Below are 115,343 nucleotides of genomic sequence, written 5' to 3' on the forward strand. Positions count from 1 at the left end.
GTTCCGCTCTCGGCGGCATTCTGCGGTTCGTCGCGGGCGCGACGCATCACGCCTTCGGCGATCACCGCAATCTTCCACAGGCCCAAGGTATGCCAGAACTTCAGCGCAGCAGGATCTCTCCCGGTAGCGTCGAGGTAGATCCCGGAAATCTCCTCTCGCGACGGGAATCCGGGGAGCGCCGACGCCGGGAAATCGCCGCCCGTGTTCTCCCCCGCCGCCGGCCAGTACGCCAACAAGCTTCCGACGTCTGCCAACGGATCGCCGAGCGTGCAGAGTTCCCAGTCGAGCGCCGCGACAACCTCCCCGCTGCTCGCCGAGGTGATCACGTTGCGTAGGTGAAAATCACCGTGCACCAACGTGGTTTCGGTGTGAGCCGGCTGAGCTGCAATCAGACGTTGCGTAAGATCGTCCAGATCAGGGCATTCTCGTGTCTTCGACTGCTCCCACTGTCCACCCCAACGCTTCAGTTGTCGTGCAGCGTAAGGCTTGTGGCTTGCAAGGTCGTCGAGCCCGGCCTGCTTCAGGTCGACGGCGTGTATCTTCGCCAGCGTCTGAGCGAGTGAGATGCCGATTGCCCGGCGACGATCTTCCGACAACGCCTCGGCAAGTGGCATCCGGTCGACCACTTCACCGTCCACGAACTCCATGAGGAGCAATGGAACTTCGGTGACGGCTGGGTCTTCGGTCAATCCGAACACGCGCGGCGACGGTACATCCGTGGATTCGAGAGCGCTCAGGATTCGAGCTTCGCGCGCCACGTCGTGAGCCGAGGCCAGCAGGTGACCGAGGGGTGGGCGTCGTAGCACCCAGCGGTTGCCGTCCTGATCACGAACCAGGTACGTGAGATTCGACTGCCCCAGGCCGATTCGATCGAAGGACAACGGCCCGGTGAAGTTGATCCCCAGGCCTGCGATCCACCCGGTGACCGCTTCGGTATCGAGTCCCACTACTTCGACGCTAGCCACCGAAGGACGCTCCTCGCCGGAACGGGAGCGCGTCACCCAACAACTGGCCACCGTCGATGGTCATGATCTCTCCGGTGATCCACTGGGCTGCATCCGAAACCAGGAAGGCGATGGCAGCAGCCACGTCCTCGGGTTCACCGATGCGTCCGAGAGCGGTCGACGCCGATACCGCTTCTTCATGTTCTTTCCACAGAGCTTCGGCGAGTTTGGTTCTCACCACTCCCGGAGCAACGGCGTTGACACGAATCTTCGGTGACAGTTCGAGCGCAAGCTGTTTGGTGATGTGGATCAGAGCAGCCTTCGACGCGTTGTACGTGCCGATTCCGGCCTCGAATGCCATGCCGCCGATCGAAGCGGTGTTGACCACGGATCCACCGTGCTCACTCATCCAGGCTCGGGCCGCCAGCCCGGTCCACAGGACTGGAGCCCACACGTTGACGTCGAAGGTCTTGGCAAAGCGCGAGTGATCCTGGTTGATGATCGGCCCGAACGACGGGTTGGTGCCCGCGTTGTTCACCAAGATGTCGAGACTGCCGAAACGCTCGATCGTCTGCTCGACGCACTTGCGGGCAGCATCCTCGTCCGTCGCGTGAGCGCCGACGCCGATCGCGTTGCCGGTCACCTGTGCGGCAGCGGCATCTGCGGATTCCTTTGAGCGCGAAGTCAGTACGACGTTTCCGCCCGCCGCCGCAATCGCCTGCGCGGTCGCGAGGCCGATGCCACGCGATGCGCCGGTGACGATTGCCGTCTTACCGGTGAGATCCAGTCCTGCCATGTCAGTTCGCCTTGACTTCGCGGTACTTGCGCAGTTCCTGCTTCGCGATGGCGCGCTTGTGCACCTCGTCCGGGCCGTCAGCCAGGCGAAGGGTGCGCATGTGGGCGTAAGCCATCGCGAGAGGGAAGTCGTCCGTGACGCCGCCGCCGCCGTGAACCTGGATGGCGCGGTCGATGATCTTGAGCGCGATGTTCGGCGCCGCAACCTTGATGGCTGCGATCTCGGTGCGCGCTTCCTTGTTGCCCACCGTGTCCATCATGTGAGCGGCCTTGAGCGTGAGGAGTCGAACCATCTCGATGTCGATACGAGCCTCGGCGATCCAGTCCTGGATATTCGCGTTGTCACTGACGGGCTTTCCGAAGGTGATGCGGGTGGATGCGCGCTTGCACATCAGTTCCAGTGCGCGCTCGGCCATTCCGATTGCACGCATGCAGTGGTGGATGCGGCCGGGGCCGAGGCGGGCCTGGCTGATCGCGAATCCTTCACCCTCGCCGGCGAGGATGTCCTTGGCCGGGACGCGTACGTCCTCGAAGGTGATCTCGCCGTGTCCCTCGCGGTCCTGGTAACCGAAGACGGGCAGGTTACGCACGATGGTGACGCCGGGAGCGTCGATCGGCACGACCATCATCGACTGCTGGCGGTGCGTCGCGGCATTGAAGTCCGTCTTGCCCATGACGATCAGAACCTTGCAGTTCTGGTGCAAAGCGTTGGAAGCGAACCACTTACGGCCGTTCAGTACGTACTCGTCGCCATCGCGATCCATGCGGAGCTGGATGTTGGTGGCGTCGGAACTGGCAACCTCGGGTTCGGTCATGGCAAAGGCAGACCGGATTTCGCCTTCGAGAAGCGGCTTGAGGTACTTCTCCTTGTGCTCGTCGGTGCCGAAGAGCGTGAGCACCTCCATGTTTCCCGTGTCCGGAGCGGCGCAGTTGGTGGCTTCGGAAGCCAGGTGACTGCGGCCCATGATCTCCGCGAGCGGTGCGTATTCCAGGTTGGTCAGGCCGGGGCCCCATTCGGGGTGCGGGTGAAAGAGGTTCCACAGCCCACGCGCCTTGGCTTCCTTCTTCAAGTCGTCGATGATCGGCGGCTGGAAGTGCGGGTTACCGGACTCACGCATCTGCGCTTCGTAGACCGCTTCGGCCGGATAGACGTGCTTGTCCATGAAGTCGAGCAGTTCGGCCTGGTACTTCTTCGTGCGATCCGAGAACTCAAAGACTGACATGTGAACTCCTGACAGAGAGGGAAGGAAAATTAGGTGGCCGACGCTCCAGATGACTCGCGACACCTTCGACGACGTCCGGTCCGCGAAATGCGTTGACCATGAGCGTTTCCGCGCGCTGCGTGGATTCGTCGAACGTGCCGGTCTCGTCGGCGCTCAGCTGGGATTTCATGACGGACAACGAGGTCGGCGAGCAGTTGGCCGCAATTTCTGCGGCGTAGGCAACCGCAGCTTCTACGACATCACCGTCGACCAGGTGGTCGATCAGTCCGATACGGTATGCTTCGTCGGCTCCGACCATTCGACTCGACAGCAGTAAATCGGTGGCCCGACTCCGGCCGACAAGTCTAGGCAACATCCATGAGATGCCGTACTCGGCGATCAGCCCGCGCTTGGCAAATGCGGTGGTGAATCGTGTTGCAGACGAACCGAATCGAACGTCGCAGTACAGCGCTTCCACGAAACCAAGTCCGGCCGCTACTCCGTTGATGGCGCCGATCAACGGCTTACGTAGCGACGTGGGAAACTCGCGAGGCCGAGGCCTCACCAGATCCTCGTCGGAAACGTCGCCGACGTTCTTCAGGTTGCTCAGATCTGCACCCGAGCAGAATCCGCGACCCGCACCCGTGATCACGATTGCCCGGACGTCGGGATCGTCGTCCGCGGCGGCCAGTAGATCGAAGTACACGTCCTCGAGTTCGTTTGTCCAGGCGTTCAGGACATCCGGACGATTGAAGGTCAGCAGTAGGACGGGCCCACGCTGCTGCGAAAGTACAAGTTCCGGAATCATCGCGTTCCGGCGAGCAACGACGCCTGGTAACGGCGCATTCCGCTGAGCCAGCGATCGTAGTCAGCGCCCTTCTGCCGGTACATGTCCAGTACCTTCGGGTGCGGGAGGATGAGGAAGTGCTCGGCGTCCATTGCAGCCAAGACGATTTCGGCACACTGGTCGGGTTCGATCACCTCGCCGGCAGCGAGGACAGCTCCCGTCGCAGCGACTCCGAGGGGATCACCGGTCTCTTTCCCTTCATAGAGGAGCTTGGTGTTGACACCCATCGGACACAGACAGCTGACTCGGACGCCCTTGTCTCCGTATGTCATCGACAGCCACTCGGCAAAACCCACTGCCGCATGCTTGGTAACCGAGTACACCGCCGAACCGACCTGCGTGAGCAGGCCGGCGGCCGAAGCGGTGCTGACGAAGTACCCTTCGCCGCGCTCGACCCATCCGGGAACCAACAAACGAGCAGCGCGAATGTGGGCCCGCACATTGATGTCGAAGGCTACGTCCCAGCCGTCCTCGTCGACGTCGAGACCGAGGCCTCCGGTGATACCGGCATTCGCGAAGTAGAGATCAACGGGACCGAAAGCCTCCTCGGCCTGCGCGATCAACCCCTCGATCACACCGGCGTCTGACACGTCGCCACCGGCGGAGACCGCCGATCCTGGGTGCCCTGCGTTGACCGCGTCGGCCACAGCGGCAGCTGCATCGGCATCGAGATCGGCCACAACTACGCGGGCACCCTCCGCCGCCAACTTCCTGGCGAGCGCTCCCCCGATACCGCCTCCACCTCCGGTGACAATTGCAACCTTCTGGGCGACCTTCATTGGCGATTCCTCTCGCTTGCATTCACCGAAAGCTTTTACCGTGATCCACGTCTCTTGTCATGTATAGTTGAATCCGGCGTCAACTTCAACCGTCGCCGCTGGAATCTATTTTCCAACCTCCTGAACTGCGAGTAAAGGACCACGATGACTGAAGAGCAATTGCCCGTCCGCCCGTCCACGTTTGCCGAGCTCGAGAAGTTGATCGGCCAGGAACTGGGACCCACCGACTGGTACGAGATCACGCAGGATCGCATCGACGCTTTTGCCGCGGTCACCAACGATCACCAGTGGATTCACGTCGACCCAGAGCGTGCGGCGGCGAGCGCATTCGGCACCACCATCGCGCACGGACTTTTCAGCCTCTCACTGGGCCCACAGTTCTCCTCCCAACTCCTGGCCTTCGACGGCTTTGCGCACAGCCTCAACTACGGATACGACAAAGTGCGCTTCCCCGCCCCGGTCCCGGTGGGCTCGCGACTGCGGATGCGCTCAACCGTGGTGTCCGCCGAGCAGTTGCCTGGCGGTATCCAGGTAAAGACGCGCCAGGTGCTCGAGCGCGAAGGTTCCGACAAGCCTGTGGCCGTCGCGGAAGCGGTAGCTCGCGTCGTCGAGAAGAGCTGAGACGATTTTCGAGGCGCGCCCTGAGCACTCTCGACCAGGGCGCGCTTCGTCAGCTCCGCCTCGGGAACTTCAGCGCATTGGCCCACAGATCCGTCACGGTGCCGACAATCTCGTCGAATTCGACCGGCCTGCCTTCCACTCGCCCGTCACCCAACGTGAATACACTGTGGGCAAATCGACTCACCATGCCGGACAATGCCATTGACGTAAGCAGAGGATTCAAGCCGGGATCAACGACACCACGTTCTTGCAGTTCGGCGATACCTCGCGCGTTGCGCAGAATAAATGCATCTGCCCGCTCGTTGCGAATCCTGCGGAACTCCGGGTCGATACTGGCAACTTGCTCCATCAATCCCATCAACTTTGCATTCCGTTGATATGCCGCAAGATACGCCCGATTACTTGCCTCAAGAATGGCATATGGATCGTCAGTGCCCGCAACCCTACCGATGCCCGGATGCATCATTTCCTCACGAGCTACCTCGAGGACGGCCGCAAAAACTTCTTCCTTGTTGGCAAAATAGGTATAGAAGGAACCGGTAGCACACCCAGCTTCCTTCGCTATATCTATCAATCGCGCATCCAAATAGCCGGCCCGCTCGAAAACCACACGTGCAGAGGCGATCAGCGCAGCCCTGGTGCGAGCACCCCGTTCGGTGCTCGGCGGATCACGATGCCCCGCCGGCGGAGCAAGAGGCAGTTCGGATATCCGCGAGTCGTCATCCACCACGCTACTCACCTTTCCGAAGTTCACTGCTACTGAGGGATATTCACGACAAACTCAATGTTGACACCGAGTTCAAGTGTACGCTCGGCAAGGACATCAGGACACACAATCGGTCGATTCTCCTGAAAGGCATATCCATGGTCAGCGTTCTCGATCCGGTAACCCGTTACGCCGCAGCCACACCGGACAACATCGCGATTCGCGGTTCCGGCCGGGACTGGACATACCGACAACTCCACGACGCCTCCCTCTCGTTTGGCGGCCGAATCCGCGCTGCCGGATTGAGCGAAGGAGATCGGGTGTTGCTCGCCGCTCCGTCGGTTGCGGAATTCATCGTGGCGTACATGGGAATTCAGGCTGCCGGTTGCATCGTCGTCCCGGTCAATACAATGTCGGCACAGCCCGAGATCGAGTACGTGCTCGACGACGCCGATATCTCACTCGCCATCGCCTGGCATCAACTCGGGCCGGCGACCCATGACGCCGGCGCTGCCCGCGGCGTTCCGGTCTGGACCCTTACCGAAGAATCGGCGAGAACCGACCAGGAACCGACAGCGATTGCCGACCGAGATGTACACGACACCACTGCGATTCTCTACACCTCCGGCACCACCGGACGCCCGAAGGGTGCTCAGCTGACCGTGGGAAACCTGTTGTCGGCCGGCGAAATCGGAGCCGAGAGTAGCCGCGGAAACTCTTCGGACCGAACGGGAACGGGTCTACCGCTGTTCCACATCTTCGGACAGGGCTCCGTGATGATGGCAACCTTCACCGGCGGCGGATCACTCTCCCTGCTTCCGCGTTTCGATCCGACCGCCATGCTCGATCTGGTCCGCAAGGACAAACTCACCATAATGGCCGGTGTTCCGACGATGTGGAATGCCATGCTCCACGCAGCAGCCGACGTGGACAGCTCCGACTTCGAGCAACTCAGAATCGCAATCTCCGGCGGAGCCTCCCTTCCAGGCGAGGTGGCCCGCGCCTTCGAAACTCGGTTCGCCTGCACGATCCTCGAAGGGTACGGCCTTACCGAGACAAGCGCGTTCGGAACGTTCAACAGCATCGACCGTCCGCCGAAAATCGGCTACACCGGCCGGGCCGTCCCGAGAACCGAAGTCGAGGTTCGCGATCACGACGGAAATCATTGCCCCGCAGGCACAGTCGGAGAGGTCTTCATCAAGGGCCCCACTGTCATGAAGGGCTATTGGAAACGCCCGGACGATACCTCGGCGGTACTCTCCCCAGACGGGTGGTTCCGCACCGGCGACCTCGGTGAAACCGATCCGGACGGAGACCTTCGTATAGTCGATCGGGTCAAGGATCTGATCATCCGCGGCGGGTACAACGTGTACCCCGGCGAAGTGGAGGAGGTGCTGTATCAGCATCCCGACATCATCGAAGCTGCAGTGATAGGTATCCCGGACGACTACTACGGTGAGGAAGTCGCGGCAGTCGTAGCGGTGCGATCGGGTAGCGCCGTCGATGCTGCCGACGTGACTACATGGGCACGGGAGCGCCTGTCGGCGTACAAAATTCCTCGGGTTGTGCAGTTCATCGACGCACTGCCCAAGGGTTCCACCGGCAAGATCCTCAAACGCTCGATCGACCGCACCGGACTGGTCACTCTGAAACAGAGCTGAGCACGCGGGAAAGCCCCGGCAGAATTGCCGGGGCTTTCCTGTCTAGCTACGACGCATACAGATGCGCACCGGGGATCGCCTCCGGATCGTCGCGGACTTCCTTCGGATTGGTCTCGGCAAGCGCCCACGCACTGAAGAAGGTCACCAATCCCATGAGTGCGACGAACACAGCAACCAGGGTCGTGGTTCCCGTCTTCGCGATCAGCGCCGTCATGATGAACGGTGTGCCACCGCTGACAGTGATCGCTGCCAGTTGATAGGCAAGAGACGCTGCGGAGTAGCGGACATTCGGGGCGAACAACTCGCCCATGTATGCCGCGATGGGCCCGTATGTCATCGACTGGAAAACGCTGCCGACGGTGACAGCAACAAAGAAGAGCGGTAGCGACTTGGTGTTGATCAGCCAGAAGTACGGAAAGGCCCAGACAACGATCGCGGCCGCACCGATCAAGATCATCGGACGACGCCCGATCCTGTCCGACATCTTTCCCGACCACAGCACCACTCCGACGGTCAGGAGCGCGCTGAGGAGAGAGATGATCAGAAGAGAATTCCTCTTTAGGCCGAGTTCCGTTGTGCCGTAGCTCAAAACACCGGCAATGCTGATGTAGAAGAGCGAGTTGGTAGCAGCCAGAAGACCACAGCCGAGAAGAATCTTGCGCCAATGAGTTTTGATCGCTTTTGTCAGCGGCGCCTGCACCACTGCATCCTTCTTGTTGCGAGCCGCCTCTTTCTGCAACTCCAGAAATTCCGGAGTGTCTTCAACCTTGGTCTGGATGTACAGGACGACTGGGAAGAGTAATGCGCTGGCGAAGAAGGGAATTCGCCATCCCCAGCTCAGGAATGCTTCGTTCGAGATCGTCGCGGTGGCGATCAGAAATACGACGTTGCCGAGAACCACGCCGAACGAAACACCCATCTGTCCAAAGGTTCCGGAGAATCCCCGCTTCTTCGGACTAGCCGACTCCGTGAGAAGCAAGACTATGCCGCCCCACTGCCCGCCGCAGGCGAGACCTTGAATGAATCGCAAGGTGACCAACAGAATTGGAGCAGCGACGCCGATTGCCGATGCACTCGGAATCGCGCCGATCAGGAACGTCGCCAATGCCATCAGGAGCAGGCAGGTAACCACGGCAGGCTTACGTCCGTACTTGTCCCCGAAATGGCCGGCAACGATCCCACCGATCGGCCGAGCTACGAATCCCGCCCAGAACGTACTGAACGAGAGCAATGTACCCATGAGGGCGGACGAGTTCGGAAAGAATACATGCGGAAAGACAAGCGCTGCAGCCGTTCCATAGAGAAAGAAGTCGTACCATTCGATCGAGCTGCCCAGAAGTCCGGCGCCGAGAAGCTTGCGATGTGCACGCTTCCTGGTGCGCTCTTGATCGGATACGCGCCCTGCGGGCCCTCCCGAATTCACTACCGATCTAGTCATGCCTACTCCTCGATGGGTCGTAGCGATTGCACCCGAACGAAGCGCCGCCCCGACAGTAGAAACTGACGCCAACTTCAAGTTCGGATGATGTGACCAGTGTGCGGCACCCACGGAGTGATGTCAATCACTGAATAGCATTGTTGCGCACAATATTTGATGCAATTCAGTCAAACACGACAACTGCCGGCCCATCACGATTCGATGAGCCGGCAGTCATTGGAGTGTGGAATTAGCGCGGAACCCTCAATTCACGGCGAAGAATCTTGCCGCTCACGGTCTTCGGAAGGTCACTCATGACCTCGATGATGCGCGGGTACTTGTACGCAGCCAGACGGACCTTGCAGAATTCCACCAGTTCATCCGGCGTCGCTTCCAGCCCCTCCTTGAGTGAAACGAAGGCTTTCACGGTCTCTCCGCGATAGGGGTCCATAACACCCACTACTGCAGCCTCACGAACGGAAGGATGTTCGTAGAGAACATCTTCCACTTCGCGCGGCCATACCTTGAATCCCGAGGCATTGATCTGATCTTTCATCCGATCGACCACGTAGAACCATCCGTCGGCGTCCATGAAACCTACATCGCCGGTGTGGAAACGGCCGTTGGGCATGGCGTGGGCGGTCTCTTCCGGCTTGTTCCAGTATCCGAGCGCTACCTGCGGGCCGCTGACAACTATCTCCCCGTACTCCCCAACCGGTACCGGATTGTCGTTTTCGTCCACCACCTCGGCATGCGTACTCGAGACAGGCACGCCGACCGCTACCGCACCCGACGCGGGGTCGACCGGCGCTTCTCGTGAATTCGGCACAACGATTGCAGGACTGTTGGTTTCGGTCAAACCGTAGCCGTTGTGGATGTAGTGACCGAACTTCGCCCGAAACGACTCGAGCGCTGCATGCGGAATGGGCGCGCCACCCGAGTAGACCGATTCGAGACTACTGAGCAACTCTTTCGATACCGCCGCATTATCCGTCCAGGCGATGAAAACGGTAATTGCACCGATGATCGCTGTGGCGCGATGCTCCGAAATAGACTCCGCCGCAACAACGGGGTGGAATCTACACGTGAGAATTGTAGCGGCCCCCGATAGCAGTGGCGCCGCGACGTGTCCGATCAAACCAGTGATGTGAAACAACGGGGCTACGGCAAACATCGCGCCACCCGGGCGCAAGCCCACCCAGTCCCGATAGATCTGCGCTGCGAACACCACATTGGCATGCGTGTTCATAGACCCCTTGGGCGGACCCGTCGTACCGGACGTGTACGGCAGATACGCAAGATCGCTCGGCTCGAGGTCAACGGGATCGGGTGCGGCGCCGCGGTTCTCCTCGATCAACTCCAGCAGGTCGTGGCAACCCTCGTACCTCACTCGGCTAGCAGACCCGAAAATCCTTTGATCACTTCGTGATTGAAAATCGAGTTCCGACGTAGTGATAACACATCCAACATCCGTACCCACAGACGCCGTCACCACCGTCTGGGCCGAGGACTCGAGGCAGATCACCGCAACGGCACCGCTGTCGAGCAGGACCGTCGCCAACTCACGGTCGCGGTACATCGGATTGACCGGAACCACAACGGCTCCCAACTTCCAGATAGCCAGAGTCGCGACAAAGAACTGCGGCACATTCTGCAGGACAAATGCCACCCGATCGCCGAATCCGATACCCTCACCGGCGAGAGCCACTGCCAAAGCGTCCGACATCGTGTCGAGCTCGCCGAACGTGAGAGTCGCGTCGAAGTATCTGATTGCGGGAGCATCAGCGTCGCGGGCCACCGACGCACGGAACATCTCCAGGGCATTGGTGTATTCGATGTCAACGGTTGGCGCAGTACCACTGTCGTAGCGCGCAAGCCAAGGACGTGGCACCGACAGCTCGCCCGCATACACGTCGTCCATGATCAGCTCTCGAAATATCGACGCGGATTGTCGACCAGCATCGTCGTGATCTGGTCTTCGGTGACGCCTCGCTCTAACAAGGTCGGGATGACGTGATCGCTGATGTGCGTGTAGTTCCAGTTCGGCACAGCGGCAGCCTTCGCCTCGCTGGAGAACCAGTCGATGAAGCACGACGCGTCGTGGGCGAGGACCATTTTCTCCGCGTAGCCGCGACGAGCCATCTCCACCACGGTGTTCACGCGCTCCTCGAACGGCAAGAGCACATCCAGACCGAAGCGGTCCATACCCAGTAGGGAGCCGGCATCTGCGAGCGCACACAGATAGTCGAGATCCGTCGAGTCACCCGAATGACCGATCACGACCTTGGTCAGATCTGCGCCCTCGTCGGCCAGGACTTTCTGTGCAACGAGCCCGGATTCGGTATGCGGGTCGGTGTGGACGGTTATGGGCACACCCGTTTCGACCTGCGCAGCTCCAACTGCGCGCATCACTCGCTCGACTCCGGGAGTCAGCCCGGGCTCTTCGATGGCGCACTTGAGGAATGCTGCGCGAATACCAGTGCCGGCAATGCCTTCTCGAATGTCTTTGACAAACAGATCGACCATCGGCTCTCGCACATCGAAGAGTAATCCCGGTCCTGTGTGATGGAATTGGAACGGAATGTCGTTGTAGGTGTAGATGCCCGTGGCGACGATGATGTTGAGATCGACCTGCTCGTTGATTCGCGCGATGCGCGGAATGTATCGGCCGAGCCCGATCACGGTGGGATCGACGATTGTGTTGATCCCGCGGGACTTCAGTTCGGTCAGCTTGGCAACTGCGTCCGCCACCCGCGCCTCTTCGTCCCACGGCTCCGGGTAGTCCGGATAGTTCTGGCGCATCTCCTCTCCGAGAACGAAGACGTGCTCGTGCATCAACACCTTCCCCAGATCGGCGCTGTCCACCGACCCGCGAACGGTCTGTACTGAACTCATCGACAAAACCCCTGACCGTGATCGGCATCACTTAGCTGAGACAATGAGCTAGTGTGTCTCACCTAGGAGGGTTCGTCAATAGATAGCCAGAGCCGTACACAGACCCGAAAATCGACGCACCGGGCCACCGGAGAGAATGCCTGTATGCCATCCGACCGCGACCGACGGCGCGCCATCGACACCGCCGCGAGCATGTATCTCGCCGAAGAGGCGCTCGACATGTCACTACTTGCCGAGCGCCTCGGAGTAGGCCGCGCGACGCTCTACCGATGGGTCGGAAACCGCGACGAACTACTGGGGACGGTGCTGGCGGAAGCCACCGAGCGCACGTACCGCAAAGCGATGTCACAAGCGTCGGGCGAGGGCCCGGAGTACGTCATCGACGTATTCGGCCGAGTGATGCGTTCAGTAGACTCTTCAACCGAACTTCGCGCGCTCACCAAGAGGGAACCGATGGTGTTCATCAAGCTCGCGCTGATGCCCGGTGCCATCGAGTCCATTTCCGCGTCCATTGCCGCCGAGATCCTGCAGTCGCAGGTCGATGCCGGCCAGTTGACCCTCAGCTTGTCGCCACAAGTGCTGGGCCAGGCACTTGTTCGTATCTGCGACATCCACCTTTACGCACCTCTACTAGGTCGAGAGAAGGCAGAGATCGAGACAGCTCTCGATTTGATCGCACTTCTGCTCGGGGTCCCGCGCGTGTGAGTGCCCATCGAACACACCCGCTAAGGGTTAGTCCTCAGACGTCTGATGACTTGTTACGCTAGGCGAATTCGATTCGAAAGGTAGCAATGACCGACGACCACGGTGGTTTCGTTCTGCGCAGCGGTCCCCTGGTGCCGCAGATCGAACAGATCTTCCGGTCGAAGATCCGCCAATCGGTATGGCTGCCGAAGCAGCGGATCCCGAGCGAAGCCGCACTCGCCGTAGAACTGGGAGTCGGGCGCTCATCCATCCGCGAAGCGATCCGGCTTCTAACTCATGCCGGGTTGCTGGAGGTACGGCACGGGGTCGGAACGTTTGTCGTCGCGGCGGAGGATCTGGAACACGCTGACGAATTCACCCGGCTACTACGACGCTCACAGATGCTCGAGGTTTTCGAGGTGCGCCGGGCGTTGGAGGTCGAGGCCGCCAGACTCGCGGCGGAGCGCGCACAACCGGAAGATCTCGAGCGCCTTCGACGCCGGCTTACGCTCCGCCACAGCCACTTCGAACGGGATGTCGAGAAGTTTGTCGACACCGACCTCGATTTCCATACAGAAGTCGTTCGACTCTCGGGAAATGCTGTCCTGCTGTCACTGTTCGAATCGGTGCGTCCGCTTCTCCGCAAGACTCTCATCGACATGGTGGACATCGAAGAGGGAGTTCCCGATACTTCACAGGCCCACGACAGACTGCTCGACGCGCTATGGGATTCGGATCCCGACGCCGCAGTAGCTGCAACACGCGAAAACATCGACACCGTCCTCCGTCAGCTACGCATTCTCGATTCATAGAGAGGCTTCATCCGTGAAACACTCCAGCGGCACAGTGCTGTCGACCGAACATGTCGACTTGGTCCGAGACGGCCGGTACTTGTTGCAGGACATCAACATTTCGATCGAGCCCGGCCAGCATTGGGTATTGCTGGGGGCTAACGGTGCGGGAAAGAGCACTCTGCTGAGCCTGTTCGGGGCAACTGCGCACCCCACCCGCGGCTCCGTATTCGTTCTGGGCCACAAGTTGGGCCGTGTCGACATGCGTGAGTTGCGGATGGACATCGGGCATGTCAATCCGCGTCATACGATCGGCATTCCGATCACGGTCCGGAACGTCGTGATCACCGGACTCACCAACACCACCGAGTTGATGCCTCGCTGGTCACCAACTCCGGAGCAGGAAGCACACGCCGACGCCTTGATCGACCTGCTTGGCATGAGCCCCCGATCGAATGCACTGTGGCCCAATTTGTCTCAGGGAGAGCGCGGACGCGCACTGATCGTCAGAGCGCTCATGGTCGAGCCACGATTGCTTCTTCTCGACGAGCCCGCCACCGGTCTCGACTTGGCAGCCCGCGAACAGCTGCTGAGCGCTCTGGATGACCTACGTAGTCAAAACCCGTCCCCGGCAAGCATTCTTGTCACCCATCACATCGAAGAAATCCCAAGCACGACAACACATGCACTACTGATCAAGGACGGCATTGTCACGGCAACCGGACTTGCCGACGATGTGATCACGTCGGAGAACATCAGCGACTGCTTCTCACATCCCATCGAGATCGAACGACGCAATGGACGTTGGAATGCCAGGTCCCACCCTCGCCAACGGAACCAACTGAGCCAACTGATCTGACAGTTCGTCAGATCCGGCGAGCGCCCTGCCCGCCCAGACCGAGTTCGTCTCCCGGATTGAGCAGGTTGCAGGTTTGCAGTGACAAGCACCCACACCCGATACACCCGGTCAACTCCTCCTGGAGGCGCGCGATCGCCTGTTTACGATCCTCTAGCCGCTGATTCCAGGCGGTCGAGATCTTTGCCCAGTCCTTCTTGTTGGGTGTGCGGCCCTCTGGCAGGGAGGCGAACACTTCCCCGACCTCCGACAACGGAATGCCGAAGCGGACGGCCAACTGGATCAACGTCACTCGCCGTATGGCATGCCGCGGAAACTTTCGCATATTGCCGGCAGTGCGAACGGCAGGAACCAGACCCAGGGTTTCGTAGTACCGCACGGCCGACACCGCAACGCCTGTGCGGGCCGACACCTCGCCGATAGAGAGGAGTTCGTCGCTCTTGCGGATCATCCTCGCCTCCCGTCTGGCACCCGAAGTTGACCTCAAGCGCACTTGAGACTCTACCTTCATCGACATGCATTCCCCTACTGATGTCTCCGCCGGCACGTGGCGTCAATTACTGAGCGGGCGGCATCTCGGGACCGCTACCGTCCTGGCGGGCGGAGTGGCGCTGTACGCCACGAACGTCTATCTCACGACCAGTTTGCTTCCGACGGCAATCGACGACATCGGCGGGCAACGGTATTACGCCTGGACTGCAACAGTTTTCCTCATTGCCTCAGTCATCTCCTCGATGCTGGTCACCCGGATCCTCGGCGCGAAAGGGCCTAGAGGCGCGTATCTGATTGCGCTTGCGATCTTCGCGATCGGCACGATCGTCTGTGCGCTCAGTCCTACGATGGAAATGCTTCTGGTCGGCCGTGCTGTTCAAGGAGCAGGCGGCGGACTGCTGGCGGGTCTCGGTTATGCCGTGATCAACGCCGCCCTACCCAAGCAGTTGTGGACGCGCGCATCGGCACTCGTATCAGCAATGTGGGGTGTCGGCACGTTCGCCGGGCCGGCCATCGGTGGAGTGTTCGCTCAATTCGGCGCTTGGCGCTGGGCATTCGGTGTCTTGGTGGTCGCGACAATCGCGGTTGCCGCGCTCGTCCCCAGCGCGCTGCCGGCACATACTGCAGGCAGCACCACCAGCAGTCCGGTTCCAATTCTCTCGCTGGCCCTGCTGACCGCAGCAGCGCTGTTGGTGAGCGTCGCGGGAATTCTGTCCAACCTTGCGGTGACCGCCACACTGGTTCTTGCGGCAGTGATACTACTGATTGCTTTTGTCGCAGCAGACCGTCGCGCGAGCCATGGAGTACTCCCGCCGTCGACCTTCACCGCGTCGTCCCTCAAATGGGTGTACCTGACCATCGTCGCCTTGGCCCTGAGCTCGACGGTCGAAACGTTCATTCCGCTGTTCGGTCAGCTCCTCGCCGGTATGACACCGTTGGCCGCCGGTTTCCTCGGCGCCGCCCTCGCCCTCGGCTGGACCCTCGGCGAAATTCCGAGTGCCTCGGCAACGTCACCTCGCGCTGTCCGCACAATCGTTGTCGGCGGACCTGTTCTGGTCGCATTCGGGCTTGCTCTGACGGCCGCGTTCCTCACCGATCAGGCCGGCGCCGGCGCAATCGCAGCGTGGATCGTCGGACTGGTCATTGCCGGGGCGGGTATCGGCATCGCCTGGCCACACCTGGCTGTCGGTGCGATGAACTCGGTTTCGGAACCAGGCGAAGGCGCAAAAGCCGCCGCGGCGATCAATACCGTGCAATTGATCGCCAACGCGTTCGGCGCCGCTCTCGCCGGAGTTCTGGTGAATCTCGGCGCACCCTCGACTTTGCGTTCCGCACAATTACTCCTGATCACATTTGCCGTCGTAGCCTGTATCGGTGTGGCGATCGCAGCGCGCGCCTTCCCGTCGTCTCGAGGAGATCAACCGTGACCGAATCTCAGTCTGCACAGCCCGGAGACGGTTTCCCGAAAACCAGCGCGCCTGCAACGCGGGCTCTTCTTGCCGCCGGTTACACCGAGTTGTCGCAGCTCGCATCGGTATCCGAATCGGAATTGGCAAAGCTTCACGGAATGGGCCCAAAAGCCCTTCGCATTCTGGGTGAGGCACTCGCCGAACGAGGGTTGTCGTTCGGCGATTGAAGAAGTCTTCACACGACGCTGGCACGCACCTGATTTCCACCCTCACGTTTGGCTTGATACATAGCCGAATCGGCCACCCTGAACAGTGCGGAAACAATCTCGTCCACGGTTTCGTCCACTTCTCGGGGCGCCGTACGAATCGCGATTCCGATACTCGAACTGATTGCCGGTACGTCATTGTCACCACTCATGAATGTGGTGATCCGCGTCGACAGTTTTGCCACCGAATTGAAGGGCGCCCGCTCGAGCACTACAAATTCGTCACCGCCGACTCGAGCGATCAGAGCCGACTGCGACGTCCAGAGCCTGATGCGCAAACCGGTCCTGATGATTGTGTTGTCACCGATATCGTGTCCGTGGAGATCATTGATCTCCTTGAATCGGTCGAGATCGATCACCACAACCAGAAGCGCATTGTGTTCGTCGATCTGCTCGCCCACGATGTCCGTCGCCCGACGTGAAAGCCCACGTCGATTGAGAAGCCCGGTCAGCGGATCGAATTCCGATGTTGTTGCATCCGAACTGAGCATCGCCAACATGATCTGTGAGACGACGGGAATCACATAGACGGTCGCGAGAGTGACACCTATTTTGGCAATTCCCAATCCTGGATCCGTGTTGTCACCAAACAGCAGCGGCCACCCCGCCATAATCGTGACCAGGGTGGCGAATACCAGGTGCCCGAGCTGCAACGTGGGGTTGTGGAAAAACGCGATGTAGCCACCGATCGAGGCAAAAACCACACAGCACAACAATCGTGCCAGCGGATCGACGTCCGAGAACGACGCCACCGCGATAGCAATATCGGAGCCGACAACAAAGGTGTAGGACCACAGCCGGGTTGGCGGAAACAGCCACCAAATGAGGGCAGCGATCAGGCAGGCTGCGACCACAATCAGGTTGACGGATCGCCAGAACGAACCTTGCGGTCCCACAGCACTCCACCTCATGAGGACGAGGATCAACCCCATCCCGAACGCAGTTCCGCCGACCAGGATTCGGCAAGCCGACACAAGACCACGGTCTTCGAGGTAACGCATGAAACTCTGATACTGATCGGGCAGACGCCACCACTGCGCGATCAGGTCGATCAACGCTTTCACGACGGAGCCTCGAACATACGAGGGCAAATCTCTCGCTTCCCCCAGGGTGGCCCACACTTGCCTGATTTCCCCGAAAATTCGGCCATAGCGTGCAGCATAGCCATAACGGACGGTCCGACCAACACGCTACGCTTGCAATATCGCCTGGTCAGGCAACTATCCAGCTACGGACCGTCCCGAATCAGACAATAGATCAGTCACCGCATCAAACCGTTAGGAGATTCTCAGGGCAATGACTAATTTGCATTCGGGTGACAATGAATCCGGAACTCGCATCCCGCACTCCTTCTGGTTGGATGAACACCGGAAGTCGACGCACCTAAGGGGTAGCAACAGTGGTTTCAGATCCCATCTCGGGCCTGCAGATGGAACTCGCCGATATGTGGCAGCGCGGGCGCGCTCGCGCCCGTAAGTACGCGCGGGCCATCCACCCCAAACTCGATCCGGCGCTCTACTCCGTCCTGGTTCTTCTGAACCGTTCGAATGCGGTTCCGATGTCGGATCTCATTGCTGCGCTCGATATCGAGAAGTCGACATTGACCAGACAAATCGATTCGGCCGAGCGCCTCGGACTGGTACAGCGGATCCCCGATCCCGATGACGCCCGGGCAAAGTTGGTTGCCCTGACACCCGAGGCCCGGGAACGTGTGACCACCGTCCAGAATCGTCAGGCCGACGAGTGGCGCGCACGATTGGCGACGTGGGATCCCGAGGACGTCATCGCGCTGACATCGCTTCTGCATCGACTGGGCAGCATGGAAAACTAATCGCAAAACCGTTGCGTTCTACAACCAACTTAGCCTAATGTTGCATGTGTCAACTAACTAAGTGGGGTCGCCGTGGTCACGCATGAAGAAGTCGGATCGATCCGCCTGCAGGAGGCCCCCGCCGCTCCGATGTCGCACCGGCAGAAGATCAAGGCGCTTGTCGGACTTCTCCTCGGAATGTTCGTGGCCTTCCTGTCCTCGACCATTGTCTCGAATGCCCTGCCGACCATCATCACCGAACTACACGGAACCCAGGATCAGTACACCTGGGTCGTGACGGCAACTCTTCTGGCTTCCACAGCCACAACGCCCATCTGGGGCAAGTTCTCGGATCTCGTGAGCAAAAAACTGCTGGTTCAACTCTCCATCCTGATCTTCACCATCGGATCCATCCTGGCCGGACTCGCACAATCCGTCGGCATATTGATCGCCTTCCGAGTAGTGCAGGGCCTGGGACTCGGTGGCTTGCAGGCACTGGTCATCATCGTGATCGCAGCCATGTTCAGTCCTCGCGAACGTGGCCGATACCAAGGTCCGATCGCAGCCGTCATGTCGATTGCCACCATCGCCGGTCCACTCATCGGCGGCGTCATCGTAGATACCAGTTGGCTAGGGTGGCGCTGGACCTTCTTCGTCTGCGTCCCGTTGGCAGTGATCGCACTGATAGTCGTACAGCGCACCCTCAATCTTCCTGTAGTACGCAGAAAGGTCAAGATCGACTACGCCGGTGCGACTCTCATCGCCGGCGGCGTAAGCACACTCCTCATCTGGGTGACTTTGGCGGGCAAGAACTTCGAGTGGTCCTCCGGTATGTCGTTCTTCCTGTGCGGTCTCGGAATCGTGCTTATCGCCGCGGCAGTCTGGGTCGAGAGCGTGGTGGAGGAACCCATCATTCCCCTGCGGCTTTTCCGTGACCGCACCACCTCGCTCGCGACCTTCGCCAGCATCACCGTCGGTGTTGCCATCTTCGGCGGCGCGGTATTCCTCGGACAGTACTTTCAGATCGCACGCGGTTACTCACCCACTGTCGCAGGGCTTCTGACACTTCCGATGGTGATCGGATCCACCCTGTCGTCCAGTATCTCCGGCTCACTCATCACCAAGTTCGGTCGATGGAAGATCTTCCTCGTTGCCGGCGCGAGCACGATGACACTCGGATTCTTCCTGCTCGCCACCATCGACCACGCCACCTCAGTCGTCTGGATCGGCGTGTTTTTGTTCATCGCAGGCACCGGCATGGGCATGGTGATGCAAAATCTTGTTCTCGCAGTGCAGAATACGGTCGATGCGAGCGATCTCGGAGCGGCCAGTTCAACCATCACATTCTTCCGCTCGCTCGGCGGGGCAGCCGGAGTCTCGATCCTCGGCGCCGTTCTGTCGACACACGTGGCACATCTGACTGCTCAGGGCTTGAGCGCAATCGGCGTCGACGCAACGGGAGGCGCCGGGCTGTCCAATCTCAATGAACTGCCCGACGCCCTTGCCGACGTCGTCCGCATCGCGTACGGCGACGCCACCGCACGCCTGTTTCTGATTGCCGGAATTCTGGGGCTGCTCAGCCTTGTTGCCGTCGCCTTCATCAAGGAACGTGCTCTGCGCACCCAGAGCGGTGACGAGCAACTGCTGGCCGAAGCAGAGTTGATCAAGTCGCAGCAATAACGCCGGCGACAAGCATTCTGCCTGCCACCGCAACCCTGAAGTCGATCATCGCCCGCTCGACATGGTTGGCGCTCGACACCACGACAACGCCGGTTGCTCCGCGGTCGGCCAAGATCTGCGAGGTGAACTGCGCGTTCTGCACTGTCGAACCCGATCGGCCTTCCTCGGTTATGCGGCCCGGGTGAACGCCATTGGCCACCAGCCAATCCCGCATAGCCCTGGCTTCGGTGACACCCGACTTGGGCGCACCGCCGCTGGTGATGATCGGTGCGGCTGGATACCTCTGCGCGAGGTACAAGGCAGCTTGCAGACGGTCGACCAACATATCTCGCATGGTGCCGTCGTCGAATAGCCCAGCGCCGAGCACAACGATGTTGGTTCCGACCGGATTCAGATCGAGGAGAAGCGGCGACCGCCTGGTCAACGTCTCTGCGCCCGTGCAGAACACGATCAATTCACGAATGGTGGTTTGACACCCACCAACTGTGGACAGAACGCCGTTGACCAGGGTAACGGGCGTGACATCAGCGCTGGCTGTTGCCGGCGAGAGTCCTACTCCTGCTACCGCAACCAACGAGGCTGCAACAATTCCTCTCAACACCGATTTACGCACAGTGACCATCAAATTGGACCCCCTGAAATGTCGGATGTCCGGTCACGGTAACGAGAATTTTGTCTTATTTACCCGTTTTGGCAGGATTGTTATTCAGGAAAGATCCTGGATCAACCGTCAGTTCCAGTCGATCTTGACCGCCGAGAGCATCGAACGGAGCAGGTCCGGCAGCTGCGCGATCATGCCCTGACCCGCAATCCGTTGAGATACCGGGGCGGCCAACGTCTCGCGCCACAGGACCGGTTGATCGTTCATGAGATCGCGGTAGACGGGAAGCAATTGGTTGGTGATGTATATCCAGCGCCCGTCTCGATCCGCCCAGTTGAAGTCCGGCAACGGAGTCGCGATTCTTGCTGCGCCAACCTGGAACTCGAGCGAATCGGACTCACGCGGTGGGATTACACCCGGCATCGACGGCGACGCGGCAAACGTGGTCAAATACGTCAGCGCCCGACCGACGCTTCCGCGATAGTTCTTTGCCTCGTCCCATTGATCGCCGACGGATTGGTACTGCTCACGCCGAAGCAGTCGCACATTACCGTCGAACACCGCTTCCGGATTACCGGATGCAATGTTGCGCCAGGCAATTCGCGCATTTTCGTCGAGCAGGCCGGCCCGGTCCAGTTCGCCTATCCCGTCCGCCCCGTTGTGTATCCACGCCATATGCATGGGGATGAGATCCGAGAAAATGTGTTTGCTCATGGCAATTACCTTGCCCTGAAACCACATCACATCCTCAGGTCGAATTTCGTGCCCCACCTGGAGCAACGCCTGGAGGTCTTCGGGCGCTGCCATCGATTGCGCGATGGGTGTGCCGACACGATCGAGTTCGCGCCACACCACGGCCATAGCGTCGCTGATCGCTCTGATGTTCAGCACGACCCGCCCGAAATCCACGTCGAGTAGTCCCGCTGCAAAAGCCGGACCAACCATCCCACCCATTCCAGCCCACTGTAATTCACTGTGATCGAGTTGGAGGCGCTCGTAGAACGCAAAGGTATTGGTCAGGTTGCCGAGATTTGCGTGAACACCGTCGAACGGAGTCCAGGAGGCAAGGTCGATTCCCGCGGATTCCGTTCCGACTGCAAGCCAATACTGCTTCAGCAATACCTGATACCGCCGCGGATCCACCCCTGCCGATCTGGCCTCGTCGAGCAGGACACGAAGTTTCGCGGAATCGGAGGGCAGAGTCGGATGAAGCCCACCTGCGGCTTCGGCATCGGCGTTGACCGCGGCGAGATCGAGGTACCGATCCACCTCGCGCGCCGAAGCAGTTGTTCCTACCGCCATCGCGCTGCCAAGTGCAACCGAGCCCACCATAACTGTGCGGGCAAAATCTCTGCGCGTCAAAGACTTTCGGATCATCTACTTACTCTCTGCTTCATCGAATTCCGCAGCCAGCCAGGCGACGTCCTGCATCCCGAGCTGATCGGTAACCGTCTTGTACAGGTTGGTGACATAGTCGAGAGGCCCACACTGCGAAGGAATCAGATCGACGTCACCACCGTCGGCGCGATACGTATCCGCCAATTCCTGTGCCTCACTGAAGGGCACGAGAAAATCGTCTTCACAGGACGAGATAAGCAACTTCGACTTCGGTGCCTGCTTGCCCAAGGTGTTGTCCTCGTAGGCGGCCGCCAGCGCCGGAATGGTTCGGGGCGCGGGGTTGGTCAACAGAACATCGAACGGAACGAACGGAAGCGCCAAATACAGTGCTTGACAAGATGTCCGAAAAGCCGCAGCAACGTCGCGGCCGACCGGAGTGAAGTGATCGTCTAGCTTGATCTCCGGATACCCGGCATCAAATCCGAGGACGGACGAGAAGACAAACCCGGAACCGATGCCGCCGGCTGCAGTTGCCTCGAACGTTGCCGGATCGATCATCATCGCCTGGATCGCACTGGCCGTCACGTTCAGCTCTGGCGCGTAGGTATGGGCCTGCTCCGCCGCAAAGCCCGCCGCGACACCGCCACCGGCAACTCCGTAGATGCCAACCGGTGTATCGGATGCCAATCCGGCCTCGGGAAGCGCCAGCGCCGCTCGTACACCGTCGAGGGTGGCCTTGCCCGAGAACTGACCGACGGAGAACGGGTGCGGCGAGGTATCCCCGTCGTTTCCGACATCGCTCATCATGACGGCCCAACCGCGTCCGAACATCTCCGCAACGGGTCCGAGTGCCGAGAACATGGCCGGGTCGCTCTGATTTCCACCGGTCCACTGGTGACTGGGAGCGCAGTTGGCCCCGAGGCTGTCGTTCGCCTCTGCATAACCGATGATCTTGCGATCAGCGGGAGCGGTGCCGTCCTCGGGAATCATCAGGATTCCGGTGCTGATCACCCGACGTCCGAAATGATCGGTTGTCGTGTACATGAGCTGGTAGGCGCTGACCGCGTCCGGTCGCACCTGATAGACCTGCACGCTCACTGGGCGGGCTTTGAGTAGGAGTCCCGGCGCTGTGTCGCCACTGAGTTCTGGTTCGTCGAACCACGGATCATCCGACGAGAGTCCCAGTGGAGTGAACTCCCCCGAGATCTCACCACCCTGGAGAGCTCGCACAACCAGCGGATTGAAGACCTCGGACAGGTCGACGGCTTCCTGCGCCCCGGCCGGTGACCCCGCCGCGATCAGGGCAGCTGCCAGGACAGATGCAGCGCCGACGCACACTGCTCGTCGTCGTGACGTCGAGTTCACCATCGCCCACGCTTCCTTACTTCCGAGTAATATTGTCCGTTACATAACCATTGACCGGCACGAACCGACAAGTCGCACTGCGTTCCCCTGCCCAATTGCACAATCACGCCTAGGCTGACGGCACCTATCCGGCACGTCTGGCTTGGGAGGTTTTACGAGTGAGTGTTCCGACCCGCGTACCGCACGCCGGTGCCGATTCAACACGGTCACGCCCACGCCCGTCGAACGTCACGTGCAAGATTCTGATGGCAGTGACGGGGCTGATCTTTGCGGCATTCGTGGTCGTCCACATGATCGGCAATCTGAAGGTGTACACCGGCGCCGAACACTTCGACGACTATGCACACTGGCTACGAACCGTCTTCGAACCGTTCCTTCCCTACGAAGGATTACTCTGGATTCTCCGCATCGTTCTACTTGTCTCGCTGATCGCCCATGTGTGGTGCGCGTGGCTTCTCACCCTCCGCGCGCGCAGAGCCCGAGGACCGTTCCGCCGCAAGGGGTTAGGACTTTCGTCGTTCACCGCCCGGACAATGCCGGTGACCGGAGCAGTTCTCCTGCTGTTCATCGTCTTTCACATCCTCGACCTCACAACCGGCACCCGCCCGATCGGCAGCACCGAATACGAAGCGGCCACCCGATCGCAGAGTTACGCCTACGACAATCTCGTTGCCAGCTTCGAACGCCCCGCTGTCGCTGCCTTCTACATACTCGCGATGGCCCTGCTCGCCATGCATCTGGCCCACGGATTATGGAGTGCCGTCAATGATCTCGGTGTGACTGGTCAGCGGTTCCGCCAAGTTGCGGTCGCACTCGCCGGCATCATCGCACTGGTTGTCATGGTGGGAAACATGTCGATCCCCATCGCCGTTCTCACCGGACTCGTCTCGAAAACAGGAGCGTGATCAGATGAGCAGCTTCGACGCCGACGACCTGCGAACCATCGGTACCCCGATTGACGGTAACGTACCGCCGGGAGATCCGTCGAGGGCCTGGCCGAACCGCAAACTCGACTACAAACTCGTCAGCCCACTCAATCGCCGCAAGTTCACGGTCATCGTTGTCGGTACCGGACTCGCCGGCGCGGCCTGTGCCGCATCGCTCGGCGAATTGGGTTACCACGTCGAGTCGTTCACGTTCCACGATGCACCGAGACGCGCACATAGCGTCGCCGCTCAAGGCGGCATCAACGCAGCCCGCGCCCGCAAGGTCGACAACGACAGCCTCGATCGATTTGTCAAGGACACCGTGAAGGGCGGCGACTTCCGTGGACGCGAGGCGGACTGCTTCCGGCTAGCCGAGGAATCCGTGCGGGTGATCGACCATATGAATGCCATCGGCGCTCCGTTTGCACGCGAATACGGCGGCACGTTGGCCACCCGATCGTTTGGTGGCGTCCAGGTTTCGCGCACGTACTACACGCGTGGGCAGACGGGCCAGCAGTTGCAGATAGCGTCGTCGCAGGCACTGCAACGACAAATCGCTGCCGGCACCGTGAACCTCCATACCCGCACCGAGATGCTCGATCTCATCGTCGCAGACGGACGCGCCCAGGGAATTGTGACGCGCGACCTCGTGACCGGCGAAATCAGGTCCACCACAGGACATGCGGTTGTCCTGGCGTCGGGCGGCTACGGCACGGTCTTCCACAAATCGACTCTTGCCAAGAACTCCAACGCCACTGCCGCGTGGCGAGCGCACCGGCGCGGCGCATTGATGGCGTCTCCGTCCTTCATTCAGTTCCATCCCACCGCACTTCCCGTCAATTCCGAGTGGCAGTCCAAGACCATCCTGATGAGCGAGTCGCTCCGCAACGACGGCCGCATCTGGGTACCAGCACAACCGGGAGACAATCGCGAACCCGGAGACATCCCCGATAGCGAGCGCGACTACTACCTCGAACGCAAGTACCCCGCCTTCGGCAATCTCTCACCCCGCGATGTTTCCTCGCGTGCCGCCCGCGAGCAGATCGATACCGGTCATGGCGTCGGCCCACTGAAAAACAGTGTGTACCTGGATTTTCGAGATGCGCTCGCGCGATTGGGTCGAAAGACCATCGAAGAGCGGTACGGAAACCTCTTCTCGATGTATCGCGATGCCACCAGTGAGGATCCCTATACAGTGCCGATGCGTATTGCACCGGGCGCGCATTTCACCATGGGTGGCCTCTGGAACGACTACGACCAGATGACGTCGATCCCAGGCCTGTTCGTCGGTGGCGAAGCCGGTTGGGGGTACCACGGAGCAAACAGGCTCGGCGCCAATTCCCTGCTCTCCGCCTGCGTCGACGGGTGGTTCACCCTTCCCTATGCAATTCCGAACTACCTTGCACCCCTGCTCGGTACTCCCGAACTCAGCCTCGACGACGAGGCGGTGGTGTCGACGCTCAATGACGTTCGAGGACGAGTCGAACTCCTGTTGTCTGTAGGTGGCAAGCACGGCCCCGACAGATTCCATCGCCGACTCGGCGAGATCCTGTATGCGGGTTGCGGAGTCACCCGTTCGGCAGAAGGGTTGACAAAGGCCATTACGGAGATCCGGGAACTGCGCGGCGAATTCTGGTCGGACCTGCGGGTTGTGGGAACCGGAAACCAGTTCAACCAGGAACTCGAACGGGCTGGGCGGGTTTCTGATTTTCTCGAACTCGCCGAACTGATGTGCGTCGACGCGCTCGACCGGGACGAATCATGCGGAGCACATTTTCGTGCCGAGCACCAGACGTCGGATGGTGAAGCACTACGCGACGACGATCGCTGGTGCTTTGTCTCGGCCTGGGAAACCGCCAAGGACGGTCGGCACATCCGTCACGACGAACCGTTGTCCTTCACCGCTGTTCCGCTGCAAACGAGGAACTACGCATGAAAATCACTGTTGACGTGTGGCGCCAGAATGGACCTGAATCTTCCGGCGCCTTCGATACTTATCAGGTTGACGACGCGAGCGTCGAGATGTCGCTGCTCGAACTTCTCGATCGACTCAATGATCAACTCGTCGAAGAGGGCAAGAGCCCCATCGCGTTCGATTCCGATTGCCGCGAAGGTATTTGCGGTTCGTGCGGTATCACCGTCAACAACACCCCGCACGGGCCGGTGGCCAACACGCCGACGTGCCGCCAGCATCTTCGTAGTTTCTCGGACGGTGATCGAATTGTTTTGGAGCCGTTCCGTTCTGCGGCGTTTCCGGTGGTACGGGATCTGGTGGTCGACCGGTCGGCTATGGATCGCGTTCTCGAGGCCGGTGGCTATGTTTCCGTCAACGCCGGCACGGCACCTGACGCCGACAGTCAACCGCTCTCCCATCAGAGTGCCGAAGCCGCGCTGGACTTTGCGGCCTGCATCGGATGCGGCGCCTGTGTTGCCGCGTGCCCCAACGGAGCGGCCCATCTGTTCACGGGTTCCAAACTCACCCATCTGTCGCTGGTAACGCAGGGTCGCAACGAAAGAGGCAAGCGCGCCCGCGCGATGTCCGATCAGATGGAAGCCGACTTCGGGCCGTGCTCGACCTACGGCGAATGCGCAAAGGTGTGTCCAGCCGAGATCCCGTTGACGGCAATCGCCGCCGTCAACAAGGAATCCATGCGGTTCAGCTTGCGCCGCAAGGACAACTGATCACCAGGCACCGATCACTTTCATCCACGCGCCACCGATGATCGTCCAGATGAGGATGAGCACAACGCTCATGACAAACCCGATTCGGAACCACTCGGAGGTCTTGATGTACCCGGAGCCGTAGACAACTCCGGCGGGTCCGGACGCGTAGTGCGAGATACCGCCGAACAGGCTGCCGATGAATCCGAACACCAAGGCCGAGAACAGTGGTGGAGCGCCCGTGGCAACCGCTGCGCCGAGGAACACGGCGTACATCGCGACGATCTGTGCCGTGTTGGAAGCAAACAGGTAGTGCGCGTAGAAGTAGACCAGTGTGAGAATCGCGAATGCCCAGATCCACGGCAGCCCGTCGACACTGGACGAGACCTGCCCGCCGATCCACGCGATCACGCCCAACTCTTCGAGATGACCTGCCATACCCACCAATACAGCGAAGAAGACCAGCGTCTGCCATGCGCCTTTATCCGTCACCAGGTTGTTCCAGCTGAGCACCTTCGTGACCAGGAGGATCGCGATGCCGACAAACGCCGTGGTGGTGGCGTTGACGTTGAGTTGTGTACCCAGGCACCAGAGCACAAGCAGCAGAATGAACGTTGCGGCCATGATCTTCTCGTCGCGGCTCACGGGACCGGCCTTGCGTAGCTCGTCCCTGGCCTGCTCCGGAGCTTGGGGGGTTTTCAGCATGGTCGGCGGGAAGATCTTGGACATCACCCACGGGATCGCGATCAAGCTGGCAATTCCCGGCACCGAAGCCGCCAATGCCCATTTACCCCAAGATATCTCGATACCTAGCTTGGCGGCCGCGTCGACGGCTACCGGATTACCGGCCATGGCGGTGATGAACATGGCCGAGGTGACCACGTTGACCTGAAGTGAGGTGAGCAGCAGATACGCGCCGAGCTTCTTTCGGGATTCCTCCGGTTCCGGATTGGAATCCTCGAGTTTGCTCAGCGAGACGATGATCGGATACACCACGCCGCCCGCTCTCGCGGTATTCGACGGTGTTGCCGGTGCAAGAATCAGATCGGTCAGCGCCATCCCGTAAGACAGTCCAAGACTTGACTTTCCGAGTTTCGTGACGAACATCAACGCGATCCGTTTGCCCAGACCGGTGACCAGAAAACCTTCGGCAATGAAGAACGACGCCACAATCAGCCAGATCGTGGTGTTACTGAAGCCGGCCAGCGCCTCCGAAGGCGTCTCCGTCTGTGTGATCATCGCAATCGACAAGCCGACGAGGGCAACTGATCCGGTGGGCAGCGGTTGCAGGATCAACGCGACGATCGTGCCGACGAAGATGCCGAGCATCTGCATACCTTTGGGATCGACACCATCCGGCACAGGCAGGAAGAAGATGATCAAACCGAGGATCACGGGCACCGCAGCGGGGTAGTACCGCTTCATCATCGACGGCTCGGGTTCAACTACAACATCGGTGTGCTCGGATTTGGCCTCGGACATTTGCATCTCCTCGACTTGTCGCCTGACGGTGATTGTCCCCCACTTGCCCGAATTTCGTGCGGTCAATCGCCACAACACCTCTCGACATGTCCCGGCGCGCAGGCAATTATCGAAGTTACCTATTGTCGACGACCGGGAGACCGCATGCGCTCACAACGAATCACGACCAACCTCAAAGTTCCCGATGTAGAGACGGCTAAGAGTTTCTACGCCGACTTCCTCGGCCTGAGCACCGAGGAGTTCAACATGGGTTGGGTGGCACGCTTCGCGTCTCCCGACTCCGATGCGCATGTACAACTCGTCACGCATGATGCGACCTCCCCCGAGGACTCGGTCATTTCCGTCCACACCGACGACGTCGACGGCGCGTACGACGAAGCCCGGACACTCGGATACGAGATCGTGCACCCACTGACAACCGAAGTGTGGGGTGTGCGCCGGTTCCTGGTCCGGGCCCCGGACGGCAACGTGGTCAACATCGTGGCTCATCGGGACTGACACCGGGACCGTTCGACGTTTTAGGTCATTTGACCTAGAGTTGGATGCATGACCGACACACTGCGCCACGACCCAGACGGCGCCATCCTCGTAGCTGGTGGATACGGAACCGTCGGCAGCGCGCTGACCGCCCTGCTTGCACCTGACTTTTTGCTACTCCTGACCGGACGTACCCCCGAGAAGGGCGCCGAGTTGGCCCGTCGGCACGGAGCTTCGGTCCGCCGCTGGGACCTCACCGATCCGACGCCTTTCGACGCCTCGGTACGTGCGGTCGTGTCGACCGTCAACGATCCACACGATCGTGTGTTGACTGCCGCGGTCCAAGCGGGAATACCGTACGTGGACATCACCCGCTGGACTACGAGGGTAGCCCGCGCAGCCACTTTGGCAAGCCAGATGTTGCCCACCGCACCGGTTTACCTGTCGTCCGGCTGGATGGGCGGTGTCACCAACATCGTTGCCGCCGCGCTCGCGGAAGAGCTCGGCGGCGCTGAGCTGATCGACGTCTCGATTCGCTACGACGTCAACGACATTGCCGGCCTCGACTCCGTCGAGTTCATGGACCGTCTCGGTCAGGACTTCGAGGTTATGCAGAACGGAAATCCGATCACCGTCAGCCCATTGACGGATACCCGCTGGGTGGATTTCCCGGGATCGCGCACCAAAGTCGGAAGGATCGACACTCCCGAGCAATTCACGTTTCCCATTACCCTGAACGTCGACACTGCAAGCACTCGAATCGGTTTCAGCTCGAATGCTTCCACGACAGCACTGCTTGCCGCCAAGAAGGTCGGTCTGTTTCGGTGGGGACGCGGAGAACGCTTCACCTCGCTACGACGCGGCTTGCTGTACTCACCCGGCACAGGCGGTAGCGCTCAGGTACGAGTCGACGTCACCGGCGCCAACGGCGCTACAAGCGCAACAATTGTCGATCCGCAAGGCCAGGCGCATCTCACAGCAGTAGGCGGCGCACTCGCAGTGCGGCACGTCCTGAGCGACGACGCACGTCCCGGAGTTGCTTTCCCCGAATCAGTTCCGAATCCGGGCCACGCTATCTCCGAGCTGGAGAATCTCGGCGTGGCAGTATTGCGGACATGACCCCGACCAAGGGCGCCATTCGCGCGGCAGCACTACTCGACGCTGCAGAACAGGTACTGACGACGCAGGGCAACGCAAACGCGGCCATGCGAGATTTTGCCGCCGCGGCCGGTGTGCGGGTGGGGCACCTGCAGCACTACTACCCCACTCGCGCCGACCTGATCCGCGCAGTCATGGCGCGCGCGTTGACCCGTTCGCTCGACCGGCTGGCCGCCGTGACGGACACACAGCAGACAGTGTCCCGCGAGGAATCCGAGCAGTTCGTCAGAATCCTGCTCGGCGAACAGGACGATCCTGCCACTGTTCGGCTGTACGTCGAGGTGTGGGCGCTATCCGCCGCCGACGAAGAAGTCTCCGTAGTGGTCCGAGATTTCTACGCGCAGTACATCGCGCACGTGGAGCAGGTTGTCGCGCGCACACAACCAGATCTTGATGCGGCGGGGCGCACCGCAACGGCGCAGACGATTGTCAGTCTGCTCGAAGGTTCTGCGGTTCTCCGCTCGGGAATCGCGGGCCGCAAGTCCGAGGATTCGGACCGGGCACTGGTGAGCACGCTGCAGTACCTGATTCACGGGTCCTGACGCGGACGTATCGTAAAGCCCATGAGCGTTGCAGACGAATGGGGTCGAATCACCACCTGGTGCCGCACACACGCACCGGTGACGGCTGCCGCGTTTCAACCAGGACTCAGCGACAGCATCATCGACGAGTTCGAGGCGTCGACCGGTGTTTCGTGGCCCCAGGATCTGCGTGACCTCTATCGAGTCCAGAACGGCAGCCTGACTCACGACGACAGGACCGGACTCTTTCTCGGAAGCGTTCTTCCCGACAAGTTCTTGTACCCCATCGACGTCGCGACGGAGGTTCGTCTCACGCTGCTCGAAACGTGGGACGAGACGATCTACGAGAATCCCGACCTCTATCCCGCAGACGAGATGGATCGACGCGATCGGGACGATGCGGGTACTGCTGCAAACATGTTCATTCCGACGTTCATTCCCTTTGCCGGACTGGACGAGTACCACTTTTTTGTGGACACCCGAGGCGGAGCCCTGCACCATTGTGTCACCGAATACGCGTCGGACGGGACCGACAACGGCGGACCGATCTGGGCGTCTGTCTCGGTCATGTTGGCGGCCCACGCCACCGCACTCGAGACGGGCGACACCATCGGAGTGTGGAAACCCGTTGTGAGCAAGGGTGTTCTGGAATGGGAAGTTGACACATGACGCCAGCGCCCGGTCCGACGCGTCGTACGCTGGCCGACGGTCGGCACATCTTCTACTTCGACGACGCGGGCACCACCCACACGCGGACCGCCCGCGATCTACGCGAACTACCTTCCGCCACAATCGAGTCGCAGATGCGCTACGACGTACTGACCGGCGAGTGGATCACGATGGCGTCGCATCGTATGACGCGAACGCACCTGCCCACCACAGCCGAATGCCCGCTCTGCCCCACCACTCTAGCCGGCGCGCCCACCGAGATACCCGAGGCGAACTACGACGTCGCAGTGTTCGAGAACCGGTTTCCCAGTTTTGCGCCCGCGCAAGACGAATTATTGTCCGCCAACCGCTTCGGGCCCGATGATCGGCGCGCGGTCGGCCATTGCGAGGTGATGTGCTTCTCGAGCGATCACACCGCGTCGGTGGGCGAACTACCTGCCGAACGCCTGCGCACTATCGTCGGCGCGTGGATCTCGCGGACCGAGGAGTTGTCGGCGGATCCGTCGGTGGAGCAGGTGTTCTGCTTCGAGAACCGCGGAGAAGAGATCGGTGTGACTCTCACTCATCCCCACGGCCAAATCTACGCCTACCCCTACGTCACACCGCGAACCCAGGCAATACTGGCTCAGGCGGACAAGCACTTTCAGAGCACCGGACGCTCACTCCTCGCGGACGTCCTGGCCTTCGAACGACAAGACGGCGCCCGGGTGGTGTACGCCGGGGAGCATTGGAGTGCCTACGTCCCGGCCGCCGCGCGCTGGCCCATCGAGATTCATCTGGCACCGCACCGCGATGTTCCCGACCTTCCGTCACTGAATACCGAAGAGCGCGAAGAGCTTGCGTATGTGTATCAGGACCTACTCCGGCGTATCGACAGCTTCTACCCGGGAATCGACCGCGTGCCGTACATAGCGGCGTGGCATCAGGCCCCGATCCGTATCGATCGGCACCTCGGGCGGTTGCACCTGCAGTTGTTCTCGATCCTGCGGGCACCCGGCAAGCTCAAGTATCTCGCCGGGTCCGAATCGGCGATGGGCGCCTGGATCAGCGACACGGTGCCGGAGGCAGTTGCGACCCGCCTACGTGAGCTCGCCTGATGAGTTACGTATCGAAAGATTCTGTACTCCACCAGTTCCGCGACGCGTACGGATATCAGGCAACCGGCGTGTGGTCGGCGCCGGGCCGCGTCAATCTGATCGGCGAGCACACCGATTACAACAGCGGGTTATGTCTGCCCGTCGCTCTCGAGCAGCGGACGCTGGTAGCAGTTGCCCTGCGCGACGACCAGACAGTTCGCATACACAGCAGGCAGTCCGACGAGACATATGTGGGAGCCGTCGGCGAGATCGGAGCAGGCTGGGCGGCTTATCCCACGGCAGTCCTGTGGTCACTCGCCCGCGAAGGCATGACTGTTGGTGGCCTCGATCTGGTCATCGACTCGTCGGTTCCGGTAGGGGCAGGTCTGTCCAGTTCAGCGGCTCTGACCTGTTCAGTTGCACTGGCGGTCAATGACCTTCGCGGTTCGAAGTTCACCAGGGATCAGCTGGTGCAGGTGTGTATCCGTGCCGAGAACGACGGCGTCGGCGCACCGACCGGCGGCATGGATCAAACCATCGCGATGTTCGCCAAGCCGTCGACCGCCCTGTTGCTCGACTGCCAGGACGGATCTATCGAACACATTCCCTTCGACCTCCGCGATGCCGGATTCGAACTCTTGGTCATCGACACGCGCGTGAAACACTCACTCGCGGACGGACAGTACGGGCTGCGCCGCACCCAATGCACAGATGCAGCAGCGGTTCTCGGCATCACCAGTCTACGAGAAGCCACCGCGGAGCAGGCTGAATCCCTGAGCGATCCGATACTCCGGGCACGGGCACGGCATGTGGTTACAGAAATCAACCGAACCTTGTCGGCCGCAGAACTTCTGCGCATCAGAAGATTCGGCGACATCGGTTCACTGCTGAACAGCTCCCACGCTTCGCTGCGCGATGACTTCGAAGTCTCGTGCAATGAACTCGACGTCGCGGTCACCGCCGCCCGACTCGGCGGCGCTGTGGCTGCCCGGATGACCGGCGGCGGATTCGGCGGATCAGCCATCGCACTGATGCCGGCGGGGAAGTCCGCCGCTGTCACCGTATCCATCTGCGAGGCCTTTACAGCGCGAACCTGGCAACCACCCCGTTTTCTTCACGTCGCCCCGGGCGGTTCGGCCACCCGCCTTTGAGCTCGAGATCCCCCTCACATAAATAGTCATCTCAGATGCGAATTATGTAGATTCAGGTCATGCAACTGACGCAGTTCACCGACCTGGGATTGCGCGTCGTCATGCGGCTTGCCGTACTCGACGCCGACGCCTCCCCCAGTACGCGGGTAATTGCCGAGCAGCTCAACGTGTCGTACGCCCACGCAACCAAAGTGGTCACACGACTCGGTGAACTGGGCATAGTCAACACCAAACGCGGGCGCGGCGGCGGGCTCTCCATCACCGAGCTGGGTCGGACCGCCACCATCGGCTGGCTCGCCAGACGCCTCGAAGGGCCTGGAGAGGTTGTCGACTGCGAAGGGGATAAACCGTGCCCTCTGCGCGGCGGATGCCTCCTGCGGAGTGCACTCCACGACGCGCAAGAGGCATTTTTTGCCTCACTCGACGGAGTCACGATCGAAGACGTGACGCGCCAACCGTCCAAAAATGTTCTGCTTCGCCTCACCACTCGGAGCGACGAAGCAGGCTGAACAACCGAATTTCGACCGAACGGAGCATCTCATGCTTTCCAATGCGTCAACCGAGGTCATTCGCGCCACCCTCCCCGTGGTCGGCGCCGCCATCGGAGAAATCACAACGCTGTTCTACCGCAAGATGTTCGAGGCCCAGCCCGAACTCGAACGTGATTTGTTCAACCGTGGTAATCAAAAGCAAGGCGAACAGCAGAAAGCCCTCGCCGGAGCGATCGCCGCCTTCGCGACACTCCAACTCGAACCCGACAGCGCCAAGGTCGATCTGATCCTTTCGCGTATCGCTCACAAGCACGCGTCGCTGGGAATCACCCCGGACCAGTACGCAATTGTGCACGAGCACCTGTTTGCCGCAATCGTCGAAATACTCGGTGATGCAGTCACTCCCGATGTCGCGAAGGCGTGGGACGAGGTCTACTGGCTGATGGCGGAAACGTTGATCACCATGGAACGTGGGCTCTATCAGCTCGCCGGAGTCGAACCCGGAGACGTCTGGCGGACGGTGCGAATCACCGAACGCGTATTGCAGTCTGCCGATACCGTGTCACTGACACTCACGTCACTCGACGGCAGCATTCTCCCCACATTCGCTCCCGGACAGTATCTTTCAGTCGGGGTAGCCCTCCCCGACGGCGCTCGGCAAATCCGGCAATACAGCCTCTGTTCCGTGCCGAGTAGTGCCGACTGGCGCATCAGCGTGAAGAGGATTTCGGGCACGCCCGACGGCGAAGTATCGAACTTCCTCTACAACAACGCTTTCGAAGGTTCCGAACTGTCGGTAACCACACCGTTTGGCGATCTGATGATGCCGGAGGACGATTCGCCGCTCCTGCTCGCGTCTGCCGGAATCGGATGCACGCCGATGATCGGCATGCTCAATCACCTCGTGGATACCGGCGCTCAGCGCTCGGTGTCGGTGATTCACGCGGATCGCTCCATCGCTGATCACGCTCACCGAGCTGAACTCAGCGAGCTGGTAGGCAAGATCCCGGCCGCAACACTGCACCGCTGGTACGAAGACCTCGGTTCGTTAGCACCCCTCGGCGCTGTTCACGAAGGACGTGCCGATCTGCGTGAGATCGAACTCGAGCCGAACACACAGGCATTCCTCTGCGGCCCGATGCCGTTCATGCTGTCCATGCGTGAATCGTTGATAGCACGCGATGTTCCGGCGCAGAATATCCACTACGAGGTCTTCGGGCCGGACAGCTGGGCGAATATCTGAAGTGACGGCCGGCTAGCCCACCACCGGGAGCTGCAGCGGACCTGAGGCGTCGACAAAGATCGTCACCGGCATCCCGGCCAGACCGCCCCGGAAGCTGATGTCTCCCCCTGTGATCGCCAGTCGCACAGCATGACCGGGTTCGAAACGATGGACAATCGCGGGCATGGTCACCGGCACCGGTTGCGACGGATCACTGATCCTGATCGGCGCGATCAAACCGTTGATCAACGTCGAGCTTCCGTCGGGCGCCACGTCGTACACCTTGGCGAACACCACCGGTTGTCCAGGCGCCGCGACCCGCAACGTGACAGTCGGCGAACCGACAACGTCCATTGTGTCGGTCATCGGAGCCGAGGTCCACAAGGCCTCGGTTCCGGGGATCTGCACATTCGGAATATTGCCTGCCGGAGAGATATTGAGCGGTTCGATGCCAGTCGGAAGACCCGCTGGAGCGGTGACTACGGTGTTCGCTCCGGGTACCGGCGGTACACCGCCTGGCAGCAGTGCGCCATCCGCGGAGAGATGGAAGTCCCGGCTGCTGCCGACATTCACGGTATTCGACGTCGCATAGGCCGGCGCAGCATTTCCCTCGTAGTCGATCCAATTACGGAAGTAAGCAAATTCCGGCCCGGTTTCGGCGTTCTCGTCCCGAAGATAGTGGTCGAACCAGTCGAGGAATCGGCCTGTTTCGTACTGAGTTTCGGCGTCCGGAGCACTGAAGCTGAATTCGCCTGGCGCAGCAGCCAAGTGACTATGCCCCCACGAATGCCAGATCATCTTCACATCCACACCACGGCTTTTCAGCGCTTCATAGGTGGCAGTCGCCTCGTTCAAATCGAACAGAGTGTCCTGCTGCCCCTGCGCGAGCAACACCGGGATCTTGATCTGATCGATGTAGGACGCGACCGACGACGCCCGCAGATCCGCGACTATCTTCGGACCCACTTCACCTGTAACCACCGCCTGCGCAATGGCATTGCACATGTACGACACGTAGTTCGGGCAACCCTCGAGCCGCGCGGGATCGGCGACATACCCGTCGACACCAGGATTCGTGACTCCCAATCCGAACAGCAACGACGCGAACAGCACCTTGGACGCACCGGGTTCCACCGTCGATACGCCGGTGACGATGCCAGTACTGTTGGGCGCCAACGAATACGACAGATCGTTCCACGTGATCATCGGGATGATCGTGTCGATGCGCGGATCGACACTGGCAGCGGCAAACTGAATACCGCCACCGTACGATCCGCCCGACATACCGACGCGAGGATCGTTGATCGACGGCGCTCCGTTGTGGTCCACCGAGTCTCGAACCACCACGTCTAGAGCCGGAAATGGTTGCGTCAGACCAGGATCAGTGAAAGCAATTCCTTCGCTGCCGCCAAGGAAGCTGACCAACTGTGACGCGGCGATGCCGTCGTATGCGGGAGCATCGAGGGTGATCTTGCAGGTGGTTCCGCCGAAGCCGAGGCCTGAATACGTAAGACCCACGTACCCGTTCTCGGCAAGAAATTGCACCATCGGTATCTGGTCTTTGTACGATCCGCCAAAACCATTGGTGGTCAGGATCGCCGGCGCCCGATTTCCGGCACTGACGCCGTCAGGGATGGTCAGCTCGCCGACAACCGTGCACTGCGTTGCCCGATCGGGGCCGACCTGAACCGAAAAGTACAGAAGCTGCGACGAATACGTACTGTTTGCGAGCGCGGGCGGCGCGAAGCCGAAGGCGCAAACCACTAACGTGACGATACTGATTACCAGTCTCCGGCGCACCCGCATACCGTACACCCGGAACTGTTTCCGGGCCGGTTATTTACGGCAAAACTCATCCCTCCCAACAGAGCGAAAGTACCTTTCGACGCATTGAAGGCGACCAAGATACCTTTCGCTCGGAAGGGGGCTGATCACTTCCTCTCAATCCTCCACGGTCAAGGTCCCGTGCATGTCCGAGAAGTAGGTGCAGTGGAACGCGTAGGACCCTGGTTCCTCGGGCGCTGTGAGACGTGCGACTTCGTTCTCGTTGACAATGACGTCGAACAACCCTGGTGTATCAGACGTAACGGAATGCTCGTCATCAGTGTTGTTGCGGACCGTGACAGTTTGACCCGGCATCACGGGGGCCGGTGTGGAGTATTCGAAGCCGTTGATCACAATTTCCGCTGCCTGTGCGTTTGCAGCGGTCACTCCCATCTCGGCAGAGTGATTGCCGTGGGAATCGGTGCTGGTGTCACCACACCCGATCAAGGCAAATGTCGACAGGAACAGCGCCGCGATTGCGGCGACGATCCTTCTCATGGGTACCGCCTCCTGGTCGAATCCCCCCGTCATCCCCCAATGCGATGATTACCCCTGGGCACAGGCACCAAACGGCGAGGAGATCATTGGTGACATTCGACGTACTCGCATTGGTTGCTTTCGCCGGGCTACTCGGGCCGCTGCTGGCGGCACGCGAAGGCTGGCATATCCCGGTAGTCGTAGGCGAGTTGGCGGCGGGTGTCATTCTCGGGGTCACCGGATTCGGATTGCTCGATGCGACTGACCACACTTTCACGTTTATGGCCGATATCGGTTTTGCGTTGACGATGTTGGTGGCAGGCTCGCACGTCCCCGTTCGCGATCCTGCGGTTCGGTCGGCGATGGGTAAGGGCGCGGTCCGCGCAGTGATGGTCGGGGTTCTGGCCGCTGTCGCCGGGTACGCAGTGGCATCGGTTTTCGATACCGGTCACGCCTTTCTGTACGCGGTGCTCATAGCGTCTTCGTCTGCAGCACTTATTCTTCCGATCGTAGATTCACTCGCACTTGGTGGAACATCCGTTCTGCAGATGACGGCACAGATCGCCATCGCCGACACGGCATGCATCGTGGCGGTGCCGCTCGTAATCGATCCCGGTAACGCGGTGCGTGCGGGGCTCGGTGCATTCGCCGTCATCGCCGCTGCGGTCGTGCTCTATTTCGGGCTCCGGTCATTCCACCGTTCCGGAGCATGGCGGCGGCTCCACAAGTTCTCGGAGAAGCGTAAGTTCGCCCTCGAACTGCGGATCAATCTGGTGATCCTGTTCTCTCTGGCGGCGCTGGCAACAACCACTCACGTCTCCGTCATGCTCGCGGGCTTTGCTTTCGGTTTGGTCCTTGCGGCGATCGGTGAGCCCCGGCGCCTGGCGAAACAGCTCTTCGCCGTCACGGATGGCTTTTTTGCGCCGCTGTTCTTCGTGTGGCTCGGCGCTTCCATCAATCTTCGGGACCTCGTCAGCAATCCGTCGTCCATCTGGCTCGGTGTGTCTTTAGGCATGGCAACGCTCGTAGTGCATGCCGTGGTTCGGGTAATGGGTTTACCTCTTCCGCTCGGCATATTGTCTGCTGCGCAGCTCGGTGTTCCCGTTGCCGCGGTAACGGTTGGCTCGCAGCTCGGCGTGCTCGGCGACGGTGAGCCTGCAGCAATTCTGCTTGGCGCGATGATCACCGTCGGTGCCGCGACATTGGCCGGTGCAAGTGCGGCACGGTCGGGTCGATTACTGGCAGGGAAACGGTAAAACCTTCATCGCTGCGACCTATTTTCGGTTCTCACGAAAACATGCACAAAGTCAGTTCCCCGAAGTATTCATGCACTTGATCCCCGCGACTCTCCGAACAAATCAACCTGGTGATTGTTAGTTTTTCTTCGCTGGAATTCAATGCCAAAATAGGTGTCATGCGCACCCCTGTCCATCTTCCAACAGGGGGTAACTCATGGAATTTGCTCAATGAGTGGTACCACGAGGAGCACGACTACGAATGGATGAAACGCCAGCGCTCCAGCCGCGCGATTCAGCCTCTCTGTCGCGCCTTGCTCGGCATCATGTCGATGATCTTCGGTCTTACCGCGCTCGTTAAACTCGTCGGGCCCGACGCGCCGCCGACAACACTCGGGAAATACCTGGGGGCGATCGTGGTCGTCAGTTGTTTTGTCATCGCGGGACTTTGGTTCACTCGCCCCTTCCCCGGACGGCGTGGACTTATCGCCTTTGCAATTTTTGCCGACATCGGTCTGGCTGGGGCGGTTCTCATGGTGACTGATCGCGATTCAGCGACTTTCGGGTGTATCGCCTTTGCCGTGAGCGGTACTTACGCGACATTGTTCGTCAGCGCTAAATGGCTTCTGGGACACGTAGCCTGGGCTACCGGCGTCAGCATCATCGTTTTTGTTCTTGCTTTCGGTGCGGGAACAGTCGACCACGGCACACTCCTTGCCCGCGCATTGGTCCTATTTGCCGCAGTAACCCTTCTCCCGATCTTCTCGCATCTGACGTGGCGCATGATGTATCGAGATGCCCGCGAATCGGACCACGACCCCCTGACCGGTCTATTCAACCGTCGTGGACTCGACGCTGCGGTTACGGTTCTGTTCGATCAGGCCCGCGATGATGCGTGGTGTCTTGCATTCATCGTGGTCGACATCGACAAGTTCAAGTTGGTCAACGATGTACACGGGCACCCCGCAGGCGATCGGGTAATCCAGAGAACAGCCAACCGACTCAGCGCTCACCTCGGTCAACGGGCCGTAGTCGGTCGAGTCGGCGGTGAAGAGTACCTCGCAGTCATAGCGGGGCCACCCGAGATGATCATTACGTTGACCGAAGGCATTGTTCCGGCACTCTCCGATTACCCGGACCCGATACACACAACGGTGAGCGTCGGAGTGGCGATCATGCCAACCGAGTCAAAAGCATGGACGGGTGGATCGTCAGCAATCTCGGTTGCGTCGAACGTCGCCGATTCGATGATGTACCAGGCGAAGGCTGCCGGAGGAAACGGCGTCCGAACCACCAGTATCTGAGCTGAAACTGCACTGAGGGACTGATTGCCATGCCTTCCCGAACTTGAATGCGAGAATGAACCACATGTCCAGTTCGGAAAGCGTGCGTTCGAGGAACACCTCGTGGCGCACGCTCAAGGAATGGTTCGACGAACCACACGATTACGAGTGGATAAGTAACCAACGATCAAGTCGCGCTATCGCGCCGATCTTCCGTGGCCTGCTTGGCGTAATGACTGCCATCCTCGGATCGGGCGCATTCTTCAAATTGATCGGACCCGATGCACCGACAGCCAGTGCCGGCAAATTCCTGTCGGTCTGCATGGTCATCGGATCGCTTATCGTCATGACCTGTTGGTTCACGCTGCCATTTCCCGGTAGACGCGGACTGCTCGCATTCGGCATATTCGCCGACCTCGGAATCGCGTCGGCAATTCTTCTTGTCCCCGACCGCGACTCGGCATTGTTCGGGTGCATCATCTTTGCGATAAGCGGTACCTTCGCAACGCTGTTCGTCAGTGCGAGATGGCTTATGACGCACGTAATCTTTGCAACGTCGATCACCACCCTCATCCTCGTGCTCGCCTATCAACAAGGAACCGTCGACCCCACGACCATCGCGGCCCGAGCCACCGTTCTACTTGGAGCCGTGACCATCGTGCCGATTTTCTCGCATTTGACGTGGCGAACCCTCTACCGCGATGCCCGCGATTCCGATCGTGATCCTTTGACCGGACTGTTCAACCGCCGCGGCCTCGACGCTGCGGTCATCGATTTGTTCGATTCGGCCCGGGTACAGGAAAAATGCCTGGCATTCATAGTCGTCGACATCGACAAATTCAAAATGGTCAACGATCTTCACGGGCATTCCGAGGGCGACCAAGTAATTATTCGCACTGCCAACCGCTTGAAGACGCATATAGGAGATCAGGGCGTCGTAGGGCGGGTGGGCGGCGAAGAGTACCTGGCTGTCATTTCAGGATGTCACGAAGAAATTGGCACGTTGATCGACGGCATCACTTCTGCAATTTCGGATCATTCCGATCTCGTCCCGACCACCGTGAGCGTCGGGGCAGTGATAATGCCGGCGGGGTCGAAGGCCTGGACCGGTGGATCGTCCGCAATATCTGTGGCATCGAATGTCGCGGACTCGATGATGTATCAAGCGAAAGCCGCCGGAGGAAACAGTTTGAGGGCTACGGAAATCTGAAGAATGGATGAATATGGCTGCCTGATTCAGTCTTCGTTGCGGCAAAATATTCTTCCAAATTCGCCGCATCCAGGGGCTTGCTGATGTAAAAGCCCTGAACAAGTTGGCACCGCGCGGCTTGAACACGTCGCAATTGCACTGCCGTTTCGACGCCTTCAGCCAACGACTTCATCCCTAGTGTTCCGGCAAGTTCGACCACCGATTGCACCACCGCCATCGGCTGGTCGGCACAGTCGACGATAAACACGCGGTCGATCTTGAGGACGTCGATGGGCAGCCTCTGCAAAGTCGCGAAAGACGAGTATCCGGTACCGAAATCATCCAGAGCTACGGTGACCCCCAGCTCGCGCAATCGGTGCAGATCTGCGACAGCCCGATCGTCGACGACCCCGGTTTCGGTAATTTCGACCTGCAACAAATGCGGTTCGAGTCCGGTGGTTCTCAATACATCGACAACGGTGGCAAGAAAGCCCGTGGACACCAGCTGAACGGATGAGACGTTGACGGTGACCGCGATGCCGTCTGGCCAATTCGCGGCAGCCGTACAGGCAAGCTCCAAGGCCCGCGCCCCGAGGGGAATGATCATCCCGGTTTCTTCAGCCACTCCGATGAACTGGCGTGGTCCGAGCTGACCTCGCACAGGATGGTTCCACCGAATCAATGCCTCGAACGCCACCACCTGACCGGTCACCGCGTCTACCTGGGGCTGATAGTGAAGTTCGAATTGGTCGGCCGCGATTCCACGGGCGAGCTCCTGTTGAGCGGTGGCGCGCTCCGATGCCCGCGCCCGCAGCGCCGGGGAGAATCGGCCCACCCGGTTACGTCCTGTCGACTTGGCCTCGTACAAGGCAAGATCAGCGAGCATGACCAATTCGTCGACGTCGGCGGAGTCATTCGGGTTGGTCGCGAAGCCGATGGTCGCGCGTACCTCGATCCGGTTGCCGTCGACGAAGAACGGATCGTGCAGGACGTCGAGGTATCGTTCGAATGCGCCTCGCTCGCTCTGGCCTGCGGGCATCCGGGCGATGAATCCGAACTCGTCACCACCCATGCGCGCGCACACATCCGAATCCGCTACGGCGCACAGTCGCTCGGTGACCGCGAGCAGCAACCCGTCTCCCACCGGATGTCCCAGCGTGTCGTTGACGGATTTGAAGTTGTCGAGGTCGAGGATCGCGACGTGCACCTGGCCTTCGTCACGGTCCGCGATTGCCTGCTCCAGCGCTTGTCCGAATGCTCGCCGGTTGGGCAGTCCCGTCAGGGCGTCGGTCTCCGCCTGCCGCAAAATATCCTGCTCGCGGACGTACCACTCGGTGATGTCGGAACCGACGCCGCGCCATCCGAGCATTTCACCGTCCTCGCGGATTCGTGGCTTTGCGGAGAGCGACCACCAACGGCAAACGCCGTCGACGCGGACTGACACCACCAGATCGCCGAAGGGCACCTGGCGCTCGAACTTGTCGACCAACAGATCAACTGCCTTCCGGCCCTCCGCGCTGGAGGTGATGGCAAGTTGGTCGAGCATCTGATCGAAAGTCCTGTCCTGTAGCTCGCCAACCGCTAACCCCGTTACCTCGGCGAACCGGGGCGACGTGTGGGTGAAGCGTCCCGCAGCGTCGACTTCCCACAGCCAGTCGCGTGATCCACCTTCGAATCCGTCGAGCAACAAGGCCACTGTCTGACGTTCCGATTCGGCTTGCATCTCGGCGAGCCACCTCCGCTTGAACGACGCGGACAGATACAGCGCACCGATTGTGAGTGCAAACGTGTAGATCACCAGTTGAAGCATCAAGACCGAGAGATACGGCTTCGTGTGGGACAGGAAGATGATGAACAACCCAACACCGTGGATATATATCCAGGTCAGACTGGCTGAACGAAGCGTATAGAAATTGATGGTTCCGGCGCCCATGAGACCGGCCATTGTCGCGATCAGGATCACGTCATCGGTTGCCGTCTCGGAAAACAGCAGCGCGAACAGAACGACGTCGAGGACTCCGAGAACTACAACCTCGAACATCAGACCGATGTAGTCCCGGCGAACAGATCGTTGCGCTCGTTTCTGGCGCAACGAGACCCACGTGTAAGTCGAGTTCAGGAAGACAAGAAGAATCGCCACCGCGCCGACCCAGCGAATCAGGTGCTGCTCCGGAGGAATGACAAACACGAGCACCGAACTGATGCCGGCCATGATGGCAAAGTTCGCCAACGGTGCGACGGTGACGGCCTCGTCTACCTGGCGGCGGAAGAAGTCGCTGCGCTCGGATTCCGGCAATGCGGCCCGGCGACTTGTTTGTCGGACAGAACTCAACATTCAGGTGGCCTGAGACCGTGGCGGATCGCAGCCGGACGCTGGTGTCCGGGCATCGGTTCCTCCTTTGTCGCCATACCGATCGGATTGCCGGTTGAATGGAGCTTTCCAGACTTTTTGGCTGTTTCTTCGCTCGACGTTAGCCGACTGCGAGTTTCCAGTTCCCGAAGATCGCCATTTCTCGACGTGAACGACGCAAAGCAGTTGTCAGTCGGAGGCAGGAATTCCGTTCGTTCGATCGTCGGACCCGACCGGTATCCGCGGAATCCGGCCGGTCGCGAACAGCGCCGCGACGGCAAGGAACGCTGCGACGGCAAAAGCAACACGCAGAGCTTCGAGTCTGGCCTCGGAATTGACGTCGACGATCGCCGCAGAAGTCTGCTCGTTCACGCCGGCCTGCGCCAAGGAGTCTTGAAGTTGGGTGGTCGAGAGGAATGGAACACCGGACACCATATTCGTCGTGGCTTGTTGCTGTACCGCTGCTGGAACAGCCGGATTGTCCTCGATCCCGGCAATTGCCGACGTTGTCAATGTTGCGATCAGCACCGAACCGATCAACGCCGTTCCCAGTGACGCACCGAGGTTGGTTGCAGTGTTCTGTAATCCACCTACTTCTGCGCTCTTGTCGTCCGGCAGCGCCGACACCGTGACGGCTCCGAGTTGTGACGACAGCGCCCCCAAACCGAACCCCAGGAACAACATCGGAACCATCACGATCGCGGCATTTGCGCCCGGATCCATCCCGGCAACCAACAACAGGATGCCGACAATCATCGACAACAACCCGATGCGGACGACGCGACGGGGATTCGCCGTCGGCCGGAGCTTCGGAATTCCGATCGCGGCCAGTACCAGGGCTGCCGACAACGGCAGGATTCGCACCCCGGTCTCGAGTGCGCTCAGTTCGAGAACCACGGACAGGAAAAGCGGCACCGCAAAAAACACGCCCGCTTGAACGAGGAATTGGGCAAAGAACATCGAAAGCCCACCTGTCAGTTGCCGATTCCTCAGCATGTCCGGATCGACAAGTGGTTCCTTGCCTACACTGACCAACCACGCTTCCCAGCGGAGGAAGCCGTAGACAACCAACATCCCACCGAGCAACAGCCACACGACCGGCGACATCCCCAGCATCTCCGGCCCTTGGGGTTTGGCCTGCAACCAACCCCATTCACTCGAACGCAGAACACCGAAAACGATCATGCCGAGGCCTGCCACTGACAATAGGGAACCCACACCGTCGAGATGACCCTTGGTGGGGGCAACATCGGCAACCTTTCGCAACACCAACAAGATCGCAACTACAAGGACGACCTCGCCGAGGAAGACATACCGCCACGACGCGAAAGTCGTGACAGCGCCACCGATCAGTGGTCCGACGGCAACTGCCATCGCTCCGGCGGCCGCTACCAATCCGTATGCGGCCGGTCGTTTTTCCGCCGAAAAGTTTGATGCCACCAGCGCCACGATCGCCGGCATGATCAATGCCGCACCGATCCCCTCGAGGAGCGACCATCCGATCAGCAACACGGCAAGATTGGGCGCGATCGCCGTCGTGAACGACCCGACCCCGTAGATGACCAGCCCCAACCCGAAGGCCCGCCGCCGGCCGATCATCGAACCGACTTTGCTGCCCGTGATCATCAGGGTCGCCATCACCAGGGTGTACAGCGTGATAGCGGTTTGGATACCGGTAATTGTGGTCCCGACATCCGCGGCCACGGTCGCCATCGAGACGTTCATGACCGAACTGTCGAGAGTCATCAAGAATTGGCCACATGCCAACACTGCGAGGACCAAACCAGAACCTGCTTGTGTTGCCGATGTCTGCGCACGGGTCATCGCGAGGGAATACCCGAACATGTGTTCTTTCAAGCAGGGCGATTTTTGTCTGCCCACGCACCGACGTCGCCGCGCTCCAACGCCACCGCGAGTAACTCCGGGAACTTGTCCGGCGTACACGCAAAAGCAGGAATGCCCAGCCCGCCCAAAGCTGCGGCGTTGTCGTGATCGAACGAGGGTGCACCGTCGTCGGAGAGCGCCAGCAAGACCACCACCTGAACGCCGGCCGCTTTCATCGCGGCCATGCGCCGAAGCATCTCGTTGCGAATTCCGCCCTCGTACAGATCGGAGATGAGCACGAACATCGACTCGGACGGCCGTGAGATCAACGACTGGCTATAGGCGATCGCTCGGTTGATGTCGGTGCCGCCACCCAACTGAGTTCCGAACAGCACGTCCACCGGATCCGCTAATTTCTCCGTCAGATCAACCACCGCGGTGTCGAAGACCACCAGCGACGTCTTCAGCGCGCGCATCGACGCCAGGACTGCGCCGAATACCGAGGCATAGACAACACTGGACGCCATCGAACCCGATTGATCGATGGCCAGTACCACGTCACGTTGTACGGCCGTGGATTTCCGTCCGTAGCCGATCAGTCGTTCCGGCACCACAGTGCGATACTCGGGCAGGTAATTCTTCAAGTTCGCCGCGATGGTGCGGTTCCAATCGATGTCTCGCAGCTTCGGATTGGACGTCCGGGCAGCACGATTGAGCGCCCCGGTCACCGCTGCTCTGGTCTTCTGAGCAATGCGCTCCTCCACTTCGCGCACCACCTTGCCCACCACCATCCGGGCGGTGGCCTTGCTGGCTTCCGGCATCACCTGGTTGAGGCTGAGCAGGGTGCCCACCAAGTGCACATCAGGTTCGACGGCATCGAGCAGTTCCGGTTCCAGCAGCAGGTGCGTCAGTCCGAGTCGTTCTATCGCGTCCTTCTGCATCACCTGAACCACGGTGCTGGGAAAGTAGGTACGGATATCGCCGAGCCACCGTGCAACTTTTGGCGCCGACGCACCCAACCCCGCTGAGCGCCGAGTTCCCTTCGTTGGCTTCGAACTGTCGTAGAGAGCGGCCAGAGCGGCATCCATCTGCGAGTCTCCCGGCAAGCCGAGTCCGCCCGTCGACTCCTCTGCGGATTCACCCAGCATCAAGCGCCATCGCCGCAGCCGCTGCTCGTCTTCGCTCATGCGTTGACCCCCAAGATATCCGAAACGACAGCCATCGCTGCCCGGCCACGTCGTGCATCGGTCTCGACTGAGGTCTCGGTGACACGGCCACCGCGCACGGCCTGTCCGATCGCGCGCCGCTCCCCCGCCTCGAATGCACCGAACGTCCGGCGCAGCAACGGGAGGGTGTCGATGAAATCCTGCTCACGCAGCTGCCCAACCCAACTGTCGATCAAGTCCAGTAGCGCTCGATCGTGCACCAGGACCAGCCCACCGCCGCCGAGGAAACCGTCGACCCACCCTGCCTTGTCCACTGGCGCGCTACCGATGGACAGCGCCCGTGACAACCGCTGCGCCGCATCGAATTCCGAAATCGATCCGGCATCACGGAGCAATCGGACCATCCGACCCGTCAGAATCCCGTTGACGTCGTCACGGTCGATGAGACCTGAGACCACCTTCAGCCATCGCACGATGGACTCCGGATGGTCGCGCATCAACACGGCCGCGTGCACCTTGTCGAGATGATCACGGAACTCTTCGGCGCTCGCGTCGTCAAGTCCGGTAACCGCCACCGGCAGGCCGGTGCAGATTCGAACCAACAGTCCGTCGGCAACTTCCGTCAGAGCAGATACGTCGGTACCGCGCACGTCACCGTAGCGCAGGGTGCGTGTGAGTATCGGCAGCGCTGCCATCAGATGTGTTACGTCATGATCAAGAGCTGCAACAGTTTTGACACTCGTCAGCACCCGGGTCAGCGCGTCCGGAAGATCAGCGAGGAGGCACTGTTCCAAGAGTTCGATCAGCGCAGCGAGCGCAATATCGGGTGCCTGAACTCGTGCCTCGATTTTGGCCGCAGCTCCGACCGATACCGTTGTTCCCCACAGCGATGCCTCGATCACCGACACCGCAAATTCCGGCTTCCATTGCAATGCCCACGTTTCCCGGAAGGTACCCGTAGAACGCACTTCGTCCTCCGCCGGCACACCCCAGTCGATATCGAGGAGAGCCAACCTGTGCAGGAATCGTGAACGCTCGACGTCGATGTCGCGGCGCAAGTCCAGATCAAGGTTCTTCGCGCCCGCCTGTTGCTTGAGACGCAGCGTTTTTGCCCTGGCCCGCAAGTCTGCTTCCAGCGGAACCGTCGGAGTTTCTTCAGGCACTTCACCCAAAGACTCACCGACCACCAGTTTTCGGGTGATCAGATCGAGCAACACGTCGTTACCGTCGCACATCACCGACCTTGTCGCCTCTGTCACTTCCGACAAGCCGGCCAGAGGCCGAGAGCGTATGACTGCCAATGCTTCTGCCAGTCTCACCGCTTCGATGACGTGTGCACTCGAGATCGGCAGATCTTCGGCGCGAAGCACCCGGGCAACCTTGGTCAGCCAGCGGGCAACAGTCTTGTCCTGCGCTGTGAACAGGTGGTGATACCAACCCGGCGAGGTGATCCCCGCGCCGTACCCCGATACGGATGCCAGTCGCGAATGCGTCCAGGGAACCCACGTCAACGACGTCTTGATCTTGGTCATTCCCTTGAGGATTCGAGCATCCACCGCAGCCGGACCGAGCGGGCCCACCAACGCGGGCGCGTGCCACGCACCGCACACGACGGCCACTCGCTGCGCGCCGTCCTTGAGTGTTTTTCGCAGCACCTGACGCATGTACGCCTCGCGGTGCGCCGTCTCCTCGTCAATCGGGACAGTCTCCCGAAGTGCCGCCATCGCATCGGTGATCGCATCGAAGACATCCGAGCTACCTGTACCCGAGTTGGATTCGATGACGGAATCCCACCAGCGCTCGGTGTCGTCGTAACCTGCAGCCGCGGCCAACTCGGCCAGCGGGTCTCCTTCACGCGTGCTCAGTTCACGCTGATCCGCCAACATATTGTGCGCCGGTAGGTCGCAGAAACGGGCCTGCACACCGTTTTTCGCGGCCCAGTCAAGTGCCTGCCACTCTGGTGAGAACACCGCAAACGGCCAAAATGCGGCCTTCGACGGTTCGCCCGTCGCATACGCCAACAGGGCAACCGGTGGCGACATGGTTTCCGATGCCGCCAGCATTACCAGTGGATCTGCATCCGATGGACCTTCGATCAGGACAACTTCCGGAGCAAACTCCTCCAACCCGCGCCGAACGGCACGCGCCGAACCCGGCCCGTGATGACGGATCCCGAAAACTCGGACCCTGCTGTCCTGCATGGCAAATGTCACCCGGTGACCTCGCGGCAGGCCCGGTAGAAGTCGGACCAGTCGCCTCGTTCACGCACCACGGCCTCTAGGTATTCGTTCCACACCACGCTGTCCGCTACCGGGTCCTTGATCACCGTGCCGAGAATCCCGGCCGCTACGTCTGATGCGCGCAGGACACCGTCACCGAAGTGCGCGGACAACGCCAAGCCGTTGGTGACCACCGAAATCGCCTCTGCTGTTGACAGCGTCCCGGATGGGGACTTCAGCTTTGTCCGACCATCTGCCGTGGTGCCGGAACGCAATTCGCGAAATACCGTGACGACTCGACGAATTTCCTCAGCCGCTGCCGGAACGAGTGGCAACTCCAGCGCCACACCCAATTGTTCGACCCGCCGCGCCACAATGGCCACCTCGTCTTCCTCGCTGGCAGGCAGAGGCAGAACGACGGTATTGAATCGTCGACGCAATGCGGAGGACAGATCGTTGACACCACGGTCGCGGTCGTTGGCAGTGGCGATGAGGTTGAAGCCCTTGGCCGCCTGCACTTCCATACCCAATTCGGGCACGGGAAGCGTCTTCTCGGACAGAATCGTGATGAGAGCGTCCTGCACGTCGGCCGGGATGCGCGTCAACTCCTCGACTCGAGCGATCTTCCCGGTTTCCATCGCGTTCATCACCGGCGAGGGCACCAACGCGCCAGCGGTAGGGCCTTCGGCGAGCAGACGCGCGTAGTTCCAGCCGTACCGGATGGCTTCTTCGGGTGTGCCGGACGTGCCCTGAACCAAGAGCGTCGACGCCCCCGATATCGCAGCCGAAAGGTGCTCGGACACCCAGGTTTTAGCGGTTCCCGGCACTCCGAGCAAGAGCAGTGCGCGATCGGTCGCGAGCGTCGCGACGGCGACTTCCATCAGCCGACGCGGGCCCACGTACTTGGGAGAAATGACGGTACCGTCCTCGAGAGTGCCGCCCAGTAGGTAGGTGACGACCGCCCAGGGTGAGAGGTTCCACGACGGTGGCCGCGGACGCGTGTCGGCCGCCGCCAGTGCGGCTAACTCATGTGCGTATTCCTGCTCGGCGTGCGGACGCATCAGTGAGGTCGGATCAACAGTGGCACTCATGTGAGCTCCTCGAGCAGTGTCTTGCGGTGGACAATGGCGTTGGCGGTCTTGACAAAAGCTTGCTGCCAGTCGAGATCACGGGCACGTTCCGCAGCTCGGCCGAGCACGGTTACTGCGCTGTACGGGAAACTGGCCTGCGCAAGACGCAGCGACTCGGAGTACTTGTAGCGCGAGAACTCGGCAGATCTGGCCCCGCCATCTGCACGCCTGGCCGCGGCGCGTTCCCACTGCGCCACCACGGAGGCTGTGATGTCGTCCGGCCACGGGCGAGGCAGCGTCTGGAAGATCGCCGCCCGGTCCGGATGCAGGATGTTCGCGTCACCAGTTCCCGACAAGAGGAGATCGGCCAGATCGCGCGGCGGAATCATCGGGAGCAGGCGCCTGTCGGTGGACAGACCACGCGTGCGGAAAATCGCCTGAGCCCATTCCGAGTTATGTTGGAGTACAGTGGCCGTGGACCAGGCGTCGTGAAGGATCGGTTCCCAGGTTCGGTCGAGACTCAGGTTCAGAACTGCCGACGGTTGACCGATCATGTTGTTCCACAAAGACAGTGGAGCTGCACTGATCGCCTGCCGTACGTACTCGGCGCGGTAATCGGTGTGTGGGTTGGGCCGATCCTCGATCCCGTCGCGCTTCGCAGCCGCATCGATTTCTTCGGGGGCCTCGACCACAAGTCGCACACCGGACTGTGTTCGTTCGATCCGCACCCATTCCTGGACGCGCCGAGCCATACGTTCACCGAAAGGCGACTGCGGCAGTCGGGCGAGAACCGTCGCTGCTTCACGCCGGACATCCTTGCGCCTGTCGTCGAGGGCGCGTTCGAGCAAGGGCACGTCATCGGCACTCAATCCGGTGACGAGAGCTGCGACAAACGCTGCTTTGTGTTCTCCCCGTTCCGTTTCCCAGGATTGTGTCAGCTCTTCCGACGCCTGCGCCGGCTCGCTCCGGCGGGTATCGGCCAACCACCGGAGGCGTTCTGCCGGCGTTCCGTGCCGCCACCCGTCGACGCCGCCGCTGCGGTTACGAATCAGCATGGACCACTCGGGATTTCGGGCAGCTAGCCACTGTCCGCGCTCGCCGACGATTCGCAGGATTCTCTCACGGTAGACCTCACTGGCTCGTGCATAGGCCAGTAATTCCGCGACCAGATGATCCGGTGCCCGGAAGTTTCGCTCGAGCGCCAGCGCAAACCACTCGTCGAGTAGCGTCGCCTTGGCGGCCAGCATGGAAAGCAGATGCACAGAAGACGATTCGGGGAGAACCAGCCGCGGGTCGTCCTCCGCGGGCGCAGGCAGGTCGGCAGTGACGGAACCTGCTCCCCCGGCGCGGTAGGCCCTGGCCAGTGCCGTCGCCTCCAGCAGCACGACTGCCGGATCGCCGCCAAGTCGCGTGGCAGCCGAACGGACATCGACCGGGAGATCATCGAAACTCGGTGCTGTACGCGATGTTCCGAGCAGAGCCGCCGACATGAGAGTGCTCACAGTGCCGTCACCTGACCACTCACGAATACCGAGAATGCCTCGATGTATCGTGCATTCCACGTTCCGCAGACACTCACCGGATACCCGCCGGAGATTCCGAGGAGTGTCCACATCATGCGTGAATCACCTTCTGCCGGCAGCGCTGAACCGGACTTGTCCACCAGAAACCATGATCCGTCGACATATGACGGCGTCACATCGGTGACCACAACCGGCCACGACCGCAACCACGGATCAGCGCTGACTGCGTCGGTGTAGTGCTCCAGCGCCGCCGCAATATTCCCCGGCGGCAGAGTCGTGAACGGCTCCGCGTCACCATGTGTTGCTCCGAGTCGTGCCCGCAGCGCCGCCGCACCGGGATAGAAGTGCAGGTCTGCGTCGACAACATGTCCGACGGGCGGCACGACACCCGAGAAGTTGGGGGAACCGTGGGAGAAGTCGAGCAAAATCGCCCAGCGTCCCGTAGCTCGCCCCCGGAGCCACGTGGTGCGGGTGAAGAGCCGCTTCTCCTCCGTGATGCGTGAACCCATCACCATCCAGAGTTCGCGAACAGCAGGCAGTTCCATCACACTCTCGGTGGACACCGGGTATCCGACGTGCGCTCGCACCGAATCCCGAAGTGGACCGGGAAGTTGGTCCATTCTCTGATGCGCAACAACAAGGAGATGCAGGCGTACGAGTTCACCCAACACCAGTTCGGGCCAGTTCTCCGCCCCGGCCACCGCCCCGGCCAGCGACCGGAGCGCTCCGGCAACCCCCGGCGCCTGCGCGTCGACCATGCGTGCGGCCACTCCGTCGAGCGCTTCCCAGGAGATATCCATCGATGCCAGGCCACCACGTATCTGGTCGGTGATCCACAGGTCCAATTCGACCAATCCGCTTGCCACTCGTTCGGCGCGTTTCTGGGCTGTGGCCGGATCGGCAACTGCCTTGGCGGCAGGTACCGGTTGCTGTGCGGCCTTCCCCTCCCGTTGTGCCAACCACTCCGCAGCGAAGTCGAGCGGTTCCGATGCCACCGGGACGCGTCCGGTCGACCATTCGAGGAGAAGGCCGAGCGCGTGCTTGCACGGGAACTTGCGGCTGGGGCACGAACACTTGTAGGCGGGACCGCTCAGGTCGACTATCGCCTGGTAAGGCTTCGATCCGCTGCCCTGGCACAGTCCCCAGAGGCCGTTCTCGACCTGCCCGGTCTGCGACCACGAACCGGCCAGTTTCTGCGCAGCTGCCAACGAGGAGGCGTCGGGAGCTACCGATGCCACCTGCCCGGCAGTCCACGGCGAAGTCACTCGAACACCGTAGGTCACGCTGCCGACACCACCGCTTTCAGACGCTTCACCAGCACATACACAAAGCTCGAAAAAACTTGTCGGCATGATGTCGAGAATCCGTGGCTTGCTACGTCCCTGTAGTGAAGTGCGACCAGAATGGTGGCACCAACCCCGAGGAGAAACACGATGGCCAAGTACCTGCTTCTCAAGCATTACCGCGGCGCTCCGGCGTCGGTCAACGACGTTCCCATGGATCAGTGGACACCGGAAGAGATCACGGCCCACATGCAGTACATGCAGGACTTCGCGGATCGGCTCGAGGGGACGGGAGAGTTCGTCGACGGTCAGGCTCTTGCCCCTTCAGGAACATTTGTCCGGTACGACGGCGAGGGTCGACCGCCCGTCACCGACGGCCCGTTCGCGGAGACCAAGGACCTCATCGCCGGCTGGATGGTGATCGACGTCGACAGCTACGACCGTGCCGTCGAACTGGCGGGTGAGTTGTCGGCAGCACCCGGAGCCGGCGGAAAGCCGATCCACGAGTGGCTCGAATTGCGCCCCTTCTTGACCGCGCCACCCACGATTACCGACTGACTTCGACAGATGAACGACGTCTTGCTTCGGAGCCTCACTCCGAGCGTGCTCGGAATCCTCGTCCGCCGCGGAGCAGATTTCGCGGCGGCCGAGGACGCCGTGCAGGATGCGCTGCTCGAGGCAGTTCGGGTCTGGCCCGACAACCCGCCGCGAGATCCGAAGGGCTGGTTGGTCACCGTCGCCTGGCGGCGATTCCTCGACGCGACCCGAGCGGAGGCTGCTCGCACCAGGCGTGAGCAGCTGCTCGAGGAAGAAGCCGTGCGGGAGTCCGCACCCGCAGTGGACGACACACTCCAGCTCTACTTTCTGTGTGCGCACCCGTCGCTGACGTCGTCATCCGCAGTCGCACTCACGCTGCGGGCTGTCGGCGGGCTGACCACCCGCCAGATCGCGCAGGCTTACCTGGTCCCCGAATCGACGATGGCGCAGCGCATCAGCCGGGCCAAGCGCACCGTATCCGGCGTGCGGTTCGATCAGCCGGGCGATGTCGCCACGGTCCTGCGAGTCCTCTACCTGGTCTTCAACGAGGGGTACACCGGCGATGTCGACCTCGCTGCCGAGGCCATCCGGCTCACCCGGCAGCTCGCGGCCGCAATCGACCACCCCGAAGTGGCGGGCTTGCTCGCCCTCATGTTGCTCCACCACGCTCGGCGGGCTGCCCGGATCTCGCCCGACGGCAAACTTGTGCCCCTCGCGGAGCAAGATCGCAGCCGGTGGGACATCGAGGCGATCAGCGAGGGCATCACAACCTTGTACGCCGCGCTCGCCCGCGACCGGCTCGGTGAGTACCAGGCCCAGGCCGCTATAGCGGCACTCCACGCTGACGCGCTCACCGCCGAGGAAACCGACTGGGTTCAGATCGTCGAGTGGTACGACGAACTCGAGCAACTCACCGACAGCCCGGTTGTCCGCCTCAACCGAGCGGTCGCCGTGGGAGAGGCTGACGGAGCGCGCGCCGGTCTGGCGGCACTGGCAAGGCTGGACAACTCACTGCCCCGCTACACGGCGGTGGCGGCGTATCTTCACGAGCGCGACGGCGACCTCACGACGGCGGCACACCTGTACGGCGAGGCGGCGCACAAGGCAACCAACCTCGCCGAACGCGACCACCTCACACGCCAGGCTTCCCGGCTCAACTCCCGCCGGAGTGCAGACTGAATTCCTGTCTCAACCGGGAGGGCGCAACACCGATCTACCGAGCAATTCGCACACCTGTAACGCCAGAGCCAGATCCAGCTTGTCACGCCCGACGATGACTGGATCGCCGAGCGCTTTGTTGATGCGGTATTTCACGGTATTGCGGTGCAGATTCATCTGATTGGCGGTATGGAGGTGACTTTCGCCGTTCGCAAAGTACACGCTCAATGTTGTGCGCAGGGACGCCGCACCCGGGGTGTCGGCAGCCAGCGGCCCCAACACTTCCCACACCCAGGACTTGGTCGCGTCCAGATTGTCCGACAGGAGAGACACCACCGCGATGCCTCGGTCACCAAAACTCACGAGAGGCCGTCCCGGCGTATCCGGCACGGTTGCAACAGAATAGGCGGCGCGCGCTTGCTCGTGCGAACGCTTGAACCCGGACATCCCATTCCCGGGAAGACCGATGGCGACGCGGGTGCCACCGTCGAGCGGCACGGATGCCGACAGCACCTGCAGATCCGGTGCCGGAACGCGGCGTCCGAAGGGCAACCACGCCCACACTGTTCGACGGTCGATCGCGGTGACGATCACTGATTTGTCAGCGCCGGCAGCCGCGCCGAGATCACGCACCAGCCGATCCAGGGCATTGAAACCCAACGCATCGGCGTCCCACGTCGACCAGGCAACTACGGCAATGTGGTTCTGGTCCAGTCGATATCCGGTTTCAGCCTCGAAACTTCCCGCGTCTGCGCCAGTTCCGGACAACAGTGCGTGGATCGCAGCTGAATGCAAGTTGCCCCGTGCGTTGATCCACCGACTTCGCTCCTGTTCGTACGCATCGAAGACGTACAACGTAATCCAGTCGATGTAGCTGTACACCACGTCCGAAGTATGTTTCAGGACAGCCAGAGTCAGTCGGGCTGGAATATCGAGGGCGCTGACCTCGTCATGGCAGATCCTCATCAGATCGCCCTGGCCCATGTGATATGCCCGTACCAACGAGTTGGACGGGACATCTCGTTGGGCGAGCCTGAGCGCGTATTCCACTGCCGCGGTTGTGGGCTGGAGATGATCGATGGGGATGTCGTTTGCCAGCACATGAATGATGGTGGTGACATTTCCCTGCACGCTGGCTTCGAGCATCTCGATCAAATTGGCATCGTTGTCCAACTGGTCGATCTCGTGAGCCATCATGACGCTCATTTCGCGCGCTATTTCAGTGCTACGCGCATCGAGGCGTCGCGCCAATTCTGCAACCACGGCAAGAACTTCCGGTTCGGCGGCAGCCGGCACCCGGGCGAGGCGCCGCCTCGCGACGGCGTCTCGATCCTTGTGCGATGGACCCGTCACAAAACCTCCGCACCCTTCCGCCTGAGATACTTCAGTGCAGATTCGGCCGCGTTGTACCCGCACATTCCGTGTGCCCCGGCCCCTGGCGGCGTCGACGCCGAGCAAAGGTACGTACCCTCGATCCCGGTACTGTACGGATCTACAGCGATGCGCGGACGCAAAACCACTTGCAGTTCGGAATTTGCTCCTCCGATGATGTCGCCGCCCACCTGATTCGGATTGTCCTGTGCCAGATCAGCGGTACTGCGACTCGATGTGGCCACGATCTGATCCCGGAACCCCGGTGCAAACCTTTCGATCTGGCGGATGATCGCCTCCGTAGCGTCGCCGGTATATCCGTGTGGCACATGGGCATAGGCGTACAGCGGATGGATGTTCCCGGCAGAGCGGGTGGGATCAGCGAGGTATTGCTGCCCTAAGAGCACAAACGGTCGCTGCGGCATGCGCCCCGCATTCGTCTCACGCTCATTTGCCACAATTTCGTCGAAACCACCTGCCAGATGGACTGTTCCGGCCCGCGCACAATCCGGGTTAGTCCACGGCACATGACCTTCGATCGCAAAATCAACCTTGAAAGCGCCGGGTGCCAACTTGAACTTCCGGTAGGCCTTTGCCACTCGGGCGGGGAGACGATCCCCCAGGATTTCGAGAGCACCAACTGGATTGACATCCATCAGAACAACATCGGCGTCCGGAATCTCGACAGCTGTGCGCACCCGGATACCGGTGTCGATCTTGCCACCATGATCGAGGAGCATCGCCGCTAACGCATCGGTGATGGAGCGTGAACCGCCCTCGGCAACTGGCCATCCGTAGCGGTGACCAGCCGCGGTGATCATCAACCCCACGGCCGATGTGGCCGGACGGTGAAGTGGATAGAAGGCGTGCGCGGCGACCCCACCGAACAAAGCCTTGCCCTTGTCCGTCTTCCACAATTTCGCGGTCACGGTTGCCGGAAGCAGTGCTCGCGGACCGAAAGCCGCAAGCCTGAGCGGATGCCGCGGAACGTTCACGATGGGGCGCATCAGGTCGGACGCCAGCGCGTCGAAACCAGTCGACAGGTCGCTGAACATGCGTTGCCATCGCTGCCCGTCCGCGCCGAGCCCCGCTGCGGTCTGCTCCAGCGAGCGATACAGAACACCGGCATCTCCGTTGTCGAGGGGGTGCGCACAGTCCGCCTCGGCCCACCGCCAAATCAACCCGTACCGCTCGAGGTCGAGCTTGGACAGGTACGGCGAACCGATACCCATCGGGTGAAACGCCGAGCAGTGATCGTGGATCAACCCGGGCACGTCGATCGGACCGGAGCGTGTTCCTCCGCCGATCTGGTCGGCGGCCTCGAGTACCTGCACGTCCACACCGCTCCTGGCAAGGTGTACCGCGGCAGCGAGCCCGTTCGGCCCGCTGCCGACAACTACGGCCTTTGTCACTTACCCACCTCTTGCTCTATACCGCTGGTCTTCGTTCGCATCCTCGGCTCGGAGACGACCTGCGGGTCTGTCGCCGCGCGGTCAGCTCGTACGTCCAGTGTCCACTGAACATCGAACGGAATGGGGCCATTCGGCAACCACGGTTGTTCGGCTACCGCGTCGGCCACCTTGAAGGTGCCCCGTTCGATGACGCCCAACGCCGCGTCGATCACCTTGTACTCCTGCGTGCCCTTGTGGATGGGCTGGGATTCGATCCACGTCACCAGGAACTCGCCCGGCGCGAAGTTGCAACGACGCTGAATCGCCGCGATCATCTTCTCGTCGTGCAGATGGCCGTCGCCGAAGTTGAAGGCGACGATGGAGTTGCACATGAATTCGGCCTCCCGCAAGGAGTACGTGTTGATGTCCTCACCGAGGTGCCGGAGCATCAGCGAGAACAGCGCGCGCCCCTGGCTGTGCATCGAACGCCACCCCAACAGCTGATGCAGAACGACGTCGGACACGTCTTCGGGGTACATCGTCATCAACTGATTACGGGTATCGGGCGACGGACGCTTGATGCACTGATCGATCTTGGCTTCGGCACCCGGCGCGAATGCCCACGTCGCAGACGCCCAGTTTCCGGCGTACTGACGCATGGAGGGCAGGAACGACACGAGATCGGGTCGAAGATTGCCGAGAATCGGGAAGAAAGCAAGTGCTGCAACAATTCCCACGGTAATCCACGGCGAGGACATGGCACCGAGACCGTAGCCGTCCCACGCCGGGAAGCCGAGGAACAGGAACGCCGCCGCGTAGGCAAACAGCAGGTTCCATTCCAGTGGAACAGCCAACGGGAAGGTCGACGCGATGAACAGGTGGAATCCGACCATGAGAATTACGGCAAGAATGGTCAGGGTCTTGTTGGTGGAGAACAGCAGGATCAACGGTGTGACGATCTCGACCATCGTTCCCGCCACGTGTGCAACGCCGCCACCGAGGTGTGAGGGCCGCAGGTCTTCGGGGAAATTACGGTAGTGCGCGCGCTTGATCTTCTTCGAGGGAATCCACGGTGTATTACTCAACATCGGCGGAACCACCAGTGAGAAGTGGCGACCGAACTTCGAGATACCGGCTCCGATCCACACCATGACGATCAGCAACTTGAGCGCCAGGATCATGTCGACGAACGGCAGGAACGTGAAGAAGAAAATAGCCGGCAGGTACTGCTCGCTGCGCGCGGCGATGAACGGGACCTTGTCGCGCAGACCAAGAATCGCCATGAGGACCAGGAACGAGTACAGGGCGGTCGGGCGTACCAGTCCGGCGTTATCGGCGATCGCCGCGTCGATTCCCGTGGTGTGCACTCCTGGAAGCACTGTGGCAACAAGAAGATTGGCAACAGCGGCGACGTAGATGAGCACGTCGAACACCGTCCGGGTGTCGCCGGAAGTGAGTGGAACTTTGCCCGGCCACGGTGGCAGGCGAATCGTTCCCGGCCGAATCCAGTAGAGGACGCCACCGGTCATCGGTTTGAAGTGACCGGCCAGCGGGCCCCACGAACCTGCCAGGCCCAGCATCTCGAGCATCATCGTCCACAGGATCAGCTTTTGGTAGACGATGGGCTGATTCCACCAAGATCCTGGATCAACCCAGGAAAGACCGGAAGTCAATGTCGCAACTGCCGTTCCGGCCAATAGGTAGAGGAACAGCAACTTCATGATGTAGACGGTGTGGACCATCTTCGGTGTCCCGAAGCCGTAATCCACCCAGTGCGTGGACATGTCGCGAAGACGCTCGAGGAAAGGCTTGTCCATGAACGTGGCCGGGTCGACGGGAGGGAAGTTTCCTTCTTTGAATCCCATGGTGTGCTCCTGATGTGCAATATGTGGGCATGACGGATCAACTCGACGCACGTCATCGAGTTATTCGGGTATTACGGGATGTGGCTAGCGAGCGGGTTCGACGCTCAATGCTCGCCGCATTCCAGGTTTGTCGATCTTGCCCACCGGGTTTCGGGGTAGCGCGTCGACGACGTAGATCGCCACTGGCAGCTTCACGCGAGTGAGGAGCGCCGTGACATGTTCGAGCAGTTCGTTTTCCGTGACAGGCGAATCCGGATACGCAACAACATAGGCAACAGGTACCTCTCCGTAGACCTGGTGCGGAGCCCCGATCACAGCGGCCTCCAACACGGAAGGGTGCGTGGCAAGCGAGTTTTCGATTTCCTTGGGGTAGATGTTCTCTCCTCCCCGGATGATCATGTCTTTGATGCGGTCGACCAGAGTCAGGTAACCATCCTCGTCCAGAAACCCGACGTCGCCCGTGTGCAACCAACCGTCCACAACAGTTTTGGCTGTCTCTTCCGGTCTGTTCAGGTAGCCACGCATCACGTTGGCACCCTTGATGATTACTTCGCCCGCGACACCACGCCGAGCAAGAGTCCCGTCGTCGGCGAGGATCGCAATCTCTTGCCCGGGCAACGCAGGGCCGACTGTGCCGAGTTTGCGAATGCCGTCATAGGGATTACACGCGGACGCACATGTTCCCTCGGTCAGTCCGTAGCCTTCCACGATGACAAAACCGAACCGTTCCTCGGCGCGTTCGAGCAGTTCCTTACTGATCGGTGCGGCGCCGCAGACACCTAGTCGCAACGACGCCGTGTCGAGCGTTGCACCTTCGGACTGCGAGGTCAGCATCGCGTAGATGGCGGGAACGGCGGAAAAGTAGGTGGGCCGCAAGCGTGCCACGTCGTCGAAGAACCTTGATACCGAGAACTTTCCGGTGATACTGACCTGACCGCCGACGATCAGCGGGGCGAGAACGCTCACGCAAATAGCATTGACGTGAAACAGGGGCAGTACCAGAAGACAATGGTCCGCTCCCGTGATGCCGATGCTGCGCCCCATCGACGACGCCATGAACTGCAGGTTGGCATGGGTCAGAATGACGCCCTTGGGGGTACCCGTAGATCCGCTGGTGTAGATCAAGAGCGCAAGGTCTTCCTCCGCGACGGCGACGTCCGGCAACGGTACGGATGGTGGCGCAACAGCCAGATCATCGACGCACAGCACTGCGCGTCCACCGTTCGGTGCACCCAGTCCAGACGTAACAACCAGTTGCGCACCGGAATCCATGATCTGATAGTCGGCCTCATTGGCCGTGAACATCGGATTGATCGGTGTCGCAGCGGCGCCGAGTCGCCAGGCCGCCATGATCGCCGTCACCAACTCGACTCGGTTGGGAAGCATGATCGCAATGACGTCACCACGCCCGATACCCCGGCTTGCGAGTTGCGCCGCAACAGCTTCTACGCGATCGGCGAACTCCGCATAGGTCAGTTCGCTTCTGTCGTCACGAAGGCACGGAGCGGATCCGTACTTCCTTGCCAGATCGGGGGCCAGATATCCGATGTCCACCACGTGAGTCAGCACCTTTCATTGCATGTGACTCAGAACACTATCGGCGATCTGGGGCCGAAGAAACGGTCGCGGAGGCTCAACTTGCCCAATTTCTTTGTCTCCGGAGCACAATCGGTCAGGCACTCGATTGAGGCAAGATTTCCTGGGCACGAGCAGCAACGGCGTCGGCGATTCGCACCAAGATGGGCGGCGACAACTTCCACTGCTGCCAGAACAGCGGCACGTCGTAGACAAAATCCGGATCGAACCCGATCAGCGTCTCCGCCGATTCGTGACTTTGCAGATCAGGCAACAGACCCCAGCCGTAGCCCAGTCGCACCGCATCCGAAAAACCCGCAGACGAGGGCACCTGGTGACGAGGAGGGTCAACGGGGTAGCCGACCTTCCTGCGCAAGTACCTGTCCTGCAGCAAATCCTTGCGGTTGAACACCACCACCGGTGCAGCTGAAAGTGCTTCTGCCGTAACACCGTCCGAAAACCATCTGTCACAGAATTCGACGCTTGCCATCGGCCGGTAGCGCATGATGCCGAGCCGGCTCGACGTGCACCCTTGAATCGGCGTCGCCGCCGAGGTTACTGCCGCCATCACCGACCCGTCACGGAGGAGATCGGTTGTATGGTCCTGATCGTCGAGATGAAAGTCGAAACTCGCTTCGGCCGTGAAATCTGCAAGCACCTGAAGTACCCACGTGGACAACGAGTCTGCGTTGACCGCAACCGAGATACGAGCCAGAGAGCCCTGTTCGTTGTCAAGACCCAACTCGCGCATGGTATCCCGCGAGAGAGCATCTATCTGACGGGCCAATCGCAGTACCTCGCGCCCCGAGTCGGTGACCTGAACCGGCTTGGTGCGTTGCAGCAGAATCCGGCCCACCGCACGTTCGAGTGCTTTGATCCGCTGACTGACTGCAGATGGCGTGATGTGCAGTTTCCGAGCAGCCGCGTCGAATGTTCCCTCGTCTACCGCGGCGTGGAGCGCTTTCAACTGCTCAATGTCCAGCATGATCTGAAGCTACTCTTATGTGGCTTAAGAATCATTAGCTGGACTGCTGATTATTCGACGGCCAGGCTGGTGACATGCTCAGCAATAGTGACCCGACGTCCGCCGTCGTCGGTTTTGGTGTCGGACTCTCGTTGATCGTTGCGATCGGTGCCCAGAATGCGTTTGTACTTCGCCAAGGCCTGACGCGCTCGCACGTACTCCCGATCGTGACAGTCTGCGCCGTTTCGGACGCAATTCTGATTCTCGCCGGCATCAGTGGAATTGGAGCCATTCTCGAACACGCACCGTCACTGATGACTTTCGTTCGCGTTGCCGGTGCGATTTTCCTACTCGGCTATGCAGTGTTCGCAGCCAAACGTGCCGTCCGGCCGCAGACGTTGGCGCCCGATCAACACGGCAACGGATCAAGGCTTGCCGCCATCACTATGGCATTGGCTCTCACCTGGCTGAACCCACATGTCTACCTCGACACCGTGGTACTGATGGGTTCGATTGCCAACGGCCGCGGCGAGATCGGACGGTGGTGGTTTGCTGCCGGCGCCATCACCGCCAGCGCACTCTGGTTTGCCGCTCTCGGTTACGGCGCACGTCTGCTGACGCCACTTTTTGCCAAACCCAATGCCTGGCAAGTTCTCGACGCCATTATCGCCGTGATGATGACGACCCTCGGGGTCAGCTTGCTCCTGGAACTCTGAACACGGGCGGGCTGAATTTTGTATCCCGTTCACTGGAACATCGACAACCGCACGCGGGTGAGGCCGTGCTTAAAATCACCTTACGTCGACGTCGAGGACATCACTGACGACATGGTTTCCCGCTTCGCATCTGCACAACCAGTAGCTTTCCGTGCGCGGAAGAACCCACCTGGAAAACCGGCGTAGCCGGGAAAGGCTGAATGATGATGAACTGGAACGAAGAATATGACGTGCTGGTGGTCGGTTCCGGCGGCGGCGGCGTCACCGGCGCCTACACGGCGGCTCGCGAGGGACTGACCGTCAATCTCATCGAGGCAACCGACAAGTTCGGCGGCACCACCGCATATTCCGGCGGCGGCGGCGTCTGGTTTCCGTGCAACCCGGCGCTGCAACGCGCGGGTACCGACGACACCATCGAGGACGCGCTCGAGTACTACCACGCCGTAGTCGGCGACCGTACTCCGCGCGAGTTGCAGGACACGTACGTCCGCGGCGGCGGACCCCTGATCGAGTACCTCGAGCAGGACGAAATCTTGAAGTTCGAAATGCTCCCCTGGCCCGACTATTTCGGCAAGGCGCCCAAAGCCCGCCTCGATGGACAACGACACACCATGCCCACCCCGCTCCCTGTCTCGCAGGCGCCGGAACTGCGGGAGGTTGTGCGCGGCCCCCTCGACTTCGACCGTCTCGGGATCCCGCAACCCGACGACTTTTTCATCGGCGGACGAGCACTGATAGCCCGCTTCCTCAAAGCCATCGAAAAGTATCCGAATGCGAAGTTGACCTTGAACAGCCCGCTTGTCGAGCTTGTGGTCGAAGAAGGAGCCGTCGTCGGCGCCATCGTCGAACGCGATGGACAGCGCGTAGCCATCCGTGCCCGCAGCGGCGTGATCCTGGCAGCCGGAGGTTTCGAGGCGAATGACGAACTGCGACAGAAGTTCGGGGTTCCCGGCCACGCCCGCGACACCATGGGGCCCGGAGCGAACCTCGGCAAAGCGCATCAGGCTGCCATCGCAGTCGGCGCTGACACCGACCTCATGGATCAGGCATGGTGGTCACCCGGACTGACCCATCCCGACGGGCGTTCTGCGTTCGCACTGTGGTTCACCGGCGGCATCTTCGTCAACCAGGACGGTGCACGCTTCGTCAACGAGTCGGCTCCGTACGACCGACTCGGGCGCGATGTGATCGCTCAGATGGAACAGGGCACCCTCACCCTGCCGTACTGGATGATCTACGACGACAAGGAGGGCGAGCGCCCGCCGGTGCAGGCACCGAACGTGTCGATGACAGCGACTGAAAAGTACGTCGACGCAGGCCTGTGGCACACCGCCGACACCCTTGAAGCCCTCGCCGAAAAGATCCGAGTACCGTCCGAAATACTGGTGGAGACAGTCGCTCGATTCAACAAGATGGTCGAAAACGGCGTCGACGAGGACTTCGGCCGTGGTGACGAAGCCTATGATCGTGCGTTCTCGGGCGGCGAACCACCACTGGTGACGATCGAGCAGGGCCCGTTCCACGCGGCGGCGTTCGGAATCTCCGACCTCGGCACCAAGGGCGGGCTGCGCACCGACACGGCAGCTCGAGTTCTCGATACGTCGCACAACCCGATTCCCGGCCTCTACGCGGCGGGTAACACCATGGCTGCGCCAAGTGGAACGGTCTATCCCGGCGGCGGAAATCCCATCGGCACCAGCATGCTCTTCAGCCACCTCGCCGTGCAGAAAATTCTCTCCGAGCGCGAGTAACGCACAGGCTGCCAGCGCACATGCGTTACCGTTCACACGACGCATGTTCCACGCAATTCACGTTTCGAGAGTTGTGACCGTCAGGTAGGACTGACCACGATGACCGCGGACGATATCGGCGACGAACCGCGTGAAGCCAGCCGCGGGTTGGTGCTGCTATGCCTGCTCGCGATCGTCGCCGGAGCTTGTGTCGGCTTCGTCGGTGGAGCGTTCCGGTGGTGCCTGCACAGGGCGGACAGTCTGCGCGAGGCGATTCTGGAATGGTCACATGGGATTCCCTATGTCGGCTGGCTTGTCCCCGTTGCACTGGTGGCGTTGTGCACAGCGCTTGCCGTCATGATCGTGCAACGCGTGCCACTGGCAGCGGGAAGCGGTATCCAGCATGTGGAAGCCGTCTTCCGCGGCGAGGCACAACCTCCACGTCTTGTCCTCGTGCCCGCAAGATTTGTGGGCGGCCTACTGGCGATCGGCTCGGGACTCGTGCTCGGTCGCGAAGGGCCCACCGTGCATATGGGTGCGGCGATCGGAGCAGAAGCAGGTCGGCGAGCCCGGCTTTCGGTACCGGATGTGCGACTGCTTCAAACATCCACTGCCGGAGCCGGACTTGCCGTGGCATTCAACGCGCCCATCGGTGGCGCTTTGTTCGTCTGCGAGGAAGTCACCAAATCGTTCCGGCTCCGCACCGTCCTTCCCACCCTGTTCGGCGTAGCGGTGGCAGTGGCATGCTCACGGCTGGTGATAGGTGATCGGCCTGACTTCGCGACCGGCACCGTCCCAAGCCCACAGATTGCGCTCCTACCGCTGTTTGTCGTCTTCGGACTGCTCACCGGGATACTGGGGATTTTCTACAACCGCCTGATTCTGGGCATGCTCGATCTTGTTGCGCGCCATCGTCGTATTCCGCCGACCGCCATCGGAGCGATGATCGGTGCCGTCATCGGCGTCGTTCTGTTTCTCAACCCGCTGGTTGCCGGCGGCGGCGATACAGTCTCGCAGATACTTGTCGGTGGACGCACCTTCATCATGCCGATTCTGTTGCTGTACTTGGTTGTTCGATTCTTCACCGGCCCGCTGTCCTACGCCGCAGGAACTCCCGGAGGCCTTTTTGCTCCGCTACTCGCCCTCGGCGCGCTCTGGGGTTCGTTATTTGCCGGGCTGGCAAGCTTCATCCCCGGCGTCGACGCCGGAGTTACCGTCGCGATGGCGATGGTCGGTATGGCCGCGTTCTTCGGCGCCGTGGTGCGGGCGCCGTTCACCGGCATTGTGATCGTCGTGGAAATGACAGCCGTCACTTCGGTGCTGGTTCCGATGCTCGCCGCCACCGCTGCCGCAGTCGTCGTCGCGACATTGGCCGGGTCAGCACCTATCTACGACAGTTTGCGCGAACGGATGCTGCAAGGCCAACGCCCACCTCGCGCGTAGCGAAGTGGGCGTTGGAAGAACCTGCGTTACCGGGCAGCCGCGAGAATCAGGCGGAGTGCGCCAACTCGGGTTCCTTTTCGAGCACCGGTGGAGCAGCCTCGATTTTCACCGGTTCCTGCGTGTAGTGGAAGTGCGGGCGACGGTGGCCGATGAAGGACCCGAACCAGGACATCACTGCGACATAACGGTTTCGGAAGCCCACCATGTACATGACGTGCACGGCCAACCACATGAACCATGCGATGGTGCCCTTGAATTCGATCTTCTTGCCTACCCGGACCACAGCGCTGAATCGGCTGATGATCGACATGCTGCCCTTGTCCATGTACTTGAAAGGCGTTCCGGCCTTACGTTTTCCATTGACAATCTTGGCAGCGTGACGGCCACCCTGCATCGCGACGGGCGACTGGCCCGGCAACCCGTTGAGCGAGGTCATGTCGCCGACGGCGTACACATTGGCGAAGCCACCCACGGTGAGGTCTGGATTGATGAGGAGCCGGCCGGCACGGTCGCTCTCGCAACCGGTTGCAGCTCCGAGAACTGCGGCAAAGTCGTTGGCGCGCACGCCGGCCGACCAAATTACGGTCTCGGCGTCGATACGCTTCTCTTCCTTGGTCGGGATCGACGACACCGTGACGCCATGCTCGTCGATGGCGGTGACCATGGTGTTGAGAACTACCTCGACACCGGACTTCTCGAGCGATTTCTGCGTGTATTCACTGAGCTTGCCACCGAAGGCGGGCAGTGCAACGCCGGCGCCTTCGACCATGGTGACAGTGACTTCTTCTGCACTGATGTTGTTGATAGCCATCGCGAAATAGCGTCGCGCCAATTCCTTGATCTGACCGGCCAACTCGACACCCGTTGCACCGGCACCGACAACAACAAAGCTCAGCAGGTTCTTGCGAGTGAGTGCGTCGGTGGTGGTGTGAGCCTCTTCGAAGCAGCGCAGGATTTGCTTACGCAGCAATTCCGCGTCTTCGACGGTCTTGAGCTTGTACGTGACCTCGGCAAACTCGTCGCGGCCGAAGTACGCCTGCGTTGCTCCTGTTGCTGCGATCAATGAGCGATATCCGAGCGTGTGCCGTTGGCCCGACGCCTCGTACACGATTGTGTTGTCTTCGGCATTGACCTCGACGACGCGTCCGAGACGAACATCCGCGTCGGGGAACTTCTGCAGGATGTTGCGGATCGGCGGAGCGATTTCGCCGGCCGAGAGCACGCCGGTCGCAACCTGGTAGAGCAGCGGTTGAAAGAGGTGCTCAGTGGTCTCGGAGATGAGGACAAACGGCGTCTTGGACTTCGTGAGCGTCTTCGCGGCAGCAAGTGCCCCGAACCCGGATCCGACGATGACGACCTGAGTCTTCTCGTGTCCCGTTGCATCCACATCTGCGCGACCCGCAGCAGTTCTGTCCACCACAAACTCCTAAACCAAATTGAAAGTATGACTATTACCGTATGGAACGGTCATAGGCTCAGTCCAGCTAGCTGCAGTATTCGCAAGACTGTTATCTGTTTTGCTCATAAGTAGGATGTCGGTATGGACTTTCGCCAACTCAAGTATTTTCTCGTCGTCAGCGAGGAACTGAGCTTCAGCCGTGCTGCCGAACGGTGCTTCATCTCCCAATCCGCCATCAGCCATCAGGTCGCGCGACTGGAAAAGGAACTCGGCGCGACGCTCTTCGAGCGGTCCACCCGGGCCGTGCACCTGTCACCGGCAGGCTCCCGGTTGGTGCCGATCGCCCAGCAGGTTCTCAGTCTCGAAACCATGGCGTACTCGGTGGCACGCGATCCCAGCGCACGCATCCGCATCACGGGAAACATGAGTTTTGCCGGTCAGACACTCGATGCGATTGCCCATGTGCGCGAACGACATCCGGACCTCGATGTGGAGTTCGTGATCAAGAGTTTTGCGCACCGAATGGACGCCGTGGCGTCGGGCGATGCAGACATTGCGCTTATTCGCGGCAGCGTCGATCGCCCCGGGCTCGAGCCTATCGACCTCGGCGTCGAAGATCTGCTGATCGTCATGTCGAGTCGCCACCCATTGGCCGGCCAGCAGAGCGTCGATCTGAATGACCTTGCCGCCTATCCGCTACTGCTGCCACCTCGCCAAAGCCAGGTTTTGATTCACCAGGTCGTGGAAGACGCGTTCCGGGAAATCGGGCGTCGAGTGCAGTTGGGTCCGGCAATTCCGAGCGATCACACCGCCACGCTCGACGTCATCACGAACCCAAAGGCCTGGACCCTCCTGTACTCGATCACCGCCGGCGAATCCCCGCGCGCCGGAATCAGCTTCATGCGAGAAGCTCACGGGCGCTTGCGAATCCCTGTCTCCGGCGTTACCCGCAGCGGCGCCACACATGTGCCGGAATTCAACGATCTGATTCAGGCACTCAAAGATTCCATGAACCCGTCTTTCACTGAGTGAAAGTTGGGTGGTCATCAGTTCCTTGGCAGAGCAGCGTGGTGAGTAACCATGTGATGCGGCCGAGCGGCGCATCCCCTTTTTCAAGGAGCGACCATGACGAGTTTGATGACCGAACCGGTCTGGGAATCGAAGATCTTTGCCGGAGAATGGATCGCCGGCGGGGCCACAGATCGCATAGTTGTCGAACCCGCAACAGGTAATCAGCTCAGCACAGTCGGCATGGCCACGCCTGACGATGTCGCTGCCGCAGCCACGAGGGCCGCCGCGGCCCAGAAAGACTGGGCAGCACGGCCGTACACCGAGCGAGCAGCCGTTTTGCGCCGCGCGGGTCACCTGTTCGAGCAATACGCCGACGAAATCGGTGAGTGGGTAGTCCGTGAGGCCGGCAGCATTCCGGCCAAGGCCGGGCTGGAAACCCACACCGCCGCTGAGGAGTGCTACAACGCAGCTGCCCTGGCCGCCCACCCGGTCGGGGAGGTTCTGCGTTCGGAACAGCCTCGCCTCAGCTTCTCGCGGCGCGTCCCCGTCGGAACTGTCGGCGTCATCGCGCCTTTCAACTTTCCGATCATCCTGGCCATCCGCGCGGTTGCACCCGCCCTCGCACTGGGCAATGCGGTGATCCTCAAGCCAGATCCACGCACCGCAATCTGTGGCGGCGTGGTCCTCGCCCGCATCTTCGAAGAAGCCGGCTTGCCCGCCGGCGTGTTCAGCATGCTGCCTGGTGGCGCCGACGCGGGTGAGGCCATCGTGGTTCATCCGAGCATCCGCGTCATCGCCTTCACCGGATCGACTCGCGCCGGCCGGGCAGTCGGCGAACTGGCCGGACGTCATCTCAAGCGCGCCCATCTCGAACTAGGTGGCAACAACGCCCTGATCGTGATGGACGATGTCGACCTCGAAAAAGCAGTGTCAGTAGGCGCTTTCGGCTCATTCATGCACCAGGGGCAGATCTGCATGACGACCGGCCGCCAATTGGTACACGAGAGCATCGTCGCCGATTACACTGCACTCCTCGCCGAGCACGCCGAGAAACTTCCGGTCGGCGACCCCTTCACCGGCCAGGTAGCGCTCGGCCCCATCATCGACGCCAAACAGCGCGACCACATCCACTCGCTCGTCACCGAAAGCATTGCGGCCGGAGCAAAACTGGCCGCAGGCGGAACCTACGAAGACCTCTTCTACCGACCGACAGTCCTGGCCGATACGCCACTCACAGCCCCCGCCTTTGCCGACGAGGTGTTCGGGCCCGTCGCCCCGGTGACGTCCTTCGCGAGCGTCGACCAGGCGATCGCCATCGCCAACAACTCCGAATACGGCCTGTCCCTGGGCATTCTGACCGCCGACGCCATGCGTGGGCTCGAAATCGCCCAGCAGATCCCGACCGGCCTCGTGCACATCAACGATCAGACTGTCGGCGACGAGGCTGTCATTCCCTTCGGCGGCATGGCATCCTCCGGCAACGGGGGTCGCGTCGGCGGCATCGGTGCCAACCTCGACGCCTTCACCGAAACACAGTGGGTAACGGCGCAGAGCACATTGCCCGTTTACCCCTTCTGACCCGAATAGAACAGGAGCGCAACATGACCCACGCGGCACGCGCGGCCGTTGTCGACAAGATCGGCGAACCCTTCACCATCGGCGACGTCACACTGGACACGCCACGGGCGGACGAGGTTCTGGTCCGCATCGTGGCCGCGGGTGTGTGCGGCACCGACCTCGGCGTTCAAGCCGGCCACATTCCCTTCCCGTTACCCGGCGTTCTGGGCCACGAGGGAGCGGGCATCGTCGAAGAAGTGGGCAACGCCGTCACCACGGTCAAGCCCGGTGACAAGGTCCTGCTGTCCTTCACCAGTTGTGGAACGTGCCGAAACTGCCGCACAGCACACCCCGCGTATTGTCAGGAGTTCTTGCCGCGCAATCTTATCGGTGGTAGTCGAGCCGACGGCACTGCCACGATCTCGCGAGGCGGCGAAGACGTGAGCGGCCACTTCTTTGCTCAATCCTCGTTCTCCACATATGCCCTTGCCGACGAGCGCGGCGTCACGAAGGTCTCCGACACCGCTGATCTCGGTCTACTCGCTCCGCTCGGATGCGGCATCCAGACCGGTGCAGGAGCGGTACTCAACATCCTGAAGCCGGAATCCGGCTCGACCATCGCAATCTTCGGTGTCGGAGCAGTGGGCATGGCGGCAGTCATGGCTGCAAAGCTGACGGGTGCGGAGCGCATCTTCGCGATCGACATCGTGCCGTCTCGCCTCGACCTGGCACGCGAACTCGGCGCCACCGATGTGATCAATTCGAAGGACGTTGACGCCGCAGCGGAACTGGACCGGATCAGCGGCGGTCTAGGCATCGACTACGCCATCGACGCCACCGGCAACGTCGCGGTGCTTGCGACTGCGATCGAATGCCTCGCTCCGCTGGGTACCGTCGCTGCCATCGGCGCTCCCGCAGCCGGAACCACTGTGGCGGTGGACGTAAATTACCTGCTCAACGGGCGCAAGTTTATCGGTGTCACGGAGGGCGACGCGGTGCCGCAGGTATTTCTGCCATCGCTGGTGTCGCTGATCGAGCAGGGGCGTTTCCCCTTGGAAAAGCTGGTGAAGTACTACCGGTTCGATCAGATCAACGAAGCCGCTGAGGGCATCAAGAACGGCAGTGTGCTCAAGCCGGTGTTGCTGTTCGACTGATTCCCAGCGAGCTTCGGTGAACACAACCGTTGACGGGATCAATTCCCCGGACCTACCATCCAGAGAAATTTACTTCGCCACATTAAATACATTTCTCTTGTAGTTCCCGAGAAGGACCCATTGACGAATACCGCTACGACGAACACTGCTGCCGCGAACTTCGCAGTCGAATCCATCGCACCCTCTCCGCGCCGAGAAGCGGTGATCATCGCGGCCCTGAGCTTGGCCGCGATGATCGTCTCGATGATGCAGACGTTGCCGGTTCCGATTCTCGGGCGGATCCAATCCGACCTGGGAGTCTCGACCGCCGGCGTCAGTTGGGTGACAACGGCCACGCTGCTGTCTGCGGCGGTTTTCACCCCGCTGCTAGGCCGCTACGGGGATCAGCATGGCAAAAAACGCACCCTGGTCGGCGTTCTTGTCGTCATGGTGATCGGTTCGATCGTCGCCGCGCTGGCACACAATCTGCCACTGCTCATTCTCGGTCGGGTTCTCCAGGGAACTGCAACCGCGATCTTCCCGCTGGCGCTCTCGGTCTTGCGCGAAGAACTACGGCCGCACAGGCTTCCCGGCGCAATGGCCTTGGTCAGTGGAACTCTCGCGTTCGGCAGTGGGCTGGCCCTTGTTGCCACCGGACTTCTCACGTCCGGCCCGGACGCCGACTACCGCAACGCCTTCTGGATGGCCACAGGATTCGCGGTGCTGGCCTTGATTGCCGTCATCACCCTGGTCCCGCCCACCACACACAAAAGCGGTGGTCGTGTAGACCTCATCGGTGCGCTGAGTCTGGGAGCGGCACTACTTCTGCTTCTGCTGTCGATTTCTCAAGGCCACCAATGGGGTTGGCGCTCACCCTTGACGATCGGCGTTTTCTTGGCCTCGATCGTGATGTTCGCAGTCTGGGTGTGGATCGAGAAGATCGTCGACGAACCTCTGGTCGACATGCGGATGTTCGTCCACCGCCCGGTGATGATGGCAAATCTTGCCGGCGTCGTGGTGGGTTTCGGCATGTTCGCAAACTTCCTCGGGATCTCGTATCTCGCACAACTTCCCCGCGATCTCACCGGCTACGGGTTCGACGCGAGCATTCTGCGTGCGTCGGTCGAATTCTTGCTGCCAGGCGCGTTGGTTTCCTTGATCGCCGCCCCGATCGGCGGTCGACTCATCAGGCTGCGTGGGCCACGCTTCGTCCTGGGGCTCACCGCGGTCCTCGGGGCGTTGCCGTTCGCGTGGCTGGCGTTCGACCACACGCACACCGCATCGGTTATCGGTGCAGGCATGGTGATCGGCGCCGCCCTCAGCCTCGGTTATGCAGCCATGCCCGCCATCATCATGTCCAACGTGCCACATCATCAGAGCGGCATCGCCAACGGCATCAACTCGATCTCACGTTCCACCGGAAGTGCCATCGGCAGCGCAGTGGTGACAACGATTCTGGCGTCGATGACAATTGCGAATCTCCCCGAAGGGGTGCCTGCGATGCCCAGTGAATCCGCCTTCACTGTCACGTTTTCGACCGCCGCCGTCGCCTTCGTTCTGGTGGGCCTGGTGGGGTGGCTGGGTCTGCGCCCGCCGCGTTCCCTTGCAGCTTCGGAGCAACGTGCCACCCCGGAGCAACCTCCCGCTAGGTGAGATCGAAAGTACCGCAGAGGATTAGGTACACCGTAGCCTGCGGGCATGGCAGGCGAGACGCTCTACGTGGTCGACCGGATCGTCACGAATCGCGGATGCGGGAAGAAGTTTGTCGACGAATTCCGTGCCGGCTACCTGCCTGGTGCCAGTCGTCGCGGCCTGACGCTCGACAACATACTTGTCAGTCCGCCGTTGTGGTCCGACAGCGAACCCAACGTCGTGACGATCACCTGGACCGTCGACGGAACCACCGGTTGGTGGGCAATGACTCGCCTGAGCCGCGGTGACACCAGCCTGAAGCAATGGTGGGATGCAATGGATCCACTCATCTCCGAGCGTAGTCGCACCATGGCCGCTGCAGCCGACGACGTCGAGGCACTGGCCGATGTATAACGTCACGAGAGTCGTGCATCTTCAATTCGATGACCAGTCGGAATAGCAGTCAGCCGGAACGCGTCGCGCTCAGATCTCCTTCCACCTGCCGCCGCGTACGGGGCGGGGCAAGCCGAAAGCATCGATGTCTCCTTGCGCAATTCGAGCTGCGGCCTCATCGATATCATCGAGCAATTGGGAGGCGAGGTCGATCTCCGCCTGAAAATGGCGGCCTACCCATCGCAAACTCATCTGGGTAAACGCCCAGCCTGGTTCGTTCTCGGAATGATCGGCATGTTCTATTGCCTCGAGCTTCTTCGCCTGAAGATTACAAATGTGATCCAGCACTATCGCTTTGAGTTGATCGGGGTCATTCAGGTGACCCACCCACAGTCTCAACATCACGCCATGTTTGAGGACAGGTGTTTCGATCGGCGATTCGCGTGACCATAATCTGACGACCTCGATACCGGATTCGGTTATCTCGAAGACTCGTCGGTTCCGCTGCCCCGATTCGGAAATCTCCCGCGAACGAACAAATCCCAGTGCTTCCAGCTTCTTCAACTCGGCGTAAATTTGGCTTACCGAAGGACTCCAGTAATAGAATCCAATGCTCCAATCAGCCCACTTCTTCAGGTCGCTACCACTGAGTTCTTCACCGAATGTGAGCATTCCCAGCACTGCCCAACTTGTCGCGGGCAATGCTGGATAACACGTGGTCGCGGGATCAGGCACCGGGCCAGACTAACAAGATGCCAATCACCTGACGCCGACTTCCTCACCGAGTGGACTGATTTCTATATTGTGCTAACAGCTAAAGCCGCAATCGCAGTTCGGATACACCACGGATAAATGCTGTTCCGCCTCAGGTCACTCCACAAACAAATTCCCTGGACTCTGAGGTCGGGCAGAGAAAGGGAGACCGCAAACAGTGCGGTCTCCCTTTCATTCTCGGTCAGTCGGTATCAGCTCCTACTACGGGCATCCACCTTGTCGTCATCGTCGTCGCGCTCGCCGGCTGCGAGCTCGATGTCGGAATCCCGGGCGCCGGCGTCACCGCTCGCCTTCTCGAGCTCGACCGGTGTGTCACCTGACACGACCTCTTCTGCATCAGGCTTTTCCGGCAACGGCTTCTTGAGGCTCAAGATGATCGAGCCTGCCAGCACCACGATGATCACGGCGAGGCTGACCAGTGACGGAATCTCGGGGATGGATGTACTGATCACCTTGTGACCGGCCTGCATGATCAGCTTCACGCCGATGAAGGCGAGGATGATCGACAGTCCCTTGGACAGGTAGTGGAACTTCTCGAGTAGTCCCGAGAGCAGGAAGTACAGAGCACGAAGACCCAGGATCGCAAACGCGTTGCTGGAGTACACGATGAACGGGTCGTCGCTCACTGCCAGAACTGCCGGGACACTGTCGACGGCAAACACGAGGTCGGCCGCTTCGATGGCTACGACAACCGCGAACAGCGGTGTTGCGATGCGCTTTCCGGCTTCCTTCACGAAGAACTTGGTGCCGGCGTACTCGTCCTGAACCGGCATGATCTTGCGCAACATGCGAACCGCGAACGACGTGCCGGGGTCGAAGCTTTCGTCCTCGTCCTTGAGGAGTTTGTAAGCGCTGTAGAGCAGGATCGCGGCAAACACGAACAGCACCGCCGTGAACTTACTGACGATCGCGACACCAGCGGCGAGGAAGATACCGCGGAAGATCAGGGCGCCGATGACACCGAAGAACAGCACGCGGTGCTGGTACTCACGCGGCACCTTGAAGTAACCGAAGATCAGGGCGAAAACAAACAGGTTGTCAACGGAGAGGCTCTTCTCCAGCAGCCAGGCCGTGGTGAATTCGACACCTGAGTCCACCCCCAAGGTCACGGTGACAACCACCGCGAACACCAGCGACAAACCGACCCAGAGTGCACTCCACCTGGCAGCTTCCTTGAATCCGATGACGTGCGCGCCGCGGTGGGCAAGCAGGTCGATCAGCAGCATGATGACGATAACGGCGGCAAACGCGGCCCATGCCCACACGGGAACCGTCATCGCCGATCACCTACCCGACTGCCACGGTTAACTTCAGTCACGGGATTCTCCTTTGCCTGGAAGACGATTACTTCGATCACGACGGCCGTTTAACCGTCTTCACCAGTTTTCCTTGCCGACTTCAAACCATCACGGTCTATTTGTCGACGACTTTTCCAGCTGAAATTGCCGGGTTACGGCAATCTAGGCGCGATTATGCATGTCGGCAATCTGTCCGAGTGTTCTAGCCTGGCAAGCATGAGCACCTCGTTGTACTACTCCGCCGTTCGCCCTGAACCGTTGTCGGCCGACGAGAGGACGGAAATCGACCGTCTGATCGCCGTGCACAACGACGAGTTCCCCTTCGACGCCGAAGTCCTCGACTTGTACGACTCGGATATCCCGAACACGGTCCTGAACGGGTCCACCAAGATCTCGAACGACGAAACGGAAATCATCCCGTCCCTCGTGTACTGGTTCAACGCACTGACTGAACTCAGGCGCGCCTTGCCGAACGCGCAGTGGGATGTCTCGCTCGACGACACGCCCGTCGACTGGGACGACGAATCAGGCTATTCGCTCCCCGGGTTGCCCGACATCAGCTGAGAGCAATCAGGTGAGCGGAGTTCGGGGCCAATCGAGAAGCTTGGCCCCGAGTACCGCCGCGTGCAGAGCAAAAGCGTCGCCGGGATCATTCACGTTCTGGCCGGTGAGTTCGCGAATGCGATCCAACCGGTAGGTCACCGCCCGTACCGACAGGTGCAGATCCCGGGCCGTCTTTGCCGTGTTCCCTCCCGCCGCGAAGTAGGCGAGCAGCGTCTCCACCATCGGCTCTGCTCCCCCACGTGCTTCGAGCAGCGGCGTGAGGAGAGTCTGAATCAGGTCGGTGACCGCCGGCCTGTCGTTGACCAGCACGCGATAGACCAGCAGATCCCGCGCGTCGATTACCGGCGACTCGAGCGACAACCGCTGTGCGAGATCGAGTGCGTCGAGCGCTTCGCGGTACGACGCCACCACACCGGCGGCCGTTGTACGCGGTCGTCCGACCGCAATCTGCCAGGCCACGTCCATGGCGCGTCGTTGCAACTGAACGCGTCCGGCGCCATCGGCCCCGGATTCGAGAGCCAACCGAATTCCGCGAAGCACATGGTCGATTGCATCTCGATCCGGCGCCGCAAACACGATGACGAGTTTGCCGCTCTTGCTGGCGACCAGCGCGTCGGCATCACCTTTACTGCCGAGCACTGCACGCTCGACAGCGCCGACCAGAGGATTGTCGTCGGTGAATTCACGCGCAGCGGTCACGACTGCCACCGAATGCGGTCCGGACAAATGCAACCCGAAACTCGAAGCGCGAGCGAGCAATCCGACAACATCGGCGCCACCGGTCAACAAATCGTCCACAAATTCGCGGCGCGCGGATACTTGCGAACGCACGAGAGAGCGCTGCGCCAGCTGAAACCCCTCCGTCAGTTCCGCGACGGCGTCGTCGACAGCCCGGAGCATCACCTCGCCGGCTGCCACTACCGCGTTCGGATCCGATTGCGCTGCAATGACAGCGGGAAGCTCACGCCATAGGCGCCAGGCAGACGAGAGGTACAGATCAAGCAACGCACGTAACGCAACACCTTGCTCGGCCGCGTCCTCGCCACGGCTCCGGAATCGGTGAAGTTGCCTCCGCTGCAGCGGTTTACCGTCACAGACGGCTGAACTGATCACATCGAGGAAATCGCCGAGAAGTTCGATCGGCAATCCACCGGCGTCGTCTGCTCCCGCTACTGCAACCCGTCGAAGCACATCTGCGGGTACACCGGTTCCGTTCACTCCCGCATTCTCTCACTGCGCGGGTGTCAGGACAGATGCATCGAGCCCGTATCGATGTAGCGCTGATGGAACGAGAAAGCCTCGCCCAGGATGTGCGGAGTCTGACCCGCGCCCGGCTGTGCGTCGGCGCGGGCGACGTAGTCATGCAGCAGCGGACGGAATTCGGGGTGCGCACACTTGTCGATGATCAGGCGGGCGCGACGTCGCGGCGACAGGCCACGCAGATCAGCCAGGCCTTGCTCCGTGACAAGCACCTGGGTGTCGTGTTCGGTGTGGTCGACGTGCGGCACCATCGGGACGATCGCAGAAATCGCGCCACCTCGAGCTGTCGACGGGCTCAGGAACATCGAGACGTAGCCGTTGCGAGTGAAGTCGCCGGAACCGCCGATTCCGTTCATGATCTTCGTGCCCATGACGTGGGTCGAGTTCACGTTGCCGTAGATATCGGCCTCGAGCATGCCGTTCATCGCGATGACGCCGAGCCGGCGGATCACCTCGGGATGGTTGCTGATCTCCTGCGGACGCAACGTGATGTGTTCGCGGTAGAAATCGACGTTCGCGGTCAGTTCTTCGATGCCTTCTTCGGTGAGCGCCAAAGCCGTCGACGACGCATGCGCGACGGTTCCGTCCTTGATCAGCTTGAGCATCCCGTCCTGGATGACCTCGGAGTAGCAGGTCAGGCCGCGATACGGCCCCCGATCGAGACCGCCGAGCACCGCGTTTGCGACATTGCCGATGCCCGCCTGCAGCGGAAGCAAGGTATCCGCCGGCATCCGTCCAGCACGCACCTCGAAGTCGAAGAATTCCAGGACGTGGCCGGCGATCGCCTCGCTGACGGCGTCGGGTGCAGACAGGGGGCTCGCACTGTCGCGGCAGTTGGTCTCGACGACGGCAACTACCTTGGCGGGGTCGACCCGGAATGTCGTCTGACCGATCCGGTCCTCGACGCGAATGATCTCGAGTGGCTTGCGGTGAGGAGGGAGGGCAGTGCCGTAGTACACGTCATGCATGCCTTCCATAGCCTCGGGCACCCACGAATTGACCTCGAGAATGACTCTGTCGGCAACATCGAGCCAAGTTTTGTTGTTGCCGATCGATGCGGCGGGGATGAGCTCACCCGACGCGGTGATTCCGGCGACCTCGACAACTGCCACGTCGACCTTGCCGTAGTAGCCCTCCCAGACCTGCTGGGCAACGTGCGAGAGGTGAATGTCGACGTAGTCCATCCGGCCGTCGTTGATCCGCTTACGGGCTGTCGCCTCGGACTGATACGGCATGCGCAACGCGATGCCGTCGACCTCGGCGAGTAGGCGCTCGGTCTCGGTGGAGACCGAGGCGCCGGTCAGGAGGTTGATCGTGAAGTTCGACCCCTCCCCGCGGGTGTGGTGAATCCGCTCCGCCAGGGCAGGAACGATGACCTTGGGTGTGCCGGCGCTGGCAAAACCGCTGATCGCGACGGTATCGCCGGGGTGAATGAACTTCACCGCTTCCGCTGCGGACATCACTTTGGAAGCAAAAGCTGTGCTGCGAATACGTCCGGGGGCCGTTGTGTGCCCGGGCTCACCCAATGAGGAAGTCACGCCAACAGGATAAACACAGCCTGCCAAGGTCAAATATTCGGATTACCGAGACAGATTTGTTTCAACGTGATATGGCCGCGATCGATGGTCGACGCGGCCCGTACCCACAGTCCCCGAAACCACATTGCCCTCCGACCCCACGAAAGAGTTGACGGACAACGTCGTTGAGCATGTGCGCACCGATCGAGTGCGTTCGGCCGGGAAGGTCAGCTACCGAAGATCGAGCCGAGGGATCCGGTGACGGGTGGGTCGACGACCGGTGTCGTAGTGACGGTGAAGGTACCTGTACCTGTTGTCAGGACGTCGCCGCTCACGCTGGTGACGGTGCAGGTGACGGAGGTGGCCCCGACCGGAAACACGGTTCCGGAGGCGGGAGTGCAGGTGCCGAAAGTCAGCCCGGTGGGCATCGCGGGAACCGCCCAAGTTGCGGGGGCGCCGTCATTGGATGTGGCGGGGACGGTGATGTCGGACGGTAGTGCCGATGTACCGGTCAGGTTCGCACCTGTCAGGGTCACCCCGGTGAGGTTCGCGCCGGTGAGGTCTGCGCCGGTCAGATCCGCGTGGTAGAGGTCCGCGCCGGTCAGGTTCGTGCCCGCGAGATCCGTTCCGGTCAGGTTTGCGCCGGTCAGGTTGACGCCGGTGAGGTCCGTTCCGGCGAGGTTTTTTCCGGAGCAGTCGGTGGAGTTGCCGGCGGTGGGGTTGGCGACGTAGTTCCCGCACGCGCCGGCGATGATCTGGGCCGGGGTTTGCGTTGCGGCGGTGATGGTTCCGTTGACCTGCAACGTGGCCGGGGCTCCGACGCCGTTGTCGGCGGTGATGGTGAAGTTGATCGGTCCGGGGGCGGTAGGTGCTCCGGTCAGGACACCGGCGGAGGTCAGGGTGAGGCCGTCGGGAAGGGCCCCGACGGTGACGGTGATCTGCGGGGCGGGTGTTCCGGTGGCGGTGAAGGTATGTGGGAGTTCGGTGCCCACAGTCCCCGACAACGTGACGGGCGCGGAGGCGGCGAACCCGGGAGCTGCGGTATACGGGTTGACGGTGACCGTAACGGTCCCCGAACCGGACGCAAGGGTGTTTCCGGCGGTGCACGTGACGGTTGTAGTTCCGACGGGGAAGGTGGTCGGGGTGCCGATCGAGACCGCAATATCGGTCGGTCGGGTGCATTCGCCGAGCCCCACTCCCCGAACGCCCAGGGGTGAGGGAATTGTGACGGCAGCATCGGCAGGTGACGAGGCGGTCACTTGAACATCCGAGGGTATTGCTCTCGTTCCGGTCAGGTTCGCGCCGTACAGATACGAAAAGCTCAGGTCTGCGTCGGTCAGGTCCGCGTCAGTCAGGTTCGCGAGGACCATCGTGGCGGAGTACAGATACACCTCGGTCAGGTTCGCTCTGGTCAGATCGGCCTCCCACACATTTGCGCCGTACATGTTCGCGCCGGTCAGGTTCGCGTCGGTCAGGGTTCCGTAGCTCATGAAAGTGTTGCTCAAGGATGCGTCGATCAGGATCGCGCGGGTCAGGTTCACACCCGTCATTTGCGCGTCGCTCACGTCCGCGCCGGTCAGATCCGCGTCGGTCAGGTTAGCCTGCTCCAGTGTCGCGTAGCTCAAGTCCGCGGCGGTCAGGATTGCGTTTGTCAGTGTCGCACCGGCCAGGTCCGCGCCGATCAGGTTCGCGCCGGCCAGGTTCGCCTTCTGTAGGTTCGCGCCGGCGCAGTCGGACACTATGCCTTCAACAGGATCGGGGTTCGGGACATAGCGGACGCATGCACGGTTGAGGGTTTCAGCGACTGTTTCGGCGGCAGCGAAGCCGGCACCAGCAGTCACGAGCGAGGCCGTTGCGAGAACAACACCACCGAACGCAGCGACAATGCGACCGCAACGAGGACGAGTCCGCCCAGAGCGAGAATTGAGAATCGTCATCTATCGGCCTTCACACTCTGGGTCTCCGCACCGTGCGGCATGGCACCACAGCAGTAACCACCTGGAAAACGTAACGGATATCAGGGCATGAAACACCCAAAAAGAGTGGCCACTTTAGGCCTCGGGTACTAAGTGGCCGGAAACGCCCAACCGAGGGGCGAGTTCAGATAACCAGTCGAAGATCATCCGCCGTTGGACAATGGGCCGAAGCGCAATCAAAGGCATCGTGCAGCCGTCTTCTGAAACCGACATCCCGACCGAATGGAGCAACACGTGAGGACCTCACCGCCGACCGTCTCGCTGACGCTCGACCAGCTTGCCTCACGCGCTGCTTCACTGATTGCCGACAACCGTCGGTACGTCCTCGGCATCACGGGAGCACCTGGAGCCGGAAAATCGACGGCATCCCAGACCATCGCGCGAAAGCTGGGTACTCGATGCGCCATCGTCGAGATGGACGGCTTCCATCTCGCCAATCGGGAACTCGACAGGCTGGGCAGACGCGACCGAAAGGGTGCCCCCGACACTTTCGACGCTGACGGCTATGCGGCGCTACTACGTCGACTTCGAATGCAGGACAGCACGATCTACGCGCCGATCTTCGATCGCGAGATCGACGAATCCATCGGCAGCGCGGTGCCTGTCGACCCGGAGACTCCGCTGATTGTCACAGAAGGCAACTACCTTCTCTTCGAGACCGGAGCCTGGCCCGACGTCCGCGCGTCACTCGACGCCGTGTGGTATCTCGACGTTCCGGAAGAAACTCGCACGGAAAGACTGGTGACACGACACAGCCGCTTCGGAAGAAGTTCCGAAGCGGCTGCGGCATGGGTACACACGGTGGATCAACCGAATGCCGTTGCTGTCGAGGCAATTCGGGTGCGGGCGGACCTGATTGTCAGGATCGAGCCGTCAGAGAGCCCGTGATGGGAGCTTTGGCCTTAGGATCGCCATAACGCCCATGCGACGAGGCAACGCTCATGAACGCGCTCCAGGAACAGCGACGAAGTACTTCTGGGACGGTTCGACGTTCTCCCACGTGCCGCCAAACGACTTCGGCACAAAATGCGTCACCAGAAGCGAATTCGCGATGGTGTCGGTCGAGATCGACAAGTGCCACGCGGCCGCTGACCATGTTGCTTACTTCGTCGTACGGGTAGGGATCACAGTTGACCGGGGCCGAATGTTCGAATGTCATCGACTCTCGTGTCAGTTTCCCCCGCGTTGAAGCTCGAGATTTGTGCAGCAAATAGATTCAGTACATTTGAGGTGATCTTCTCGGTGAACGGATCGTGGTGAATCAGTCCATTCACCCATTCGGTAGAACCAGCGTTGAACACCGTTCCGAAACCTCGCTGGTGGCACGCGATCATTCCCGATCCGTATTCGAGATCACGAAGGTGCTCGGGCGGCTCACTCCCGTAGAAGCATTCGATAATGCCCCGCACCTCGGCAAAAGGTGCACCGATGGGAACCGCGCCGTTCCAATTGTCCCGTGAACCCGATACCGCCGGCGCCATCGCGATGATTTGCAGATCCTCGGGAGCACCGTCAACCCCAGTGGCGGAGGGCTGCCCCTTCGTGAACGTGTAATCCACTCCATCCATCTCGAATCCGGCCACACAGATCGGGGCGATCCCGAAGTTGTCGCCGTAATACAGGTCGGTTCCGTTCAGTGCCCAATGGTCCGGCCGGTACACCGTGAACCCGCCGGAGGACCGGGGAGTCGTTGCGCCATAACGGTTGTAGACACCAGCCATACCGGTCAAACCCATCGTCCACGCTCCCGGTCGGGCAACTTCGGGCGAATCCCATGCCGTTGTCACCCGCGTCGGATCAACCTCACGCATCGGATCATCGAACGGATTCTTGTAACAGACCTGTGCATCGCCCTCGATGCGGACCTGCCAGAGGAAGTTGCCGCCAAATCGCGCCAAACCTCCTCCGCCGTCAACGAACTCGTCGATTCGGTCGCGCATTTCCCATGACCAGTACTCATCGTGACCGACGACTACCGCACACGAATATCCCTGCAGTGCTGAAGGATCTTCGTGTAGATCATGCTGGGTTATGTGATGCACGCGGAAACCTTGCTCTTCCGCCCACACCGTGAACGGCCGTTCGTACGTCGCCCAAAAAGCATCGGCGTGATGACGCGAATAGCCGTTCACCCAGGCCCACTCGTAGGGTGGGTGTCTCGGAACCCAGCCCACTCCGGGAGTATCGGTGTGAATATTGCGTGCTGCACCTTCAGGTTTACGCAGCATTCCTCGCGCGATGGGGCGTTGCGTCGAGGAAATCGGTGTCGGCACGTCGCCGGAACCGTCCGGAACACCGCGGTAGTGATTGGCCCCGCCCCAGTCGTTGTAAGCCAACATCGTGCTCGTCGTGTGAATGAGAACCAGGTCGGCCAGCGCGGCGTCCCGCGAACGGACGATGAAAAAGCCTTCACGCTCGACGACGACGCCTTCGTGACGCATCCGTACGAGAATCAAATACATTCCCGAGGACCAATTCGAGGCGACTGTGAACGCGAGGGACTCAGACCATCCGCAGCCGACTGCATAGGCGTCCGCGGGCGTCGCCTGCTGCTTTCCGGGCAGACCGATGTACTTGACGATGCTATGGGGCCGTGCGCCGTCTCGCACGATCTCGAGGTCGTATTGGTCTGCGGTGGTGTGGACTCGAAGGGAGACGGTCTCGCCGGCGAAGTACGAGAACTTGTCGGCGTACACCCATATCTCCGCCTCTCCCGAAAGCAATCCCGGCCGTTCGACCAAACCGCCGGGGACCGACCATGGGTGTTCGCTCATACCGACAGCACTTCGATCGAGTGGTTACGGACCCCCACGCACCGAAGAGCCCCCACCACGAATGCAGCGAGCAGTGGTATTGCGAACCACAGATTATGAACAGTGGACAAGCCCGCCATAGTGCCCATGCCAAGTGCCAGGCGGACCTTCTCGCTGATGTCCACTCGGCTATATCCCACGGCCGTGACCAGAACGGCAACCATCAGCGCGCCTGTAGAAATCGGTATCGAGATATCGAAAAGGTTGTCGAGCGTGGACGACGTGAAAATACCGCAGGCGACAACAAAACCGATCTGGCCACCGAGATCGCCGACATAGGCCACTACCGAAGATCCCGCGCCGAACCCCTCCGCGATGTAGGCGCTGTTGGTAGTGCCCGAGCAAAGGTCATGAGGAGCTCGAGGCGGATGCGTGGCGGGACTTGTACCCGTTGGCCGCAGGTCGGTTTTGTCGGTCATGCAATGACTCCGTGCGTTATCGCAATATGCGCTTGGCTGAAACGAGTGCGTCGGGTTCATCCGAATTGGTTCGACGTTGTGCCGACGTTCCACGAGCGTGCCGAATCGTTTCTTCAGTGTCAATAGCTGTGATGAAACGATTCTGCACTCGAATGTCACTAGACGACCGTCCACTAGGCTTGCCTTCTTTTGCCTTGCCGAAACGATTGGGCGTTAACCTGTAGTAGAAACCGACCAGGGAGTAAGGAAACCAGCCCGATGATCACGCCGAACGTCCCGACGCTTCGCGATGTCGCGGCTGCTGCCGGCGTCGCGGTGTCGACAGTCTCCTACGCACTCAATGGCAAGGGCCGAGTCGACGGGACGACCCGGGCGCGCGTTCAAGAGGTGGCCGACCGCCTGGGTTACCGGGCAAATCGCTCGGCACAGAATCTTCGGACCGGCCGGACTGCCACCCTCGGACTGATGCTCCCCACTCGGGACGAGTTGTCATCGTCCGAGTACCTCAACTTCGACTGGTACGGCCGCGTGGCTACCGCCGCCACTCAGGCCGCGTTTCATGCGGATCACTCACTCCTGCTACTGCCGTCGATGAAAGACCCGAACGGGCTGCGGCGCATCGAGATGGACGGCGCTCTCGTCGTCGACCCGATGACGCACGACCCTCGCGTCGATGTATTGAACAAGCTCGGAATCCCTACTGTCGCAGTGGGCCCGGGAAGTCGCGAACAGTTCGGATGGACCATCTCACCGAATCTCTTCGCCACGACCGAAACGCTCCTGGACCACCTCACAGAGAAGGGCGCGACAGACATCCTCGTCCTCAACCCCGGAATGGATTCGGCGTGGAACCGCGCGACAACCACCGCTTACCGCGAGTGGTGCCGCACCCACAGCGTGACACCCAGAGCGACGGATGAACTTGCAACGTTCGAAGGTGTCGATACCGTCGAAAAACTTGTCGCCGCTGCGTATTCGACGACTCACGAAGCACTGACATCCGAGAATCCACCGGACGCGATCCTTTCGTTCATCCTCGGCTGCGCTCCTGCTGCTGCACGAGCGGCGCTCGATCTCGGTCTGTCAATTCCTGGAAGCATCTTGATCGCCCAGAACAGCGACGAACCCGCTCTACTGATCTCCGATCCCCCGATCACCGCCGTCGACTTCTTCCCCGAAGAACAGGCAGCATTGGCAGTGGATGCACTGCTAGCCCTGATCAACGGCGACGAACCGCGCAACCAGGGCCACACTCGGGGCGAACTTCGCGTCAGAGTCAGCACGGACCGAACCGTAGGCACCTGAAATTCACTTGTCGTAGATAGACTCCTATTTACGACAATCTCCCCAGCGTGACGAGAGGAATCCGGCCATCGCGCACCGCTCCGCCAACCGGCTGCTTCGGTATGTCGCGGTTGCGCTGGTCTGCTTGTTCACCCTGGTTATTTCCGTTTCCAGCGCGGCGGGCACCGATCGATCCGTAGCCCCCGTACGCATTTCCTATGCCGCCGACACGGACACGTTCGGGGATTTGTATCTACCCCCCGGCGACGGAGATTCACTACCAGTGGTTGTCCTCATTCACGGTGGCGGATGGGCCCAGAAAAGTAACCTCGACTACGCAGGCGCGTGGGCTCGATCGTTGACGCCCTACGGAATTGCCGTGTGGAACATCGAGTATCGGCGCGTGGGCGGGCACGGCGGATGGCCGACCACTCTCTCGGACACCGTCACGGCAACAAACGCCTTGGCCGACTCTGTGCAGGAAAAGGCTTCCGGAAGACTGGATCTGGGCCGCGTGCACGTAGCCGGCTACTCGGCGGGCGGCCAACTCGCCGCCTGGGCAGCGTCGCGACCTAGCCAAGGTATCGACGCGCCCGACCCTGCTCTCACAGTATCCATTCGATCAGCCACCGTTATGGCCGGTGTCTTCGACATGGAACTCGCGGCCACATCCGGCAAGGATCGATTTGTTCGAAATCTTCTGGGCGGCATGCCGTCCGACTACCCGGATCGATACCGTGTTGCCTCGCCGATCGAACATCTTCCCATCGGCATCCCGGTCACAGCACTGCACGGGCAAGCTGACCGGGTGGTCTCGATCGAGCAGAGCCGACGCTATGCCGACGCCGCCCGCGTGGCCGGTGATCGCGTCGACCTGATCGAACTTCCCGGCGTCGGCCACGGCGAATTCACCAACACCGAATCCGCAGCCTGGGCTACCACCAAGCAAGCGATAATCGATCACGTAAATACCCCTTGAGCAGGTGAAACCGCCTACTGTGAGCATGATCGCCCGGAAAAGGATTAGCTGAAACCGACACCATGACGTACGGTGGGGTTATCAGAGGGCAGCCGTCAGTCAGGCAGCCGGTCGCTTCGCCCGGAACGACAGTTCCAAAACTCGTTCCAGGGGCAAGACTTCCAGTTCGGTGCAAATCCGCGCCTTTGATCACTACGCACTTTCATCAGTCCCGCAGATTGTTGACCAGGCCGAAGACTCCGACGGAGTCCGCCGCCAATCGCGTACCGACTGCACCAGTATCAACATGCGCTACACACCGCACGGGTCCAAAACCCATGTGGTTCAAAGGAATACCTTGTACAACACCATGATTCACCCCGACAACACGAACAACCAGACGAACAGTGTTCCGACAAACGGACTACGGATCCCGACCAATTCGGGCCGTCTCCGCGAACGGGCTCTCGAAATTGTCTGCACGCTCTACCGCTGCAGCACCGACGAAGCTGCTGACCTGCTGGTACGACATTCTCAGACCAACAACCTCAAGGTCACCAGCCTGATCAAGGCGCTTGTCGCCTTGATCGACGAAGACACGTCCGGCACCGGCTATGGCAACAACAATGCGCTGGCGTCTCACTTCTGGCTTCGCGAGATCAGGAATCTCAGCCAGGCGCACCGACGCAGCGATCACTTTCATCGCCATCTCGTCGGCGCCTGACCTGCTCTGAACGACAACTGACCTGAAACGACAACTGGGGCAGTACACGGAAATCGTGTACTGCCCCAGCTTCGTGTTTGCAGTTGTCAGGCGGAAGCCGATTCCTTGTTCAGGCCCTGCCGCACACCGTCGGTGTCGGTCGCCTCGTCCACGTGCTGCGGAGCGAAGAGCAGGCAGACGATGCTCAGGATGCACATGCCGATCAGCAGTGCGATGACCGGCCAGATGCTGCCGGTTGCCTTGTACATCAGCGTCGACACCAGCGGAGACAACCCGCCGAAGATCGCGCCTGCACCCTGGTACGCCAACGAGATGCTCGTGTAGCGCGCCTGCGGCTTGAACATCTGCGACAGAACGGCGGCAATCGGACCATACGTGGCAGCGAGCACCAGTCGCATGACCGCAAACGTCAGGAAGATCAGGAAGACGGATCCGGACTTCAGCACCAAGAACTGCGGCGCGGCGAGTATCGCGACCGCCGCGAGACCCCAGATGACCACGCGGACGCGCCCCACCTTGTCGCCGAGCCACGCCACGCCCAGGGTCGCGATCAACTCGACCACCGCGGCGACACTGAGCGCGTTGAGAATCAGCGTCTCCGACAAGCCGATGTCGGGGTCGGTCGCGTATGCCGTGATGAAGGTCGTCACGAGGTAGTAGCCGCCGACTGCGACCGGCAGAATGCCGATGCCCAGGATGATCGGACGCCAGTTGGTCACCAGTGCGTACTTGAGCGGCAGCATCTCCGGGACGTCCGCGGACTTCACCTCGGACTCGAAGACCGGGGACTCCTCGACCTTGAGGCGAACCAACAAGCCGACGAGGATCAGCAGCGCCGAGCACAGGAACGGCAGACGCCAGGCCCACTCGCGCAGCGCGTCGTCGCCGAAGGTGGAGAGAATGCTGAAGAACCCGGTGGCCAGAAGGGCGCCGGCCGGGTTGCCCAGCTGAGCGAATCCGCCGTAGAAAGTCTTCTTGTCCTCGGGAGCATGCTCGACGGCCATCAGGACCGCGCCACCCCATTCACCGCCGACGGCGAAGCCCTGGACGAAGCGGAGCAGAACCAGCAGCAACGGCGCCCAGAACCCGATCGACGCGTACGTGGGCAACATGCCGATGAGGAAGGTGCCTGCACCCATCAGCGTCAGTGTGACGACAAGTGCGGTGCGCCTGCCCATCTTGTCACCGACATGGCCGAACACGATTCCGCCGAGCGGGCGAGCGAAGAATCCGACGGCGTACGTCGCGAACGCCGCCGCAACGCCGGTCAGGCGATCGGTTCCGGGCGGGAAGAAGATGTCACCGAAGACCAGGGCGGCTGCCGTGGCATATACGTAGAAGTCGTACCACTCGATGGTTGTACCGACGAAGGCTGCAAATCCCGCCTTGCGGGCCTTCACGATCTGTTGCTCTCGGTTCATTACTTTTCCTCGGTGGTCGAAGTGCTCGACAATAGGTGGTTATGACCTGAATGTGCGAGTTCGCCGTCGATCCAGGTCTCCCGCACCTCGATCTGCGCAATCGCGTCGGCCGGAACCTCGAGGGGGTCCGCGCCCAGAATGACGAAGTCGGCCCGCTTGCCGACCGAGATGCTGCCAAGTTCTGCTTCACGGCCCAGCGCACGTGCACCGTTGAGCGTGTGAGCCTGCAGTGCCTGGTCGGCGGTGATGCGGAGTGCATCGGAGCCGAGCTGATGGCCTTGACGCGTCACACGAGTGACGGCTGCTTGAATTGCCTCGAGCGGCTTGGGCTCTGCGACCGGGGCGTCGGAGCTGATGGTCACGGGAACCTCGGCAGCGATGAACTCCCCGAGCGGGTTGAACCGCTCACCCGGAGTGCCGATCGCAGCGGTGACGCCCTCGCCCCAGTTGTAGTAGTGCTGCGGCTGGTTCACCGGGTACACACCGGCCAGGTTCATCCGGGCGATCTGCTCGGCCGTCGGGAGCCCGCAGTGCTCGATGCGGTGACGCGCGTCGGCGTCGGGGTGAGCCTTCTGCGCAGCTTCGATGGCGTCGAGCACCATGTCGATGGCCGTCGGTGACTGAGCGTGCGTGGCAGTCTGCAGACCCACGGAGTGTGCCTTGGCAATGAGCTCCGAGTAGTCCGCCGGCTCATGGTAGAGCTGCCCGGTGCGGCACGGGTCGCCCACGTAGCCGTCGGGGAAGTATGCGGTCCAGCCGCCGAGAGTGCCGTCGGCGTAGAACTTGATGCCGCCGAACGCGAGCCGCGAATTGCCGAAGGCGCCATGCATTCCCGTGTCGATGACGTGATCGAGGAGATGACTGAGCATGTACATGCTGACACGCGTCTTGAGCTGATCCTGCTCGGTCAGACGCAGGTACATGTCGAATTCACGACGCGTCACCTGGCAGTCGCCGATGGTGGTGACGCCGCCGGCCAGGAACTTGTCCTGAGCGACCGACAGCTGGCGAAGGTGCTCTTCCGGCTCGTCCTCGAGATGGAAGTTGGGTCCGTGATGGCCGACCTTCACACCGTTGACACCGGTGAGGATGTTGCACGCGGCGTCGGACAGCTCGCCCGTCAACTCGCCGTCTGCATCTCGGAAGAACTCGCCACCGGCCGGGTTCTCAGTGCTCGCATCGATGCCGTGCTTGTCGAAAGTGAAGGAGTTGACGACGCCGCCGTGACCGCTCGCGTTCATGAGGTAGACCTCGCGATCGGTGGCCACCTGATCGAGCTCTTCCTTGAGCGGATGGCGCCCTTCGATCAGGTTGCGGTGCTCATAGCCGTATCCGCGAATCGGGACACCCGCAGGAGCTGTGCGTGCCGCTTCCTGAAGCAGGGCAATGATTCCGGGAATCGAGTGCGCCTTCTCCGGTCCGCAGTCCACCCAGCTGAGCATCTGTCCGTACATCAACGGGTGTGCGTGCGGATCGACGAATCCGGGGACGACGGTGGCGCCGTCGAGTTCGACCACCGCGGTCGTGCGAGTGCTCAGGCGTCGCGCCTCCGTGCGGCATTCCTCGAGTGTCCCCACCGCGGCAAAGCGGTTTCCGAACACCAGGAACGCTTCGGCTCCCGCCGTGCTGTCGTCAACGGTGTGGATCTTGGCGCCGGTGAAGATCGTGGCGGTGGCGTCGAGCGGCGAGGCTTCGTGCGTGTGCAACTTGCGCATGGTGGTCCTTCGTCGAGATGGTGGTGCAGGTCACTGCGTGTTGAGCGAAAACTACGCCCTGACCTGGAGCTATGCAATGCATCAAAGTTTCAGACCAGGTGGTACACAACTTTTTTGTACAAGTTTTCGAGCATATCTGCACTTATCCACATCATCGATGCCCACATGCGACTGTTCTAATAGGAAGCTCATACAGAAAAATCTCTGGAAAAGTTGGGGCATCCATGACGGTCGATCTCGATTCCAAGCTCATAGCTGCTCTTCAACGCAATGGGCGAGCGACGTACCGCGAACTGTCCGTGGCGGTCGATGCCCCACGCGCGGCAGTGTCCACCAGGGTGCAGGCACTACTCGACTCGGGAACGGTGTCCGTGGTTGCCGTCGCACACCCCGAACTTCTCGGCCTGAAGGCACTCGCACACGTGTCGATCGCCGTGTCCGGACCGATGACCCCGGTACTGGACGCGTTGATCGAATCCGAGGCTGCCGTGTACATCTCGGCAGTCAGCGGGCAGTACAACGTGATCGCGGAACTTCGGGTGCCCAGCCACGACGATCTGTACCGCGCCATCGCCGAACTCCGCTCACAGCGTGGCGTCAGATCCGTGAGCACGCTGGTCTACGTCGACGTCATCAAGGGAATCTTCATGCCCGAGACCGCTTTACAAGCCGACATCCGACTCGATTCGACGGACGTCGCCTTGATCGAACTGCTCGAGCGCAACGGTCGCATGCCATTTCTCGAGCTGGCCGAACACACCGGCCTGTCGCCGAGCGCTGTGCGCAATCGCGTCAATCATCTGATCTCGAGCACGGCACTGCGCGTCGGTGCCGTCGTCAAGCGGCGAGGTGGTGGCCGGTCGCTGGCGATGGGCATCGGCGTCAATCTCGGCTCACGGGACGACAACGCGGTATCGGAGATCGAGTCGCTCCCGGGAATCGAATTCCTCGCGCGGACTCTGGGACGGTACGACGTGATCGCTACGGTCGCCGCCAACTCGTCCAACGACCTCCATGCCTTGTCCGAGCGAATCCGGGGCATCGACGGTGTCAGCGGCTTGGAATCGTGGGCGCATCTCGAGGTTTTCAAGGAGCACTACGCGCGCAGCCTGGACGTACGCGGATAGTTCACAAGTCATTGACCCACTCGTGAGCGCACGCTAACCTCGGACAAAGTCATTGACCCACTTACCCGAGGTGGCACACATGTCCGATTCCGGACGCAAGGTAGACATCGTCGCCGCGGCGATCGAGGAGGCGATATCGACCGGTCGATGGCCCGTCGGATCAAAACTCCCGCCGGAGACCGCACTGGTCGAGGAATTGGGAGTCGCCCGAAACACCATGCGCGAAGCGGTACGGGCGCTTGCACACGCCGGAGTTCTGTCCGTTCGTCATGGCGGCGGCGTCTACGTCCTGGCGGCGTCGCCGGTGGAAGGATTACTCGGGCGCAGGCTCGCCAGAGGTGACGTTCTCGACGTACTGCGCTTGCGACGCGGACTCGAGGTCGAAGCCGCGCGACTTGCAGCGCAGCGCCATACCCCCGAAGATCTCGCGCGGATACATGCAGCCTGGAATGCCCACCCCGGTCACGTCGGCGGCTTCACTGTCGAAGCCGGCATGGCCCTGCACCTTTCGATCGTCGAGGCGTCCCACAATTCCGCACTGATCGACGTCCACCGGGGAGTCCTTGCCGCCGTGACGGATTCGCTGTCCGCAGTCAGTGTCGGTCCAGGTTTCCACGTCGACGAGCACCGACCCTTGATCGCGGCCATCGAGAAACGCAACCCCGACGAAGCAGCGCGCGCGGCGGGCGCAGCGCTCGATACGGTCATCGACGCAGTCGAAAGGAGTTTGTCGTGAAACAGGGAAACTGGAATGGTACGACGTATTCGCCTCTTGCCGAGCAACTCTCACCGGCATCGACGGAGGCACTGCGCTCGATCGGGCATGTGAGCACGGTGTACGACGTCTGCGCCGGAACCGGGAACTTTGCGCTCCCGGCGGCTCAGTCAGGCATGACGGTCCACGCACTCGACCTCTCCGCCAGCCAGCTCGAGGTCGCACGCGAACGCTGGATTCCCCACCCCGGCACTACCCAACCCACCTTCACGATCGGCGATGCGCAGTCTTTACCCTGGCCGAATTCGAGTGCCGACGCCTGCGTCAGCATCTTCGGGATCATCTTCTGCCCCGACCCCTCGATTGCCCTCGCAGAGATGATGCGGGTGACCCGGCCAGGCGGAAAGATCTGCGTCGCAACGTGGTCGGCGAACGGGTGGGCAGCAGCACTTCGCACCGAGGCAGCTTCTGCGTGGGACGGCATCGCACCACTGCCGACGACGTGGTCGAGCTCGAGCGAATTCGAGAAGGCGGCAGCCGGATTGGAGTCGGTGAGCTCGGCCTCCCACCTGCTCGAGTGGGAACTACCAGCCGGATCGGATCCCGTCGAGGAACTGTGCGACCAGGCACCGGCGTTGAAGAACTTTCGCGAGGCCGTTCGAAGCACAGGGAATTGGGCTTCGATGTCAGCGCACCTCCGCTCGACGCTCGCGCCCTATCTCAGGTCGAGCGCGGCCGGCCCCGTCGCCACCAGCGAATACATCCTCCACATTGGCACTGTCCCGAACTCCGATACCGCGCTCTTCCGAACGCGCGGGTAACCCTCTTTGCCGGATACGGTCTCTTCACCGTCCACCGACTCCAAGAGGCCCACTCGATGTCTGAATCGATCTCCCTGCCTGAATCCAAGCAAGCACCGCAGCATACGGCAAAACAAACCCTGTCCATGACCGTCCTCATGACGCCGGACATGTCCAACTTCTCGGGCAACGTGCACGGCGGAACGATTCTGAAGTTTCTCGACCAGGTTGCATACGCGTGCGCGAGTCGATACGCCCAGACGTACGTCGTGACCCTGTCCGTGGATCGTGTGGTGTTCCGCGAACCGGTGCATGTCGGAGAACTCGTCACGTTCAGCGCTTCCGTCAATTACACCGGGCGCACGTCGATGGAAATCGGAATACGAGTCGAAACCGAAGACATTCTTCTCGGAAAATCTCGACACACCAATAGTTGCTATTTCACGATGGTGGCAATGGGCAGCGACGGAAAACCAGCTGAAGTACCCCAACTCCGACCAACCGGAACAATTGCGAGGCAACGATTCGAGGCGGGCCGTAGGCGCCGTGAGCTGCGCAGAGAGAACGAACTTCGTGAACGGTCCATACGAGCCGCAGTTCGGGACCTAACGCCCGAACATGACGACTGAGCTTCTCGACAACCGTCACCGACCCCGTAGGTAACGGGTTCGCACTCATCGGCGACGCTGGTGAAGACGACAACACACGGCCCCGATTCACAGCGGAACGTAACCGCTACTTTGACTCAATACCGCAGTGCCAGAGCGGGTATGACGATCCACATCGACTATATGGGCGGGTACGCGGGCGGCCGAAAGCACACCGTCTTCTCATTTCCGCGGCCACCCACGACAACGGCGAAGCCCAAAAAAACATCTCGGGCATCGCCTGCGTCGTAAATCTGTGGCCGGGACGTAATCTGCACGGCGTTTCTTCGGCGGCACCAAGGGGGAACCCTCCGATCACCACCGAGCCGGAGGAGCGAGCATGCGTGCACACACCGCCATTCCGAGCGAATCCACTTGTCAAAGGTACGTAGTCGCGGTCGCCGCCTCCGCCTTTGCCGAATCGGTCATCTGGTTCGACGGTCCGGCGTTCGACGCGGTACTTGTGCTTGGCAACGAGATTCCGCAGCACAGCGGCCACCGCGCCGTACTCGCGTGGAACCACTACTTCGGGTGGGCGCTCGGTGTGGAGGACATGCCGGATGCGTCGTTCACCGTCGTCGAGTGCCTCGGCATCGGGAGAATGCCCGATCCGGACCTGTGCGCCGACCGCGTTGTCGAGTTGATTGCCCAGGCGAGTAGTTAACGAACTCGTCGCGCGGTACTAATTCCAGCGGGCATAAGATCGAGCGCGAGTTTCGCACGCCCGACGAAAGAGAGCCCGACATGGACCCGCTGAGTAGGCCTGCCGGTCAGTTGGCTCTCGAAAACGAACCGGACGGCAGGGCGACCCTGCGCGCGCGTCAAACCCCTCGCAGTGAGCGGCGCAAGATCGGAAAGAGTCTACGTAAACGAGTGGCACGGTCGTCACTTGGCGATTGGACGCCACCACCGAACCGACGTGACCCGGTCGATCAGGTCAACACTGCGCACGAGGGAAGACTCGACTGGTTGGTACCGATTCGGGTGGGGCGCATGGTCGCTTCCCCGTACGGATTCCTCCGCGGGACTGCCGGACTGATGGCCGAGGACATGGCGGCGTTCCCGGCCACCGGTATCACGCCGGTCATCTGCGGTGACGCCCACGTCGGCAACTTCGGGTTCTACGGATCGCCGGAACGCGAACTTGTCATAGACCTCAACGATTTCGACGAAGCACATCCAGGCCCGTGGGAATGGGACCTGCGTAGGTTGGCTGCGAGCATCTGGGTGGCCGGTCGACAAAACGGCCTCACCGAATCTCAATGCGAAACAGCGACGACCTCGTGTGTGTCCGCGTATCGCCTCCACCTGGGAAAGCTGTCCGAGCGGCCACTCTTCGATCGTTCTTTCGACCGAGTCGATTTCGACGGACTGACCGACCACGTCACCGATCCAGGCTTGCTCGCCGAGATCCAACGCGCAGCGGAACGCGCCCGCCGACGTACCAGCGATCACGCGGTTCCCCGATTCACCGTCGAGGATCACGGACGACGACAACTACTCGAGAACCCGCCGCTCACAACACGACTCACCCCACAGGACACCGACTTCCTCTTGGAAGGTCTCGACGAATATCTCGAAACCCTTGCACCGCACTGGCGTCGAGTGGTCTCGGGATACAACGTCATCGACGTGGCGCACCGGGTCGTCGGCGTCGGAAGTGTCGCCCTACGAGCCTATGTCGCCCTGTGTGAAGGGAGCATCCCGGACGACGTCATATTCCTGCAGCTCAAACAGGCTCGCCGATCCGTTGTTGCGCCGTTCGTGCACGGCGACTCGGCCTGGCACGATCACCAAGGACGACGTGTCGCGGAATACCAGCAGGCCCTCCAGACAGTCAGCGATCCACTGCTCGGTTGGTGCACCGTCGACGACCGCCAGTACTACGTCCGCCAGTTCCGGAACATGAAAGGTTCAGTGGACCTGAACAATATCGACGCAGCAGCGCTGACCGACTATGTCGCGATCTGCGGTCGCCTACTGGCGAAGGGACACGCCCGAACCAGTGGCGCGTCACTGATTTCCGGCTATCTGGGAACCTCGGACACGGTCGATACTGCCCTCACCCGATTCGCTCGGCTCTACGCCGATCAAACCGAACGTGACCACGACGCTCTGTGCCGGGCGGTATCCGCCGGTACGATCGCCGCGGAGCCGGGAATCTGATCCCTCACGTCCGACTCACGGCAGTTTGACGCCGGATCACGCGACTTGATCGAATGAACCATGACTTCGTCGTACATCGACCTACGCTCGGACACCGTCACCAAACCTGACGCAGAGATGCGAAGGGCAATGGCCGACGCAGAGGTCGGTGACGACGTCCTCGATCACGACCCGACCATGGCGGCGCTCGAGGAAGAAGTGGCACACACTCTCGGTTTTCCGGCGGCTCTGTGGGTACCGAGCGGATCGATGGGCAACCTGATTGCGCTGATGCTGCACCTCCGCCGTGGTGATCAGTTCCTGGCACCGGAGCACTCCCACGTCCTGGGGTCCGAGTTGGGCACCGCTGCCTGGCTCGCCCAGGGCATGCCGGTGGCGCTGCCGCACGACGGAGGGCCCGGACGGCCCAGGCCCGAGACGGTTCTGAAGGCCGCAGGCTCCCCCGGTCCGTATTTCACGTTGAACACCACGTTGCTCTGTCTCGAGAACACCCACAACTTCGCCGGCGGCGCCGTCATGAATCCGGCCGAGTGGACAACGCTGGTCGACGCGGCCCGATCACGCGGCTTGAAGATTCACCTCGACGGTGCACGCCTCTGGAATGCCGCTGCTGCACTGGATGTTTCGCCCACCGAACTGACTTCCGGCGCCGACACCGTCCAGGTATGCCTGAGCAAGGGACTGGGCGCGCCGGTCGGCTCGATACTGGCCGCGTCACCCGAACTGATCACCGAGGCCCGAAGGATTCGCAAGATGCTCGGCGGCGGCATTCGTCAGGGCGGCGTGCTTGCCGCGGCCGGCATCGTGGCCTTGCGCTCGCAGGCCCGACTGTCCGACGATCACGACAATGCGCAGCGCCTCGCGTCGGGGCTTCGTGAGCGCGGTTGGGCTGTCGACGAACCCGCCACCAACATCGTTCTCGCCGCCACAGCCGATCCATCGGCCACCGTTGCTCAGCTCGCCGCTGTCGACGTCGGTGCCGTCACCGTCGCCGGGAAGGTTCGGTTCGTGACACATCGAGACGTGAGCACTGCCGACATCGACGAGGTTCTGTCCCGACTAACCGCCTGAGCTACACCATCAGCGGTTGAACCTCCTGCGCGACAAGGCGAATGAACTCTCGGACGTCCGGCTCGTCAACGGTCGGTTGGAGTACAACGGTGGTTGCACCCGCGTCCACCCATCGCACTGCTGCTGCCGCAACGTCGGCCGCGGTCCCCACGGCAATCGCTTCCTCCGGCGACTCGCTACCGGACGCTGCGGCCTCGGCCAGCGCGCGCTCACGACCGCCTGAACCGAAGGCACAGATGACGTAGACGACCACCTCGTGATCTTGCGCTCCGATGTGTTGGATCGCCCGGCGCACGCCGTCCAGGGTGGTCCCTCCCGACAACACCGTGCCCTGCGCCAACTCACCACTGAGCGCCAAAGTCTTTGGCCCCGTAGCACCGACAAGCAACTGAGGCACCTCCTCCGGCGGCCATGCCAGCGTGACGTCCTCGAGATTCACGTACCTACCGGATACCGTCACCGACTCGCCACGTAGTAGCCGCTCGACCGCTCCGAACTGCTCACGCAGGAGGGTCAACGGCGATTCGGCCTTGGCGCCGATCTGTCGCATCCAACTCTGAACGCCGTGACCGAAGCCAACCCGCAGTCGATCCGGATGGATTCTGCCCAGCGCCGAAATCTCCATCGCCGTGATCGCGGTGTTGCGCATCGGCGTCGGCAGCACACCGATCGCCACTCTCATCCGCGCGGTTGCGGCCAATACAGTTGCAGCAGTAGCTATTCCTCCACCGAAGAAGCAGTCCTCCCACAACCAGACCTCGTCGATACCGACTTCGTCGGCATATTTGGCAAGCTGGATCAGATCCTCCGGCGACTGCTCCGGACGCAGGACCACGGCAATCCGGGCCCCACTCATGTCGTCACCAGAAACGCAGCGATCTCGTCAGCCGTTCGGCGGCCCTGTTCGCGACCGAGTTCAGCTGCCGGACGCCGAGTGGCCGGCGAGAGGGAGTTCGTTCCGATCGCCTCGACGACGGCGTCGTCGGCGAAGATCGGCAGTACCCGTGACTGCGTCATCGCGTCGATTTCCTCTCGCAGACTGCCGCCCAGAAGATTTGGGGCGGGATCGGCTGCTGGTGAAAGAACCACGACCACATCGCAGTCGGCAGCCAAATGAACATTCGAGCCACTTGCCATTCCGCCATCCATGTATCGGCGCCCGTCGATCGTGACCACCGGCCACACACCGGGGACGGCGCAACTCGCTCCGACTGCGTCGATCAGGTCTACGCCGGCCGACTTGCCGAACACCCTCAACTCACCGGTCTCGGCGTTGATTGCCGGGATGCGCAACTCCCGGTCGGGCCACGCCCGATTGCGCAGCCTCGCCTCGATGACCGCACGACGCACGGCGGGTTCGACGGTGTCGGCGGCCATCGCTGCCTCGCCGAGCGCACGAAGTTGTTCGGATCGATCCGCGGAACCTGCAATCGCGTCGACGAACATCTGACCGAGTACCTCGACATCGACCTTCGGATCGATCTCCCCCGTCGCCTCCGCTGTTTGTGCGTCGAAAAGTTCCTGCAGTGTCGCACCGCCCGCGATCTGAGCGGTCACGGTGGAGCCTGCAGAAGTGCCGATCAACACGTCCGCTGCCAGCAGCGCTGCGGCGGCGTCCGCCGAATTGTCCTGAACGCCGAGTAGAAAACCGGTTTCCCAGGCGATTCCCGCAACGCCGCCACCGGCCAGTACCAACCCCAGTTTCACGCCGTCCACCTCTCGTCGATCACCACCCGTGCCCGAACTCGACGTTAGACCTACTCTGAAGTGATGTTCATGCGCAGCGCAAAGACATTTGTTCCCGACGCACTTCGCGGGTTGATCGCATCCACCGACGACATCGCGTGGAATCCCGACCCCGGATACCTCACACGGGCACAACCGCTGCCCAAAGGACAAGTCGCCATCGTCTCCGGCGGCGGATCCGGACACGAACCGATGCACGCCGGGTTCCTCGGCGCAGGCATGCTGACCGCAGTCTGCCCCGGCTTGGTCTTCACTTCACCCAACGCTCTGCAAATTCACGAGGCGTGCAAAGCCGTCGACGCCGGCGGCGGTGTCCTCCACATCGTGAAGAACTACACCGGCGACGTCATGAACTTCGGTATCGCACGAGAGTTGCTGCGGGAAGACAACATCGATACCGATGTGGTCCTCGTCGAGGACGATGTGGCAACCGAACGAGCTGACGGCGACGGACCAGGACGCCGAGGCACGGCAGCCACCGTCGTCGTGGAAAAGGTATGCGGTGCCGCAGCCGAGCGCGGCGAGTCTTTGGCAGAGGTTGTCCGGATCGGTCGCCTTGTCGCACAATCGGCACGCAGTATGGCGGTCGCGCTTGCGCCGTGCACGCTCCCCGGAGCAACAGAACCTTCGTTCGATCTACCCGCGGGCCAGATGGAACTGGGCATCGGTATCCACGGCGAGCGAGGGCGAGAGCGGATCGACGCGTTGCCGGCTCCCGAACTGGTGCGCCGACTGACCGATCCGATCATCGACTCACTCGAACTGGCCGAAGGAGATCGTGTTATCGCGCTGGTCAACGGATTAGGTGCAACACATCCCCTGGAACTGCAGTTACTGTTCGCGGAACTCGGAGAATATCTAGCCGAGAAGGGAATTCACATCGAACGCCCCCTCGTCGGAACATTTGTGACGGCGATGAACATGGCAGGCGCATCCATCACCCTGGTACGCGTCGACGATCAGATCCTCGAACTGTGGGACGCCCCGAGCGCCGCGCCGGCCTGGCCGAATTCGCCGGCACGAAGTTACTCGGCTGTGGGTCCGCGGGAATCGTTCGGCCCTTCGTACACTGCACCGACAACCCCGACTTCCGACGGAAACATCGGGGCATGGGTAGCCGATTGGGCACAGAAGGTACTCGACGAGGAACCCGCCCTCACCGATCTCGATCGACGGGCGGGCGACGGCGATTTCGGTACCAACATGGTGGCCGCACTGGAACAATTGGATTTGACCGAGATGCGCAATACCTATTCCGCAGCAACAACATTCGATGCCATCTCGCAAGCCTATCTCGGCCATGCTGGTGGAACGTCCGGAGCGCTGTTCGGCATCTGGTTCCGTCATTTCTTCCGAGTAGCCCGAGAGGGCACACTGGATCTCGCGACCATTGCCGCTGCGGCACGCGCAGGTCTGGACAACATCACCGCACTCGGGGGAGCACGCCCCGGAGACAAGACCATGGTGGATGCGATTGCCCCCGCAGTGGACGCTCTCGAGGAAGGAGTTCAACTCGACGGCGTACGCGCGGACGTGTTGCAACGAACCTCGGAAGCCGCCCGCGCCGGAGCCGAGTCGACGGAAGTCATGGTCGCCAGCCGGGGCCGCGCAAGCTATGTCGGCGAGGCGGCTCGAGGCGTCGTCGACCCGGGCGCACTCGTTATCGCATGGTTCTTCGAGTGTGCAGTGGGTCACTAACACGGTGCCCCGGCGATATGACTAGCCTGACATCACACAACCTCGATTGCGGCCGGTCTGGAAAGCACAGGATCGCATGACACCCAGGAGTAGCCCATGCTGAGCACGATGCAAGACGCCCCACTCTCCATTGCTCAAATCCTGCGGCACGGAGCCTCCGTCCACGGTGACGCCGAGGTTGTGACCTGGACCGAAAATGGTCCGCGCCGTACGTCGTATGCCGAGGTGGGACGTCGCTGCGCTCAGCTGGCACACGCACTGCGCGGACTCGGCGTCGACGGGGATCAGCGAGTGGCCACGTTCATGTGGAATAACTCGGAGCACCTCGAGGCGTACCTCGGCATTCCTGCGATGGGCGCTGTCCTGCACACCCTCAACATCCGATTGTTCCCCGAGCAGCTGATCCACGTTGCCAATCACGCCGAGGATCACGTGATCATCGTGGATCCGTCGCTGATCCCGTTGCTCGCACCCCAACTGCCTTCGCTCACGACCGTCAAGCACATCATCGTGACGGGCTCTTCCGCCGCCGGCCTCGAAGCGCCCGCCGGTGTTGAGGTACACACGTACGAAGGCCTGATCGCAGAGCAGCCGACAGAGTTCGACTGGCCCGAACTGGACGAGCGCAGCGCTGCCGCGATGTGTTACACCTCCGGCACCACAGGCGACCCCAAAGGTGTTGTGTATTCCCATCGTTCGATCTACCTGCACTCGATGCAGGTCTGCATGAGCGACGGACCCAACCTCAAGCAGGGCGACCGCGCACTTGCCGTCGTTCCGCAGTTCCATGCGATGTCGTGGGGACTTCCCTACGCCGCGTTCATGATCGGCGCTTCGCTGATCATGCCCGATCGCTTCCTCCAGCCGGCTCCGTTGGCCGCGATCATCGCCAGCGAGAAGCCGACGTTCGCCGCCGCGGTCCCCACGATCTGGCAGGGTCTGCACCTCTACCTCGAACAGAATCCTCAGGACATCTCGTCTATGCGTGAGGTTCTGATCGGCGGCTCGGCAGTTCCGCCGGCACTGATGCACGCGTTCGAAGACGATCACAACGTCAGCGTCCTGCATGCGTGGGGCATGACCGAAACCTCGCCACTCGGCTCCGTGGCTCGCCCGCCGCTCGGTATCGCGGGTGACGAGATGTGGAAGTACCGATACTCGCAGGGCCGCTTCCCCGCATCCGTCGAAGCACGCCTCATCGACGATGACGGCAAAACTGTTGCCCACGACGGCGTCTCCGTTGGCGAGCTCGAAGTGCGCGGCCCCTGGATTACGGCGTCGTATTACGGTGTCGAGGCAGCAGACAAGTTCAACGACGGCTGGCTCAAGACCGGCGACGTCGGATCCATCACTGCCGACGGCTTCCTCAGCCTCTCGGACCGTTCCAAGGACATCATCAAGTCGGGCGGCGAGTGGATTTCGTCGGTCGACCTCGAGAACGCAGTCATGGGTCATCCCGATGTCACGGAAGCAGCTGTAATCGGCATTCCCGACGAGAAGTGGGATGAGCGACCGCTGGTGGCGGTAGTCCTACGCGCGGATTCGGCAACAACGATGGCCGAACTGCAAGAGTTCCTCTCGGACAAGATCGCAAAGTGGCAGCTTCCCGAGAACTGGGCTGTGGTGCAGGAAGTTCCGAAGACGAGTGTCGGCAAGTTCGACAAGAAGCGTCTGCGGGCCGACTACCACGACGGCGGACTCAACGTCACGCGGCTCTGACACAGGGTAAACACCACAAGGCGGGCAACAGGTCTTAAACCTGTTGCCCGCCTTCGTTTACGGTCGATACCCGACTGTATGAAACGCGATGTCGACGTACTTCTCTGCCAATTGGGACGGCGACATCGGACCACCGGTCTGGAACCAACGTGGTAAAGATTGAGCCATTCCGAGTATGGCCCGGACGGTTTCTTCGGTGTCGGTGACCGAGAAATCTCCTGATGCCACACCGTCATCGACAATCCTGCGCATCAGCAATTCGAGTCGCTTGCGACTGGCCGCGTATCGGCTTCGGCTTTCCGGCGAGACATGCCGGATCTCGGTGTCCAACGCAGCGTGATGCGCCCGATGAGTCATGTACAGAACGATCGCCTCGACCACCAGCGCAAAGCGCTCCACCGGTTTTTCTCCGGCTTCTGCTTCTGCCGCTTCGGTTCTGGTATTCAGTTCGCTCATCGATACGTCGAACAGCGCGACCAGAACGGCCTCTTTGTTCGCGTGGTGATAGTAGAGCGCGGGAACGGTTACCCCGACGCGGTTGGCAATCTGCCGCACAGTTGTGCCGTGGTAACCGTTCTCGTTGAACAGTTCCAGCGAAGCCGTCAGGATGTCACTCATCAACAGCGGCGGAAAAGACCTCCAGTCCACTGCTACCGAATCTACACTCATCGCTTCGCCAGTCATCTTGTCTCCGAAATTACCGCGGTGCCATACGGATTGCACCGTCGAGGCGGATCGTCTCACCGTTGAGCATCGGGTTGGAGACGATGTGCGCTGCGAGTGCACCGTACTCGCTGGGGTCACCCAAGCGGGAGGGGTGCGGCACCTGAGTACCGAGCGACGCCTGAGCCTCTTCCGGCAGGCTGGCGAGCAACGGCGTCTTGAACAGGCCAGGAGCAATCGTGTTGACGCGGATCAGCAGCGACGCGAGGTCGCGGGCGATGGGGAGCGTCATACCGACAACGCCGCCCTTGGATGCGGAGTAAGCAGCCTGGCCGATCTGTCCGTCGTATGCTGCGACCGAGGCGGTGTTGATGATGACACCCCGCTCGCCGTCAATGGGCTCGGTCTTCGAAATGCGCTCTGCAGCAAGGCGAAGCACGTTGAACGTGCCGATCAGGTTGACGTCCACGACCTTCTTGAACGCATCGAGGGGGAATGCGCCCTTCTTGCTGACGGTCTTGATGGCGTTGCCGATTCCGGCGCAGTTGACCGTGACGCGGATCGGTCCGAGGGTCTCCGCGAGATCGAGAGCGGCCGACACAGCTGCCTCGTCCGTGACGTCGGCCGCAGCGAAGCGAACGCGGTCGCCGAGTTCCTTGGCGATGGCCTCACCGTTGGAGGACGGCAGGTCGATGATGACGACGCTGGCGCCGTCGGCGAGAAGGGCTTTGGCGGTGGCCAGGCCGAGCCCGGAGGCTCCACCGGTGACGACGGCTACGCTGTCGTTGACGATCATGTGATTCCCTTTCGAAAGATGTTGTGTGTCAGATACGTTCGATAATGGTGGCGTTTGCCATGCCGGCACCTTCACACATGGTCTGCAGGCCGTAGCGTCCGCCGGTGGCCTCGAGGTGGTTGACCATCGTCGTCAGCAAACGCGTGCCCGAGGATCCGAGTGCGTGGCCGAGCGAGATGGCTCCGCCCCACGGATTGAGCTTGGCCGGGTCGGCACCGAATTCGTGTGCCCACGCGAGTGGCACCGGCGCAAATGCTTCGTTGACCTCGTAGGTGTCGATGTCGTCGATGCTCAGTCCTGCGCGAGCAAGGACCTTGTGGGTGGCCGGGATCGGTGCGGTGAGCATGAAGACCGGGTCGTCGCCCATCACGGAGAACGAGTGGAAACGGGCGCGAGGTGTCAGCCCCAGCTTGGAGGCCATCTCTTCGCTCATGATCAGAGCAGCCGAAGCGCCGTCGGTGAGCGGTGAGGAGTTGCCGGGAGTGATCGACCACTGTGCTTCCGGGAAACGAGCTGCGTACTTCTCGGAGTAGAACGACGGCTTCAGACCAGCCAGGCCTTCGGCGGTGGTCGTGGCGCGCACGGTCTCGTCGACGGTGTGCGTAACAGTTTCTCCGGCGGCATTGGTCACCGAGATCGGCACGATCTCCTTGTCGAACAGTCCCTCCGCCGCCGCAGCCGCAGCGCGCTGATGGGACTGAGCCGAGAAAGCGTCGAGCGTGTCCCGGTCGAACTTCCACTTCGCCGCAATCAGTTCAGCCGAAATGCCTTGGTTGACCAAGCCCTCGGGGTAGCGAGCGGCGATACCGGGACCGGATGCGTCCTTACCCATCGAGGTGAACCCCATAGGTACACGGCTCATGGATTCGACACCGGCGGCAATCACGATGTCGTACGCCCCGGCGATAACGCCCTGAGCGGCGAAATGTGCTGCCTGCTGGCTGGATCCACACTGGCGGTCGATCGTAGTGGCAGGCACGGATTCGGGGAACCCAGCCGAGAGCACGGCCGTTCGGGTGATGTTCAATGCCTGCTCGCCGGCCTGACCGACACAGCCGCCGATGACGTCGTCTACCAGCGCCGGATCGATGCCGTTGCGCTCGACAATCGACCGAAGTACGTGGGCCAACAGTTCGACGGGATGTGTCCCGGACAGTGCCCCGCCTGGCTTGCCCTTGCCTGATGCGATCCGGACTACATCGACAATCACTGCCTTGGTCATCTTCTTCGTTCCCTTCGAGGACGTGCACTTGAGACGGTCCGGCACCCAAGACGCATGCATCAGGCACCGGACCGAGATCATGTTGCGCAAGCCAACCACTGACTTAGCGCTCGTTAAATAGCTATCATGCCAGAGATGCCGGCGTCAATGGCAACCACTGGGATCGGTACCGGGTGGACAGGGGGCAAGGAGGCGCCCGCGACGGAGTCGGCAGCGTCACGTTCGACCGTGCGGTGGCCTTAAACCAATGAGCCCGAGATGTCCTCACCAAAAGGAATTAACACCAAAGTATTAGGAACGCGATCCCGCATTCAAGCCACCTCTATGAATCGAGATTCCGGACTTCGCCAAGAGACAAAAGAAACACTCTTCGCGGTGGTTCTGCACAACATTGCCGAAGGTTATGAATAACGCGTAGCTCATCAGCGCATTCACTACAGGGGAATGAGCGACTCGCCTAACGTGTCGAGAGAAAGAAGAACACTGAGAACACGAAGGCCAACACGATCATCGAGAGACGTCCTGGTTGAATCTTGCCCGATTTGCCGCGGGGTAACTATCCGATGATCTGGCCAGCAGTGGGAATGACTGCCTTTACAGTCCAACCGTTGTCGTTGGGTCCGGCGAGAAGGGTTCCGCCAAGAAGGGTGACGCGTTCACGCATCCCCGAGATTCCCAGACTCTGACCGTCTGTCGCGGGTGTTCCTCTGTCGGCAATATTGGTGACGTCGACGCTGATCGAATCGCGCTCACGTCGCACAGTCACTGTCGCGGAACTTTCCGGCGCGTGGCGAAGAATATTCGACAATGCCTCTTGTACAACGCGATAGGAGGACAGTTGCACGGCACTGTCGAGTTCGGTGAAGCTATCCTCCAGATCGAGTTCCAAGGACGGTATGGACGCTCGACATCCCTCCACGAGTTCCGGAATATCGGCAATCATCGGTTGTGGGTACTTGGGATCGGCCTCGCCCAACCGCAGAATCCCCACAGTTTGACGCAAACTGTTCAGGGCCCGATCGCCATGGTCGATCACACCACCGAGCAGTGCCTTAGCTTGCGCCGGGTTGGAGGAAAACAATTTGTCTGCCGACCTCGCCTGAATGAGCAGACCAGTGAGGTGATGAGCAGCGACGTCGTGCAATTCACGCGCCATATTCTGCCGTTCCTCTGTGATCGCATCGCTTATTCGCGCGTCGCTGTTCAACTGCATTTGCTCGATGGCGGCGGCACTGGCGGATGATTGAGCTCGATATCTCTGCACAACTTTCCCGATAACGATCATGACCGCGTAGCTGGTCATGATATTCACCGCGGGTGCTAACAAGAACTCTGGCAAATCCCCAGCCGGGACCTGAGCAAGCGTCATGCTTTCACCAGCGTCGCCCGGTCGAAATCTGGTCGTCATCCACAGATCAGCGAGCATTCCGGCAATCGTCAGTAGTACCAAGCGACTTCCGGTAGTTCTCCCAGCCATGACGATGATCGCAAACCAATACAGCGGAGTGGCCGCTGCTACTCGGTCCTCGAGCAGCAGGGCCAAAGCGACGGTGCCGACGAGAGTCAGAAGATACATCCACACCGGATGCCGCCGACGGAAACATGCGGCCACTGTCATGACAGTCAGAATGAGCACTGTCGTGATGAGAACAACCGGGTCGTCCGCGGCCGACTCTCCCGAATAACCACTACCCCGCGCCACCGACCAGGTTGCGACGAGCATCCACACGAGGCTGAGAATTCCGGCAGTGACCGCCAAGACAGCTGGGTTCCGCGATAGAATTTCGCGAGCACTCAGCGAAATCTTCTTGACCCGCGCCGGTTTCCGGCGAATGTCTGCCACTGGCTATTCCCCTACTTCATTTCTCGATCAAGTTTTGCGCGCAGTCGCCGTCTTCAAAGTACGCCATACCCTCATTTATTTACCCGATACTTCGGCAGCGAGTACTTTCAGATTCCAGAACGTCGCACGAATGCATCTGTGGCAGAGGGTGATATAGCGCCAATGACCCTGAGCAGGCCGGCATAGCGTGGATACAATTCGATCGGACGCGTTTCGATTGCCCGCAGGATCCACGACGCTGCCTGCTCCGCGGTCAATGCCGGTTGGCTGACGTATTCGGCGGTTGGCGCAATCATCGGCGTGCGAATCAGTGGAAATTGCACGGTACTGACGGCGACGCCCGTGTCATGACACTCGGCGCCGAGACTACGACCGAAGGCACTGAGCGCAGACTTCGACGCGTGATACGCACTGAACCGTGGCATCACACCGGCGCTCACACCCCACGTCCCGACATTGACGATGTGTCCGGAATCGGCCTCGAGCATTGACGGCAAGAGTCGAAGCGTCAACCGCGCCGGTCCGAAGTAGTTGAGCGCCATCGTGCGCTCGTAATCATGAAACCGTTCTACGGAATCGGCGGCATTTCGGCGGATCGAGCGGCCCGCGTTGTTGATCAAAACGTCGACGGTCCCGAACTGGTCGGCTATCGCGTCGGCAAGTTCGTCGACGCTTTCACCGTTCGAGAGATCCGCGGGTAGAACGTGAGCCCATCCTCCCTCTCGGTGGATGTCGTCACGCACGCGCTCGAGTTCGTCAGTGCCTCGGGCAACCAGGATCATCTCGGCACCACGAGCAGCCAACACGTGCGCGGTTGCCTCCCCGATACCGGACGACGCCCCGGTCAGCACGATGGTCCTCTCCGAAAGGTCGACGCGGGGGCGCGGAAGCAGCGAACCAAGCCTCGTGGGCGGATTCAACACGAAATTGCCCACCAGCCTGCTGATCATCGTCATCGCCTGTCCTTTTCTATAGGTTGACGAGATTACCGAGCAGTAAGTTATTGCGCGCCCATACGCCAGAAGATCGCGGAAACGCCCACGAAGCAGCAGGCAAAGCGTCGACCCACAAAGCTACTCACCAGTAGCTCATGCCGCTTGTCGATCGAGAACTGTCTGGGACTAGCTTTTCCTGATACCTGCGGTTACATTAAAGCCAGACCGAGTGCCTGCGATCACACGAACCGGCCCTCGATACCACCGAAACCGCACGTAAGACCAGCGGTGACCGCGACAAAGAGGGAGACGCACATGACGCTGACAACGCCGTTCGACAAGAACGCGGAAGCATCCGACGACTCGTACAACGAGACACTTCGCCTCCTGTCCGAAGGATCCGTGAACAAGCACTTCGATCCGTATCTCGATATCGACTGGGATGCCCCCGAATTCGCGGTCACGCCCGGCGATACGCGCTGGATCCTCCCGGCTGAGACGGATCCGCTCGGCGCCCACCCGTGGTACCAGGCTCAGCCGATCGACAAACAAATCGAAATCGGGATGTGGCGTCAGGCCAACGTCGCGAAGGTCGGCCTGCAGTTCGAGAACATCCTGATCCGCGGCATGATGCAGTACGTTTTCTCACTTCCCAACCAGTCGGCCGAGGCACGCTACTGCACTCACGAATCCGTCGAAGAGTGCAACCACACCATGATGTTCCAGGAAATGGTGAACCGCATCGGCGCCGACGCTCCGGGCATGAATCGCGTGATGCGCATGCTGGCGCCGTTCATCCCACTTGCTGCCGGCCCCTTCCCGGAACTCTTCTTCGTGGGTGTCCTCGCAGGCGAGGAACCTATCGACCACATCCAGAAGAGCATCCTGCGCTCCGGGGGCGATATCCACCCGATCATGGCGTCCGTCATGGCAATTCACGTTGCCGAAGAAGCGCGTCATATCTCGTTTGCGCACAAACTTCTGAGCCGACGCATCCCGCTGATGTCGCGGCCGAGCCGCTTTGTCCTGTCGCTCCTCTTCCCGATCACCATGCGAATCCTGTGCGATGCCATCGTGATTCCACCCAACACATTCTGGAAGCAGTTCGACATCCCGAAGTCCGTCAAGAAGGACCTGTTCTGGGAGCTACCGGAATCGCGTCAGACGCTGCGAAACTACTTCGGCGACGTCCGCATGCTCGCAACAGAGACGGGTTTGATGAACCGCGCGTCGCGATTGGTGTGGAAGGCCTGCAAGATGGACGGCCGCGCATCACGTTTCCGCAGCGAACCCCACCGCAGCGCACACAACGCTGCCGCCTAATCCGAGATCGGACCCAACCGCCATGCCACACGTAGTCACGCAGTCCTGCTGCAGCGACGCCTCGTGCGTCTACGCCTGCCCGGTCAATTGCATTCATCCGACGCCGGACGAACCGGATTTCCTCACCGCCGAGATGTTGCACATCGATCCACAGGCCTGCGTCGACTGCGGCGCATGCGTCTCGGCCTGCCCGGTCGACGCCATTGTTCCCGAGTCGAAACTGGCTGAACCGCAGCGGGTTTTCCTCTCGATCAACGCAGATTTCTACAAGGAGCAACGGCCCCGCCCGTTACTTGCCAAGGTGATCCCAGCCGCGACTATCGACCAGGGGCGTCCGCCGCTGCGAGTTGCGATCGTCGGCTCCGGTCCGTCCGCGATGTACGCGGCAGACGAGTTGCTCACGCAACCCGGTGTGCAGGTCAACGTCTTCGATCGGCTACCCGTTCCCTACGGCTTGGTTCGCGCCGGCGTGGCACCTGATCATCAGAAGACCAAGCAGGTCACGCGACTGTTCGACAAGATCGCCGCGCAGCGGGGTTTCGAGTTCTACCTCAATGTGGAGATCGGTAAACACCTCACTCACGACGAACTTCTCGAGAACCACCATGCCGTTCTCTACGCAGTCGGCGCTTCATCCGATCGCCGCCTTGGCATCCCGGGCGCAGCCCTCCCCGGAACTGCGTCGGCCACCGATTTCGTGGCCTGGTACAACGGTCATCCCGATCATGTCGACGATGTCTTCGACCTTTCACATCGGCGGGCCGTCATCATCGGAAACGGCAACGTCGCACTTGACGTTGCCCGCATTCTGACGGCAGATCCCGAAAAGCTGGCCGGCACCGACATCTCTGCTCACGCGCTCGCAGCGTTACGGAAGAGTCGGATCGAAGAAGTAGTGATCGTCGGCCGACGCGGAATTGCGCAGTCTGCCTTCACCGTTCCCGAGTTCACCGGCCTGTTGGCGCTACCGGATATCGAACTGTCCGTCGGCCCGGACGACATGGTTCTCGACCCGATCACCGAGAAAGCCGACTCACTGCCGCACGCTGTCGAGCAGAAACTCCGACTCCTCGAAGCGCTGAAGAATCGCGATCATGTCGAAGTCGGAAGCAAACGCATCACTTTGCGCTACCTACTGACGCCAACCGAGATTTCCGGTGAGGACCGCGTCAGTGGGATCGAATTCGAGCGCAACACGCTTGTCGACGCCGACGGGACTGTCCGCATCGAACCCACCGGAGATACGGAAACCATCGATGCCGGCCTGGTACTCACGTCCATCGGATACCGCGGTGTACCCATCGCGGGTGTTCCATTCGACGAGCGCGCCTCGGTTATCCCGAACGAGGGAGGCCGCGTCAGCGACGCACCCGGCGTGTACGCGACGGGCTGGATCAAGCGCGGACCAAGCGGCTTCATCGGCACCAACAAATCCTGCGCACAGGAAACCGTCCGGATGCTCGTCGACGACTTCAACCACGGACGTCTGCGTACCCCGGCGCCCGACACTGCTGCCCTCGATCGGCTGGTCCGGGCGCGACAGAATGGCGTCGTCGATCGAGCCGGTTGGCATGCCATCGACAAAGCCGAAGTCGATCGCGGCGTCGCGCACGGACGCGTTCGGGAGAAGATCCTCGACCAGGGTGAAGTGTCGTCCATTGTCGGAGCTGCAGGCCAGGTGAAACCACCACGTCGAAAGCTCTGGAAAGCGTCCCACTGACCGAAAATTTCGCCCCATCTGCGCTGCTTATCGTGTAATACTGCAACCTGTTCCAGTAAGCGGCACAGCGAGCCACGATCCTCGGATCCGGCACGCCCACCAGATGAGGTTTGCATGAGCGAGACTGCAACGTCGGCACCGAGCGGCAGCGTGACACCTGCGGTGGAGGGTTGGTTCACTACCGGCCCCGAACCTGCTCTGATCGGCACGAAGTGCCAATCCTGCGGCACCATTTCCTTCCCGCGCGAGACCACGTTCTGCAAGAACCCGAGCTGCTCGGGTGAAGAGTTCGGCGACGTCGAACTTTCCCGCCGGGGCACGGTCTGGTCGTACACCGACGCGCAGTACCAGCCGCCGCCGCCGTACATCCCCAGCTCCGACCCGTACGTGCCTTTCGCACTGGCCGCCGTCGAATTGCCCGAAGGCATCGTCATCCTCGGCCAGGTAGCCGACGGATTCGGCGTCGACGATCTCAAGGTGGGTAATACCGTCGAATTGGTAGTCGAGCCGCTGTACACCGACGAAACCGGAGTTCGTACGACGTGGCGCTGGAAGCCTGTCGCCGCAGCTGATCAGGAGTCGCAGTCATGAGCAAGGACGTCGCAGTACTCGGTGTAGGTATGCACCCCTGGGGCAAGTGGGGCCAGTCGTTCGTGAAGTACGGCGTTGCCGCCGCACGCGCCGCCCTCGCTGATTCCGGCGTGGACTGGAAGGATGTCGACTTCATCGTCGGCGGCGAAACCGTCCGCAACGGATACGGCGGATACGTCGCCGGAGCCACGTTCGCTCAGGCCCTCGGCTGGAACGGCGCTCGCGTCGCCACGTCGTACGCAGCGTGCGCGACGGGTGCGCAGGCACTCGACACAGCTCGCGCCCGAATCCTGGCCGGCCTCAGCGAAGTTGCCTTGGTCGTCGGCGCAGACACCACGCCGAAGGGCTTCCTCGCTCCCGTCGCCGGTGAGCGTTGGGACGACCCGGACTGGCTGCGCTTCCGCCTCATGGGCATGACCAACCCGGCGTACTTCGCACTCAATGCGCGTCGACGCATCGATCTGTACGGCGCCACCGCCGAGGACTTCGCCAACGTGAAGGTGAAGAACGCGAAGCACGGTCTGAGCAACCCCAACGCGCGTTACCGCAAGGAAGTCACCGTCGAGAACGTGCTGGCATCCCCCGTGGTGTCCAACCCGCTACACCTCCTCGACATCTGCGCCACTTCGGACGGCGGCGCAGCCATCCTGCTGACGTCCATGGAATACGCCCGCAAGATGGGCATCGCGGAACCTGTTCGCATCAAGGCGATTTCGACGGTCACTCCGACGTTCCCGCAGACGATCATGGACATGCCGAACTTCTCGACCGACTCCAGCTCCGCGGTCTCGGCTCCGGAGCGCACGTTCAAGGAATCCATCGGCTACGCGGCGTACGAAGAAGCCGGCATCTCCCCGGAGGACGTCGACGTCGCCGAGGTCTACGACCTCGCCACGTCCGTCGAACTCGACTGGATCGAAGACCTTGCACTCTGCAAGCGCGGCGAAGCCGAACACCTCCTGCGCGCAGGCGACACCACCATCGGTGGCCGCATCCCGGTCAATCCGTCCGGTGGCCTCGCCTGCTTCGGTGAAGCTGTTCCCGCCCAGGCACTTGCGCAGGTGTGCGAGCTCACCTGGCAGCTGCGCGGACAAGCCGAAGGCCGTCAGGTCGAAGGCGCCCGCATCGGCATCACCGCCAACCAGGGCCTCTTCGGCCATGGCTCCTCGGTGATCGTTTCCGCTTAACCCGCCTTACTGTCGTGGCGGTCGCACACTTAACTGTGAGCGGCCGCCACGATCACGTCTGCGACCGCACCCGGCTGCGAGACCAGCGAAGCGTGAGACGTCGGGAGTTCGCTGGTGGTCGCGCCCATCCGGTTTGCCATGAACCGTTGTGCGGTAGCCGGAATCACCCGATCGTTACCAGCCACGAGGTACCACGTCGGTGTGTTCGCCCAGGACGGCGGACCGCCGAGTTCAAGGTTCGCCCAGAGCGCCGCAGACTTTTGATGCGTCAACATCGTTGCCGCCGTCTCGTCCGAAACATCTTGCGCAAAAACCGAATGGAAGTACTCGTCGGTCACATATCCGTCGACGTTCTTACCGCCAATCGCGTGAGCGTCGTCGACGATCTTCAACCCCAGTGCGGGAGGTAGCAATTGGCTGCCCGGGAACCGAATGGGATCGATCGTGATCTGGACCGGCTCACCCTCCACCGGAGCAAAAGCAGCGATGTACACCATCGACTGCACCTTGGGATCGTGCACATTGGTGATCACTGCGCCGCCGTACGAATGCCCGACCAGGACAACAGGGCCGTCGATATCCGCGACGGTCTTCTCGATCACTGCAGAGTCGTACGACGGCCCCCGCAGCGGATTATCCGGAGTCACAACCTCATAGCCGCGCGAACGCAAATCGGCGGCCACACCATCCCAGCTTGTTGCGTCGGCAAAAGCCCCGTGGACCAGGACCACGGTTGGCTGGGGCGCGGCACTCGCGCCGCCGGAACCGAGGATGATTCCAGCAGTCGACACCACCACTACCGACAGAATTGCGGTGAATACACGGGAAATCTTCATGTGTTTCCTTCGAGTCGGATGGGCGATCAGCTCGGGCGAGACATCACGCCCAGCGGAATACCCCCATCCCACCGATGAAAACCGACGGGTCAGAACTCCGTATTGATTCCGTCAGCGCCGAGAAGTCAGCAGCGCAGCAACATCGGCCTGTCCCAGATTCTGCGCGTTCTCCAACGCTGTCCGTCCGCGTGCGTCCCTGATCTCCTGATCCGCCCCGGCGTCGAGCAGCTGTGTGATCACGTCGAGGTAGCGCGGCGAACCGTCACCGTAGACAACAGCCTCGAGCAAAGCCGTCCACCCCGGGTCGTTGATGTGATTGACAGGCACTCCGGCCGCGATCAGCATCCGAACCGTGTCGACGTGCGCGTGCTCGCTGGCGGGAATCAAAGCGGTGCCACCGAATCGGTTGACACTGCGGACATCCGCTCCGTGACTGAGCGTCAACGCGAGAATCTGGTTCAAACCTTCCGCTCCGGCGTACAGGAAGGCCGAATCCTGAATGGAATCCTTGGCGTTCACGTCGGCACCGGCCAGGATCAGGGCGGTTGCCACCTCCACGTCGTTGGATTTGGTGGCCGCGATCAACGCCCGCTCGGATTCAGGAGTCGACCGAGCCGAGGCAACCGATGGCTCTGATGACGTGGATGCTTCGGCAGAAGCGACGGACGCCGAAGGCGAAGTTGCAGGTGACGCCGCCGAACCACAACCAGCCACGGCAAGAACAACGCCTGCGACAAGAACGATTCCCGACTTCCGATTCACCGTTAACAGTGTTCCACAATCGGAAATGGCCGATACACCTCGCACCGGGACCTTGGTCACCATCTTCTTGCCCGCTGATTAGCAAACGTCCGGTTTGGGTAATTGCCGTAACGGGACTACACCGCGTCGCACTCACCAACTTCAGGAGTTTGATGAGCAGCTCGGTTCGTGCATCCGTTTCGACGGCTAGATTGTCGGGTCCAGGTATAGCCGCGCGCGAAAACGAGAACCGCTTCCGTCCTCCGTCGGCGATCTCCAATGTCATCTCGCGCCCCCGTCTGCATCGCAAGCTCTCAGCCGCACATCACGCTCGCGCGGTGAACTTACTGTGCGCCCCTGCTGGGGCAGGCAAGACACTGCTGCTGGCCGACTGGGCCCGTAAACAGGCTCCCGCAGCGGTTTCCTGGCTGACGTTGGCGGAGCGTGAGAACAACGCGCAAGTGTTGTGCACCTCCCTCGCCGAAGCACTGGCCACGCATGTCGAACCCGTCGCATGCGGTGCACCGACGCAGTTCTGGCACTCCCGCTTCATGAAAGCGATCGAGGCCAGCGGAAAACCGATCACGCTGATTCTCGATGACGTTCATGCCCTTCACGGTCCGATGTCGATCAGCACCCTCGACCAGGTTCTCGCGGACGCACCGCCGAACCTCACGATCGTTCTCGCGGCCAGGTACGAACCTCCTTTGACCTGGCATCGCCTAGCCCTCGACGGTCGTCTGACTCGATTCGAAGCACATGATCTTGCATTCGACAGCGACGAAATCAGCGTGCTGTTAGGCGAATACGACATCGAACTGGACCAACGACAGCTTGCGCTCATCGAATCGTTCACCAAGGGATGGGGCGCCGTGGTTCGGTTGGCTGCTACCTATCTCGCAGGACGAGGTGACACCGCGGATGCCGTCGACGAATTCACACACACCCCCAGGCCGGTTGCCGATTTCCTGGTGGACGAGGTCTTGGCCGCACTCCCCACCCATCTCACGAAGTTCATGCTCAAGACCTCTGTGGCCGAAGCATTTTCCGTCGACTTGGCAGAGGCGATCACCGACGAAGACGCAGTGACGGAAATCGACACACTGATTCAGTTCAATTTGCCACTCACACGCACCGATTCAACCGATCACACAACTTGGTTCAGTTACCATCCACTGCTGCGCGAACACCTTCGCGCAGAGTTTCGCCGGGTCGATCAGAACGAACGCATCCGAGCGCACCATGAGGCCGCAACGTGGTTCGAGGCGCATCAACACGAACTCGAAGCACTCGAACTCGAAGCCTCCATCGGTGATCCGGAACGTATTATCGCCTTCCTCGATCGCTGCGGCCTCGGGCTCGTTCTGGACGGATACGGCAGCGATCTGACCCGAATACTCGAGTCGGTACCTACTCTCGTATCCGAGTCACCGCGCACTCGAATGCTCCTCGCCGCCTCAGCCCTCCACAGCGGTGACGTGACTACGGCCAGGACGTACCTGAATTTCCTCGAAACTGCGTCATCCGGGCTGGATGGCGACCCGCTGTTCTGCGCGTTGAAGCTGCAGGCTCTGTACGCCGGCGCGGGATTCGACACCGCAGTCGCCGGGCACGCCGAACGGCAACGCAGCACTCACTCCGACATCGAAGCGTTTGCACACCTGCAAACTGCGACCGGATACTTCCTCGACCGCGACTTCGAGCGCGCAAGCACCGAATACACCGAGGCCGCCGCACTCGGAATGCTTCGTGGCCGAAGCAGTTTAGTGCTGAGAGCCCTCACCGGTATCGGATTCTCGGCCGCCATGAACGGCGACATCGAAGCGATGATCGCCCACATCACACACGCCCTGACCTACGCTGGCGAGCATAATCTCATGGGCACCGCGGAGTACGAGTTGGCAACATCGGTAGCAGCCCTCGGCACATATCTCTGCAGTTCACCGGATCTCCCGTATCGGATCCCCACCATCGAAAACTGCCGCCAGGCTGATGTTCTCGGCGTCAGCATGCCCGCATTCGGCTGGCACAGTGTCATCACTTTCGGATTGTGTCGACTCGACACCTCTGACGATCGACGCTCGACTGCCGCGGACATCCGTGATGCCATGATCAAAGCCATCGAACTGGGGACCTTCCCGATCGCGACATCCGCACTGCTACCCACCGTGGTCAGTGTCTGCCTCTCGGTGGGCGAATTGGACTGGGCGAGCCGGCTGATACACGACGCGTCACAGCAATTCGGCGCTACCGCCGAGGCACACTTGGCGTTGTCGTCTCTGCGACTGGCCGGCGGCAAGCTAACCGAGGCACAGGCCGAGTTGACCGCCGCTGTGGAATCACCCGAACACCCACTACTCGCTCACGGCATCTACACATCGGTGTTGCAATCCGTCATTCATTCCGCCAATCACCAACCACGCAAGGCATTTCGATCACTGCACGACGCATTACGCGCCGCCGAGCACGGAAACCTTCTGCGCCCCTTCCTCGATTACGGTCGCGCCCTGCGAGGAATCCTTGATGATTTCACCGGACATTTCGGAGACCAAGAACTGTTTGCCGAGCGCGTACGGTCACACCTGCAACCACATGAACTTGCCATCGCTCCGATTCTGACTCCGGGCGAGTACACGGTACTGCGCGAACTCGCTTCGGGCGACACCACGGAATCGATCGCGGAAACCCTGTTCCTCTCGGTCAACACCATCAAGACCCACCTGCGCGGGATCTACCGCAAACTCGACGTCAGTAATCGTCGCG

At 61.1% G+C, this 115,343-nt stretch carries 100 protein-coding genes (2 of these 100 only partly in view); 52 read left to right on the forward strand and 48 right to left on the reverse strand.

What is annotated here, in order from left to right; translation table 11 throughout:
- The 5 genes in view from FEZ60_RS22960 to FEZ60_RS22980 are tightly spaced (at most 1 nt apart) and all read right to left on the reverse strand, a layout consistent with a single transcriptional unit that may run on beyond the window.
- Positions 1 to 965, reverse strand: partial view of a phosphotransferase gene (locus tag FEZ60_RS22960; RefSeq protein WP_172937075.1) — the 5' portion only. The gene continues 70 nt to the left of window position 1, outside the view; the window shows 965 of its 1,035 coding nt (coding positions 1-965); it begins with the start codon at positions 963 to 965; its stop codon lies beyond the left edge, outside the window.
- Positions 958 to 1,740, reverse strand: coding sequence for an SDR family oxidoreductase (locus FEZ60_RS22965; protein WP_172937076.1), 783 nt, complete (start codon positions 1,738 to 1,740; stop codon positions 958 to 960). The genes FEZ60_RS22960 and FEZ60_RS22965 overlap by 8 nt, the downstream gene beginning before the upstream one ends.
- 1 nt (position 1,741) lies before the next feature.
- Positions 1,742 to 2,962 carry an acyl-CoA dehydrogenase family protein gene (locus FEZ60_RS22970; protein WP_092804511.1) on the reverse strand — a complete coding sequence of 407 codons (1,221 nt, stop codon included), beginning with the start codon at positions 2,960 to 2,962 and terminating at the stop codon, positions 1,742 to 1,744.
- Positions 2,949 to 3,749, reverse strand: coding sequence for an enoyl-CoA hydratase-related protein (locus FEZ60_RS22975; protein WP_095887348.1), 801 nt, complete (start codon positions 3,747 to 3,749; stop codon positions 2,949 to 2,951). Before FEZ60_RS22975 ends, FEZ60_RS22970 begins: the two co-directional genes overlap by 14 nt.
- The gene (locus FEZ60_RS22980; RefSeq protein ID WP_172937077.1) at positions 3,746 to 4,567 is read right to left on the reverse strand and encodes an SDR family oxidoreductase; all 822 of its coding nucleotides are present in this window, start codon (positions 4,565 to 4,567) and stop codon (positions 3,746 to 3,748) included. Before FEZ60_RS22980 ends, FEZ60_RS22975 begins: the two co-directional genes overlap by 4 nt.
- A gap of 144 nt (positions 4,568 to 4,711) precedes the next feature.
- On the opposite strand from FEZ60_RS22980, the gene FEZ60_RS22985 reads away from it, so the two are divergent.
- Positions 4,712 to 5,188, forward strand: a complete 477-nt coding sequence (locus FEZ60_RS22985; protein WP_045065467.1) for a MaoC family dehydratase — start codon at positions 4,712 to 4,714, stop codon at positions 5,186 to 5,188.
- A gap of 49 nt (positions 5,189 to 5,237) precedes the next feature.
- Here FEZ60_RS22985 and FEZ60_RS22990 read toward each other — a convergent pair whose 3' ends face one another.
- Positions 5,238 to 5,918 carry a TetR/AcrR family transcriptional regulator gene (locus FEZ60_RS22990; protein WP_033233630.1) on the reverse strand — a complete coding sequence of 227 codons (681 nt, stop codon included), beginning with the start codon at positions 5,916 to 5,918 and terminating at the stop codon, positions 5,238 to 5,240.
- A 134-nt stretch (positions 5,919 to 6,052) separates the two neighbouring features.
- On the opposite strand from FEZ60_RS22990, the gene FEZ60_RS22995 reads away from it, so the two are divergent.
- Positions 6,053 to 7,555 (forward strand): AMP-binding protein, encoded by a 1,503-nt coding sequence (locus FEZ60_RS22995; protein ID WP_172937078.1) that lies wholly within the window; start codon positions 6,053 to 6,055, stop codon positions 7,553 to 7,555.
- A 46-nt stretch (positions 7,556 to 7,601) separates the two neighbouring features.
- Here the strand turns inward: FEZ60_RS22995 and FEZ60_RS23000 are convergent, their stop codons facing one another.
- From FEZ60_RS23000 to FEZ60_RS23010, 3 genes are all read right to left on the reverse strand, one after another.
- Positions 7,602 to 8,993 (reverse strand): MFS transporter, encoded by a 1,392-nt coding sequence (locus tag FEZ60_RS23000; protein ID WP_045065472.1) that lies wholly within the window; start codon positions 8,991 to 8,993, stop codon positions 7,602 to 7,604.
- A 229-nt stretch (positions 8,994 to 9,222) separates the two neighbouring features.
- The gene (locus tag FEZ60_RS23005) at positions 9,223 to 10,893 is read right to left on the reverse strand and encodes an AMP-binding protein (protein ID WP_084702521.1); all 1,671 of its coding nucleotides are present in this window, start codon (positions 10,891 to 10,893) and stop codon (positions 9,223 to 9,225) included.
- 2 nt (positions 10,894 to 10,895) lie between these two features.
- Complete coding sequence (locus FEZ60_RS23010; protein ID WP_095887351.1) at positions 10,896 to 11,867, reverse strand: phosphotriesterase; 972 nt, start codon at positions 11,865 to 11,867, stop codon at positions 10,896 to 10,898.
- A 144-nt stretch (positions 11,868 to 12,011) separates the two neighbouring features.
- Here FEZ60_RS23010 and FEZ60_RS23015 point away from each other — a divergent pair, with 144 nt between their 5' ends.
- From FEZ60_RS23015 to FEZ60_RS23025, 3 genes are all read left to right on the forward strand, one after another.
- The gene (locus FEZ60_RS23015; RefSeq protein WP_116102550.1) at positions 12,012 to 12,572 is read left to right on the forward strand and encodes a QsdR family transcriptional regulator; all 561 of its coding nucleotides are present in this window, start codon (positions 12,012 to 12,014) and stop codon (positions 12,570 to 12,572) included.
- Between the two features lie 86 nt (positions 12,573 to 12,658).
- A complete protein-coding gene (locus tag FEZ60_RS23020; protein WP_092804529.1) occupies positions 12,659 to 13,363 on the forward strand; it encodes an FCD domain-containing protein in 705 nt (234 codons plus the stop codon).
- Positions 13,364 to 13,376: 13 nt separating this feature from the next.
- A complete protein-coding gene (locus FEZ60_RS23025; RefSeq protein WP_172937079.1) occupies positions 13,377 to 14,201 on the forward strand; it encodes an ATP-binding cassette domain-containing protein in 825 nt (274 codons plus the stop codon).
- Positions 14,202 to 14,208: 7 nt separating this feature from the next.
- Here the strand turns inward: FEZ60_RS23025 and soxR are convergent, their stop codons facing one another.
- A complete protein-coding gene (soxR, locus tag FEZ60_RS23030; protein ID WP_033233647.1) occupies positions 14,209 to 14,649 on the reverse strand; it encodes a redox-sensitive transcriptional activator SoxR in 441 nt (146 codons plus the stop codon).
- 64 nt (positions 14,650 to 14,713) lie between these two features.
- Between soxR and FEZ60_RS23035 the strand changes: the two genes are divergently transcribed.
- Together FEZ60_RS23035 and FEZ60_RS23040 are read left to right on the forward strand one after the other, a co-directional pair.
- Positions 14,714 to 16,117: an MFS transporter gene (locus FEZ60_RS23035; protein WP_045065485.1), complete on the forward strand. Its 1,404-nt coding sequence runs from the start codon at positions 14,714 to 14,716 to the stop codon at positions 16,115 to 16,117.
- Positions 16,114 to 16,326, forward strand: a complete 213-nt coding sequence (locus tag FEZ60_RS23040; protein WP_033233649.1) for a DNA-binding protein — start codon at positions 16,114 to 16,116, stop codon at positions 16,324 to 16,326. Before FEZ60_RS23035 ends, FEZ60_RS23040 begins: the two co-directional genes overlap by 4 nt.
- A gap of 8 nt (positions 16,327 to 16,334) precedes the next feature.
- Here the strand turns inward: FEZ60_RS23040 and FEZ60_RS23045 are convergent, their stop codons facing one another.
- Positions 16,335 to 17,429 (reverse strand): GGDEF domain-containing protein, encoded by a 1,095-nt coding sequence (locus tag FEZ60_RS23045; protein WP_033233650.1) that lies wholly within the window; start codon positions 17,427 to 17,429, stop codon positions 16,335 to 16,337.
- A 335-nt stretch (positions 17,430 to 17,764) separates the two neighbouring features.
- Here FEZ60_RS23045 and FEZ60_RS23050 point away from each other — a divergent pair, with 335 nt between their 5' ends.
- Positions 17,765 to 18,196, forward strand: a complete 432-nt coding sequence (locus FEZ60_RS23050) for a MarR family transcriptional regulator (protein WP_033233651.1) — start codon at positions 17,765 to 17,767, stop codon at positions 18,194 to 18,196.
- Positions 18,197 to 18,325: 129 nt separating this feature from the next.
- Positions 18,326 to 19,855 carry an MFS transporter gene (locus FEZ60_RS23055; protein ID WP_045066757.1) on the forward strand — a complete coding sequence of 510 codons (1,530 nt, stop codon included), beginning with the start codon at positions 18,326 to 18,328 and terminating at the stop codon, positions 19,853 to 19,855.
- Here FEZ60_RS23055 and FEZ60_RS23060 read toward each other — a convergent pair.
- From FEZ60_RS23060 to FEZ60_RS23070, 3 genes are all read right to left on the reverse strand, one after another.
- The gene (locus FEZ60_RS23060) at positions 19,839 to 20,477 is read right to left on the reverse strand and encodes a YdcF family protein (RefSeq protein ID WP_033233652.1); all 639 of its coding nucleotides are present in this window, start codon (positions 20,475 to 20,477) and stop codon (positions 19,839 to 19,841) included. The two genes, FEZ60_RS23055 and FEZ60_RS23060, sit on opposite strands and share 17 nt — an antisense overlap.
- Before the next feature lie 108 nt (positions 20,478 to 20,585).
- Positions 20,586 to 21,833: a Tat pathway signal protein gene (locus FEZ60_RS23065; RefSeq protein WP_172937080.1), complete on the reverse strand. Its 1,248-nt coding sequence runs from the start codon at positions 21,831 to 21,833 to the stop codon at positions 20,586 to 20,588.
- Positions 21,834 to 23,162, reverse strand: coding sequence for a lipase family protein (locus FEZ60_RS23070; RefSeq protein ID WP_033233654.1), 1,329 nt, complete (start codon positions 23,160 to 23,162; stop codon positions 21,834 to 21,836).
- 155 nt (positions 23,163 to 23,317) lie between these two features.
- Here FEZ60_RS23070 and FEZ60_RS23075 point away from each other — a divergent pair, with 155 nt between their 5' ends.
- Genes FEZ60_RS23075 through FEZ60_RS23085 form a run of 3 tightly spaced genes read left to right on the forward strand, consistent with a single transcriptional unit; the run spans position 23,318 to position 26,767 of the window.
- A complete protein-coding gene (locus FEZ60_RS23075; RefSeq protein ID WP_033233655.1) occupies positions 23,318 to 24,064 on the forward strand; it encodes a succinate dehydrogenase cytochrome b subunit in 747 nt (248 codons plus the stop codon).
- A 4-nt stretch (positions 24,065 to 24,068) separates the two neighbouring features.
- Positions 24,069 to 26,021 carry a fumarate reductase/succinate dehydrogenase flavoprotein subunit gene (locus FEZ60_RS23080; protein WP_172937081.1) on the forward strand — a complete coding sequence of 651 codons (1,953 nt, stop codon included), beginning with the start codon at positions 24,069 to 24,071 and terminating at the stop codon, positions 26,019 to 26,021.
- Positions 26,018 to 26,767: a succinate dehydrogenase/fumarate reductase iron-sulfur subunit gene (locus FEZ60_RS23085; RefSeq protein WP_045065495.1), complete on the forward strand. Its 750-nt coding sequence runs from the start codon at positions 26,018 to 26,020 to the stop codon at positions 26,765 to 26,767. The genes FEZ60_RS23080 and FEZ60_RS23085 overlap by 4 nt, the downstream gene beginning before the upstream one ends.
- On the opposite strand, the gene FEZ60_RS23090 is transcribed toward FEZ60_RS23085, so the two are convergent.
- The gene (locus FEZ60_RS23090; RefSeq protein ID WP_033233866.1) at positions 26,768 to 28,228 is read right to left on the reverse strand and encodes an anion permease; all 1,461 of its coding nucleotides are present in this window, start codon (positions 28,226 to 28,228) and stop codon (positions 26,768 to 26,770) included.
- Positions 28,229 to 28,372: 144 nt separating this feature from the next.
- On the opposite strand from FEZ60_RS23090, the gene FEZ60_RS23095 reads away from it, so the two are divergent.
- Genes FEZ60_RS23095 through FEZ60_RS23130 form a run of 8 tightly spaced genes read left to right on the forward strand, consistent with a single transcriptional unit; the run spans position 28,373 to position 35,014 of the window.
- The gene (locus tag FEZ60_RS23095; protein ID WP_045065497.1) at positions 28,373 to 28,726 is read left to right on the forward strand and encodes a VOC family protein; all 354 of its coding nucleotides are present in this window, start codon (positions 28,373 to 28,375) and stop codon (positions 28,724 to 28,726) included.
- A 48-nt stretch (positions 28,727 to 28,774) separates the two neighbouring features.
- Positions 28,775 to 29,824 carry a saccharopine dehydrogenase gene (locus tag FEZ60_RS23100; RefSeq protein ID WP_172937082.1) on the forward strand — a complete coding sequence of 350 codons (1,050 nt, stop codon included), beginning with the start codon at positions 28,775 to 28,777 and terminating at the stop codon, positions 29,822 to 29,824.
- Entirely contained in the window at positions 29,821 to 30,405 is a 585-nt protein-coding gene (locus FEZ60_RS23105; protein WP_172937083.1) for a TetR/AcrR family transcriptional regulator, read from the forward strand. The genes FEZ60_RS23100 and FEZ60_RS23105 overlap by 4 nt, the downstream gene beginning before the upstream one ends.
- Positions 30,406 to 30,426: 21 nt before the next feature.
- Complete coding sequence (locus tag FEZ60_RS23110; RefSeq protein ID WP_172937084.1) at positions 30,427 to 31,053, forward strand: SMI1/KNR4 family protein; 627 nt, start codon at positions 30,427 to 30,429, stop codon at positions 31,051 to 31,053.
- Entirely contained in the window at positions 31,050 to 32,150 is a 1,101-nt protein-coding gene (gene galT / locus FEZ60_RS23115; RefSeq protein ID WP_172937085.1) for a galactose-1-phosphate uridylyltransferase, read from the forward strand. The genes FEZ60_RS23110 and galT overlap by 4 nt, the downstream gene beginning before the upstream one ends.
- A complete protein-coding gene (gene galK, locus FEZ60_RS23120; protein ID WP_172937086.1) occupies positions 32,150 to 33,280 on the forward strand; it encodes a galactokinase in 1,131 nt (376 codons plus the stop codon). Before galT ends, galK begins: the two co-directional genes overlap by 1 nt.
- Positions 33,281 to 33,339: 59 nt before the next feature.
- Complete coding sequence (locus FEZ60_RS23125; RefSeq protein WP_033233664.1) at positions 33,340 to 33,789, forward strand: Rrf2 family transcriptional regulator; 450 nt, start codon at positions 33,340 to 33,342, stop codon at positions 33,787 to 33,789.
- A gap of 31 nt (positions 33,790 to 33,820) precedes the next feature.
- On the forward strand, positions 33,821 to 35,014 hold the full coding sequence (locus FEZ60_RS23130) for a globin domain-containing protein (protein WP_172937087.1): 1,194 nt from the start codon (positions 33,821 to 33,823) through the stop codon (positions 35,012 to 35,014).
- Between the two features lie 12 nt (positions 35,015 to 35,026).
- On the opposite strand, the gene FEZ60_RS23135 is transcribed toward FEZ60_RS23130, so the two are convergent.
- On the reverse strand, positions 35,027 to 36,808 hold the full coding sequence (locus tag FEZ60_RS23135) for a CocE/NonD family hydrolase (RefSeq protein ID WP_172937088.1): 1,782 nt from the start codon (positions 36,806 to 36,808) through the stop codon (positions 35,027 to 35,029).
- A 126-nt stretch (positions 36,809 to 36,934) separates the two neighbouring features.
- On the reverse strand, positions 36,935 to 37,315 hold the full coding sequence (locus tag FEZ60_RS23140; RefSeq protein ID WP_033233666.1) for a cupredoxin domain-containing protein: 381 nt from the start codon (positions 37,313 to 37,315) through the stop codon (positions 36,935 to 36,937).
- An 89-nt stretch (positions 37,316 to 37,404) separates the two neighbouring features.
- On the opposite strand from FEZ60_RS23140, the gene FEZ60_RS23145 reads away from it, so the two are divergent.
- From FEZ60_RS23145 to FEZ60_RS23155, 3 genes are all read left to right on the forward strand, one after another.
- Positions 37,405 to 38,550, forward strand: a complete 1,146-nt coding sequence (locus FEZ60_RS23145; RefSeq protein ID WP_095887359.1) for a cation:proton antiporter — start codon at positions 37,405 to 37,407, stop codon at positions 38,548 to 38,550.
- 245 nt (positions 38,551 to 38,795) lie between these two features.
- Positions 38,796 to 39,833, forward strand: coding sequence for a GGDEF domain-containing protein (locus tag FEZ60_RS23150; RefSeq protein WP_230590094.1), 1,038 nt, complete (start codon positions 38,796 to 38,798; stop codon positions 39,831 to 39,833).
- A gap of 64 nt (positions 39,834 to 39,897) precedes the next feature.
- Positions 39,898 to 41,022 (forward strand): GGDEF domain-containing protein, encoded by a 1,125-nt coding sequence (locus FEZ60_RS23155; RefSeq protein ID WP_072782667.1) that lies wholly within the window; start codon positions 39,898 to 39,900, stop codon positions 41,020 to 41,022.
- Here FEZ60_RS23155 and FEZ60_RS23160 read toward each other — a convergent pair.
- The 7 genes from FEZ60_RS23160 to FEZ60_RS23190 form a co-directional block, all read right to left on the reverse strand.
- Positions 41,009 to 43,336: an EAL domain-containing protein gene (locus FEZ60_RS23160; protein ID WP_033233669.1), complete on the reverse strand. Its 2,328-nt coding sequence runs from the start codon at positions 43,334 to 43,336 to the stop codon at positions 41,009 to 41,011. The two genes, FEZ60_RS23155 and FEZ60_RS23160, sit on opposite strands and share 14 nt — an antisense overlap.
- A gap of 204 nt (positions 43,337 to 43,540) precedes the next feature.
- Entirely contained in the window at positions 43,541 to 45,175 is a 1,635-nt protein-coding gene (locus FEZ60_RS23165; protein ID WP_033233869.1) for an MFS transporter, read from the reverse strand.
- A gap of 29 nt (positions 45,176 to 45,204) precedes the next feature.
- Positions 45,205 to 46,362, reverse strand: a complete 1,158-nt coding sequence (locus FEZ60_RS23170) for a VWA domain-containing protein (protein WP_095887360.1) — start codon at positions 46,360 to 46,362, stop codon at positions 45,205 to 45,207.
- Entirely contained in the window at positions 46,359 to 48,542 is a 2,184-nt protein-coding gene (locus tag FEZ60_RS23175) for a DUF5682 family protein (protein WP_172937233.1), read from the reverse strand. Before FEZ60_RS23175 ends, FEZ60_RS23170 begins: the two co-directional genes overlap by 4 nt.
- 8 nt (positions 48,543 to 48,550) lie before the next feature.
- Complete coding sequence (locus FEZ60_RS23180) at positions 48,551 to 49,651, reverse strand: AAA family ATPase (protein ID WP_095887362.1); 1,101 nt, start codon at positions 49,649 to 49,651, stop codon at positions 48,551 to 48,553.
- A complete protein-coding gene (locus FEZ60_RS23185) occupies positions 49,648 to 51,132 on the reverse strand; it encodes a DUF5691 domain-containing protein (RefSeq protein WP_095887363.1) in 1,485 nt (494 codons plus the stop codon). Before FEZ60_RS23185 ends, FEZ60_RS23180 begins: the two co-directional genes overlap by 4 nt.
- Positions 51,129 to 52,418, reverse strand: coding sequence for an SWIM zinc finger family protein (locus FEZ60_RS23190; protein WP_095888041.1), 1,290 nt, complete (start codon positions 52,416 to 52,418; stop codon positions 51,129 to 51,131). The genes FEZ60_RS23185 and FEZ60_RS23190 overlap by 4 nt, the downstream gene beginning before the upstream one ends.
- A gap of 168 nt (positions 52,419 to 52,586) precedes the next feature.
- On the opposite strand from FEZ60_RS23190, the gene FEZ60_RS23195 reads away from it, so the two are divergent.
- The gene (locus FEZ60_RS23195) at positions 52,587 to 52,994 is read left to right on the forward strand and encodes a YciI family protein (RefSeq protein ID WP_095887364.1); all 408 of its coding nucleotides are present in this window, start codon (positions 52,587 to 52,589) and stop codon (positions 52,992 to 52,994) included.
- Positions 52,995 to 53,003: 9 nt separating this feature from the next.
- A complete protein-coding gene (locus FEZ60_RS23200; protein WP_172937089.1) occupies positions 53,004 to 54,152 on the forward strand; it encodes a DUF6596 domain-containing protein in 1,149 nt (382 codons plus the stop codon).
- 9 nt (positions 54,153 to 54,161) lie between these two features.
- On the opposite strand, the gene FEZ60_RS23205 is transcribed toward FEZ60_RS23200, so the two are convergent.
- The 5 genes from FEZ60_RS23205 to FEZ60_RS23225 all read right to left on the reverse strand — a co-directional run bounded on the left by FEZ60_RS23205 (position 54,162) and on the right by FEZ60_RS23225 (position 61,318).
- Complete coding sequence (locus FEZ60_RS23205) at positions 54,162 to 55,484, reverse strand: helix-turn-helix domain-containing protein (RefSeq protein ID WP_172937090.1); 1,323 nt, start codon at positions 55,482 to 55,484, stop codon at positions 54,162 to 54,164.
- The gene (locus FEZ60_RS23210; protein WP_045065522.1) at positions 55,481 to 56,914 is read right to left on the reverse strand and encodes an NAD(P)/FAD-dependent oxidoreductase; all 1,434 of its coding nucleotides are present in this window, start codon (positions 56,912 to 56,914) and stop codon (positions 55,481 to 55,483) included. The genes FEZ60_RS23205 and FEZ60_RS23210 overlap by 4 nt, the downstream gene beginning before the upstream one ends.
- Positions 56,911 to 58,758: a DUF3556 domain-containing protein gene (locus FEZ60_RS23215; RefSeq protein WP_116102533.1), complete on the reverse strand. Its 1,848-nt coding sequence runs from the start codon at positions 58,756 to 58,758 to the stop codon at positions 56,911 to 56,913. The genes FEZ60_RS23210 and FEZ60_RS23215 overlap by 4 nt, the downstream gene beginning before the upstream one ends.
- 84 nt (positions 58,759 to 58,842) lie before the next feature.
- Positions 58,843 to 60,315, reverse strand: a complete 1,473-nt coding sequence (locus tag FEZ60_RS23220; protein WP_172937091.1) for an AMP-binding protein — start codon at positions 60,313 to 60,315, stop codon at positions 58,843 to 58,845.
- Between the two features lie 115 nt (positions 60,316 to 60,430).
- Positions 60,431 to 61,318 (reverse strand): LysR family transcriptional regulator ArgP, encoded by an 888-nt coding sequence (locus FEZ60_RS23225; protein ID WP_172937092.1) that lies wholly within the window; start codon positions 61,316 to 61,318, stop codon positions 60,431 to 60,433.
- A 74-nt stretch (positions 61,319 to 61,392) separates the two neighbouring features.
- Here FEZ60_RS23225 and FEZ60_RS23230 point away from each other — a divergent pair, with 74 nt between their 5' ends.
- The 3 genes from FEZ60_RS23230 (at position 61,393) to FEZ60_RS23240 (ending at position 65,186) form a co-directional block, all read left to right on the forward strand.
- A complete protein-coding gene (locus FEZ60_RS23230) occupies positions 61,393 to 62,013 on the forward strand; it encodes a LysE/ArgO family amino acid transporter (protein ID WP_172937093.1) in 621 nt (206 codons plus the stop codon).
- A 203-nt stretch (positions 62,014 to 62,216) separates the two neighbouring features.
- Complete coding sequence (locus FEZ60_RS23235; protein ID WP_172937094.1) at positions 62,217 to 63,764, forward strand: FAD-binding protein; 1,548 nt, start codon at positions 62,217 to 62,219, stop codon at positions 63,762 to 63,764.
- 99 nt (positions 63,765 to 63,863) lie between these two features.
- Complete coding sequence (locus FEZ60_RS23240; protein ID WP_172937095.1) at positions 63,864 to 65,186, forward strand: ClC family H(+)/Cl(-) exchange transporter; 1,323 nt, start codon at positions 63,864 to 63,866, stop codon at positions 65,184 to 65,186.
- Positions 65,187 to 65,232: 46 nt separating this feature from the next.
- Here the strand turns inward: FEZ60_RS23240 and FEZ60_RS23245 are convergent, their stop codons facing one another.
- A complete protein-coding gene (locus tag FEZ60_RS23245) occupies positions 65,233 to 66,603 on the reverse strand; it encodes an NAD(P)/FAD-dependent oxidoreductase (RefSeq protein ID WP_045065538.1) in 1,371 nt (456 codons plus the stop codon).
- A 123-nt stretch (positions 66,604 to 66,726) separates the two neighbouring features.
- On the opposite strand from FEZ60_RS23245, the gene FEZ60_RS23250 reads away from it, so the two are divergent.
- The 5 genes from FEZ60_RS23250 to FEZ60_RS23270 all read left to right on the forward strand — a co-directional run bounded on the left by FEZ60_RS23250 (position 66,727) and on the right by FEZ60_RS23270 (position 72,332).
- Entirely contained in the window at positions 66,727 to 67,617 is an 891-nt protein-coding gene (locus FEZ60_RS23250; RefSeq protein WP_045065541.1) for a LysR family transcriptional regulator, read from the forward strand.
- 93 nt (positions 67,618 to 67,710) lie between these two features.
- The gene (locus tag FEZ60_RS23255; RefSeq protein ID WP_172937096.1) at positions 67,711 to 69,174 is read left to right on the forward strand and encodes an aldehyde dehydrogenase family protein; all 1,464 of its coding nucleotides are present in this window, start codon (positions 67,711 to 67,713) and stop codon (positions 69,172 to 69,174) included.
- A gap of 23 nt (positions 69,175 to 69,197) precedes the next feature.
- Positions 69,198 to 70,307 (forward strand): NAD(P)-dependent alcohol dehydrogenase, encoded by a 1,110-nt coding sequence (locus FEZ60_RS23260; protein ID WP_172937097.1) that lies wholly within the window; start codon positions 69,198 to 69,200, stop codon positions 70,305 to 70,307.
- Between the two features lie 120 nt (positions 70,308 to 70,427).
- Positions 70,428 to 71,939, forward strand: a complete 1,512-nt coding sequence (locus tag FEZ60_RS23265) for an MFS transporter (RefSeq protein ID WP_242484777.1) — start codon at positions 70,428 to 70,430, stop codon at positions 71,937 to 71,939.
- A 45-nt stretch (positions 71,940 to 71,984) separates the two neighbouring features.
- Positions 71,985 to 72,332: a hypothetical protein gene (locus FEZ60_RS23270; RefSeq protein WP_172937098.1), complete on the forward strand. Its 348-nt coding sequence runs from the start codon at positions 71,985 to 71,987 to the stop codon at positions 72,330 to 72,332.
- 69 nt (positions 72,333 to 72,401) lie between these two features.
- Here the strand turns inward: FEZ60_RS23270 and FEZ60_RS23275 are convergent, their stop codons facing one another.
- Together FEZ60_RS23275 and FEZ60_RS23280 are read right to left on the reverse strand one after the other, a co-directional pair.
- Positions 72,402 to 72,983, reverse strand: a complete 582-nt coding sequence (locus tag FEZ60_RS23275) for a PadR family transcriptional regulator (protein ID WP_080711699.1) — start codon at positions 72,981 to 72,983, stop codon at positions 72,402 to 72,404.
- Positions 72,984 to 73,276: 293 nt separating this feature from the next.
- Positions 73,277 to 74,362, reverse strand: a complete 1,086-nt coding sequence (locus FEZ60_RS23280) for a TerC family protein (RefSeq protein ID WP_116102525.1) — start codon at positions 74,360 to 74,362, stop codon at positions 73,277 to 73,279.
- Positions 74,363 to 74,599: 237 nt separating this feature from the next.
- On the opposite strand from FEZ60_RS23280, the gene FEZ60_RS23285 reads away from it, so the two are divergent.
- Entirely contained in the window at positions 74,600 to 74,947 is a 348-nt protein-coding gene (locus FEZ60_RS23285) for a hypothetical protein (protein ID WP_045066763.1), read from the forward strand.
- A 6-nt stretch (positions 74,948 to 74,953) separates the two neighbouring features.
- On the opposite strand, the gene FEZ60_RS23290 is transcribed toward FEZ60_RS23285, so the two are convergent.
- From FEZ60_RS23290 to FEZ60_RS32965, 3 genes are all read right to left on the reverse strand, one after another.
- On the reverse strand, positions 74,954 to 76,165 hold the full coding sequence (locus tag FEZ60_RS23290) for a helix-turn-helix domain-containing protein (RefSeq protein ID WP_033233688.1): 1,212 nt from the start codon (positions 76,163 to 76,165) through the stop codon (positions 74,954 to 74,956).
- 26 nt (positions 76,166 to 76,191) lie between these two features.
- Positions 76,192 to 77,745: an acetyl-CoA hydrolase/transferase family protein gene (locus tag FEZ60_RS23295; protein WP_051730421.1), complete on the reverse strand. Its 1,554-nt coding sequence runs from the start codon at positions 77,743 to 77,745 to the stop codon at positions 76,192 to 76,194.
- Positions 77,746 to 77,951: 206 nt separating this feature from the next.
- A complete protein-coding gene (locus FEZ60_RS32965) occupies positions 77,952 to 79,661 on the reverse strand; it encodes a pentapeptide repeat-containing protein (protein ID WP_116102522.1) in 1,710 nt (569 codons plus the stop codon).
- 273 nt (positions 79,662 to 79,934) lie between these two features.
- Here FEZ60_RS32965 and FEZ60_RS23305 point away from each other — a divergent pair, with 273 nt between their 5' ends.
- Positions 79,935 to 80,588, forward strand: a complete 654-nt coding sequence (locus tag FEZ60_RS23305; protein WP_172937099.1) for a nucleoside/nucleotide kinase family protein — start codon at positions 79,935 to 79,937, stop codon at positions 80,586 to 80,588.
- A 236-nt stretch (positions 80,589 to 80,824) separates the two neighbouring features.
- On the opposite strand, the gene FEZ60_RS23310 is transcribed toward FEZ60_RS23305, so the two are convergent.
- Positions 80,825 to 82,474: a N,N-dimethylformamidase beta subunit family domain-containing protein gene (locus FEZ60_RS23310; RefSeq protein ID WP_242484778.1), complete on the reverse strand. Its 1,650-nt coding sequence runs from the start codon at positions 82,472 to 82,474 to the stop codon at positions 80,825 to 80,827.
- Positions 82,471 to 82,932, reverse strand: a complete 462-nt coding sequence (locus FEZ60_RS23315) for a hypothetical protein (protein WP_172937100.1) — start codon at positions 82,930 to 82,932, stop codon at positions 82,471 to 82,473. Before FEZ60_RS23315 ends, FEZ60_RS23310 begins: the two co-directional genes overlap by 4 nt.
- Before the next feature lie 258 nt (positions 82,933 to 83,190).
- Between FEZ60_RS23315 and FEZ60_RS23320 the strand changes: the two genes are divergently transcribed.
- The 3 genes from FEZ60_RS23320 (at position 83,191) to FEZ60_RS23330 (ending at position 85,898) form a co-directional block, all read left to right on the forward strand.
- The gene (locus FEZ60_RS23320; RefSeq protein WP_095887378.1) at positions 83,191 to 84,237 is read left to right on the forward strand and encodes a LacI family DNA-binding transcriptional regulator; all 1,047 of its coding nucleotides are present in this window, start codon (positions 83,191 to 83,193) and stop codon (positions 84,235 to 84,237) included.
- Between the two features lie 124 nt (positions 84,238 to 84,361).
- Positions 84,362 to 85,195 carry an alpha/beta hydrolase gene (locus tag FEZ60_RS23325; protein ID WP_242484779.1) on the forward strand — a complete coding sequence of 278 codons (834 nt, stop codon included), beginning with the start codon at positions 84,362 to 84,364 and terminating at the stop codon, positions 85,193 to 85,195.
- 337 nt (positions 85,196 to 85,532) lie between these two features.
- Positions 85,533 to 85,898, forward strand: coding sequence for an ANTAR domain-containing protein (locus tag FEZ60_RS23330; RefSeq protein WP_045066768.1), 366 nt, complete (start codon positions 85,533 to 85,535; stop codon positions 85,896 to 85,898).
- 86 nt (positions 85,899 to 85,984) lie between these two features.
- Here the strand turns inward: FEZ60_RS23330 and FEZ60_RS23335 are convergent, their stop codons facing one another.
- Both FEZ60_RS23335 and FEZ60_RS23340 read right to left on the reverse strand, forming a co-directional pair.
- The gene (locus tag FEZ60_RS23335; RefSeq protein ID WP_172937101.1) at positions 85,985 to 87,319 is read right to left on the reverse strand and encodes an MFS transporter; all 1,335 of its coding nucleotides are present in this window, start codon (positions 87,317 to 87,319) and stop codon (positions 85,985 to 85,987) included.
- Positions 87,319 to 89,034: an amidohydrolase gene (locus FEZ60_RS23340; protein WP_172937102.1), complete on the reverse strand. Its 1,716-nt coding sequence runs from the start codon at positions 89,032 to 89,034 to the stop codon at positions 87,319 to 87,321. Before FEZ60_RS23340 ends, FEZ60_RS23335 begins: the two co-directional genes overlap by 1 nt.
- A gap of 224 nt (positions 89,035 to 89,258) precedes the next feature.
- Here FEZ60_RS23340 and FEZ60_RS23345 point away from each other — a divergent pair, with 224 nt between their 5' ends.
- The 7 genes from FEZ60_RS23345 (at position 89,259) to FEZ60_RS23375 (ending at position 95,560) form a co-directional block, all read left to right on the forward strand.
- Entirely contained in the window at positions 89,259 to 90,161 is a 903-nt protein-coding gene (locus FEZ60_RS23345; protein WP_045065572.1) for an Lrp/AsnC family transcriptional regulator, read from the forward strand.
- Between the two features lie 79 nt (positions 90,162 to 90,240).
- Complete coding sequence (locus tag FEZ60_RS23350) at positions 90,241 to 90,897, forward strand: FadR/GntR family transcriptional regulator (protein WP_172937103.1); 657 nt, start codon at positions 90,241 to 90,243, stop codon at positions 90,895 to 90,897.
- Entirely contained in the window at positions 90,894 to 91,697 is an 804-nt protein-coding gene (locus FEZ60_RS23355) for a class I SAM-dependent methyltransferase (protein ID WP_116102517.1), read from the forward strand. Before FEZ60_RS23350 ends, FEZ60_RS23355 begins: the two co-directional genes overlap by 4 nt.
- 125 nt (positions 91,698 to 91,822) lie before the next feature.
- Entirely contained in the window at positions 91,823 to 92,305 is a 483-nt protein-coding gene (locus FEZ60_RS23360; protein WP_033233880.1) for an acyl-CoA thioesterase, read from the forward strand.
- A gap of 358 nt (positions 92,306 to 92,663) precedes the next feature.
- Positions 92,664 to 92,987, forward strand: a complete 324-nt coding sequence (locus tag FEZ60_RS23365) for a DUF6292 family protein (protein ID WP_033233691.1) — start codon at positions 92,664 to 92,666, stop codon at positions 92,985 to 92,987.
- An 80-nt stretch (positions 92,988 to 93,067) separates the two neighbouring features.
- Entirely contained in the window at positions 93,068 to 94,489 is a 1,422-nt protein-coding gene (locus FEZ60_RS23370; protein WP_172937104.1) for a DUF2252 domain-containing protein, read from the forward strand.
- Between the two features lie 60 nt (positions 94,490 to 94,549).
- Entirely contained in the window at positions 94,550 to 95,560 is a 1,011-nt protein-coding gene (locus tag FEZ60_RS23375) for a GntG family PLP-dependent aldolase (protein WP_172937105.1), read from the forward strand.
- 1 nt (position 95,561) lies between these two features.
- Here FEZ60_RS23375 and FEZ60_RS23380 read toward each other — a convergent pair whose 3' ends face one another.
- A complete protein-coding gene (locus FEZ60_RS23380; protein ID WP_033233694.1) occupies positions 95,562 to 96,416 on the reverse strand; it encodes an LLM class flavin-dependent oxidoreductase in 855 nt (284 codons plus the stop codon).
- Entirely contained in the window at positions 96,413 to 97,276 is an 864-nt protein-coding gene (locus FEZ60_RS23385) for a patatin-like phospholipase family protein (protein ID WP_033233695.1), read from the reverse strand. The genes FEZ60_RS23380 and FEZ60_RS23385 overlap by 4 nt, the downstream gene beginning before the upstream one ends.
- A 54-nt stretch (positions 97,277 to 97,330) precedes the next feature.
- Here FEZ60_RS23385 and FEZ60_RS23390 point away from each other — a divergent pair, with 54 nt between their 5' ends.
- Both FEZ60_RS23390 and FEZ60_RS23395 read left to right on the forward strand, forming a co-directional pair.
- The gene (locus tag FEZ60_RS23390; RefSeq protein WP_172937106.1) at positions 97,331 to 99,004 is read left to right on the forward strand and encodes a dihydroxyacetone kinase family protein; all 1,674 of its coding nucleotides are present in this window, start codon (positions 97,331 to 97,333) and stop codon (positions 99,002 to 99,004) included.
- Between the two features lie 96 nt (positions 99,005 to 99,100).
- Positions 99,101 to 100,723 (forward strand): long-chain fatty acid--CoA ligase, encoded by a 1,623-nt coding sequence (locus FEZ60_RS23395; protein WP_172937107.1) that lies wholly within the window; start codon positions 99,101 to 99,103, stop codon positions 100,721 to 100,723.
- A gap of 57 nt (positions 100,724 to 100,780) precedes the next feature.
- Here FEZ60_RS23395 and FEZ60_RS23400 read toward each other — a convergent pair whose 3' ends face one another.
- The 5 genes from FEZ60_RS23400 to FEZ60_RS23420 all read right to left on the reverse strand — a co-directional run bounded on the left by FEZ60_RS23400 (position 100,781) and on the right by FEZ60_RS23420 (position 106,197).
- Positions 100,781 to 101,407 carry a TetR/AcrR family transcriptional regulator gene (locus FEZ60_RS23400; RefSeq protein WP_092804669.1) on the reverse strand — a complete coding sequence of 209 codons (627 nt, stop codon included), beginning with the start codon at positions 101,405 to 101,407 and terminating at the stop codon, positions 100,781 to 100,783.
- Positions 101,408 to 101,420: 13 nt separating this feature from the next.
- Positions 101,421 to 102,182 carry a 3-hydroxyacyl-CoA dehydrogenase gene (locus FEZ60_RS23405; RefSeq protein ID WP_045065589.1) on the reverse strand — a complete coding sequence of 254 codons (762 nt, stop codon included), beginning with the start codon at positions 102,180 to 102,182 and terminating at the stop codon, positions 101,421 to 101,423.
- Between the two features lie 28 nt (positions 102,183 to 102,210).
- Entirely contained in the window at positions 102,211 to 103,404 is a 1,194-nt protein-coding gene (locus FEZ60_RS23410) for an acetyl-CoA C-acyltransferase (RefSeq protein ID WP_172937108.1), read from the reverse strand.
- A 556-nt stretch (positions 103,405 to 103,960) separates the two neighbouring features.
- Positions 103,961 to 105,163, reverse strand: a complete 1,203-nt coding sequence (locus FEZ60_RS23415) for a histidine kinase (protein ID WP_172937109.1) — start codon at positions 105,161 to 105,163, stop codon at positions 103,961 to 103,963.
- A 191-nt stretch (positions 105,164 to 105,354) separates the two neighbouring features.
- A complete protein-coding gene (locus FEZ60_RS23420) occupies positions 105,355 to 106,197 on the reverse strand; it encodes an SDR family oxidoreductase (protein ID WP_116102761.1) in 843 nt (280 codons plus the stop codon).
- A gap of 300 nt (positions 106,198 to 106,497) precedes the next feature.
- Between FEZ60_RS23420 and FEZ60_RS23425 the strand changes: the two genes are divergently transcribed.
- The 4 genes from FEZ60_RS23425 (at position 106,498) to FEZ60_RS23440 (ending at position 111,003) form a co-directional block, all read left to right on the forward strand.
- Positions 106,498 to 107,505 carry a diiron oxygenase gene (locus FEZ60_RS23425; protein ID WP_033233700.1) on the forward strand — a complete coding sequence of 336 codons (1,008 nt, stop codon included), beginning with the start codon at positions 106,498 to 106,500 and terminating at the stop codon, positions 107,503 to 107,505.
- 22 nt (positions 107,506 to 107,527) lie between these two features.
- Positions 107,528 to 109,225, forward strand: coding sequence for an FAD-dependent oxidoreductase (locus FEZ60_RS23430; protein ID WP_172937110.1), 1,698 nt, complete (start codon positions 107,528 to 107,530; stop codon positions 109,223 to 109,225).
- 114 nt (positions 109,226 to 109,339) lie between these two features.
- Complete coding sequence (locus tag FEZ60_RS23435; protein WP_033233702.1) at positions 109,340 to 109,816, forward strand: OB-fold domain-containing protein; 477 nt, start codon at positions 109,340 to 109,342, stop codon at positions 109,814 to 109,816.
- Positions 109,813 to 111,003 carry a lipid-transfer protein gene (locus FEZ60_RS23440; protein ID WP_033233703.1) on the forward strand — a complete coding sequence of 397 codons (1,191 nt, stop codon included), beginning with the start codon at positions 109,813 to 109,815 and terminating at the stop codon, positions 111,001 to 111,003. The genes FEZ60_RS23435 and FEZ60_RS23440 overlap by 4 nt, the downstream gene beginning before the upstream one ends.
- 29 nt (positions 111,004 to 111,032) lie before the next feature.
- Here FEZ60_RS23440 and FEZ60_RS23445 read toward each other — a convergent pair whose 3' ends face one another.
- On the reverse strand, positions 111,033 to 111,839 hold the full coding sequence (locus tag FEZ60_RS23445) for an alpha/beta hydrolase (protein WP_033233704.1): 807 nt from the start codon (positions 111,837 to 111,839) through the stop codon (positions 111,033 to 111,035).
- A 111-nt stretch (positions 111,840 to 111,950) separates the two neighbouring features.
- Entirely contained in the window at positions 111,951 to 112,601 is a 651-nt protein-coding gene (locus tag FEZ60_RS23450) for an ankyrin repeat domain-containing protein (protein WP_233366271.1), read from the reverse strand.
- A 152-nt stretch (positions 112,602 to 112,753) separates the two neighbouring features.
- Here FEZ60_RS23450 and FEZ60_RS23455 point away from each other — a divergent pair, with 152 nt between their 5' ends.
- Positions 112,754 to 115,343: the 5' portion of a LuxR C-terminal-related transcriptional regulator gene (locus FEZ60_RS23455; protein WP_172937112.1), read on the forward strand. It continues 38 nt past the right edge of the window; 2,590 of the gene's 2,628 nt are visible here — the first part of the coding sequence; it begins with the start codon at positions 112,754 to 112,756; its stop codon lies beyond the right edge, outside the window.

Source organism: Rhodococcus sp. MS16, assembly GCF_013277795.1.
Classification (GTDB): Bacteria; Actinomycetota; Actinomycetes; order Mycobacteriales; family Mycobacteriaceae; genus Rhodococcus_F; species Rhodococcus_F globerula.

What these genes read in the sequence shown, in the direction of transcription:
- FEZ60_RS23165 (WP_033233869.1), bottom strand. Translation starts at nt 45,175, where the DNA reads ATGACCCGTGCGCAGACATCGGCAACACAAGCAGGTTCTGGTTTGGTC.
- FEZ60_RS23230 (WP_172937093.1), top strand. Translation starts at nt 61,393, where the DNA reads ATGCTCAGCAATAGTGACCCGACGTCCGCCGTCGTCGGTTTTGGTGTC.
- FEZ60_RS23160 (WP_033233669.1), bottom strand. Translation starts at nt 43,336, where the DNA reads ATGTTGAGTTCTGTCCGACAAACAAGTCGCCGGGCCGCATTGCCGGAA.
- FEZ60_RS23400 (WP_092804669.1), bottom strand. Translation starts at nt 101,407, where the DNA reads ATGACTGGCGAAGCGATGAGTGTAGATTCGGTAGCAGTGGACTGGAGG.
- FEZ60_RS23340 (WP_172937102.1), bottom strand. Translation starts at nt 89,034, where the DNA reads ATGCGCAAGTTGCACACGCACGAAGCCTCGCCGCTCGACGCCACCGCC.
- soxR (WP_033233647.1), bottom strand. Translation starts at nt 14,649, where the DNA reads ATGATCCGCAAGAGCGACGAACTCCTCTCTATCGGCGAGGTGTCGGCC.
- FEZ60_RS23125 (WP_033233664.1), top strand. Translation starts at nt 33,340, where the DNA reads ATGCAACTGACGCAGTTCACCGACCTGGGATTGCGCGTCGTCATGCGG.
- FEZ60_RS23285 (WP_045066763.1), top strand. Translation starts at nt 74,600, where the DNA reads ATGAGCACCTCGTTGTACTACTCCGCCGTTCGCCCTGAACCGTTGTCG.
- FEZ60_RS23250 (WP_045065541.1), top strand. Translation starts at nt 66,727, where the DNA reads ATGGACTTTCGCCAACTCAAGTATTTTCTCGTCGTCAGCGAGGAACTG.
- FEZ60_RS22965 (WP_172937076.1), bottom strand. Translation starts at nt 1,740, where the DNA reads ATGGCAGGACTGGATCTCACCGGTAAGACGGCAATCGTCACCGGCGCA.
- FEZ60_RS23080 (WP_172937081.1), top strand. Translation starts at nt 24,069, where the DNA reads ATGAGCAGCTTCGACGCCGACGACCTGCGAACCATCGGTACCCCGATT.
- FEZ60_RS32965 (WP_116102522.1), bottom strand. Translation starts at nt 79,661, where the DNA reads ATGACGATTCTCAATTCTCGCTCTGGGCGGACTCGTCCTCGTTGCGGT.
- FEZ60_RS23435 (WP_033233702.1), top strand. Translation starts at nt 109,340, where the DNA reads ATGAGCGAGACTGCAACGTCGGCACCGAGCGGCAGCGTGACACCTGCG.
- FEZ60_RS23240 (WP_172937095.1), top strand. Translation starts at nt 63,864, where the DNA reads ATGACCGCGGACGATATCGGCGACGAACCGCGTGAAGCCAGCCGCGGG.
- FEZ60_RS23065 (WP_172937080.1), bottom strand. Translation starts at nt 21,833, where the DNA reads ATGATCCGAAAGTCTTTGACGCGCAGAGATTTTGCCCGCACAGTTATG.
- FEZ60_RS23390 (WP_172937106.1), top strand. Translation starts at nt 97,331, where the DNA reads ATGTTCATGCGCAGCGCAAAGACATTTGTTCCCGACGCACTTCGCGGG.
- FEZ60_RS23430 (WP_172937110.1), top strand. Translation starts at nt 107,528, where the DNA reads ATGCCACACGTAGTCACGCAGTCCTGCTGCAGCGACGCCTCGTGCGTC.
- FEZ60_RS23310 (WP_242484778.1), bottom strand. Translation starts at nt 82,474, where the DNA reads ATGAGCGAACACCCATGGTCGGTCCCCGGCGGTTTGGTCGAACGGCCG.
- FEZ60_RS23070 (WP_033233654.1), bottom strand. Translation starts at nt 23,162, where the DNA reads ATGGTGAACTCGACGTCACGACGACGAGCAGTGTGCGTCGGCGCTGCA.
- FEZ60_RS23315 (WP_172937100.1), bottom strand. Translation starts at nt 82,932, where the DNA reads ATGACCGACAAAACCGACCTGCGGCCAACGGGTACAAGTCCCGCCACG.
- FEZ60_RS23275 (WP_080711699.1), bottom strand. Translation starts at nt 72,983, where the DNA reads ATGCTCACATTCGGTGAAGAACTCAGTGGTAGCGACCTGAAGAAGTGG.
- FEZ60_RS23445 (WP_033233704.1), bottom strand. Translation starts at nt 111,839, where the DNA reads ATGAAGATTTCCCGTGTATTCACCGCAATTCTGTCGGTAGTGGTGGTG.
- FEZ60_RS23425 (WP_033233700.1), top strand. Translation starts at nt 106,498, where the DNA reads ATGACGCTGACAACGCCGTTCGACAAGAACGCGGAAGCATCCGACGAC.
- FEZ60_RS23105 (WP_172937083.1), top strand. Translation starts at nt 29,821, where the DNA reads ATGACCCCGACCAAGGGCGCCATTCGCGCGGCAGCACTACTCGACGCT.
- FEZ60_RS23150 (WP_230590094.1), top strand. Translation starts at nt 38,796, where the DNA reads ATGAAACGCCAGCGCTCCAGCCGCGCGATTCAGCCTCTCTGTCGCGCC.
- FEZ60_RS23005 (WP_084702521.1), bottom strand. Translation starts at nt 10,893, where the DNA reads ATGGACGACGTGTATGCGGGCGAGCTGTCGGTGCCACGTCCTTGGCTT.
- FEZ60_RS23170 (WP_095887360.1), bottom strand. Translation starts at nt 46,362, where the DNA reads ATGAGCGAAGACGAGCAGCGGCTGCGGCGATGGCGCTTGATGCTGGGT.
- FEZ60_RS23280 (WP_116102525.1), bottom strand. Translation starts at nt 74,362, where the DNA reads ATGACGGTTCCCGTGTGGGCATGGGCCGCGTTTGCCGCCGTTATCGTC.
- FEZ60_RS23085 (WP_045065495.1), top strand. Translation starts at nt 26,018, where the DNA reads ATGAAAATCACTGTTGACGTGTGGCGCCAGAATGGACCTGAATCTTCC.
- FEZ60_RS23060 (WP_033233652.1), bottom strand. Translation starts at nt 20,477, where the DNA reads ATGGTCACTGTGCGTAAATCGGTGTTGAGAGGAATTGTTGCAGCCTCG.
- FEZ60_RS23360 (WP_033233880.1), top strand. Translation starts at nt 91,823, where the DNA reads ATGACCGTCCTCATGACGCCGGACATGTCCAACTTCTCGGGCAACGTG.
- FEZ60_RS23235 (WP_172937094.1), top strand. Translation starts at nt 62,217, where the DNA reads ATGATGAACTGGAACGAAGAATATGACGTGCTGGTGGTCGGTTCCGGC.
- FEZ60_RS23370 (WP_172937104.1), top strand. Translation starts at nt 93,068, where the DNA reads ATGGACCCGCTGAGTAGGCCTGCCGGTCAGTTGGCTCTCGAAAACGAA.
- FEZ60_RS23420 (WP_116102761.1), bottom strand. Translation starts at nt 106,197, where the DNA reads ATGATCAGCAGGCTGGTGGGCAATTTCGTGTTGAATCCGCCCACGAGG.
- FEZ60_RS22975 (WP_095887348.1), bottom strand. Translation starts at nt 3,749, where the DNA reads ATGATTCCGGAACTTGTACTTTCGCAGCAGCGTGGGCCCGTCCTACTG.
- FEZ60_RS23055 (WP_045066757.1), top strand. Translation starts at nt 18,326, where the DNA reads ATGTCGCACCGGCAGAAGATCAAGGCGCTTGTCGGACTTCTCCTCGGA.
- FEZ60_RS23350 (WP_172937103.1), top strand. Translation starts at nt 90,241, where the DNA reads ATGTCCGATTCCGGACGCAAGGTAGACATCGTCGCCGCGGCGATCGAG.
- FEZ60_RS23200 (WP_172937089.1), top strand. Translation starts at nt 53,004, where the DNA reads ATGAACGACGTCTTGCTTCGGAGCCTCACTCCGAGCGTGCTCGGAATC.
- FEZ60_RS23215 (WP_116102533.1), bottom strand. Translation starts at nt 58,758, where the DNA reads ATGGGATTCAAAGAAGGAAACTTCCCTCCCGTCGACCCGGCCACGTTC.
- FEZ60_RS23405 (WP_045065589.1), bottom strand. Translation starts at nt 102,182, where the DNA reads ATGATCGTCAACGACAGCGTAGCCGTCGTCACCGGTGGAGCCTCCGGG.
- FEZ60_RS23380 (WP_033233694.1), bottom strand. Translation starts at nt 96,416, where the DNA reads ATGAGTGGGGCCCGGATTGCCGTGGTCCTGCGTCCGGAGCAGTCGCCG.
- FEZ60_RS23270 (WP_172937098.1), top strand. Translation starts at nt 71,985, where the DNA reads ATGGCAGGCGAGACGCTCTACGTGGTCGACCGGATCGTCACGAATCGC.
- FEZ60_RS23100 (WP_172937082.1), top strand. Translation starts at nt 28,775, where the DNA reads ATGACCGACACACTGCGCCACGACCCAGACGGCGCCATCCTCGTAGCT.
- FEZ60_RS23410 (WP_172937108.1), bottom strand. Translation starts at nt 103,404, where the DNA reads ATGACCAAGGCAGTGATTGTCGATGTAGTCCGGATCGCATCAGGCAAG.
- FEZ60_RS23155 (WP_072782667.1), top strand. Translation starts at nt 39,898, where the DNA reads ATGTCCAGTTCGGAAAGCGTGCGTTCGAGGAACACCTCGTGGCGCACG.
- FEZ60_RS23110 (WP_172937084.1), top strand. Translation starts at nt 30,427, where the DNA reads ATGAGCGTTGCAGACGAATGGGGTCGAATCACCACCTGGTGCCGCACA.
- FEZ60_RS23365 (WP_033233691.1), top strand. Translation starts at nt 92,664, where the DNA reads ATGCGTGCACACACCGCCATTCCGAGCGAATCCACTTGTCAAAGGTAC.
- FEZ60_RS23345 (WP_045065572.1), top strand. Translation starts at nt 89,259, where the DNA reads ATGACGGTCGATCTCGATTCCAAGCTCATAGCTGCTCTTCAACGCAAT.
- galK (WP_172937086.1), top strand. Translation starts at nt 32,150, where the DNA reads ATGAGTTACGTATCGAAAGATTCTGTACTCCACCAGTTCCGCGACGCG.
- FEZ60_RS23175 (WP_172937233.1), bottom strand. Translation starts at nt 48,542, where the DNA reads ATGCAGGACAGCAGGGTCCGAGTTTTCGGGATCCGTCATCACGGGCCG.
- FEZ60_RS23440 (WP_033233703.1), top strand. Translation starts at nt 109,813, where the DNA reads ATGAGCAAGGACGTCGCAGTACTCGGTGTAGGTATGCACCCCTGGGGC.
- FEZ60_RS23010 (WP_095887351.1), bottom strand. Translation starts at nt 11,867, where the DNA reads ATGAGTTCAGTACAGACCGTTCGCGGGTCGGTGGACAGCGCCGATCTG.
- FEZ60_RS23195 (WP_095887364.1), top strand. Translation starts at nt 52,587, where the DNA reads ATGGCCAAGTACCTGCTTCTCAAGCATTACCGCGGCGCTCCGGCGTCG.
- FEZ60_RS23140 (WP_033233666.1), bottom strand. Translation starts at nt 37,315, where the DNA reads ATGAGAAGGATCGTCGCCGCAATCGCGGCGCTGTTCCTGTCGACATTT.
- FEZ60_RS23180 (WP_095887362.1), bottom strand. Translation starts at nt 49,651, where the DNA reads ATGAGTGCCACTGTTGATCCGACCTCACTGATGCGTCCGCACGCCGAG.
- FEZ60_RS23260 (WP_172937097.1), top strand. Translation starts at nt 69,198, where the DNA reads ATGACCCACGCGGCACGCGCGGCCGTTGTCGACAAGATCGGCGAACCC.
- FEZ60_RS23320 (WP_095887378.1), top strand. Translation starts at nt 83,191, where the DNA reads ATGATCACGCCGAACGTCCCGACGCTTCGCGATGTCGCGGCTGCTGCC.
- FEZ60_RS22995 (WP_172937078.1), top strand. Translation starts at nt 6,053, where the DNA reads ATGGTCAGCGTTCTCGATCCGGTAACCCGTTACGCCGCAGCCACACCG.
- FEZ60_RS22970 (WP_092804511.1), bottom strand. Translation starts at nt 2,962, where the DNA reads ATGTCAGTCTTTGAGTTCTCGGATCGCACGAAGAAGTACCAGGCCGAA.
- FEZ60_RS23395 (WP_172937107.1), top strand. Translation starts at nt 99,101, where the DNA reads ATGCTGAGCACGATGCAAGACGCCCCACTCTCCATTGCTCAAATCCTG.
- FEZ60_RS23015 (WP_116102550.1), top strand. Translation starts at nt 12,012, where the DNA reads ATGCCATCCGACCGCGACCGACGGCGCGCCATCGACACCGCCGCGAGC.
- FEZ60_RS23000 (WP_045065472.1), bottom strand. Translation starts at nt 8,993, where the DNA reads ATGACTAGATCGGTAGTGAATTCGGGAGGGCCCGCAGGGCGCGTATCC.
- FEZ60_RS23130 (WP_172937087.1), top strand. Translation starts at nt 33,821, where the DNA reads ATGCTTTCCAATGCGTCAACCGAGGTCATTCGCGCCACCCTCCCCGTG.
- FEZ60_RS23225 (WP_172937092.1), bottom strand. Translation starts at nt 61,318, where the DNA reads ATGCTGGACATTGAGCAGTTGAAAGCGCTCCACGCCGCGGTAGACGAG.
- FEZ60_RS22985 (WP_045065467.1), top strand. Translation starts at nt 4,712, where the DNA reads ATGACTGAAGAGCAATTGCCCGTCCGCCCGTCCACGTTTGCCGAGCTC.
- FEZ60_RS23255 (WP_172937096.1), top strand. Translation starts at nt 67,711, where the DNA reads ATGACGAGTTTGATGACCGAACCGGTCTGGGAATCGAAGATCTTTGCC.
- FEZ60_RS22980 (WP_172937077.1), bottom strand. Translation starts at nt 4,567, where the DNA reads ATGAAGGTCGCCCAGAAGGTTGCAATTGTCACCGGAGGTGGAGGCGGT.
- FEZ60_RS23020 (WP_092804529.1), top strand. Translation starts at nt 12,659, where the DNA reads ATGACCGACGACCACGGTGGTTTCGTTCTGCGCAGCGGTCCCCTGGTG.
- FEZ60_RS23035 (WP_045065485.1), top strand. Translation starts at nt 14,714, where the DNA reads ATGCATTCCCCTACTGATGTCTCCGCCGGCACGTGGCGTCAATTACTG.
- FEZ60_RS23095 (WP_045065497.1), top strand. Translation starts at nt 28,373, where the DNA reads ATGCGCTCACAACGAATCACGACCAACCTCAAAGTTCCCGATGTAGAG.
- FEZ60_RS23375 (WP_172937105.1), top strand. Translation starts at nt 94,550, where the DNA reads ATGACTTCGTCGTACATCGACCTACGCTCGGACACCGTCACCAAACCT.
- galT (WP_172937085.1), top strand. Translation starts at nt 31,050, where the DNA reads ATGACGCCAGCGCCCGGTCCGACGCGTCGTACGCTGGCCGACGGTCGG.
- FEZ60_RS23335 (WP_172937101.1), bottom strand. Translation starts at nt 87,319, where the DNA reads ATGAACCGAGAGCAACAGATCGTGAAGGCCCGCAAGGCGGGATTTGCA.
- FEZ60_RS23090 (WP_033233866.1), bottom strand. Translation starts at nt 28,228, where the DNA reads ATGTCCGAGGCCAAATCCGAGCACACCGATGTTGTAGTTGAACCCGAG.